Genomic DNA, 82,878 nt, shown 5'->3' with positions numbered 1-82,878 from the left:
TGCGAATTCATGAGTCTGAGTGAGGAAACTTAATCATTTTGAGGGAGCTGTAACTTCTTCACTAATGTTTTTTTCTGTATTCATGACGATGGCTGAAACGGTATAATTACCCGCTCCCAATGCCCTCGCATATGGCAGAACATGATGTCTTTCATGATTGTTAAGCTGGTCGGGCCCCCCATTTTTAGATAAATAATAACCAACGGGTCCACCATCTTTGAACAGTGTTACAAGGGTATCCCCGTAATTGGAACCGCCTGTATAAATACCCGTGTTCGGGTCAAGCGTCGGGTTAATTGGCGCATTCACCTCAGTATTTGTCTGAATCAACAACGGTGCTGCGTGGGACTTCACAACTCCCTCTGCGGTAGTCACTAGACAATAATAAAACTTACCTTGCTGTGTAGCTGAGTCAACATTTGTCAGCATTAATACCGCATCATTGGCTCCGACGACTTCCTCCCCGTTTAACCCCGTTTCGTCGTTAGATACATACCATTGGTATGATGCAGCAGCGGCTGATGTCGTAACGCTAAATGTTGCTGTCTCGCCTAGGTTAACTTTTGCCGCTACTGGTTGTGTGATAATTTCCAAATCTGACACTCCACCTGGAGGTGCTAACTTCAATGTTAATGTTCTAGTACCCGTTACTGGAGCGACGTCTTTTACAACATAAAAGTCGTCGATAAGATGTTTATTATTAACATAAGAGATGTTGCCTGATTGGTTATTCCATCCCCCAGCGATTTTAGGTTGAATGGTTGTTCCGCTCTTCATCGCTTTATAAATATCGTACTGTGCTGAATCAGGTATCGAATTTCCGTCAATTTGCAAAGTCGCACCATTCGGTGTAATGAGCCACTCAAATTTATGCCAGCCTGTGGAACGTTCAACCCCGCTGTCCTTCCAACGTTTCGCTGCTGAACCAGCTGATAATGGTGCAAATGCCCACGTATATTTCGTCGGATTATGAATAACGTCGACCTGTGAACTTTGATAGAATGTCCCGGCGAAGGTGGCGTTTTTACCATCCAAAATCGCAAATTGGGTTCTGGCAGTCGCTGTCTTCTCCTCATCCGGATACGGATCGTAATACCAAGCTGCCATTTTATAGTTGCTTCCGGCAGGTAAAACCACGTCTTGGCTTACATTTTCCGTATTCGTTGCACTTGATGGTGTAATCGCTTTCAAACCAGAACGCGATTGGGCATTGGACAGTGTAAATGATGAACCAAGTTTACTCGTTGATGTCAGCGGACCATTGTTGTTCTCGAAGTCCTCCATGAATAACACATCTGAGTCATGATAATAACTCGTCGTGGCTGTGATCGTCACAGGGATGCCTGGTTCACTCGGAGCTGCAAATGTATAACCATTGGCTAATGTAACGTTTCCATTATCATCAACCGTTAGTAAGTTCGAATTGCTTGAATCATAGCTGAACGCATCGATAACCGGCCCTTTAATCAGATTGCTTAATGGTGCACCTTTGTAAGTAAGGTTCACTCTGCCTGCATGATCCGTCGCTTGTGTCAGGTCCAGTGCAACAGAGTCAAAAGATTCAACCACTCTCTCTGCAGCCGAAACGTCAGGTACAGGCATTAAACCAGTCAGACCTGAGAATGTCAAAGTTGCTGCCGTAACAATCGATAAAGCTTTTTGCATCCATTTGGATCGTCTCATCTGGCAATCTCCTTTTCTATGAATTCATATTTATATAAATCTGAACCTATGAGAACCAAAATAGATTCAGATTTATATAAACGTAAGAATAGAATGTAACCTATTTCACTTCTAATTCATTGAATTGATGGCCGTTATACACAATCTTCGCCTTATCAGTTCTAGATGCAATCAACGCCCGCAAGTCAAATTCAGCCCGCCCGTATATCATGGAATCTTTCACTTTTTCCAGTGTAAGGTTGGTTATTTCCGGCTTTGTCATTAATGTGGCGATGACATCCTCACCCATATATTTACCGATTACCGTCTCACCTACAGAGGCGGCCGCCAATGACTCCCAAAAGTGTAGAGATTCCGTATCATCCTTGGATATATCCAATCGATCTAGTACTTTCTCTTCCATTGCTTGTCCATTTGTTGCGAGCATGACCGTTAATTCATCAGCAGTGCGAACATATTCTGCGCTCCTTGAAGCATATTCATCTTGTAACTCAGCATCGCCCATTTTCGTTTTTTGGACCTGGGTTTCAACCAACTCCAGCCAACGGGCGCCACTTACATACTGCATGTATTGGTATAAATCTAACTCAGGTAAACCGTAGTAAGTATCCCCTATATCCTCCATCTCAGCCCGCTTCTTGTTTTCGTCCACCATGTCGGATTTCAGCTCGTCAAAACTTTTGTATGGGGCAATATCCCGCTCGTCAGCAATAATTTGCTCCTGTTTAACTCTTAGCAATGCAGTCATCGCAGATTTTTTGGCATACTCAGATGGTGTTTCCTGATTTTTTCCGTATTGACGTGTCCAGAAGCCTTCATCTACTTGCGCACCATAGGTTCTGTAGAAATAATCTACTGTTACCGCTCTCTGGTCGTTGATATAAAATAGAAATTCTTCATCTGTCACAGCGTATCCATCCACTGTAAACAACCAATTCTCAGGCAATGCAGCTTTTTTGTTAGTTAAAATTATCATGAATACAGCAAGTACAATTAGTATTACGGCTGTAAACCATATGATCACTGTTGGTTTTCGCCTTGTAAAACCCATATCAACCCACCTTTCTAATAATCAATCTAGCTTTGCAGATTTATATACTTATAGGTACATTTTTGGATAGCTAAAATAATTTATATGAATATCCAACTTGCTTGGATAAATCCGGTTTTATGAATATCCAACTTGCTTGGATAAATCCGGTTTTATGAATAAACACTCGTTGAAAACGCTTTTATTAATAAATATATCTATTTTCAGATGACCGACCAATTTCATATTTTGACCTTTTTCAGACGATTTTGACCGGATACTTCCCCCATAAGACAAAAGAAATGAACGCAATGGTTCATTTCTTCTCGTTAACTATCTATTTGCACTGCTTCTATCTTCTAGAGCATTTCTATCCCTTAACGCCTCCGAGCGCAATCCCCTCAATCACTTGCTTCTGACCGATGATAAAGATAATGACCAGCGGCAAGATTGCTGACACAGCACCAGCCATCATCAAGGAATACGTATCTCCATATTGGTCACCGAACAATCTGATTCCAAGCTGAATGGTAAACAACTCTTTGCTTTTCAAGAAAATCAGCGGATACTGATAGTCGTTCCATGTCCAAATAAATCTGAGGATCGCATAGGTTGCGATGGCTGGACGAATAAGCGGCAACGCGATTTGGAAGAAGCTTCGTGCATGTCCGGCTCCGTCTATTTTGGCTGATTCGATATATTCGTTGCTGACACTCATAAAGAATTGCCTAAGCATGAAAGCTCCAATTACGCTAAATCCGTTCAGCAAGATAAGACCAAGATGAGAATCAAACAAATGTAAGGAACGGAAGAGCAGGAACTGCGGAACTAATGAAGCTTGAGGTGGAACCATATAAAGCGCGAGGACGAGAAGAAACATCGTATCTCTTCCTCTGAACTGGATTTTGGAAAACCCATAAGCCGCAAGTGCGCACACCGATACATTGAGCACAGTGGTTGCCACTGTTACATAAATCGAGTTTGCATAATATTTGACGAAGCTCCCTGTCCACACTTCCGCATAGTTCTCAAGTGCATTCCAGTTTCTCGGAATCCATTCGATTGGGAATGTAAAGACATCCGCCTCAGGCTTGAATGATGTCGATAACATCCATATGAAAGGAAGCAGGAATAGAAGTCCTATAGCAGCCATAATCATTGTGAAAATGATCTTTGAAACCGAAATTTTTTTCATGGATATTGTTCCTCCGTTCTAGATCTCTTCTAGTAGTTAACCCATTTCTTCTGGGCAATCCATTGTCCGGCTGTTATGAATAAACAAATGAGGAACAATATGAGCGCCATCGAAGAGGCATAGCCTGTTTTCAACTGATTGAATGCAGTGTCATACAAATCGTAAACGATTACATTTGTTGAATTCGCAGGTCCGCCTTGCGTTAATACTTGAATGAGATCGAACACCTTGAAGGAACCGATGATTCCTGTTACTAGTAAGAAGAAGGTCGTTGGTGAAACATTTGGCACTGTGATTTGACGAAATTTCACCCATGTTCCTGCGCCATCGATGTCCGCCGCTTCATACAGAACCTTCGGAATGGACTGCAGCGCAGCAATGTAAATAATAATGTTATAGCCAAGCATAATCCAAACTTGAATCATCATGAGGGAAGGCAATGCATAATCGATATCTGCCAACCATTTAGGTGGATTCTCAATGCCAAATGACATTAGCAGCTGATTTACCGGACCTAATGATGGATGGAAAAGAACCTGCCATACCATTGCGACGGCAACGACACTGGAGATATAAGGCAAGAAATAAACAACCTTAAATCCATCTTTGAAATAAACATGTTTGTCAATGAGAATCGACAGCAACAGCGATAAGATCAAGGTTATCGGAACCGTTATGATAAAGACCAAGTTGTTCAATAAGCTTTGTATAAACACATCGTCTTGGAACAAACGAATAAAATTATCAAAGCCAACGAATTTAATAGCACCATATCCCGCTACGAAATTCCACTCCGTAAAGCTCAGCAATAGAGAGCACACAACAGGAATAAGTGTTAGGACCATTAATCCGATCATTAAGGGGGCTACAAACATATAGCCAGCTAGTGTCTCTCTAGCGCTAATTCCTAGTGATTTCTTACCTTTCATTTCTTATTCCTCCTCTGAGAAATTACGTCTTGTTCTATAGTGTCATTGTAATAAGAACGAAAGTCGCAAATAAGAACTAAAAACGTTCATTTTGAAACGAATTTTACTTTTTTCAGCTCATGCATTTGATAAAAAACAAGCGTTCTCTGAGTTTATCAAGAGAACGCTTCATATAATTATTTTATTTGCGCGCTTGCTTAAATGCCTTCACATACTGATCAGCCTTGGCACGAACGAGTGTATAATTGCCTGTTTCAATGGCTTCCTTCGTAAGATCCGAACCAATTCCTACCGCAAATGCACCTGCTTTGATCCAGTCGCCCAAGTTCTCTACATTCACTCCGCCAGTCGGCATTACATTCGCGTGAGGCAATGGGCCTTTGATATCCTTGATCATCCCTGGCCCGAATTGACTTCCCGGGAACAGCTTTACGACCTCCACTCCTAAATCGAGTGCGCTTTGGATATCGTGAATGGTCATAACGCCCGGCATGATTGGAACGCGATAACGATTGCACAGCTTAATCGTATCTGGATTCAACGTAGGGCTCACTACAAATTCAGCGCCGCTTAGCATTGCTTGGCGTGCCGTTTCAGGATCGAGCACCGTACCGACGCCAATTATCGCATGCTGAGCTGAATCAGGATGATTCCATGAATAACGGTTGGCAAGCTCTTCGATCGCCTTAAGTGCATGCGGAACCGTCATCGTAATCTCAATCACCTTAATGCCGCCAGCAATGGCTTCCTCGGTTAGTCGCACCACCTGCTGCCAATTCTCTCCCCGTAATACCGCGACAACCCCTTCTTCATGAATCCGATGAATAATACTCATTTTCTTCAATTTGCTTCCCTGCCTTTTATTGTATGTACTAGATACATTGGACTTAACGTTCAACATGCGCTTTTCTACTAAGCTTCGCTTCTACCTGTGCCATTGTCGGGAGACCCTGCCAATCGCCTTCCGTCTGGATCACAATAGATCCAAGCAGATTTCCGATGCGAACAGATTCCTCAAGGGATTTATTTCTTAGTAAACCGCTAAGGAAGCCGGCACAGAAGGCATCGCCAGCACCAACGGTGTCTACTACGTGTTCAGCAGTGAAATAAGGAATTCTAGCTACCTTTCCGCCCTGTAACAAATAGGTTTCATGATCTCCACCTTTGACGACGCATACGTTGCCAAGCTCATGCAGCTTCGCGAACAAAGCACTTTCGTCGTCAATTCCATAGAGCAGCTTCAATTCATCAAGCCCAGGCAGGAAGTAGTCTGCTTCCGCCGCTAGAGGCAGAATGAATTGTCGAGCTTTCTCCACGCTCCAGAGCTTCAGGCGAAGATTGGGATCAAAACTGACTTTAACGCCATGCTTGCGTGCCAGACGCACTGCCTCAATAACCGCTTGACATGCAGTTTCGCTGATAGCCATCGTAATGCCCGTTACATGCAAAATGCGAGCACCTGCTATGTACGCCTCATCCAGCATATCAGGCGACATCAGACTAGCAGCCGAATTCCGCCGAAAATAATAAACGGAGGATTGTCCGGCTATTACCTCACGCATCATGAGACCCGTTGAAGCAGCAGTTGTGCACTTCACGCGTGAGACATCAATGCCTTCGCCCCGCAATGCTTTGATCATCATCGTCGCCAGCGGATCTTCACCTAGTTGAGAGAACCATCCGACACGAATGCCAAGCCTAGCCAAACCGATGGCTACGTTGGTTTCGGCCCCACCGAAGGTGCATTCCAACGTATGGCTGTATTCGATTCCTTTATTTCCCGTCGGCAGCATGAGTGCCATCGATTCCCCAAAGGTAATTACCTCAGGGCTTGCTTGCATATGGGACATACTATGATCCTTCATCGACTTCCCTCCCCTTAGCTAATGAAAAGACTGTCATGGGTAATCCATAACAGTCCCCATTTTATGGGTTAATTCTATTGAATCGTTCATTCGGTCAATGTTTTCCGGGATTTGGATGATACATAACGAATATCCTTGTTTATACTTTCGGCTATACATATATTTGGGTTCTAATCCAAAGCTCATAAATATGATTGTCTTAACTATACACAGTCGAAATTTGCGGTACAGGACATATATTCGTGCATTCTCAAACGAATTTGACATGTTTACAAAAAAAACGATCCAAATGCTTGGATCGAAATGTGTAAGCTAATTTCTATATTTGCTCCATGAAACGAAAAAAGCTTTTTATAGTTACCCTTGTGGGAACATAAAAAGCTTTACTCTGCAATCGCTCAATGAGTACATGACCTAATACAATTCTGAACGCCACCAATGGAAATGGAAATTAAAGAAGATGACTCCACTTGCAATAAGCGTAAGTGTATCCATTCTACCTAGGACATGTAGAATGGGGTATTCTGCTCTGGCAGAATGGCAACTAAGGGAGAATGCCTGTCCAGTTGACTACTCCACACTTGGACTAATGTTAATGGATTGAATGGATTCGTTATCCATTGTAGAGCAAGCAATGTGCTTAACCATAGAGCGTATGGTACAGGATGGAATACTGCGAGGTGATGAAACGCTAATTAGCGGTTAATTTCCAGTTTCTTTACCCATTCATTATTGTTCCAAATATCGGGGTTATCAATGGTCTGATTCTCTCCACGCACCATAGAATCATAACTATCCTTTCCACTAGAATACCAATCCGTAATTACTAACCTTCCATTCAAGTTCTGTACAAGAAATTCAGTCGGTTCTGCAAAGCTGCCTACGTCCTTTTTCACGCGCGTGTCTAGTTTGAAGTAGAAATAGGGGTTATCTTCACCAACAAGCTCCACTTTTCTAGCACCAACATCGATATCTGTCACCAAATTATCGGTTAGTTTGTTCTTACGGAATAATTCTTGCTGGGAAGTAACTTTCTTTTGCATATATTGTTTCAGGCTTTTATTATCAAAGAAAGCATCCAAGTTGATATCTGTGCCGTTCCAAATCGCCTTGTAATATGCAGACAGAGCACCCTCACACATTTCATAAGCGGTTTTATAATCCCAAACAGACAGACCATTTTTATCTTCTGCTAAAAATTCGAGAGAACTCTTCAAAGCATTCTCTTTCGTGATGGTTGAATTTTCTGTGTTTTTGGCTACCTTCACGTTGACTTCCATAGGAGTATTTTTTTCGTCGGTATTCCCAACAGCATTATTACACGCGCTTAGAGCGAATATAAGCACTAATAACAGGCAAACACGTTTCATTCTTTTCCCTCCCGTAAAAAATAATGATCATGGAGCAGCCATTAGGATTGATGCACACCACTTCTATAAGAATAGTTTGAAGTGATGTGCATCCTTCTTCAAATTTTACTTATAATAGCCAGACAATTTGATAACTCTTTTGCTATCACCTGGATAGACTTCTTCTGCCTTCTGGTTATTATTATATGAACCTTTTCCACTACGACCGGTTACCAATGCTCCTAAAACTAAAGCCGTATTAGTCTCGTAGTATTCCGTGATTATAGTTGAATGCCTCCAATTGTTATATGAACCACTCAGATAGAATTGCAGGATATCTCCAACAGCATATGGGTAACCTGAATTAGGATTATATTTGAATGTTGAGTAAGTAGTTGCGGATCCAGCCGGTCCTTTTGTAGTATTGTTCACCAGAAAATCATGCAAGTTAGGGACACCTGACCAGGATGAAGAGCGATTGCTCAGACTTCTGTAGTACCAACCCTTAGAGGAAATACCTGATCCATTTGTGTCATAGGGAATTGCGCCGCCAGCAAGCAAAGCATGAGATACAAAGTTAGTACAATCCCAATTTCCGGAAATCTGAGAAAAATCGTAATAAGATACATTAGATCCGCCACTTGCAGGTGAATCTTTAGCCTTGTTGTTTTTTGCATAGTTGGCTATAGCTGTCTTATTTAACGAAGCAAGGGTAGCCAATGGTGTTATCACTTGATTGGTTGCCTCCACCCCGTCTGTACTAGTCATTTCTACTGGAAGTTCTCGATTAACCGAGAAATAATCAGTAATTTTTTTCTCAAGTTCCGTTTGTTTTTCAGCAATATTGGAGCTTTCTGAAATAGAGTTCATTGTAAGGTTACTTGAATGCTCCAATGATCCTCTGACAAATTCATCATAATAGTCATCTGGCATATACCAATCGGACATCGTTAATCCCGTATCAGTATAGGTAAATACCACATTCGATACCTCGCCAAACCCAGACTGTACCTCCATTCCGACATAATTAAATGAAGCTTCTGTACTGATTGTTAGGAGAATACCTTCTTTGGTCACTTCTGAAGATAGCAAGTTGAATGTTAAGATCTGTGCCAAGATCAATACGTTCATAATAATTTTTCAAAATATCTTTTGCCATAGAAAAACAAGATTCAACCGCTGACAAATCTAAGACATTCGATGAAGACTTATCGTTCAAATCATTGAGCTTATCAGATGATAGCAAAGTATCTTCAACAGGGCTCAAAGGCGAGTTGCTCTCAGCTAGAACAGTAGAACTACCCAAACTATTGACAAGTGCTGCAATGAGTGCAACAGTTAATAGCTTTTTCAATGATACGTCATTCCTTTCCTTTAATTTGTACCACATTAGTTCGCGGACAATCTGCTCTCACTCGTAGCTATCAGGTAATGATAAACAAAAACAATGAATAACTTGCCTAGCATCGACTCCTCACTTTTAATTTTAGTAAGAAGGCTAATCTAAGAGTATAAAATCGCTTGTTTGTAACTCCTTACCTTAAAAAAGACGCTCATACGCTTATATGTGCAACACAATTATTCAGATTTTATTTCAACAAAACTGTTTGGTACCTATGATTGATCGGACGGGAAAAGTTTGTATTTTGTTGCATATATTAGTAAGAGTTTTTCTGCGACAATCGAATGTCGCTATAATGAGTTCAAAGCGAGGGTACCGGGACGAGAAAGGAGGTGAAACTGCGGAACATCTGGATTTTATCAAAAGGACACTACAATGAATTGAACAGCATCAACCAGCCCATCTGCTTCTGGCAGGTTTATGCCGCCGTCCTTTGAGAGTAAGAAGGAATCCGAAGTGGAATGACTGGGTTGTGGTCGCGTAACAAGTACATTCAGAAATAGAACTCTAACAGCTTTCACTGACATAATGGATAAAAGAATGGCAATTAAACATATAGATAATCCCAGTGCGTCCTTTAATACCGAAACAATATTAAAAAAACTGAAAATTCTACAAAGAAAAATCCCCCGCTTTATTCGTTTCTCAAAATCCCTACTAACTGATTTAGGCCATTTTGAGCAGTAATTCATCATACTCATCCATTAGAGCTTGATGACTCCCTGAAATTTTTTTAGTCACTCCCCCTCACCTCTTTTTTCAAGAGATTCAATGCTCTACGCCTGGCTCGAGTTAAATACTGTCTAACGTTATTCACAGGGATACCCAATTTCCGGGAAATTTCACTATCTTTCAAATCCATATTGTACTTGTAATAGAGCAAAGTTATATCGCGATCCGTCAGCTTAGACAGCTTACTAAACATCTCCTGTCTGTCTTCTCTCCTGAATATCACTTCTTCTACGCTCAGTTGAGAGTCGGGAAGACGGTTAATCATATCTTCGGTTTGTGCTGTACTGACTAATAATTTCTGCCGCTCCTTTGCTCTAATATAATCGACACCCATGTTTCTAATGGAATAAATGATGTAAGAAGTCCTTTTGCAATATTCCATGGTTTGTAAAAGGGGAGTTTTGGGTATCAGTTTTAGGAAAACGTCTTGAATTAAATCATCTACTACATTGTAATCATTGGTTACTTCGTAAGCTTTCTTTCTCATAGGAGGGTAATACCGGTAAAATAAATCGATTAAAAAATACTGATCTTTTTCTTCCTCAATGACTGAAAAAAGAATTAGAAGCATCTCTCAAACCGCCATTCTGAAATAGGTTCATTACTTTCTATATTAGTTCATTTGGAACTATATGTAAATAAAGTTCGTTAATATGCAGAGTTACTTCATTACAAAATTTTTAAGCTTTAGATCCATAGCTACATTAACGATTCATTAAACGAAAAAAGCTTTTTATAATTACCCTTTCGGGTGAACATAAAAAGCTTTACTCTGCAATCAATAATGCAATTCGTTTAAAATTTTTCGGGAAACTGTTTGACAATGCCATTTGTTTTTCATATTCATCTGCTCCTCCTGTGTGAATTAAAAACAGGCTGTCTTAGTATGAGTTGTAACTTCCATTTTAATACAATATTGTTCCGCTATTCTGCGAAGGCTCGAAGCTATTCCGGGTCGGGTCATAATTACATTACTAATGATTATAAGTTAAGCGAGCACTCCGCGCATATGACGGAACCCGGCCTAAGGCCGGGTTTCGTGGTTCGTCTAAAAAATCCTTTTCATTAATTCGATAGAGATTGTCCTTATTTTTGCGTCCATTTTTTAGGCAAGTATTTATTGATCGTATGAATTCCCTCATCGTTGATTGCATAGTACATACATAATTCCCCGTTAGCATCCAGCTCGTAATGAACCTCGTCTATCAGTCCGTTAGCCTGCAAGGACAGCATATGATCCAGAAAGTTTGCTCTTGTAAATTGACGTTCCCCACCATATTCGCTTTTCAATGCGTCCATTGCATCATCAATATTTGCTTGCTGCACAGTGGACATGAAAAGCAGCACCCGGGAGCGAATCGGCAACAATGGCATTTGCTTACGCCTCCTTCTTCTTGAACAGATCCATTGGATTCATCGAAACTAAAAGCGCGCCAAGTGTAATAATAACTGCGCCGGCAATTATTGTTGGAGTCAATGAACTACCGAGGAAGATAGCAGCAAAGACAACCCCCCACAGTACATAGGTAATATTGAGCGACATTCCGACTGCAACGCCAACCATACTATTGGCCATATACCACGTCAGGAAAGAGATTGCCGTAAACAGGGCTGCAGCCGCAATAATGAGCATAGGCGATACGGAGCCAAGTACGGAAGTAAAGAGATCTGTCGCGCTGAAGATAGGTATCAGCACAGCAATATATACGAGTCCGGAAACGCCCTCGCGAATGGTAATGGCGATATTGGAATCAAGCATAGACATCCCGAAGGTAGCAAATACGCCTTCCAATCCCCAGCCAAGCGCGGCCACCAGAGCAAAAATAATGCCTAGTGTGAAATTATCCACGCCACCTTCAGGCTTGACATAAGAAATGAGCGCAGCTCCGATAACACAGATGAACATGCCGACGGCCACCCGTTTATCAATTTTCTGCTTCAGGAACATTCGCGCGAAAATAGCACCAAACATCGGACAAAGCGCCGAAATAGGAATAGCCGCCGCTCCAGCCATATCAATTCCAACCAGATAGGCCCCGTTGGCGATTGGACCGCCAAACACCGCGGCAATTGCGACCATCAACCCTGGTATTGTTACCAGACTGCGGCCAATTTCTTTGATCATCCCATTCTTGAAGTTCCAAATCAGAAGCCAGATCGCGGCCAATGCATCATTGATCGCTGATGCCACTATAGGAGCGGCAAACGCGCCTACGACCCCCAGAAAAGGCTCCTTCATCATGGCCAGGGCAACGACGGTACTGTAAAGGCCGAATGTTAACCCGGAAATCAGTCCGTAAGCGATTCCATTTCTTCGGAAACGACTGTTCATCTTTTGTTTCAGCATGCCGGCCGAAGCCACTGCTTCCTTCATCATCCATACACCTCTGTTAAGTAGATTTGTCTTCGTAGATGTATCTTCATTGTAAAGCAATGCGGCCATTTCACCTGTCACTAACCGTACCTCTTGTTTGGACTTCCTGAATCACTTTTTTCTTCAATCTGGTACTTTTCGTACTTTTAGGACGACATCTTTAAATAAAAAAACTCCCACCCGACATTTAGTCGGACGGGAGTTTCCTTGATTCTATCTATTAAAGCGTCTTCACACTCGAGCTAGAACACTTTTTTTGTATTCCTTCGGTGTCATTTTCATTTGCTTATAGAAAACCCGGTTGAAATAAGACGGATCGGTAAAGCCGCATTCTGTGGAGATGCGATAGGCGGGATACCCGGTAGTCTCAAGCAGCTTGCAGGCATGTGCAATCTTGAGCTTGTTCACATAATCCGTATATGTAACGCCGAGCTCCCTTTTGAATATGCGGCTAAAATATTGAGCATTCATGTACACATGACTCGCCACCATTTGCAGGGTCAGCTTATCTTTGTAATTCTGCTGAATATAATCGACGGCTTCTTGAATAAAGCGCTGACATTCTTGAGCGGATTCTATCTGATACGTTTCGACTACACCATCTTCTTCTGATTGAGCGGCCCTCTCCAGCCCCTTACGAATCAATTGCCGCAATTTGTCCGGCTTGACAGGCTTAAGCAGATATTCGTGTACCTGCAGACTGATTGCCGCCTGTGCATAGGAGAAATCCGAGCTGGCCGACAAAATCGTCACGGAGGCATTGGGGAGAAAGCGGCGAATTTCCTGCAATGAGGATATTCCGTCCATTTCAGGCAGCATGATATCCATAAAAATAATATCCGGCCGATATTGTTTGGCGAGCTTAATCGCTTGCATACCCGTATCGCAAATAAGCAGCTTATCTTCAGCACCCAGAATTTCCTGCGCGATGGATTGAAGAAACTCTAGTTCTATCGGTTCATCTTCAACAAACATAACTACGCTCATTGCATCACCTCGCAATTGGTTGGGTAGGGATGCGGATGTTAACCGTGCTCCCGCTGTAATCCGATTTCACGATCGATAACCCATACTCTTCTCCGAAATAACGCTTCAAACGGCTATCAGTACTCCGGAAGCCAACACCGATTTTGCTGTCCGGCTGATGAATGAGCTTGAGTACCTCCGGTGAGAACCCGTTACCGTTGTCTATTACAGAAATGGTGATATCATTTCTGTACTTTTCGGCAATCAGACGAATGGTTCCCCCGTCACGCTTAGGGGTAATCCCATGTATGACTGCGTTTTCCACAATAGGCTGAATCACCAAATTCGGAATGCGATAAGCCTTTAATTCATTCGGAACAATGATTTCATACTGCAGGCGATTTTTGAAGCGCGCCTTTTGTATATACAAATACTTCTCAATGTTATCCAATTCGGATGCGATGGTATGAAGCTGATCATCCTGCTTCACATTGTATCGCAGCAAGTCGGACAGGCAATAGATCAATTCCTCCGTCGTATGGGAGTGTTCGAAATAGGCGATGCGGGCAATGGAATTCAACGTATTGAACAGAAAATGTGGATTGATGACGAGAGACATGTTTTTTGCTTCTAAGTCAATCACTTTCTTCTCCAGTATTTCCTTTTCCGCAGACAGACGATTGATAATCCCTGTGTTGTCCTGCGCGCTTTCGGCGATGTCGAGCGCAATATTCCTTGCAATATGATGGCACAGCTGCTCGTGAATATCTGCTTTATCCTTGTCAATGGTTGGAAAAGCTGATATCGCCTTCGCGACAACTTCCAAATCCAGCCCCTTCATTTCAGCCAATTCCGCCGTGTTAATCAGATACTTCTGATATTCCCTCTCCTGGGAATACGCTTGCATCCCCGATATGAAGCCAACAACTTCATCTTTGACCATAATAGGCAGCAAAATGTTCTCCAGGCCGTAACAGCAAACAAATCGCCCCTGCTCGCCGGTATTAAAGCGCTTCAAATAATCTGCACAAGGTCGCGTAGGATTCTCCCAACAAAAATGCCTGCAGAAATCAGGGGACGGATTGAACTCTAGCAAAACGTCTCCATTGTGATCGTGCAGCAGCAGCGAGAACTTGGAAAGAGACAGGATGCCGCTGTATCGTGCGTATACTTTGGTTGCGATCGGACTATCGGTTTTCAGCATAATCTCGTTGCACCCTTTCACCGAAAATGAACGGGAAAATAGACGTTACATGCTAAATTTTTCACAATATAATATCTCTATTATAACAATTTACAAACTGTTTGGAAATAGTACATCCCCCTTCCTCAAAGCTCTATTTATAGAAATACACCACTTCGACAAGCTTTCGACAAGCGGATTGTTACAGACAAATATAAAAAGACCAAAACCCGTTTTACCGAGTTTTGGCCCTTTGCAGAACATCGATATAAATTATAGCTTAGCAGCGGGAAGAATAATTTCCACTTCACTGTGAGGACGAGGAATCACATGTACGGATATCAGTTCCCCTACACGCTGTGCGGCTGCGGCACCAGCGTCCGTTGCCGCTTTTACTGCTCCTACATCGCCTCGTACCATTACGGTGACAAGGCCGCCGCCTACCATTTCTTTGCCAATCAGGGTGACGTTGGCTGCTTTGACCATAGCGTCCGCTGCTTCGATAGAACCTACCAAACCTTTTGTTTCAATTAAACCCAATGCTTCCGATTTCATGATACATTCCTCCTAAGAGTTTTGTGAGAATAAAGCGCTAGCTCCGAACAAAACTTACTTCGGAAGCATAGGCTTATATATGATTTATTGAATTATGCCTTAGTAGACGGAAGGATGTTCTCCACTTCACTGTGGGGACGAGGAATTACATGCACTGACACGAGTTCCCCAACATTCTTCGCAGCGGCGGCTCCAGCATCCGTTGCTGCCTTCACAGCACCTACATCGCCCCGTACCATTACGGTAACAAGGCCTCCACCTGCCATTTCTTTGCCAATCAAGGTAACATTGGCTGCTTTGACCATAGCGTCCGCTGCTTCGATAGAACCTACCAAACCTTTTGTTTCAACCAAACCAAGAGCTTCCGATCTCATGTTCATTTCCTCCTAGCGATTTTTTATGATTTTAACCACAGACGCTGATGTCAGATCCATCGCGTTGGCCTCTTCAACGTCAATATGACAGTCGAGAGCAGCGTCACTGCTAACTCGGATTGCGACCTGATTGTATTCTCCGCCCCGGAGACCATCAAATTGAATGCTGACCATCTCTCCGTCGGTTACGCCGAAGAAAAGAGCATCATTAGGCGTCATATGAATGTGGCGCTGTGCAACCATCAAGCCGCAGGAAATATATACGCTTCCCTTGGAACCGACCAATGTGACGCCAGGTGTGCCTTCAAGCTCCCCGGATAAGCGCACTGGAGCTTTCACGCCCAGCTTAAAGCAGTCTCCCCGCATAATTTCTACCTGAGTCTGTTTCCGCACTGGACCGAGAACCCGCACTTTTTCAATCGCACCCTTGGGACCGCAGACCGTAACAGTCTCATTACACGCATACTGTCCAGGTTGGGACAAATCACGCATTCTGGATAGCGTATATCCAGCTCCAAAGAGCGTCTCCACATCAGCCTGAGAAAGATGCACATGGCGATTCGAAATCCCTAAAGGGATGGAGCGCGGCTCCTCCCCAGCCTTGCCAGCACCGGATACCACCTCCATTAATAATGAAAGTACTTGATCATAGCTCCCCACTAGCAGTCACCGCTTTTCTGCAAAATAGACATCAGCTCATCGACCAGATTCAACAGCATTGCATCCTCCTGTTGCTTCGGCTGTTGCGGAGAGGAAGCAGAATAAGGGATTTGTGGTGTGCAGTCCTTAATGCCATAAGCCACACGCTTGATATTAATCAAGTGCTGTGGTCCCACATTATCTGAAGTGGCGCTGCCCCCCCAGGTACCACAACCCAAAGTGAAGGCCGGGGCAAGCCCGGTGCTTGCGCCCACGCCGCCCTGAGTGGAGCCCGTATTCACCAAAATGCGGAATACAGGTTTTTGTGCAAATTCCATGACCATATCGTGATTCTGTGTATGGATGGAGAAGCTATGGCCTATTCCTCCATTACGCAGCAGCCCAACACTTAGATCGCAAGCCTCATGCCAATCCTGTACGGTGTAAAACGCCAATACGGTAGTAAGCTTCTCATAGGACAGCGGGAATTTCTCTCCCACGCCCTGCTGTTCACCTAACAGCACCTTGACCCCTTCAGGAATTTGAATGCCGGCCGCTTCTGCAATCACCTGAGGCGAACGTCCCACCAGTTTTGAATTCATGGCATGGCCTTTTACAAACAGCTTGGACGCGACTTTGGCAGTCTCCTCCTGATTCATAAAGTAACCGCCCTGACGCTCAAACTCCGCGATCACCTGAGGACGGATGCATTCTTCCACGATAACAGCCTGTTCAGATGCGCAGATTGTTCCGTAATCGAAGGTTTTGCTGGCTATGATATTCGCTACTGCTTTTGGAATATCAGCGGTGCGCTCTATATAGGCCGGTACATTACCCGGTCCCACACCCAGCGCCGGTTTACCCGCACTATAGGCAGATTTCACCATCGCCGAGCCGCCTGTGGCGATAATCATGGCGATTTCCTCACACTTCATCAGTTCCTGTGTCGCCGGCATAGAAGGCATGGCAACGCAGCCAATGATTCCTTCGGGAGCCCCTGCCTCAACAGCGGCTGCATGCATGAGTTCGGCGGTCCGCATAATGGATTTCTTTGCCGATGGATGCGGCGAAAAGATGATTCCATTACGAGCCTTTATTGCAATAATCGATTTGAATATCGTAGTGGATGTCGGATTTGTTGATGGAATAATACCCATGAGCAGTCCGACAGGCTCGGCAATCTCTATTAATTGATTTGTTTTATCCTCACGGATAACCCCAATCGTTTTCGTATCCCGAATGGATTCATACAGCTCCGTGGAAGCCAGACGGTTTTTGAAGATCTTATCCTCAATCTTGCCAAATCCTGTTTCCTCCACTGCTAGCGCAGCCAGTTCGGCGGCGTTAACCTCCGCTATCCGCACCATGTTTTGTACAATTCTGTCAATCTGTTCAGCATCGTACCCGGCAAGGATATCGGCGGCTGCTTTTCCTGTACGAGCCAAATCCCGCGTTTCCTGAATCGATTGCAAATCATAATCATAATTTTCCAAGTGAAACATCCTCCTCTCGCTTACTGTTTACTGTTGATAATAATGGCGGAACCGCTTGAGCAGTTTCACCTTGTTTGCCTTGGAAATCGTCGTCATGCTCATCCCATACGCAGGGCCGTACTCTCTGGCCAGTCCGCGCAGCTTCACGGCTGTCATCGTTTCCAGCAGCTCCATTGCTTTGTCAAGCCCTGCTTCCTTTACCTGCACGTCAATCTGGTGTTTGAATGGACTGCCCAGCACTGCCTGCTCTCCATCTACCGGATCTTGATTGTCTGTTTCTGGACTGACGTCTTTAGACGCAAGAGCCTGAGCGTGATCGGCTGTTAGTACAGGGAAGTCTTCATCACCACCGATATTGAATGAGACTTCGGGCGCTGCTTCCAGTGGAACCTTAGGAGCCGTGTCTAGTGGAATATTGGGCGCATCGCCCAGTTGAACATCAGACGCTGTGTAACGTTTCGAGGTCTGCTCTGGTGTTTGCTCAGGCAGCTGCTTTGGAAACTGTTCCGCCGCCTGAGTATGCTGTACTGGCAGCGCCAGCTCGTCCTTCTCCTTGGTGAAATTCGAAACGCTGCGCCGGCCGATGATGCTCGCTATGTCGTTGTGGGGTCTTGGAATAACATGTCGGCTGATAAGCACATCACTGCCCAATTGTTGCGCCGCGGAGGCACCCGCCTCCACGGATGCTTGAACAGCGCCAACATCGCCGGTTACCGCGATGGTCACTAGCCCGCCACCCACATTGCACTTTTCTATCAGTTCTACCTGAGCTGATTTGAGCATGATATCCAGACATTCAATCGCCGGCAGAAGTCCCCGCGTTTCAATTAATCCAAGCGCCTGCATGCTATCACCTCCAGTTACTGTAGCTTCCGATCAGGACCGCCCGCCAGATAAGTCATATAAAACATCCTCGCGCAGTTCGACGATCCCTTGATCGCCTTCACCCCTTTGGGGATGAAGAGTACATCCCCTTCATGAGCGGTGAAGGTTCTCTCGTTCAAAGTGACATCGAGCGTGCCTTCCATCACGATATAAGTTTCTTCGTGGGCCGTCTCCTGCTGAAAGCAACCGTGATCGACAGTCATAAACCCTGCGCTTATGGAACAATCCGGCTTCCCGATTACCTCTTGACGGTATACCTTGGCACCAGATGTTCCCGTATCGTAAGCTTCCATTTTTACCGTTCGGCCCCGTACAAGTTTTAAGCCCGTCGGATCCGTCTCCGCCTGATAAGGTGGATCAAGAGTCATCCCTAACAGCTTTTCAACCATTCCTTTTTCCGATAACATCTTGAAAAATTTGAAAATGGCATTCATGTCGAGATCATCCTGAGTTTCGCTGCCCGCGGCCTCGGAACTCAAAGTGCCACATGGCTCATCGGTAAACTCCAGACCCAGCTCCCTTGCCTTATCATGGGCTGCCGGTGTCACAATCGTGTTTCGGTCAATGCAGCACCGCTTCTGTCCGGAAGACACCCATTCTTCCACATCCGCAGCGCAAATCAGTTTTTTCACAGTTCTCGCCCCCTTTCGAATTATAAGTAAGTGTTCAAAAAGTCAAACTTTCAGCACCGAAGCTTATGCTTCCGATGTGCATTTTTTCAAAACGCTTCAGTTGGATGAAGCTAGGACCTAAGGAGCGGAGCGTACGTTTTGGGTACGTGAGCACCTGAAATGTTTCCGCAGGAAACATGCTTCGGAAGCTTCTACCTAGGCCCGGCTGAATTCAAGATTCGATGTCGAATATGCATTCAGTGTTTCTTCGTGATCAAAGGGGGGCTTTTTGAATAACCTCTATAAGATTTCTGTTCGAATATTTATTCAAACATGCAGTCCGCGTCGATGATGCCTACGACGACGGCATCTACAGGGACATCGTCTGTATGCAGCATTTTGCGGGCCGAAGAGCCGGTGCAGACAATCACTCGATCGCCTATGCCAGCGCCGATCGTATCGACTACGATCAAGCGGCGCCCGTCGTCGCTTCCTCCTATCACCTCGGCCAGCATCAGTTTCATTCCCACAAGGGAATCTGCTTTACGGGTAGACCAGATATTGTGAATCAATTCAGCGGCAATCATAGCAGTCCGTCCTCCCCGCTTTTCCGCTTCTCTGCTTAATCTCGGCGATGGCGTCCTCCACAGAAGCCGTGTCACCAAAAATAGCGAGAAGAATCATGTTCTGCGGGCAGCTGCCGCGAATATCCTCCACTGTCACGCCCACCACTTTTTCAGCTACATCAGCGGCCCATACCATGTCAATCAGCCTTCCCTGTACCAGACCGACCGCGTCGCATTGGGGAACTTCCCGGCTACTGGGCGCTCCTCTGCGACGAAGCAAAATGTCCAGCGTCCCCTTGGATGGAGATTTGATAATCCGAAATTCCACTTACATCGCCTCCCGCGTGCAATTCAGAGCAATGCCCAGTGGCGTGACAAACAGTGGGTTGCTAGGCTTATTGGTAGCAATGCCAGTCCTCTGCTCAATGATCGTCTCCATACCGGTCAAGCAGCAGGTTCCGCCTACCAAGTACAATTCCTTGACTTCATGGCCCACCACATGGCGGTTGATGATAGAGGAAACCTTATCAATAACCGGCCGAAGCAGCGGCAGCAATTCTTGGTGATGGGCAGGTTCGCGCTTAAAGCAGTCCGCTTCAGAAAAACTCATCTGGTATGCCCCGGCAACCACCAAAGAAAAATGGGTGCCTCCCGTTGCTTCGTCTGCGACATAGACAACCTTGCCATCCTTCAGAATCGAAATGCCAGTCGTTCCGCCGCCAATGTCTACAATGGCTCCGTTGGATATTTGCAGCACGGCATTAGCCGCCGTAGGTTCATCCAGTAAAGCCGTAACTTCAAAACCCGCACCTTGGATCACATGCTTGATGGCGCCAGCATCCAGTAAATCGGTACCCGGTGGAATCGCCGAAGCTGCATATTCAAGTTCTGTACCCAATTGCTGCTCCAACTGTGCTTTAAGCTCCCTCACGATCTGAATCGCTCCAAGGTAGTCCACCACCATTCCGTCGCGGACGACATCGGCGTAACGGTAAGCTCCCGCCACCGGCTTCCGAGAATCATCCAACACCGTAAGCACCACACAGGCCGTTCCCAGATCCACACCGGTATAGTAGAACGAAGACCGTCCAGGAATCGGCTTCTGGATGACCGCTTCAAATTGCTTTACGAGTTGATCGCAGTATGCAAAGGGTTTTGTCTCTGGCATGTTCCACCTCCTGTAGTTCTGCAAATAAGCGAGCTCAATTCATTAATCATAAAGTTGATTCCAGCAACAATAGATTCCTCCGGCTTTTCTTGAGGACTGCCTGCTGCGGCTTCCAACATCCCAAACCCAAGATCCCGCAAAGCGCAGCGCAGACGGTGGAGCAACGCAATTTCTCTGCCTTTCTCCAATTGAATGTGAAACTCGGTTACCTCAAAGCAATCTCCTGCATCCTCAAAAAGAACATCGGCTGTAATACCGGTACAACCCTGGAAAGATAAGTCGGCAGTGGATGTGCCGCCTCCTTCCCTTTTATGAAGGGCCGAAAACTGCCTTGACAGCTCTAGCACCTTCTGGGCCAGAAGCACATCCCGCTCCAGCAGCTCCTGCCCGGTTAACAAGAACAGGGCTGAGACGGATTGCATCTGACAGCGCAGCTTTCCACGCCGCCAATCCGGCTTTTTCGCCTGTCGCTCTGGATTCGGGAGTGGCTCTTTCTTTTGTTCTTGATTTTGCTCTAGCGTCCCATAGGACACGGCGATCTGGCGATCCGTCAAAAACTGGCGCGCCTCCGGCGTCAATCGGCTTCCATGCTCCACCATGTATGATGTAAAAGGCTCTAGCCTGTACATATTGCGCAATTCCATTTCGGTAATAAATTTCATGGTATCAACTCCACTCTTATTACCCGAACAAATAACGTTTCAATTCCCCGATAACCAGCAATATACGTTTTTTCATGTCCGTGTAACTTCCGCCGTCGTAAAACCAAGACTATCGCCCAACGTCTCAATGATGGCCCGCAGCGCCGTTTCCACACTGGCTATATCTCCGGTGAGAAGCACCGAACCAGCAAAGCGATCCAGAAAGCCGATTTTCACATCTGCCACCTTTGTCGCGATATCGGCGGCTATAATGGAGGTTTCGCTGGGCGACAGTGTTAATATACCAATAGCCCCCGCTTCATCGATGCCCAGTCTTTCATACATGTCAGGCACGGGTGAAGCAATCATATGGGCCAGCGTCACTTGTTTGCCCGGCACCGACTCCTGAATGATCCGCCCGAGATCCGGCCCAGCAGGCTGCTGCATCAAAGACCTCGCCTCCTCCTAAAAGTATTGCGAGCCTGTAAAACGGTAGCTTTATCGAATAAAACTGGCTTTGAAAGCATGCACTTAATGTTTGATAACCCGTACCGGGAAATCGTATTGGCTGATTTGACGTTCAATACGCTCCAGATCGGCTTCATTAAGACTTAAATCGCGTTCAACGTTGTAAACCATGTCCAATTGCCTGTATTTGTTAATCCCCAGCTTGTGATAAGGGAGCAAATCGATACCTTGGAAATTCCGGTATTCCTTATAGGGAAGCAGAAACTCCACCGTTTTGCGGATGGTGTCCTCATCATCATTGAGCCCCTTCATTAGCGGCATTCGCACCTCAACGTTATGTTTGCGGGTGATCAGTTCCCGCAAATTGTCGAGAATGCGCTCGTTGCGTACACCCGTCAGTTGAAAATGGCGCTCCGAATCCATGTGTTTCAGATCATACAAGATCAGATCGGTATATTCGGCCATGGCCAAAATCGCTTCCGGTCTGGTATGCCCAGAGGTTTCAATGGCCGTATGGATTCCGGAGCGCTTGCATTCCTTGAGCAAATTGACCGCAAACTCAGACTGCGCACATACTTCGCCGCCGCCCAACGTAACGCCGCCCCCAGACGTCGTGTAGAACAGCATATCCTGCTCTACAATTTCCACAATTTCCGATACTGTCATATTCATCCCGACGATTGAGAGCGCCCGTGCGGGACAAACCTTCTCACATTCCCGGCAGCCCATGCACTCGATCTTCCGGTCCACCACATGCTGCGGCTTGGACGGCTCCTGCGAGCCGGAAGTGTCCACACGGTGGATTCCCCGGGGACACGCCGCAACACATGCGCCGCAATCGTTGCACAAATCCCGCTGGTACATCACCTGATATTTCTTTTCCAAACCCTCCGGGTTCGCACACCACTGACAGCGCAGGGGACATCCCTTGAAGAAAACAAGCGTCCGGATACCGGGGCCGTCGTATATGGAATATTTTTGAATGTTGAAAATACGTGCCTGCCTTTCCGGCATACCTGACTCCATAGCTGTGGCTCCTCCCTTTCCGCATATCTAAATGCCAGAATGTCTCTTCCCCGGCGTCAGCGCCAGAGAAGAGGCACGGGGCTATTTTAGAAATGCTCAATCATCGTTCTGCTGATGATCTCATCCTGCACTTCTTTACACAATTCCACGAAGTACGCGCTATAGCCAGCGACCCGAATGATTAAATCACGGTATTGATCAGGATTTTGCTGCGCTTTAATCAGCGTTTCATTATCCACATAACTGAACTGCATTTGACCGTTTCCGAGAATGGAGGCTGTTCTGAGCAGATTAATCAGTCCGTTCTCTCCTTCAGGTGTTTCCAGCAAACCGCGCAATAGCTTGAAGTTATGCACCATACCAATATTCATGGCCTCAACATCTATTTTGCTAATTGATTTGATAATAGCCGTCGGACCCTTCTTGTCATGCCCCTGAGTCGGGCTGATACCGTCGGACAGCGGCAGCCAAGCCTTGCGCCCATTGGCGGTAGCACCTGTCATCTCGCCGAAAGGCGTATTGTTCGAAATCGAAAGCGTACCATGGCTGAAGGTAGAGTACAGCGTTTTAAAGTTGCGGTGATAGTTCTCCGTCCACCCCGTGATATCGGCGGCAATGCGATCGGCATAATCGTCGTCGTTGCCGAATTTTGGCGCATCCAAACAATCCCTGTGGATCTGCTCATAACCTTCGAAATCGGCCAGCAACGCATCACGGATTTGCTCGAGCGAATATTTTTTGTCATCGTAAACCAGCTTCTTGATGGCAGCCATCGAATCGGCGTAAGTTGCCAGACCGGACCAGATCAAGCCAGGTCCCCAGTTATACATGGCGCCGCCAGCGGAAACGTCTCGGCCGCTCTCCATTGTGCCTTCATACATGATCGACATAAGCGGCTTCGGCGCATAATCGCGGTGCACGCGCTGGCTGATTACGGTACCGACTGCGGAAAGCTCGGTGATGTATTCTACCTGCTTCTTCACCGCTGCTTCAAATGCTTCATAGGTCTTGAAGTTGCTCAAATCGCCCATGTCCAATCCCGGATTGCTTCCGTGCCAGAGCATTTTGCCACGATTAAGGACGAACTCAATGGCAATCGGCCACTGGGTGTATCCAGTGGAGGTCCACTGATACAAGCGTCCGGATTTTTGCGGCTCCACACAGCCCATCAGACAGTAATCGCGGGCATCTTCGATACTGCAGCCCTTCATCAGCATCATCTTGATGTGGGAATCATCGAAATGGCAGGCCGGGAAGCCCAATCCCGCACGGACGACATCCACAATCTTCTTCAAATATTTCTGAGGAGAACTATTGTGGATACGGCAAGCGAGCGAAGGCTGATAAACGCCGACATGACGTACTGCATCCATGAGCAGATAAGTCAAGTCGTTGGTGGCGTCGCCGCCCTCTCGTTTTTGCCCGCCTACACACATATTGACGAACGGCTGGTAGCCGGCAAAAAACTTGGAGCCACCCGCGCTGGAAACCCACATCATTTCCGAGCATTTGATTAAGAAACAGCCTGCAATCTCGAAAGCTTCAAACTCTGTCAGACGGCCAGCTTTTCTGTCCGCCTCATAGAAAGGATACATATATTGATCCACACGACCGACAGACATGCCTGTCTGATTTTCTTCCACCACGAGCAGAGATTCTACGGTCCAGACCGATTGCACTGCCTCATGGAATGTAGTCGGCGCATGAGCCGGCACGCGAGCGTTGATCTCGCCGATTTTTTGCAGCTCAGCCTTGCGCTTCGGATTGGTTTCTTTAGCAGCCAACTGGTATGCGTAGTCAGACATCCGTTTGGCATACGCCATTACGCCTTCGGTTGTGTCCAGCACGGATTTATAGTAATAGATTTTGTCGATGTCTTCCGGGTTTTGCATGGACAGCTTCGCAAGATGCTCCTTGGCTTCCCGCTGGATATCCAGCATCCCTTTCTTCATTAGAATGACATCGTAGCCGGGGTTGGAGTCTCCGCCGCCGTTAATCTGATGATAGGAAAGATCGCTGACGAATGCTTCGCCGGAAAACTCCCAAAGACCAGCATCGCGGTATTGCTGCTCACATATTTCATCCACCGATTTGCCTTCCCAGAATGGGAACAGTTCCTCTTGCATGATCCGCTTGTCTTCCTCAGAGATATAGAACGGATCCTGAGGACGGTTGTGAATGGTATCGAGCTCATCCCGGGTCCAGCGCCAAGCAATGTCAGGCGAGAAGGCGCCCGCGCGCGGCGCGCCGCAAGGATGACCAACGATCAACTCGTTGTCCTGGATGAGCAGCGGAGCCTCTTCACACGCTTTGCGGAAAGCCTTGGCACGCAGCATGATCGATGGCAGACCTGGATTTTCCTTGTATACCTGAGTAAAGGCTCTGGCACGGAAGGTTGTAATGCTTGGCGTAGCGGTCAAATAATGTTCTTTCAAAGCCCGCAAACGCTCGGTCATTCCTTCCGGGTATGCGCATTCTTCCTTATGAAGCTTACCGAGGCTGTTTTCGACCTGCGACTGAGCTCCCTTATCTGATAGCCCCTTAGAAATTCCTTGGAACAGCTTCATGATCGCTGCTCGTTCTTGAGGAGCCATGGCTTTCGTAGCTTCGGCGAATTTGCTTGAAAACTCATGAATATCCAACATTTTTCCCTCGCAATCTTGTAAGTTTTATATTATTTAGAAGCTTTTACGGTAAATGTGCTCCAACTCTTCCTCCGTTGGCTGACGAGGACTGGTTGGCGTACAGCGATCAGCCATTGCGTTCCGCGCCATGCGGGACAGCGCCTCATTAAAAGCATCCTGGTCAACGCCAAGCTCACGGATTCCATTTTCGATACCGATAGATCGTTTCAGCTTTCCAATCGCCTGGATCAGACTTACGGTTCCTTCACGGGCGGTTCGGGCCGGCAAGTGCAGCAGTGAAGCAAGCCTAGCATAGCGTTCACAAACCCTATCTATCGTTTTTCCGCCCAAGTTGGCGTTATACTCCATTACCACCTCTAATAGCAGGGAGTTCACCCGCCCGTGAGCAATGTGAAACGTTCCGCCAAAGGCGTGGGACATACTGTGAATGATACCTAGACCAGCGTTAGTAAACGCCATTCCCGCCATACAGGACGCATTCTGCACCCGATCCCGCGCCTCTGCATCTGCCGGATCATGGTAAAGCGTTTCCAGATGAGCAAATACCAATTGGACGGCTTTTTCAGCTAAGGCATCGGTAAAGTCGGTCGCTTTGGTGGAGACATAAGCCTCCAGCGCATGGGTCAGAACATCCATTCCGGTGTCCACCACGATTTTGTTTGGCAATTGCTTGGTAAGGGTGGAATCGAGAATCGCGATGTCCGGTGCGATAAAATTGTCCACGATAACCATTTTGTCTCCGCCCGCCGTAATCACCGAAAAGTCTGTCACTTCCGATCCGGTGCCGCTGGTGGAAGGAATGGCGACAAACGATGGTTTGACAAAAGGCTCGTCTTTCTCTAACGCATATTGCCGGGCGAAGTACAGAACACCCTTCGCTGTATCAATGACAGAGCCGCCGCCCAGCGCCAGCAACACATCAGCGCCACTTTCCCAATACACTTGAAGCGCTTCGGCTACAATACTCACACTTGGATCGGGCTTAACACCGGTATACACTGAAGTGGAGATTCCACCGCTTTGCAGTAGATCAACCACCTGCCCCAGATAACCCAACTTCTCCATCATCTGATCGGATACGATACAGGCTTTCGTGCCATGGATTTCCGCAAGTTTCTTCAGTGACTGTTCCCCTGAAAATACTTTCGATTTCATAACAAAGATGTCGTTTATGACGGTCACCTCCCTTGAATTTCTGTCGATAACCTACCCCTAAGCTGGAAGGGCATAGCGGGCAATGATCTTTTCAATGTCTGGGTGTGGATTAGGAATAACGTTTGAGCTGTACACCTCAGTCCCCATCGCCTGTACTGCGGCGACGCCGGCATCTACTGCAGCCCTTACAGCCCCTACATCTCCGCGAACAAGGACAGATATATAACCGGACGCTACGTTTTCATAACCGATCAAATCTACATTGGCCGCTTTGCACATGGCATCTGCCGCTTCCATGATGAATACAATTCCAAAGGTTTCAATGAAACCCAGTGCATCATGCTTGCTCATGAACCTATTTCCCTCCCCGGCAATTATGCGTTTATAGAATGCGCTTTCACAATTCCTGCAATAGAACTGAGCGGACGCGGCATCACATTATGGGCCGTGACTTTGCCAATCTTCGCTGCTGCTTCAGCGCCAGCCTCTACTGCCGAACGAACCGCCGCCACATCACCTTTTACCATTATCGTTACGAGTGTGGAACCAACATTCTCATAGGATACTAGAACAACATCTGCTGCTTTAAGCATAGCGTCCGCTGCTTGGATGGCAGGAACCATGCCCAATGTTTCCACAAGCCCGAGAGCTTCTTCTCCCCGGTACTCCATTCGAATCTCACCTCACATAGGTCATTTTTATTTGTGAAATCGCTGTAATCGTAGATATTTAACTCTTACTAGCAGGTTAACATGGTTCTCCCCGTGATTATGGAGGATTCGGTAGCTGATTTTAGGATTCTAATGCCCCCTTTACCGCCAATCTGGTACAAAAACGTCTTTCTTGCACGACAAGTACCAGAACGTCCTCAAGCGTGTCCATTTCATTGAATTACTTCTCCTATCTTGCTATAATTGTGGAAAAATCTGTGCGGCGAGTATATACATTGTTAAAGCATGTATATGGAATGCCGAGAAAAGGCCATCATGAAACCTCTAAACGACTTTTTATCCAAACAAATGAATATGGAGAACCTTGTGCAGCAAAAACTCCGTCTTTTTTTTAAAGATGAGAGTATTGTTTTTGACAAATCTCGTTTTGCAGGCGGGTTGACCAATTATAACTACATTATGAATATCCACGGAACGGAGTATGTGATTCGCAAGCCCGGTAATCTGACTGATCAAATGATCGATCGCAAGATAGAGCGTGTGAACAACGGCATCGCTTCGGAGTTTGGCGTAAATTCAGAATGTATATATTTTGATGAGGAAAGCGGCATTAAGATCAGCAAATATATTCCCGATAGCACAACGCTTGCCGCAGCAGGACCCTTGGCTTTGCCAAGCTTGCAGGCCGTTTCCTCTTTACTGAAGAAAATTCACGGTAGTCCCAAGCACTTCCCGAACAAGTTTGATTGGCTCAGTGAACTTGCCAAATATGAAACCATTGTCACGCAGATCAACGGTGAATTGTTTTTTGATTACGCATCCTTAAAAGAGCAATTGCTTCGTTTCATGCAGAAACATCTCAAAAATGTCCTTTCCGTGCCCTGCCATAATGATACGGTTCCGGAGAATTTTCTCGTAGATGGGGACGGCAGTGTCTATTTGATAGATTGGGAATATTCCGGAATGAATGATCCAGCCTTTGATATTGCTGCATATATCATCGAATCGCGTTTGACAGAAGAGTCTATTGAGCAACTGTTTGAAGCCTATTACGGCAATACGTTTACAGAGGATGATCTGATGAAGGTCAAATGCTATATGATGGCCCAAGATTTGTTATGGACGGTATGGGCCCTGCTGCGCCATTATACAGGGGATGATTACCTGGATTACTGCTCGCTGCGCTATAACCGCCTGCGTCGGAATATTCAAATATTAAGCACACAACCGGATTATCCTATTGCCGACATGGTGATGCGCTAGCACTAACGGTCGCTTGCGCTGTAATGAAAAACCTTTGGAGGTTAATCAAATCTCTTTAAAAACGATTGACCGGTCAGATAATATACAAAAAAAACCTGTACTTTCTTATCTAAAGGGATAAAAAAGTACAGGTTTTTTGTAATTTGAACTATGATATTTTTGTTGCATCAGGAAGCATTCCTAAACGCCATCCTCTTCTTCTCTCCCCTTACCTTTTAACACATTTGTGAGCCATCCAAATATCAGAATCCCCTCATGGTAGAAAACGAAAAAAAGACAACTGGTAAGATGGACTTAGATGTTGTTAAGCGGAGAGGATTTTTATTGGGAAAACGGGTCGTACGTTTAACATTTATAACGAGGAATTAATAATGGAGGCTGTAGATAGGAATGGAGACCATCTGAAGGGTTTGGTCTGAGCGAAGCCTACATACCATTCTGAAGGGCATAAGGATTTGCAAGCCGTTGGTTTAGCTGAGGACGGTCAGCAAGACATTACATTGTGTGAGAAGCATAGCCCGCAAGAAGTGCTGATGGATTTGAATATGCGCGACAAAAAAGAAAAGCCCGATGAATGAACCATTCATCGGGCTACATAGTTTGAAACGAATTTGCAAATACCTTGTAGACATATCACCGCGATGCTAGCGGCAAATATTCCTTTACATTATTCATATAGGTTTGAATCTCTTTTGTAATCCTTGGTATTTTGTGCTCCTCACAGAATAGCTTAATCATGAGCTGATCCTCTACTACCGCAATTGTGATCTCTGTAGATAATTTCTTTGTCCTGCTGCTGTACATCTCCTTGATTGCAGTGAGCTCATTCTTCATCTCCGCATGTGAATCAAACAGTCCAAGGTAGTTAAAAATCGGGAGCGTAATCGTTTCAGAGCTGTAGATCTCTTTTAGTGCACGTCGTACCTTCTTATACTTGTTCTTCGGCTCTTCTTGAGACAGTAACGCTGCAAAATGAATGTTTTTCTCATAGGCAAAGCGAATGAGTTCATTTATGTCTTCCATAGCCAGGTGCTGATCTCGTGGCAGACTCAGAGGCAGAATATCAATAAATGCCCCCATAGTATGATAATAGTTATGGGATGTATATTTTCTTCCTGTATGCATAAGTGCAAACGGTACCGAATCAAGATCGAAAGCGAGCTCAACAATTTTTAAAAAGATGTTCATGGAAATATCCCAGGACATCTCTTGTACAGACTCGCGTATTTCTTCAGTCAACGGAATCGAAATGGTTGTATGAATCAATGATGCTTCCTTGTACTTTTTGAAATACTGGCTAAAGCTATCCTGAAAATCAGTCAGCTTGAACCTCTCGATCAGATCCTTTTCCGTTATCCCTTGAGGCCCTCTCGACTGTTCTTGAACATAATGTTCATATTGCAATATGCTTTGCCCTCTTGATTCCCCATTGTTTGCATAGGCTTGTCGGATACTTGATTGTATGATATCGAAGCTCATTGCATCAAAGATGAGATGACTGCAAGGCATATACACCTTATAATGACTGTCCGAGATTTTGGTGATGATCATGTTGTACAGCAGATTATTCCATACATTTGTACGATCCGCATGATCTCCAAACCGCTCATGGATATAGGACTGTATATGTTCTTTCTGTTCTTCGCTCGCATGTTCCAAGTCTACATAAGGGATATCAATGCCTTGAACCACCCCGTACTCTTGGATCATGATTTGATGATCAGTTTGGATTAATGTACTTCGTAACAGCCCCTGTTCGTTAATGACAGACGCAATGCTCTTCTTCAGCAGCTGCACATTAACTTGGTGATTAAAATCGATGATCGCCCCACTATATGTTTGGTTGGTATCAAGAAGGATTTTCTGCATCGCGGATAGTGGGTACACGCTCGTTATCTCGTTCTTATTTACAATCGAACTGCTAAAGTCATTGAGTTGGTCGGCTAAAGCTTGCTTCCAATTTGATTCGTTTAGTGAAATACGCTCTAAGATCTTAGATCCTTCTTCTTCTTGGCTATCCATTCTTTTGTTCGCCCAGTTATTATAGATGTCACGTATATTTTCATAATAGAAAATATCTTTAATCGAAATATGGACATCTACCTTTTGTAACTCTTTGTATATTTTTGCAATTCGTATCGAGTCTCCGCCAACTTCGAACAAATTGTCCCTAACACTCAACTGCTGCAATCCTAGTACATCCTTGCAAATGTCGATCATTCGTTTTTCGATTTCATTATCGGCTTCCTCATAATGAGCGCCCGTCTTGATGTTGCCTTCCATTTCAGGCAATCGCTTGCGATCCACTTTTCCATTTAGATTAAATGGAAGAGACTCCATTCTCATGAAATACGCGGGTATCATATAGGCCGGCAATTTCTTGCTTAACGATTCCCGTAAAGTATGGATAGCGATTTCCTGCTCTGCTACATAATAGGCACAGAGAACTTTCGATCCATCGATTTCCTTATCGATAATTGCAACCTGGGACACTTCTGGCAGCTGTAACAGGGTCTGTTCAATCTCGCCGATTTCGATTCGATATCCTCTGATTTTAACCTGATGGTCGATCCTTCCTACATATTCGATATTTCCATCAGGCAGCCATCTTGCCACATCACCCGTTTTGTATAGAATCTCTTCTGGCCGATATGGATTATGAATAAATCTCTCTTTCGTTAATTGCTCATTATTCAAGTAGCCCCTTGCTAGCCCCACACCTGCGATGCACAGTTCACCATTTACACCTACCGGAACCAGTTTATGATTGGCATCCAGTATCAATACGCGATGATTTGCGATCGGAGCTCCAATGGAGATTTTCGTTTGCTGAACCTCGGACAGTTTGCATGCTGTTGTACATACAGTATCCTCCGTCGGGCCATAGGCGTTAATGACCTCTACTTTTCCGAGCAAATGCGAGATCTGTTCGTACTTCAGTTCACTTCCTGCTGTTATGACCCGCTTCAAACCGATCCCTGCCTCCAAATTACCCGCGACAAATGGAGGTAAAGTAATGGTGGTAATGCCGTGAGTTCTCACAAATTCGTTCAATAAATCCGTATTGAGCAGCACCTCTTGATCCGGAATATAAAGGGTATTGCCAAGCAATAATGCCATGAACAACTCCCATGAGAACGCATCAAACGCTATACTTGCAAATTGCAGTATATTCTCATCGTTACCGATTCCAAGCTCGCGCTCAAACCAGTGCTTCAAGTTAATGACGCCCTTATGCTCGACCATTACTCCCTTAGGCTTTCCGGTCGTTCCTGAGGTATAGATCACATAGGCCAAATCGTGAGGATGGTTGATATTATCGATTTGTTCAATCGAGCGTACGTATAACGCCTTATCTTCCAAATCAATCATTTCATTAATTTCTAGTGTTCTCTTCTGCACAAGTGTATGGGTTGACAGCATAAGCTCAGCTTTACTATCCTGCAACATATAATTGATTCGTTCTTCCGGATAATTTATATCAATAGGCAGATAGGCAGCGCCCGCCTGCAAGATGGCTAGTACGCCGACAACCATGTCGATGGAGCGATCGATCATGATCGGCACGATCGACTCCGCACCTATGCCCTTCTCTCTGAGTTGAATAGCTAACGCATTCGCTCTCTGATGCAACTCAAGATAGCTAATGGAATCTTCACCGCATCGTACCGCCGTTTTCTCTGGGTTCCTCATCACTTGATGTGCAAAGAGACTTTGAATTGTGTCCTCAGGTTGAAGCTCCATAACCGTGTTGTTGAAATCGACCAAGATTTCGTTTATCTCTTCCTCTCCCACAATTTCAAGTTCATCAATGCGGATATGCGGATTGGACATGATTTGGTTCAAAATGTGAAGGAAATGGCCTTTGATCGTATGGACGCTCTCTTCATCGTAGATCCCGTCATTATAGTTGAATTTGACAAGCAGCTCTTCCCCTGGAATGACCTTGATATTGAAGCTATAGTTCGTTTCCTCAAATATCCGGGCTGAATGAATACGAAGATTGACCTGATCTTGAATATCTTTATGAATCATATCTTGATCCATCGGATAATTTTCATAGACCATCAGCCCATTGATGAGGCTATTGCCAACCTCAGTCAGCTTTTGGATTTCCGCTATTGAGCAATAATGATAGGGCTCACTCTCATGGAAATCCGATTTTATTTGCCGCAGCACTTCCGTATATCGTTTCTCCTGCGTCGCATTTACTCGTAATGGAATGGTATTGATAAATAATCCTACCATTTCATCAATTCCATGTATTTGAGTTGTCCTGCCCGATACAATAAATCCGAACACAACATCATCCACATGATTATATCGTTGCAGCAGGATCGCCCATATACTCTGGAAAATGGTATTGACTGTAACGGTATGCTGCTGCGCTAGCAGCTCAATTTGTTTTGTAACGCTTTTATCTAGACGTAGAATAACCTCTTGCGGTTTCCCTTGGACTGTTGAAGCTTTCTTGAATGGAATATCGATTGTCGTGTCGTATCCCTTCAAATACGTTGACCAATAGTTCAGAGCTGCCGTCTTATCCTGCGAACCAATCCACTTGATATACGCTTCATAAGGTTGTATTTTCTTCGCTTCTAAAGGCGTATTACTCAACAGTAGATTATAGATGTCGAACAGTTCACTGCTAATGATCCCAAATGACCATCCGTCCAAAATAATATGGTGATTGCTTAACAGTAAACTGTATTCCTGCTCGCTCATCCTTACTATAAATAATCGAATAAGGATATCGTTGCTTAATTCAAAGCCTCTTCGTCTATCCTCTATGACCAGCTGTTCGATATACGTTTCCTTATCGGATGGTAAGTCTCTAATATCCAGATACGTGAACTCGGGTTCTCTTGATTTGTACACGATCTGCATATTTTCTTTGAAATGATTGCTGTCAACATTCGTTCGCAAGATGTCATGACGAGCAACAAGCTCTACAAAGCTCTTCTTGAATAACTCCGCATTAAGTTCTCCGATTACCCTAAGCTCCATATTGACATGGTAGTACTCGCCCTTATCTGCCATCGAATGGAACAGCAGACCTTCCTGCATTGGAGTAAGCGGGTACATGCGTTTCACATTGCTGATTTGCTCATGGTAAGGAGCTAATTCGGCCCAGGATATGTTCTCATCAGTGACATCCGAAGCGGTAACTTCTACATGCTCCTGGGAGATGCAATGATCGATAATCTGCTTAAGACTATCCATATAGCGCTGCAGTATCTCGTCAATCGTTGCATCGTTAAATTCTTCCCTGACGTAGCTCAAGGTCAGACTAAATTGTTTATGGAGAACCATTGCTGAAATGTTTAGAGGATACAATCTACCGCTTTCTTGGCTTACCGAATCCCCCGGTAAAATATCGGATAACGTAAAGTTGTCGCCAGAAATATTCTCATCGAACTGTCCCAAATAGTTAAAGCTGATGTCTGGGGTGCGTATCGCCTTCAAATCAAAAGGAGATAAATATCTCAGCATTCCATAGCCTATCCCTTTGCGAGGGATCCGTCTGAGTGTATCCTTCGTAAATTTGATTACATCCGAAATATGATCTTGGGCGTGCAGAATCAACGGGTATTGACTGGTGAACCACCCGACTGTCCTTGTTATGTCTACATCATCTACGATTTGTTCTCTTCCGTGCGATTCCAAATTAATAAGTATGCGCTCCGCTTGGTTGTAATTAGCAATTGAGACGGTTAAGGCTGACAGAAGGATATCATTGATTTCCGTGGAATACGCCTTATTTACTTTCGTTAATAACTTCTCGGTATAGGCCTGATCCAGCTCAATCGTCTTTTTCATAATCTTAGCGCCCTGTATACTTGAAGGCTCATAATCCTTGTTGATCTCTTTCACGTCCCATTGGCTAAGACGATTCCAGTATTTCAGCTCATTTTGCAATGTAAATCCGCCAGCATACTGCTTCTGCTTGGAAGCCCATTCTTGGAAGGAGCTGGTCTTCAACGGTAAACTCTTTTCTGGATTCTGATAGAGCGTATCAAAGTCCTCTATAATAATTCTCCATGACACGGCATCTACAACCATATGATGAATGGATATAAGCAAATGGTCGCCCTTGTCTGTTTGGAACAGTCCTATTTTGACAAGCGGGCCTTTCGCTAATTTCATACTGGCCTGGAGTTCAGTACATAAGCCAGTAATATAATTATCCGTAATCGGTTTTCCTCTAAGGTCATAAATATGAAAATCATATAATCTATTCGTTACTTCTCGATTGATTAACGCCTGGTCAACATATATGGCTCGCAATAGATCATGATGCTGCACAATACGATCAAAAGCGCATTCGATTCTATCTACGCTGAAGCCATCTTCACGGAAAAGCATCAGATCCTGATTGAAATGATCTTTGTCAAGATGTTCTTGCGCTAAGAACCATTTCTGAATTGGTGTCAGCTCGATCTCGCCGGATACTTCGCCCTGATCTATGGTTTTTGTTGTCGATTTGATATGCGGGATCAAGTCTTTAATTCTAGGATTGCCCATTAAGTCTTTAATCTCAAATGAATACCCTCTATTGCTCATTTGGGCAATCGCTTGGATCGCTTTAATGGAATCTCCGCCTAAGGCGAAAAAATCGTCATTGAGGCCAACATTCCTCACGCCTAATATCTTTTCCCATACCTGGGCGATTGCTCTCTCCACGTCAATTCGAGGCGCTGCGTATTCGGCTCCAGTAACCACTTTGCCATCTGGTTCCGGCAATGCCTTACGGTCTACTTTTCCATTCGGGGTTAACGGCAGCCGATCCATCTGTACGAAATACGATGGAATCATGTAGCTCGGCAGCGATACAGACACATGATTCCGCAGCTCTGATGCAGACAGCTCCATCTCGCTCACAATATATGCGCATAGGTACGCTTGTCCGTCCTCTCCTATTTGGGCCACTACGATTGCATCTTGGATCACCTCGTGCAGCAGCAATTGCTGGGCGATTTCGCTTGGTTCGATGCGGAAGCCTCGAATTTTGACCTGTTCATCAATCCGGCCCAAATATTCGATATTCCCATCAGGCAGCCAGCGAGCCAAGTCTCCGGTCTTATACATTCGTGCCCCCGCTTCGAACGGGTTCGGAACGAACTTCGCCGCCGTCAATTCTGGATTGTTGACGTAACCGCGAGCAAGACCGTCTCCGGCAACGCATAGTTCACCCGCCACACCAAAAGGCTGTAAATGGTGATGACGATCTACGATATAGGCTTTCGAATTGCTAATTGCTTTTCCAATTGGGATAGAGCTACCGAACTCTTCCTCAATAGCATAGGAGGTTGAGAAGGTTGTATTTTCGGTTGGACCATACCCATTTATCAGCTTCAGGCCCTGATAAGCCTGTCTGACTTGATTGATGTGCTCCCAAGACAGCGCATCTCCACCCACGATTAAATGCTTCAGTCCCTTAAATATCGTCACGTCCTGTTGAACGAGCTGATTAAATAACGGAGAGGTCAACCACATCGTTGTAATTTGATTTCTACTAATTTCCTCCCCTAACCGTTCCGCATGTAAGAGGATATGTTCGTCAACCAACACCAATTCGATTCCATTCAGCAAGGCTCCCCAGATCTCGAATGTGGAGGCATCAAAGACCATCGCCCCAGTTTGTAAGATCCGGTCTCCTTCCGCAAACTCTATGTAGTTCGTGTTTTGGACAAGCCGCACAACACTTTGATGCTCTACCATAACCCCTTTTGGTCTTCCCGTGGAGCCGGATGTATACATGACATAAGCCAAATCTGAAGGGCTGTTAATCAGCAACGGATTATCAGAGCTCTCTGATGACAATTCCACTGCGATTCGATCCGTAAGCACGATGTCGATCTTGCTATCGATATGAAGTAATGCTTCCATAAGAGAGGATTGGGCAAGGAGCATTCCAGTGTTGGAGTCTGCAAGCAGAGTCTTCATTCGGTCTACCGGGTATTTCGGATCAATTGGCAAATAAGCTCCGCCAGCCTTTAGAACTGCTACAATGCCGATCACCGTTTCCACGGAACGTTCACCCATAACACCAACGATGACATTGTTCCCTACGCCCATCTGTCTTACATAATGAGCCAGACGATTGGCTCTCTCATTAAGCTCTTGATAGGTTATCTGTTCGTCTTGGAAGCGTAATGCGATATGCTGCGGAACTCTCTCTACTTGCTCTTCAAGCAGTTGGATAATGGTTTTATCCTTCGGATAGTTGCTGCGCGTATCATTAAACACATGAAGAATGTGATGCTTCTCGCGCTCGTCAATGATGTCAACATCATCAACGAATACATTTGTGTTTTCAATAATCTGATTCACAATCGCATCAAACGCTCGGATGATCTTTGACATATCCGCTTCAGCCAATGTGTTCTCATTATAGATAAAATTGATCATCATCTTGTCATCTTGGTTGACAACTAGCGTTACGTTATAGTTTGATCCTTCAATGAGCTGATGCGGCAGTACAAACACGGAATTGAGTATTTTCAAATCATTGTTTTTCAATATTTCTTCGTTCAGTTGCTTCTCATCAATCGGATAATTCTCAAATACAAGGAGGCTGCGAATCAGATCGCTTTTCACCCCACTCAGATTTTGAATTTCCGCAAGACTTACAAAATCATGTTTGTTGTTCTGCAGTGTAGTGTTGGTGATCTGCCTCACGAGTTCAGGATATTGCAAGTTGTCTGTAAATTTCACACGAAGCGGGACTGTATTGATAAACAGTCCAGGAATCACTTCTACGCCTTCGATCTCCGCATTTCTCCCAGAGACAACATACCCATAAACAATATCATCGGTATTATTGTATTTACTAAGAAGAATCGCCCAAATGCTCTGGATCACGGTATTTACCGTAACTCTACTTTCCTGAGCAATGCGAATGATGGATAACAATCTTTCCTCGTCCAACTCTAATGCCATCTCTTTATTGATGACTTCATTCATTTTATATTCTCTTTCAAAAGGGATCCTCGTGACTTCTTTGCAATCATGCAAGTAATCTTTCCAGTACGCTTTAGCTTCATTGATATCTTTGTTTTTGAGCCAATCGATATAAGTAGAATAAGGTACGACATCGTTCAGACTTGCTGGAATCCCATGCTTGATTTCATTATAAATTTTAAACAATTCAATAAGAATTAAGCTGTTGCACCATCCATCCATAAGAATATGATGCAGATGAAAAATCATACTGTATCTGTTCTCTTGCATTCGAACAAGTACAATGCGAAGCAGTACATCCTTGCTTAAATCAAATCGTCTTGCCCGATATTGCCTGATTAAATCCTCCAGATATGCTTCATTATCTTCGCCCTGCTCGGTGATGTCGATGTACTCAACTGCTCCTCTTCGCTTTCTATAAACGACCTGCATATTTTGTTGAAACGATGAATAATCAAATACTGTCCGTAAAATATCATGTCGATCGATAACCATGTTAAAAGCTCGATCCAGCATCTCCAGATCAATGTGCCCTTCCACCTGGAAACAGGACAACTTGATGTATGTATCCTGCTCATCTGTCAAAGCATGATAAAGCATACCCTCTTGCATAGGCGCAAGAGGGTAGATGTTCTTAACATTGTGAAGCTCATTCTTGTATGCGGACAATTGTTCCATCGTTATATCTTCTAGCGTAATATCGGTAACGGTAATTTCCGATTCCTGCTTGGTTGTACAATGTTGAATAAGGCGATCCAATTGATTTTGATATACGCTTAGCAGCTTCTCAATCGTTCCTGGAATAAAATCATCTTGCTCGTATATGAAAGTGAGCTTCAAATTGTCTGCGATGAGGATAGCTTCGATATCTAGAGCATGTGAGCTTGTTAGGTACTTGGATGAGTATTCACTGGAACCCAGATTCGTAATTTCAAATCCATCTCCGCTAGCACCTGGATCGATTCTGCCTACATAATGAAAGCCAATCTCGGGCTCTGCAAGGTTCAAGTCTTCAGTGGATAAGTACTTGAGGATACCATAGAAGCGTCCCTGATTCGGAATTCGCCGCAGCATGTCTTTCGTATGTTTGATCGTGTCGCCGAGATCATCGTAAGCTCTGAGGACAACTGGAAATTGTGAACGGAAACACCCAACAGTTCTGCTCAAATCCATAGGCTGTGCCCATTCTTCCCTGCCGTGGCCAATCAAGCTGATCAATGTGTTCTCTTCTCTTGTCCAGTCTCGAATCGTCAGGGCCAAGGCAGCTAATAAAATATCAAGAAGATTCGTATGATATGCATTGTTAATATTATTCAGCAACTCTCCGGTAACTTGTACACCAAGCTCTTGAACTTGTTTGTTCAACTCCATGCAAGTTTACCTCTCTCCCTTGGCAATTTTTTGGTGGCCGTCGTGTCATGTAACCTTTTCCAATAGTCAGCCTGCCTTTTCACACGATAAGAGTCTGCATATTCGTTCAGTTTGTCTGACCATTCCTTGAAGGAAGTCGTGTTCTCCGCCAACACGATGCCCAATCCCTGTTCTGCCTGCGTATACCCATTCATGAAGTCTTCTAGCAGAATGCTCCAAGATATCTCATCGATAAGAAGACCATGGATAGCGATGAATAATTTGTCCCCCGAGCTCATTTGGAACAAGCCCAGTCTTACGAGCGGCCCTTTCTCAAGATCCATACCTTTCTGGATCTCATTGCATGTTTCTATAACTTCTTGATCCGTTACATTCTCATATACCTGAAGGTCATACTGTGCTTCGCCGGCTCCTCGATTGATTTGAACGACATTGCCGTGGTCCTGCTGATACACCATTCGCAATGCGTCATGCCGAATGATCAATTGATCAAACACTTCCTTTACCGTGTTAGCCTGAAAGCCCGCTGCCCTGTGCAGCATTCTACTCTCGCAGCAATGATGTTGATCAACAGATAATTGTTCAAAAAATTGCTTTTGCATCGGAGCTAACTTTACTTCCCCAGCTAAGGAATTCTGCATCTGCTTGTGATGCTTCGACTCGATTACTTTCACTAGCTGCTTGATCGTGGGGTTTTTGTATAAGTGATCAACCTCGAAGATGTAGCCCTTAGCTCTGGCTCGTGAGATGAGCTGAATGGCTTTAATCGAATCCCCTCCCATTTGGAAGAAATCATCGTTGATGCCAATCGGACTAGAGCTTAATGTTTTTTCCCATATATGAGCAAATTCCTCTTCGATCTCAGTACTCGGAGCCTCATAACCTGCACGTGCACCGACATGTCTAGCGGGTACTGGCAGCTCATTACGACCAGGCGTTCCATCCAGAGTAAGATTGTTCGTGTCGCCTTGCCAGATATCGTCAAAATCCTTAAGCGTAAGTAGTGAGTTGTTGTTCGGATCGTTATGGGTGATAAACTCCAAGATTCTTTGATAGTCTTGTCCCCATTTCCCGATCGTCTCTTCTTTGAACAGACTTGTTTTATAAGTCATCCCAATATGGAATGTGCCGTTTTCCTCAAGAATTTCAATGACAAAATCAAAATCGGATAATGCACTCTTATATTCATAGGTTGTAATTTCTAAATTATCGATCGTGAGTACTCTTTCATCCGTTTTTTCATAGACAAACCGTACATTAAGGAAGCCTTCCCTGCTGTTTTTCGCTTTCTTCATGAGGCTTGCCAGGTAATTGAACGGGTAATACATATGGGAGTACGCTTCAATACAATTTTGTTTGACTTCCTTGACAAACGCTGCAAACGTCTTGTCATCTGAAAGATTGTTCTTCAGCACAATGGTGTTGGTAAACATACCAATACTCTCATCAAAAGAACCATCTGCCCGGTTTGTCACAGGAGTTCCTATGCAAATATCATCATTTCCAGTTAATTTTCTAAGTAGAAGATTAAACCCTGCAGCTAACAACATAAATAAAGAGCATTGATGACGCGAAGCAACTGTTTTCAAATCACGAAGCAATTCGGATCCGATCTGCATATGAACCGTATTGGCCGTGAAATCAGACTCTGCAGGTGTTGGAAAGTCGGCAGGGAGCTTCAGAACATTCAAATCACCGGATAATTTGCTAAGCCAATACTGTTCGCTCTGCTTCTTCTCGTCCGATGCCAAGTAGCGGGTTTCCCATTCAACAAAATCTCGATACTGCTTATTCACAGGCATAAGTCGTTCATTCGCATACAAGCGCATGAACTCTTGCACGAAGATGCTCATTGAAATACCGTCTGCTATCGTATGATGGAAATTAAAAATCATCGTACCCTCTTGGATGCCCTCTTCGATTAGGATGACCTTCAACAAAGGAGCTTTCGCTAGATCAAAAGGGGTAACTAATGATTGAATGAGCTCATCCAAATCCTCATGCAAGCCCTTTTTGACGATATCGATTGTAAACTCCACCTGTTCAACAATTTCTTGCTTAAACTCCCCATCTTCAACAAATAGGCGTGTGCGCAGGCTCTCGTGACGCATCACGATTTCATTGAGTACGGCCTCAAATTTATGCCGATCCAGCGCTCCCCTAACCTTTAGTACGGTCACCATGTTATAGGGGTCATCTTTGCCAATGGAGCTTAGAGTGTATAATCGTTGCTGAATGATAGACATCGGAATTACAGGTTGCTGCTTTTCCTGCCGAGTGGATTGAGTCACCTGAACAGCATGCTGGTTTATTGAGGAGTCGCCAAAATATCCGGCTTGGTGCATCTCTTCAATCGTCATTTTGATGGCAGTAAATATATATTCAATATCCGCATCCGTGTGTTCAGTGGAGAAGAAGCAATTCCGTCCTTCCCATACATATACACCCTTCTCCAGCAAGCCGAAGAAGAAGATTTCGAAATCCCCTCGAAACACAAATCTGAATAAGGAACCGAAATTCACGACTTTGATTGGGACATGCTGCTGTTCGAAATACGCGTTTACTCGTTGTACAAAGTCATTGGTTTTTTGATTCAGTCTGTCATAGAGCGTATCTTTGTTCTCCGTTATATAGGTTAATGAAGCGTGAGCTGCAGCCATGGCGAGCGGGTGATGTGAGAAGGTTCCGGCAACAAACGTTCTCTTCTGCTCACAAGGCGGAACCGACGTATCGCCAAAGCTCCACATGCCCCCATCAATACAGTCCATAAACTCGGATTTTCCAGATACAACCCCGATCGGCATCCCGCCGCCAAGAACCTTTCCATAGGTTACGATATCTGCTTTGATACCGAAATACGCTTGGGCTCCACCTGGGTCAATTCTAAACCCTGTAATGATCTCGTCAAAAATAAGTGCAATTCCGTTTTCTTCCGTGATTTGCCTAAGTTTCTTCAGGAACTCCTTAGGCTGAACATCCGGTCTTCGGCTTTGAACGGTCTCAACTAGGACACCGGCGATTTCATTCGCGTGATTTCTGATATAATCCAGCGAAGCCTCTTGATTGTAATTCAACATAACTAAATCACTGACAACGCTCTCCATAATACCTGGAGCCAATGGGATCGTCGTCAGGCTTCCGTCCTCACCAATGGAGGACAATCCAAGCAAGCCGTCATAGGTGCCGTGATAGGATCCCGCAAAAGTAACGATCTTCTTCTTGCCTGTGCTTGCCCTGGCGATTCGTACAGCCACCATATTGGCTTCCGTTCCTGAATTATAGAAAGCTACCCGCTCGACGCCTGTTAATTGGCTGATCTGTTCGGCAACGGTTCCGGCCAGTCTGCCCATTGGGCCTAGAGGCATTCCTCTGCGGAGCTCCTCCGTTAATGCTTCATTGATAAAACTCGGGTTATGTCCAAGCAAGTTTACGCCAAAGCCCATCGTCAAATCGATAATGCTATTCCCGTCGATATCGCGAAGCTTCGATCCTTGTCCAGTGTCCGCCACGATCTGATAGATCATTTCCTTCATGACTGGCCTGAATCCCGCTACATTTCGATTATTCGCATATACTTTTCTGTATCTTTGAATATTCTCTTTTGATTTTTGGGTGAATCTTGTATATTTCTTCTCAATGTTTCGAATATAGGTAAGCTGCAATTCATTGAAATTTTCATTATCGATCAATTCCAGCTTTTTGTAGGGTACATAATGGCTTTTGGTGTCCACAGCCAAGGTTGAGGCCTTTGGGCTGCTCACAATGACCTCGCTCTGCTTCAAGTTTGGCGTATTCTTGCTAACTGCCAATGGCTTCTGACTGGGATTCGTAAAACCCTTCAGAATATCCAGCTGTTCGGACATGATTTTCATCTGCGTATTGAAAATATTCTGCAAAGCATCCATACCATCCAGTGCACCTAACGAATGATTCTGCGCCTGACCAGCAGCCGCCAAGCTGTTCATTGGCTCTGCATCTGGAATCGTATTCATCGTCTCTGAGATCGATTTCATCGGTTCATTATACTCAGTCTCATAACCAACTTCGTCGATCTCCTCTTCTTCCACCCAATCCGTATGTTTGTTAATATGCTCGGTGATTTTCTCAACGGTATCCAGATTAATAAAGAACTCATTTAATGTAATTGAGATGTTGAACTTATTCGTAATTTGTTTATTGAGTTGGATAAGTACTAAAGAATCAAATCCGAGCGTCAGCAGATTGAGGTCGTCCTCGATTTCTTCGATCTTGAGCCCCGTTAAAATCTGTATCATTTCTTTTAATTCGGATTTGATCTTCTCTTTCGGGTTAGATCGCAAGCGATTCCCACGAGCTTGCGGCTGTTGTGGCTGTTGTGGCTGTTGTGTATGCTGTGAGTGTTGTGAGTGTTGTGAAATAGGCGGCAGTTCTTTGATTTCCTTGGAGGAGCTTGCTGCTTGGATTGGATACACGGCTGCACGGTCTATTCTACGTACCTCTCTCCACAGTTCCTTCTTCTGGAATGGATAGTTTGGAAGCTTTACTCTACACGTAGCATAGGATTGATAGAATGTGTTCCAATCCAGATCCATTCCCTTCATAAATAAAGCAGAGACGGAATTAAAAAATTGCGTGTAGTTCTCCGATTCTCGTCTCATAGAAGGAACGAACATGATCTCATCATCTTGTAGACATTGGTTGGCTAGCCCGCTTAGGGTTGCATCGCCTCCGATTTCAATAAAAATATTGACGCCAAGTCGTCTGGCCTCTTGCATGGCACCTTGGAAGTTAACCGGCTTGGATAGATGCTCGACCCAATACTTGCTTCTGCCCAACACTTCTTCTTGTTCCACTTGTCCCGTAATGCTGGATATCATTGCTGTCTGCAGGTTTGAGAATGTGATGTCTCCGATGCTTTGCTCATACATGCCTTCATACTCCTTCATTAACATGGAGTGATAAGGATGAGGAATGTTAAGCTTATTAAAAAAGACTCTGTGTTTGGTTTGCAAGGTTTCAATTACGATATCGACCTCATCGCTTCGGCCCGAAATCGTAACATTGTCAGGAGCGTTAATGGCAGCAATGGTAACATGTTTGCATCCGCTCTCTTCCAATGCAGCTTTCACATATTCCACATTCGTCAGAATGACGACCATCTTGCCTTCGACATCAATGGATTCCATCATTCTGCCACGCTGTGCAATCATCAGGATCACATCGTCCAAGCTGATAAGCCCTGCATAGCAGGCTGCCGTATACTCGCCTATGCTGTGACCGATGATAACGTCAGGTTTTATCCCTAACGCACCCCACAGCTTGGTTAAGGCATACTCAATGGAGAATATGGCTGCCTGTGAATAGATCGGTCTAGTGAGCAGCGTAGTGTCTTCCCCGTAGATCCCATCTAATATCGACAGGCCGAGTATCGCTTTAAACTTCTCATTACACAGATCCATCGTTTCTCTAAATGTTCTTGATGTGGTGTAAAATTCTTTAGCAATTCCGTCATAGATGGAGCCTTGGCCCGTAAATAAAAAGGCGATTTTGTTGTCTTTGGCCGTACTCTTCTGGATGAGGAGCTCATGGTGGCTAGAGTTGTTTAGAACCAAATCCATTTTATCCAGTAAGTCTTCTTTGTTCTTCCCTACTGCTGCAAATCTGTAGTTCAAAAATGAGCGGCTTATATTGGACGTATAAGCAATATCTTTGATGGAGCCTGTTTCCTTCACCAATTGCTCCTTCATCGCGCTTATATATCCTTTTAAAGCTTTTTCATTCTTGGCTGACAAGGTCAATAGATGAGCTGGCAGTTCATCCAATTGCTCATCCTTGTCATGAGGCTGAGAGGGCTCCTCAAGGATGACATGCGCCAGCGTTCCGCTGAAACCAAAAGAACTAATCCCTGCTCTTCTGACTCCTTCAGTCTTCTGCCAGTCCATGAACTCGTCCGCGATCTTTACCTTCCCCCACGAAATGTTCTTATTTGGGTTTTGAGTATAAATGTTAGGCAAGATCTTCTTATTCTCAAGAGACATAATGACTTTAATCAATGCGGCCATGCCTGAAGCTGCTTCTAAATGCCCAATATTCGGTTTGGCGGATCCAATAAAGAGAGGCTCCTTTTTATGCTTAAAGACCTCTGATAACGATTGGATTTCGATGAGGTCGCCTAATGGTGTGCCAGCACCATGTGTTTCGATATAATCGATATCGTCAACAGTCAAATTTGCATGTTGTAGAGCCTGTCTGATTACGCCTTGTTGTGACAATCCGTTTGGAGCAGTAAATCCGTTTGACTTGCCATCCTGTCCGATCACTACATGCTTGATAAGGGCCGCAACTGCATTTCCGGCTTGCTTGGCGTCTTTTAATCTTTTGAGAACGATGACACCGCAGCCCTCGCCTCTTCCAAAACCGTCTGCATCATTATCAAACGCCTTGCATTTTCCGTCCTTAGACAAACCGCTGAATTTGGAAAGCCCTATAAATGGCTCTGGTGTAAGCAATAGATTCGAGCCCCCGACAATGGCCATGTCGCACTGGTTATTCCGCAAGCTGTCGACGGCAATATTCAAGGCTGAAATAGATGACGAACATGCCGTATCGCAGATGATCGCAGGCCCTTTGAAATCATAGAAATAGGATAATCTACCGGCAGCGGAGCTAAGTGAGACACCTGCAGTAGAATAAGCCGTTATATCGGAAGCTTGACCCGAATACAATTCGGCATTGGCATATTCATAAGCGCTGATTCCAATAAATACACCTGTTCTGCTCCCCTTCAGCTCCTCTATATTCAAGGCTGAATTCTCCATAGCCTCCCAGCTTACCTCCAGCAAGAGTCTGTGCTGAGGGTCTATTGATGCAGCTTCAATGGCTGATAGACCGAAATGAATATTATCAAAATCTCTGATATTATCACGCAAAAAGGATGCGCTCTTCGTAACCATCTTGCCTTCTTCTTCAGGATCATCACTGTAATAGTTGCGATAATCAAATCGATCCGGTTTAATCTCGGTCACAGAATCCATTCGGTTGGCCATTACTTGCCAGAATCCTTCAGCGTTCCATGCTTCTCCTGGGAAGCGGCATGAATAGCCAATTACCGCAATTTCTTCATTGCTCTTCTGATCTTGAATGATCGTGGACAGCTCTTCTATTTTGGCGGCCGCTTTTTTGAGAGCCGATTTATACTTATCAATTTCCTGCTCCACACACTCACTCCCTTTTCCTCTCGAAATTACGCTCCAATTTTTTGCTGTTCCGGATTGTATTGAATAAAAGCCTTAAAGGATTTTAAGAAAAATAAAGGGATAAACAATACGGTCATTGCCATGAAGCCTGTAAATACAATGTATCTTATTGGGAAAAATTCGCCTAATATACCTCCAATAAACATCGCCAGCGGTGCAAGTCCCATCGTAAGAGTTCCCTTAAGCGAGGATACCTTGCCTCTCATTTCCTGAGAAACAGTTAATTGCACCGTTGATTCGATCAGTACATTTACAATTGCGTTGAAAATGCCGCCGATAAATAACAAAATAGCCATGATAATAAAGTTATTCATCATGACTGCGATGGAGAAAACAATCCCTGCCAGTAATCCTGATACGGTTAGTACCATACTTTTGTGGTCAGGCTTGATCCGAAATACGGAAGTAAATATCATTCCCGCAAGCATACCTAATGTAAAGATGGCCATGGCGAGCCCGTATTTAACTTCACCTAGGTTCTCTGCATTTTTAAACATCGGTGCAAGCAATACAATGCTTATCGTTGCAAAAAAATTCAAAAAACCAGCTAAAACAATTAAGTCTCTTAGCCCTTTCATTTTCCAGATGTACCTAAAACCATCCTTCATATCTTGCCAGAAGTTGAATTGTTGATCCTGACTCGTTGACTTCGGTACCTTCATGAAAAATGCGAGAATAAATGAAATGATATAAGAAATACCATTACATAAAAATAAAACGGGTGCGCCTATGAGAGAATACAGCAGACCGCCAGATGAAGGCCCTATGATTTGAGAAATGGCACGCAACATACTTAAATTAGCGCTAGCTTGTACAATCTGAGAAGAGGGAACAATATCAGGGATCGTTGAGGTTACTGCGGGATTAAAAAATGCAGCGCACGTACCGAGAATAATCCCCGCAACAAAAGCCATCCAAATTTCGAGATATCCCAATATGGCTGCAATGCCGACGAACAGAATACATATCCCTCGTATGAAGTCCATTAAAAGGATCATTTTTCTTCTGTCTGTTCGATCTACAATGACACCTGCAAAGGGTGATATGAGAACTTTGGGCAGCAACGATGTCGCCAGTAATGCCCCCATCAAACCTGGTGAACCGGTTTCGTACAGTACCCAGAAGGTTAAGGCAATTTCATAGATGGAATCGCCTAGCGCAGAAACCAGCTGTCCTTGCCAGAGTAGAAAGAAATTCATCGACCACAACCGCTTTTTAGGTTCGCTTGTATTCTCCATGTTTCCTCCTGTCGAGAGCTAAAACAAAAGAATCGCGCTCAGTATGGAGTGATAATCCCCTCGACCACCGAACACGATTCCCTTGTCCAACACTTGTTTGATTATGCTTTCACGAAACTGCCTTCATACACCGGGTAAGAGTAGAATCCTTGTCCACTCTTCCTTCCATGTGTTCCGGCTTCAACCATTTTACGAAGAAGCGGACAGCAACGAAATTTTGAATCCTGGTAGCTCTCGTATAAAATGTCCAGTGATTGTACAACGGTATCCAGACCGATTAAATCAGCGGTTTCAAGCGGGCCCATTTTGTGTCCAAAGCATTTTTTGAATACGTCGTCTACATCTTTCGGATTTGCAACCTGATCCTGAACCACGAATGCAGCCTCATTCATAAACAAATGGGAAATACGGTTAGACACAAAGCCTGGTAAGTCGTTAACGATGATCGCTTCTTTATTCAAGGTCGAGAGAAGATGAACAGTAGCTTCAATGGTCTCCTCCGAAGTATGGTATCCTTTGATCACTTCAACCACTGGTTTCATGATGACTGGATTCATATAATGAGAGCCAATGACCTTTGACGGCCTATTTGTAAGGGCAGCAACCTTGGTAATCGAAATACAGGAAGTATTAACAGAAAAAATACAATGATCGGGGCAGATTCGATCAAGCTTTAGATATACGTCTCTCTTGATCTCCCACTTCTCCGGCACGTTCTCAATGATATAGTCTGCATCTTGTAATCGATCATAATCCATAGTAAAGGAGATTCGATTCAGAATGGTTTCTGGCTTCTCCGCCGCGAAATCTTTGTTGTATAAGCCTTGAAAACGAATGTTGTTGGCAATTTTCTCTTTAGCTCTCGTAAGAATGTCTTCGGAAATATCAACAAGTACTACGTCATACCCGGCTAATGCAAAATTATGCGCAACGCCAGTTCCCATAACGCCTGCACCAATGACTCCAATCACCTTCATGTTTACACCCATCCCCTTCGCATCGTTTAAGGCATAGAACGAGCTGGAATCGTTATACCTTAACGCGAATTATTAAATTCAAAGCTCACAAACATACATAGTTTCGAGTCCTGCACAGAAGCTATCAATACTATCCCGACTCGACAGCCAAGAAGTGCTCTTGAGCAGGACTCAATCCATCCAATAAACCAAGTGCCGTAGAGAAAAGTCAGAAAAGAGAGCGAGAACGGTTAACTGCTTCAAGCCTCATTTCCTATGTTCTTATAATCATTGACTTACTGCAGCACTTTTGCTTGCGACGAACGTAGAAATGGCTTCAATAGACCGGAAGTTGTTCAAATTCAAATCTGTGTTATCAATGCCGATGCCGAACTCCTTCTCAATAAACATCACCAGCTGCATAGCAAAGAGAGAGTTGACATCTCCAGTCGCGAAAATATCATCTTGATCCTGCAGTTCTTTCTTCTTAATAAACTGGCTCAAAAATGCTCTTGTTCTGTTTTTGATTTCTTCCATCGTGATACACCTCATTGAATAGTATTTTTACTTGCTTGGCATTTTCAATCGCATGAACTTTTTATACGTTAAAAATTCAGCATCCAGATTGATGAGTCTTGATATTTTCGTAAGGGAATCCTCCAAGCTAACTTCAACAAAACTTTCAATCCCCCACTGACCCAATGTGAGGATGGAGGCATTCCAGTTCATTGGGCTTGTCATATTTTTGATGAGTTCATGCTTTAAATCAGAAGCGCTTTGGATGGCAGTCTGCGAAAATACGGATAATATCGGGATATCGCCATCACAAATCGAAATCTCCTCGACAAGATGCACGAACCTGTCAATGCCTTCTGCTGCATACGGTGAATGAAACGCATAGGGAGCATTGATGGTTGAAGCCTTGATTGCTCCCTCTTGCTCAGCGAGTCTCAGTACCCGATCAACGCTGTCCCTAATTCCTGAGACAACCAGACACGTATCGTTGTTCTCGCTAGCCATATATACGTCATGTTCCGATGTTCCTCGGGCGATGAGATCGTGAACCTCATTGTACGTCTTCCCAACGATTACCCCCATACTGCATGGAATAGCAAAGCCTTTGGGGTATTCATAAATCGTTTGAAGCATTCGCAGTCCGTCGGCAAAAGAAATGGACTTGCCACAAGCCATAGCCGTAATTAAGCCCATACTATAACCAGCCATAATGGCAGGCTTTATGCCTGAATCGACATATTGCTGATACACAAGATAATCACATGTATAAATCGTAATCCAATCGTAGAACATCCTGTCGCATTCGATATGCTGAGAGTGGAACAGATAGCCGAGCAAATCGATTCCAATCTCCTTATTTACCGTGTAGCAGTACTCCTTCAAGGCATGAATCTGGCCTTCTTCCAACATGCCCAAGAGCTCCCGATAGTCCGCTCCAACACCCTGAAAAAGAAATGCCCGCTTGTTATCCGTTAACTTGTTCATGACCACCCTCATTTTTCAGGCAATAATTCGCCCTCCATAATATTCACGATTGTACTGGTATGATCGTTAATAAAAAAATGATCCCCCATAAAATGATAGAACTTGATCCTTTGTTCGCATAAGTCATCCCATTCAATCTCTTGCTTGCCATCAATCCTATCTTCAAGCCCAATAAATACGGAGATGTCACATTTAATTTTCTCTGCTCTTTGCTGAAACTCGTAGTTTTCCATGATTCTGATGTCATTTTTTAATACAGGAAGATAAAACCTCATTAATTCTTTGCTCTGCGAGAGCTCTTCATGGGTGCCTCCCAAGGCAATGATTTTTGCAATAAACTCATCGTCAGGCATCGTGGAACTGACATACATGTTATTTTTCACAATAGGTGATTGCCTGCCTGAGAAAAAAATATGCGCTGGCTTCCGTTGTCCTTCTGCAGTAACTTTATAGTATAGTTCGTAGGCCAGAAGCGTTCCCATGCTATGTCCATATAGCGCATACTCGTCTTTCTGAATTTGATCTTTTATTAAAGAGTAAACATCGTCGACTGCTTCTGTCATATCCTCATAGAAGTCTTGACCGAATCTCTCCCCCCTTCCCTTTATTTCGATGGCTTCAATATCTATAGCGCGATTTGCGAGTTTACTCCAGTTCGAGTACGCACGCTTGGAGCCGCCTGCGAATGGTAAACAGAACAATTTCATGGGTACGTTCTCCTCCGAAGTACAAAGTAACAGGTAAATTATCGTCGTTAATTAAGCAGGGAGCTGATCTCGGACAAAATATCCTCGACGGATTCTTCATTATTGGCTGCGTTGCTGCCATTCTGTTCTGTCTCTTCAAAGCTCATAGCTTCGGTTACTAAATAGCCATTCAATTTCCGTAAGGATGGATAATTGAAGAAGACAGAAATGTCGACTTGCAGATCCAACAGTGCCTTTATTTCATTTCTTAAAGAGAAGATCATTAAGGAATCTACTCCTTGTTCGGTAAAGGAACTATCAACCGATAACTGATTGATATCCTGAAATCCGATAATGTCAGCTGCAGCTTTATGCAGCAAGGATAATAGATACTCGGATCTCTCCGTTTCACTTAATTCATGCAGCTTGGCGATGACATCTTCTTTTGCCGCCGATTGTTCACCTTGTGTTCCTCGCGAATGATTGTTCGTGATGAAGTTGCTTAAAAACGCTGTCACCTCATCCACACCAGTCCGCTGACTAAATAGCTCCCAATTTGCATCGACAACGACAATGGAAGCAAGCTCCTTATGAAATACCTTGTCAATCATTTTCTTGCCTAGCTCTTTGGACATTCCATAGAGCCCTTTATTCTCAATATTCTTTAATATATTGCTGTTGCTTGTCGCCATCCCAGCTTCTTCCCAAGGTCCCCAGCAAATCGACATCGCCGGCATTCCCAGGCTTCTTCTGTATGCTGCAAATCTATTCATAAAGTAATTGGCCGCCGCATAATTGGCCTGCCCCATATTCCCTACTACCGATGAAATAGATGACATCATCACAAAGAAATCCAAGCTCTCATCCTGCAATGCATGATGCAGATGGAAGGATCCCCATACCTTTGTCTTGAATGCGTTTTCGAAGCTGTTCCAGGTTTGATCTTTGATCATCTTATCATCAATGATACCGGCCGCATGAACGACACCTTTAATCGTCAGGTTGTTCTGTTTCAACTTCTGTACCATTGCGATTACGTCAGCCTCGTCACTCACATCAGCCTGTTCAAGGGTGATGTGCACTCCCTTTTCCTTCCACGAGTTCATCGTTTCAAGCAATTTGCCAGAGGCTTGGCTTCTGCTTACTAATATGATGTTCTTGGCGCCTCTGTTGATCAGATACTCTGTGTAAACTTGACCAATGGAACCAGTGCCACCTGTGATCAAATATGCGGCGTCATCATCAATTCGAATCGCAAGCTCCTTTTTATTCGCACGGCTCTTGGAGTTTCTAATCAGCCGAGGAATATACCTCTTATGCTGTTCTCCGAGCACAACCTGCTTCTCTTCTCCATGTAGGATTTCGTTGATAATGTCGTCTATTTCGTTTTTTAGCATATGGGTATCTGTATCAATAATGCCGTCCCATAACAGCGTATGCTCAAGACGAATAACTTCGGTAAATCCCCATAACGGAGCTTGATAGAGTGATGTAGCTGCACCTTTCACTGCGTCATCTATCTGATGCACATTATTCGTTATTACCTTGATTTTCATTTTGTTGGAGTAATTTAATTCAGTTATCGATTGAACGAGATGCAATAACCCGCTGCATTCCTTTTCAACGGTATCTTTCAATTGGTCAGCAGTCAGATTATTTAGCTTAGCCTCATCTGCTGTACTTATATAAATAAGCTTGCACGTATCCTTTCTATATCGACTCGCGATATTTTCCAGCAGCCTCTTTACGTCGTGCTTATTGGTGTACGAAACAAAGAAGATATCATCATCATGCTCTACATATTTATCACTTTGTATGACTCGAATCGAAGGTATTCCATAACCATTTAACCTTTCATGGAATCGATCGATGATATCCGGGTCATTACCGATGAGTACCATTTTTTCGTTACCGCCAGCTTTTGTATTCTTGCTGGCTCTAGCTTGTTCCATCCATTCCACTTGATAGAGCAGACGCTCGCCGTTATTATTTATTTCTTTGAGTAAGGTATCCCGCTCCGTTACCTTCGCCATTAACCTCTCAATTTCAAAGACGATTTCTCCCTTTTCATTGTAGACATCGATATCGCCCACTACGCCGGATTGTTGAGAATCATCCACCTTAATATGGCACCAATAGCTTTCGGCATCTCTATAGTGATATTTCAATTTGCCTAACGAGATGGGAATAGCGGTCTTTAATGCATACGCCTCACTTTGTGAGTCCATTCTCATGCTCAATTCAGATACAAAGAATATAGATTGGAAGATAGAGTCTATCGTACCTGCATACACGATGTAGTCTTTGCCATTTGGAATGTCCTTTTTGGGATCGATATAGCAGAGTCCTTCAGCTTCACCCTTCCATACTTTCGAGATTCGGGTAAAGCCGTCCCCTAATTGAAAACCAAACTTTTTCATTACATCATAGGCATTGTATCCGGATGTTACTTCAGGGTACTTGTTTGTGAGCTCATCAATCGACACACGCTTCTCTGATTCACGCTCTTGTTCTTGGGACATGAGAATATTTCCCTTGCAATGTGTCATCCAATTCTCATGCTGTGATTGCTTATCTGTACTTACAAGTTCAAATTTCATTTGCTCAATATTAGTATCCTCGATAACGAATTGCACAACCCGCTTCTCGTCTTGTATTGCTGTTAATGGGGCATGAAATTCCACATTGGATATCGTACTGCTTACAGGATTACGGAAATCCTTAGCAATCGAGATGAGCATAGACATATGAGCAGCAGCAGGAGCTATCGCGGTATCAAAGATAATATGTTCCTGCATGAAATACGGATTCTCTACTGTATACGTAGATTGGTACAGAGTACTATTCTTTAGATATGGAGTGCTGATTCTCTGTCCAATAAGCGGATGGTAGTCAGTACCTGCAAGCGCAGGCATGCTGTCCTCATGAGAGCACACTGGCTGCATCCAGTAAGAAGCTTCCCGATCAAACACATACGCAGGCAATGCTACTCGATTGTATGAACGATTGAAGCATGTCTCAAGCCCTTCCCACAGGATCGATACGCCATGGCAATACAGTTCCCCTAAGCAATGCATGATTTGCTCCCATGCATTTTTCTTCATATCAAGAGAGTTCAACAACAGATGCTCTTTATTCAGGATGAGCTTGCCAAGCGAGCATAATGTGTTGTTTGCTCCAATTTCGAGGAAAATGGTGTTTTGCGCATCCTGTAATTGGGATAATGCATGGTAGAAATCGACTTTATCCTTGATGTGATTCGTCCAGTAGTCGGCGTCTAATACTTCATCTTGTTCCACGGCTCTCCCGAGGGTGGCCGATATATAGGTCAGCCTACTGCTTCTAAATTCCACCTCATTCTGCGCAACATCTCGAAATTGCTCCAATATCGGAATCATTAAGTGAGAATGGAATGCATGGGATACATGCAGTCGATTCACTTTCACTTTTCTGTTCTCTGCTTCCGTCGAGATTGCCTCAACAGCATCCCGCTCTCCGGATATTACGATACTCTCTTCTGCATTATGCAGGGCAATAGACACCTTACCCTCATAGCCTCTCAGCAGATCTTCGACCACAGTCTTACTTGTGTAAATAGCCGACATTGCTCCCTCTCCCGGAGCTGAATCCATCAGTTGACCGCGAAGCGCAACCAGCTTCACTGCGTCCTCAAGTGTCAAGATTCCGGCGGCAACTGCTGCAGTATATTCCCCTATGCTGTGGCCCAGCACGATTCCAGGAGTAACCCCTACACGCTCCCAGAACTTGAGTAATGCATATTCGATTGAAAAGATTAAAGGCTGTGCATAGAGGGTTCTCGCAATATCTTTCCCGGTATATTTATCGCTATAGATCATTTCTACTAACGACTTATTGATATACGGCTCAAACAATCGATCACATTGGTCAAAAGCCAATTGGAACGAAGGGTTATGTTCGTACAACTCCTTCCCCATGCCGACGTACTGCGATCCTTGTCCCGTAAACAAGAACACCAGCTTGGTGTCCTGATGCATATCGATGTGTTCACGATGTCTCGTGGAGATCCCCGCTTTGTTGTTCGTATCTATGTAGGCTTGCAGCCTGTTCACTAACTCTTCTCGGTTCTGACCTGTAACCGTAAGCCTGTAAGCAAAATCAGCCTTGGCCTTATTATTGGTATACGCAAAATCGTTGATCGCAATCTGAGGGTTTCTCTTCAAATATGCAAGATTGCTTTTCACATTTTCGACTAATGCCTTTTCACTTTTGGCAGCTATTTTTACGATAGTGATAGGATCAGTATCTTTTGTCTGTGGCGCTTCTCTCTTAGGCGGCTCTTCCAAGATGATGTGGGCATTGGAGCCTCCGAAGCCAAAACCGTTTACGCCCACCCTTCTTACTCGACCTTCGCTTTTCCAAGCTGTATTTTCAGCAATAACGGAAACCGGTGATTTCTCCCAAGGAATAAAAGGGTTAGGTTCATTAAAGTTCAAATTTGCAGGGATAACCTCATTTTTGAACGCTAATAGCACCTTGATAATACTAGCCACTCCTGCTGCCGCTTCCAAATGCCCAATATTCGATTTCACCGAACCAATCTGAAGCGGATTGTCCATAGCTCTATCTTTGCCATAGGTATTGACAACGGCCTTCACCTCAATCGGATCACCAAGCTTAGTACCGGTTCCGTGCATTTCCATATAATCAACATCGGAATAATTCAATCTTGCTTCTTTTAATGCTTTCGTGATTACTTTTTCTTGAGCTAACCCATTCGGTGCCGTTAATCCATTGCTCTTGCCATCTTGATTGATCGCGGTTCCTCTTACGATACCAAGAATATTATCGTTATCCTTTTTGGCATCACGCAGGCGTTTTAAGAGCAACACCCCGCCGCCTTCACCTCGACCATATCCATTTGCTGCAGCATCGAAACTTTTACTTTGTCCGTCGGTAGATATGGCTTCCAGCTTGGAGAAGCACACATGAACGGCAGGTGAAATCATCAAATTCACCGCACCCACGACTGCGGTATCTACCTCACCAGATTTAATCGCTTTGCTGGCTAAATGAAGTGCAGTCAGAGAGGAAGAACATGCGGTGTCCACACAGAAGGAAGGCCCTTCAAACCCAAACGTGTAGGAGATTCTGCCGCAAGCGGTACTGAACGTTGTTCCAGTAAGCGAGTAGGCATCTATTTTAGTTAAATCTCCCGATTTATAGTGGCCGAACGAATACTCTTCTCCGGCGATTCCGATATATACCCCCGTGTTGCTTCCGTAATGCTGAGCAATATTGATGCCCCCATTTTCAAATGCCTCCCACGTCAGTTCCAGCAGCAGTCGCTGCTGTGGATCCAGAGACTTGGCTTCTTTGGGTGACATATTAAAAAATTTCGGGTCAAATCGATCAATGGGTATGTTCAGAAATCCACCCTTCCTGGAATACATCTTTCCAGGCTCTTCTTTGTTATCGCTAAAATAGTGATCAACATCCCATCGATCTGCAGGCATATCACAAATGCCATTAATTCCGTTCATTAACACGTCCCAATATTCCTCAGGACTATTGGCTCCCCCTGGGAAGCGGCAGCTGATTCCGACAATTGCAACATCATCATCGGAATTAGGCCCATCCGAGGCACCGTCCAGATCCTCATTACTCACTGCAAAAGCATCTGATTGGTTTAATGCGTTGTATAAGAAGTCTGCATACAGATTGATGTTCGAGTTCTCAAAAATCGATGTAACTTCGATTTCCATTCCAAATTGCATGGACACTTTTTTCGTAAATAGTGGAATGTCAACCGAGACTAATCCCAAGTTGATAAATGGTTCGTTGTAATCCTCCACTTTTTCATCCAAAATGTCTTCCACTAATTCTGCCAAATACGCCGTAATCTCAGGTTTGGTAAAGGATTTTTCTGCACTCATCTTGTCTCATCTCCTCCTTAAAGGATTCCTTTCTTGGCTTCTTGGTTGGTTTCTTAACGATCGAGAATCTCTTGCTGCATATAAAAAAACAGCCTACAGTTCTCAGAGAACGTAAGGCTGTTTTTTCACTACTCCACACTCTTCAACGATTCAATCATATTGATTCGTGATACTTTTCTCCGTAGCAGTAAGCTTGAAAGAATAGTAAGCACGAATGCAAGAATAACCGCTATCAGCATGACGAATAGGTTTAATTGATTCGGAATTTGCTGATGGGCACTGGACAACGCCTTCACGACAAGGGTATACATGTAGCCACTAATCGGTAACGCGATAATAACCGCAAAGGTGGTAAGGATAATATTCTCGAAGAAGATAAGCCGGTTTATTTTGGGCTTCGGATAGCCTAATACCTTTAATGTGGCCAGCTCACGATTTCGCTCATAAATGTTAATGGAGGATATCGTATAGATTGCGCCAAAAGAAAGTATGATGGCACTGATAATAAACATAATGAAAATAAAGCTATTTTGCTTCAAAATATATTGCGCGGATTTCTTCAAGTCTGCCTTATCCGCAATCGTATCTACCTGTTTATCTTGTTCGAAGAAATGACGAACGCTAGGAAGGTCTGAAGCGCTGCTTGATTCTACTACTAGCGACGTTGGTTTGTATTCGATGCCAAAGCTTTGCAAATACGATGGCGTAATATAGAACGAAGGGTTCGAAAACTGGGTGGATATTTGTACTACCTTCATTTCAACTGTTTTGTTGGCAAACTCTGGCGAAGTGAACTTGATTTGAATGCTATCCCCTTCTGCAATCTGATAGTTGTTGGCATACGATTGGGGTACCAGCACACCGTTATCGTTCAAAGCGATCGAATTGCCTTTTTCGTCGAAGAAGTGGATAAGACTGTTTTCTTTCTCTGTAACAATTAACGTAGCATTTTGTTTAGTGTCTCCTTTTATGAATTCCACGGAAAAGTTGGATAAATCATAACTGCTCTTAATGCCCGCGGGGAGTTTCATCGTCTTCGGGGCACTTTCTTTCGTGTAATCGACTCTTAAATCATAGGTGTTCACCTTTTCAATTTGGTCGGCAACCTTTTGCAAAGATGTCATTGTACCAAAAGCTGTAATTAACAATACCGTACTCACCACCACGCCAACTGAGCTGGCGATTGCTTTTGGTTTATTTAAAAATATATTTCTCAAGATGAGCTTGTAGTTATAAGAAATATTACTCCAGATACCTGGAATTCTTTCGACGAGCAGCTTCTTCATCTTCTTAGGTGGTTTGGGGCGCATTGCCTGAGCTGCACATTCTCGAAGGATGGCTCTGCCGCTTAAGTAACAGGACAGGATTCCGAACGCGCTAGAGACAAGAATGGGAGGAATCACGGAAGTTAAGGACATAGAGAAGGCAATGTCAGGCAGCGAGTAGGCCTTAGCATTAGATGCCTTAACTAATGGAATAAATATACTTGAAGCAGCAATGCAGCCTAGAATGGAGCCTATAATCCCTACAAGTACCGGGTAGCCCATGTAATGGAGCATGATGTTTCGGTTTTTTATACCCAGCGCCTTCATGATACCTACTTGATTTCGCTGCGAATCAATAATTCGCGTCATGGTGAGGAATAGAATAATCGCTTCGATAATAAAGAGAACGAGCGGGATGACCTTGCTCATTAAGTTATTGTTATGAATGGTTTGCTTCAGTTGGGAATAGCCGAATGTGCGCTCTTTACTGACTTGGTTCACATAGGTCAGTTCTGTGGATTGCGCTTTAATGGTTTGGCCCAATTGGTCAATATCGTAACCTTCCTTCGCATCAACCAAGATTTCATTGTAGGTTAAACTGCCTGCAATTCGTGGAATAGCAGCTTCTGCTATATAGGCCACTCCAGAGGATTTATGATCTTGAATTTCGTTCTTTTTCACATACTCCACGTTTTCGCCCAAGCCGCTAATGGTGAATGTCATCGGATTGTCATTCACGCTGAGATGAATTTGAGAACCGACTTGGTACTTATGCTCTTTAGCATAATGGGAATCGAGCAAGACCTCATCCGCTCCTGACGGAATTCGGCCCTCAATGACTGTAGGTGTGTTAATTTCATTATTAGCGGGAATCGAGTGAATTTTGATTGCAGCCTTCAAATTTTCAAAAACTTGTGTTGCATCCAAGGTGTACCGTGCTTCGATTTTGTTAATCCCCTGGTTTTCGCTTAAATTTGTGACATCCTGCTTAGATATGTGATCGTAGTAAACATTCAAATCGCTTAAATTATGTGCCGTATAGTAAGCCTTCGTATAATCGCTAAGATTACCGCTTAACGTGAACAAGCCTGCATAGAAAAAAGCGCCCACTGCGATAACCAACACAAACGCGAGAAATTGTCCGATCGATTGTTTGATATCTCTGAGTAATTTTAGAAATAACTTCATCATTACCACTCGATCCCTTCAACATTCTGTTTGTCCTGATTGATCGTCACGCTCTCGATCATCCCGCTCTTTACCTTTATTATTTTGTCCGCCATAGGAGCAATTGCAGAGTTATGCGTGACCAAGACCACGCACTTCTTCGTTTCTTTGTTCAAATCTTGAAGAAGCTTTAACACGGCTTTGCCTGTCACATAATCTAATGCCCCAGTCGGCTCATCACACAGTAAGAGCAACGGATTCTTCGCAACGGCTCGCGCGATCGCTACGCGTTGTTGTTCTCCTCCAGATAGTTGGGAAGGAAAGTTTTTGATGCGGTCTTTTAATCCAACCTTGGATAACACATCTTTTGCATCCAGATGGTTTTTACATACTTCCGTGGCAAATTCAACATTTTCTAGCGCATTCAAATTCGGAATTAAGTTATAAAATTGAAATACAAAGCCAACCTTCTCGGCACGGTAATCAGTTAATTTTTTCTCGCTCAACTTCGTGATTTCTTGATTGCCAACAAGCACTTGTCCAGTAGAAGCCGTATCCATGCCGCCAAGGATATTCAGAATCGTACTTTTTCCGGCGCCGCTGGCACCTAGAACAACAACGAACTCCCCTTCTGCTATGGAAAAATCAACACCAGCCAAAGCCTTGATCGGTACTTCCCCTACTTTATATTCTTTTGTTACGTTTCTGAATTCGATCAGATTTTTCACTCTTCTTACATCTCCTCATAGCATATTTTTGAATTTGGGTTTGACTCGCTTCCCAATTTCCTAGGGAGATGGAAAAAGTCAAACTACATTTCGTTCCTATTCCAGATGTCAGCGATATTCGGTAAGTTAATCAAGTGAGGCACCCTTAGGTCTCTTTTGCAAATGTATGTAAATGAATGTCTTGGATGTTGGATTGGATGGGAAAGTATTCTAATTCAAGGGTGTCATTCCATAAATATTATTCGTTTAATGAGGAATTAGACGTTACGCTGTGAAAATGGAGTTCATCCAAATATATTTCATATTGACTCTCTAGATTAGCCTTAAAGGTATTGATGAATCGGAGTCCGTCTGCACCATCAAAGAAACGATGATCGAACGTTAACGTAATCGGAAGCATTTTTCTAACGACAATCTCGTCATTCTCGGTGACAACTGCTTTTTTATCCGCACGATATAAGGCAACAATAGCAACTTGGGGATAAAAAATAATTGGCGTTGCGAAGCCTCCCCCTATTGCTCCCACATTACTAATTGTAATTGTTCCCTCTCGTGAATCTGTAAATAACAATTTTCTTGACCTTGCTCTCTCGATGAGATCATTAATCTCGTCAGCCAATGCATCAACTGGTTTTTCATTCACCTGTTTAATATTAGGAATAACGACTCCGTCGTTCGTGTCCACCGCAATCCCAATGTTATGAGCTGGAAAGAGCTTCAATGAACCGTTATGCTCATGAGCGTTAAACAACGGATATTGGCCTAGCGTTAGAGATAATGCTTTCAAAAAGATTGGTGTCAATGTGAAGCGTACGCCATGATTCATCTGTAATCTTTGCTTATGCATGAGCAGATTTGTAATATCCGCCTCTGCATAAACCGTTACATGAGGAATGGTTTGCACTGATTTGGTAACAATATTCGCTATTTCCTTGCGCATGGAGGTCATTGTTACAATCGAATCATCGTGCGAATTGTCCACGACTACGTTCGGATAGGCACCTAGGTTGATGCCAAAATCATTCCATGCAGCCTTCTTTCCCTTCGTCGCGTCCATTGTTAACCACTCGAAATTTACTGCGTCTGACGCTGCCCCCTTCCCGTGATCAATGACAATGATTACATCGTTAACTGTGACGACATCTCCAGGATGATAAGGCAGTTTGTCAATTACCCCTGCAACCGGTGAAGGAAGCACAGTTGTCACCTTATCCGTCTGGACTTCTACAAGCGGCTGATCCTCAACGACGTGTTCTCCTTCTTTGACGAGATAGGCTACAATATATCCTTCAAAAAGTCCTTCACCAAGTTCCGGAAAATAAAATTCATACTTCATAACGGCTCACCTCTCCAGTGAAACTAGCATTTGTTCGATTTCATGAACAATTCTGTCGGTAGACGGCAGATAATAATCTTCGATTGAAAATTGAGGGATGGGAACGTCGAATCCCGTGATTCGCTTTACTGGAGATTTCAAATTACTGAACATTCGCTCCTGGATCACAGCGACAAGTTCTGCTCCTACACCACCTGTCAATGGAGCCTCGTGTACGATCACGGCCCGCTGCGTTTTTCTTACGGATTCCTGAATCGTCTCGATATCAAACGGATACAAGGTACGAAGATCCACAATTTCCAGACGAATGCCGTGGGACTTCTCAAGCAGCTCCGCCGCTTGAACCACATTCCAAACCATGGAGCCCCAAGAGATAACTGTGATATCTGTTCCTTCTTTCATAACGTTCGCCTTACCAAGTGGAACCGAATATCGATGCTGTGGTACAGGATGACGCACGCTGCGATAAATTTTCATAGGCTCTAGAAAAATGACGGGATCATTGCCTTCTGCCGCAGCAATAAGAAGACCTTTGGCATCATAGGGGTTGCTAGGTATGACGACTTTTAACCCTGGTGATTGGAAAAAAAGAGACTCAATGCTCTCCGAATGCAGCTCAGGAGCACGTACCCCAGCCCCAAAGGGAGCTCTTATGATTAACGGAACTTCATATTTGCCTTGTGTCCGCATACGCAGTCTTGAGAGATGTGACAAGATTTGTTCTAAGGCAGGATAGATAAATCCCAAAAATTCGATTTCGACAATGGGTTTAAGACCATTCAACGCCAAACCAATTCCACAACCTACTATACCGGCTTCAGACAAAGGAGTGTCTACTACGCGCTGATCACCATACTTATGAAACAAGTTTTCGGTCACACGGAAGACACCGCCATTTTTACCGATATCTTGTCCTAGGAGAAGTACCTTGTCATCTTCGGCCAATAACAAATCCAAGGTCTCATTTATTGCCTGAACGAGATTCAAGTCCCTCTGCATATCCAGTCCCTCCGTGAAATCTATTGATGATGCTCTTGCATAAAGCGATTGAAACTGCTCTCCTGCTCTTGAATATTCCACGGTTTATTGGAAAGCACGTGATTAAACATGATTGCTGGATCCGATTTTGGAATTGTGAGTGCATATTGAATGCCATCATTCACTAATCGTTCCGCTTCTGTAGCAACTTTTTCTTGTACATCTTGATCCAGTACACCCTGTCTGCGCAAATATACTTCTAAACGCAGTATTGGATCTCGTGATTTCCATGACTCACTTTCCTCAGTGCTTCGATAGCGGCTTGGGTCATCAGCAGTCGTGTGAGGACCATATCGATACGTTACCGCTTCTATTAGAGTAGGCCCCTTACCGCTTCTTGCAGCTTCCAAGGCGTTTTTGGTCGCAACATACACAGCAAATACATCATTACCGTCAACCCGAACATTCTCCATTTGATAAGCGATTGCTTTTTGCGCTATGGTTTCACTGGCAGTTTGACGGGAGAACGGAACACTAATTGCATAGCCATTGTTTTGGCAGAAAAACACTACTGGCGCTTTGAAGACAGAGGCCATATTCAATCCTTCATGAAAATCCCCTTCTGAGGTTGCTCCATCGCCAAAGTAAACAAGAGAGCAAGCACGTTCATTCTTATATTTACTAGCCCAGGCAGCCCCCGCTGCCTGGGGAATCTGTGTCGCAATCGGGACATAAGGAGGAAGGATATTTCGGTTATCGGGTGGGACACACCCCTCAATTCTACCCATCCAATACCAAATGATTTTTACCATCTCATATCCGAAGGTCAGCATCGCTGCATGATCTCGATAGGTAGGAAACATCCAATCCTGCTCCATCAGAGCCATAGCGCTTCCAACTTGACTTGCCTCCTGCCCTTCGAACGCAGCATAAGTACCGATTTGGCCCTTTCGCTGCATGTTCACCAGCTTCCGATCAAATACCCGATTTAATACAAGAAGCTTGTACATCTCTATGGCCAATTTCTCGTTGATTACCATATTACCAATTCGTAATGTGCCATCGAGTTCTAAGATTTGAAATAGACGCTGTTGCTCCATCCAATCCTCCATAATTATAAAATTTTAAAAACAGCTTTGATAGGTTGCTTCATCACAGGCAAGCAGTCGAAGGTTCATCGTGGCGCAATTTATTCAGCGAGAAGAGCTTCTGGACATGCATTCGATAGAATCTTTGCCCAATGTTTCTCATCCAAACCGTGTTGGCAAATAAACGCATATGCTAATCTTTCTATACCGAAACCAACACATCCAGTTGAAACCCAATCTTCTTCACCACGTTTAATGTTAAATTGCTCACCAAAGAAGTGATCGTGAAAATTAAAAGAGGCTGCTGCAATGGTTCGATCGCTTGCAACCTTTAATCGGAGCTCGTATTTGAGTTCTTGCATTCTTTGATTAAATATTTTCGCCGCCGTATCATGGCTGCAGAAGAATGGATCACTAGCGATCTCGCAGTGTCCTTCCAATCCTAATCTTTGAAACAGAGAAAACGATGCTTCCATAAATTTTTGTCGGCTATCCAACACGAAATCTCTGGATCCCATAAACACAATTTCACGTATCGAAAAGTCCCATAGTCTTTCTAAGGTGCGATGATACCTAGATTCATAACGGAACGATTTTCCGATAGCTGTAACGACACGATTTTGGGTTTCAGCATGCTGCGTATTTTGGAATTGATGAAAGGTGTGGTAACACATGGTTGGAGGCAAGCAGTAGTCGACATTTTGACAGTAGGGAAGTAAATAGGAATCGAGTTTGTCGTGAGATTTGTACTCATCGAGGAAATCTTGATAATTATCAATATCATTATGAAGCCTCGTAACAAACATTAAGAAATGTGGGAACGAATTGAAATATCCGCATTTCTCTAAGGCTTTTGCCGAAATTAATGTTGGATAGCGGTATTCGGTTGCTCCAAATTGAGATATCGTCATCTCTTTAATCAATCGATCTAAGGAGTCCATTAAGAGGATCAGCTTATCTCCAAAGCATACCTGGCCTTCACCCATCTCATAAACCATTTGGTTTTCAAGCAATTTATCAAATACATCATCCTGAAAGTTCGTCCCGCTTTTATTGGATTCCCAAACAACTCGTGGTGGTATCACCATTTGAAGCAAAATTTCGTTTTCGATCACAGAGATAAGTTTATTTTTAATTTCAACTGGGTCGGTTCCTGGCAAGAGGCTGACCTCAATGCCATCAATCGTACTCTCACCTTTAATCAGTTGAAATTGCTGGATGTTGGCAGAGACGAAAAATATCCGTCTTTCTAACTCCTCGGCGTGGTTAATGGAGATTGGTTTATCAAGTAGAATGCAATGACTATTATTCATCGTAATACCCATTCCTTTCTTCTATTCTGATTGATTTTTCAAATCAGTTTTTTAATAGATGAAATGCATCCTGTGCAATTAAGACCTGCTGAATCTGGGTGCTTCCTTCTACAACCTCCATAATCTTGGCATCCCTCATATATCGCTCAACAGGGTAGTTACGGCTGCAACCGTTCGCTCCGTGTATTTGAACCGCATCCTTCGCCGCCTTAAAGGCATGGACAGAAGAAAAATATTTGGCCAACGAAGTAGCAAAGGTAGCGGTTACCTCATTCTTGTCCCATAACTGGCCTGCTCTGAAGCAAAGATGCCTTGCAGCGATCGTATTGGTCACCATATCAGCAATCATTTGTTGAATCAATTGATGCTCTTTCAAATAGTGTTCAAATTGTTTTCTGTCCATTACATAGTCTAAGCTCGCATTCAAACAAGCTTGAGCTAAGCCAACGGCTCCCCAAGCTGTGCTATACCGTCCATGAGTTAAGCCGTTATTAGCAACAAGTGATAGCCCGAAGCCGACATTACCAACCAAGTTATCGGTCGGCACTCTGCATTCTTCAAAACGCAATTCAGCTAACATGGATCCTTTGAATCCTAACATGCCAGTTATCGGAAGGATGGTTAGGCCCGGTGTATTTCGTTCAACTAATAAGGCTACGGCTTGTCCCTCACATTGTGCAAATACCAAAAAGACATCCGCTCTTTGTGCGAAGGTGATCCAGTTTTTTTGTCCTGTTATAACGTACTCTTCTCCCACTCGTTGAGCTTTCGTTTGAAGGTTTTTGATATCACTTCCGATTTGGGACTCTGTAATCGCAAATGCAGCCATGAGCTCGCCTGAACTCATCCGTGGCAGCCAGTACTGCTTCTGCTCTTGGGAGCCCCACCGTAGAATAGAGGAAGTGACCATCCCTTGAACACCAATGATATTCCGTAAATTTGCACAACCGCGACCAATCTCTTCATTCCATAACCCGTAAGTAATGTAGTCCATGTTAGCCCCATCGTATGCAGCAGGGATCGGTGCTCCCCAGTACCCTTTCTCCATTATCTTCTGAAGCACGGAATTGGGCACACATTCCTCTTGATCAATATGCGCTGCTACGGGTACGACTTCAGAATCAACAAAAGCTTTAAATTCCTCTTGCTTCTCTTTTTGTTGCTTCGTAAGTTCAAGATTTTCGATAAACAAAATATTACCCCTCTTCTTTTTAGTGATGGAGTCTATCGCCTTTCGTTAACCCAAATTTTCATTAACCTCTCCCATGTCATGTCTATCCGGCATCAAGATTTCAATTCCTACATCAATCAAGCGCTCACCACCCGAAAAACTAATCGTAATTTGTGCTCTTCTTTTTCTCTTGTCAATTTTTTTGATCATCCCTTCTAAGCCATATAACGGCCCAGATTGAACACATACCTTGGAGTCTTCTACAATAACGTTCGAATACTCGATAATATTTTCATGATTGATGAGCTGCAGGATCTGTCTGATTTCGCCCTCATCTATTTCGTTGAAAAAATCGTCGCAATTATTGTCTGGATGTCCCACTTCTAAAAATGGTTCCATTGACTTCTGTGCCCTTCGATTAACTTTGTCTAGCATAAACGTTGAATTGCGAAGCAATCGATAGTACTTCGGTATTTTTTTTAGCTCATAATACATGGTCGGAGTCATCTTCGTATGAATCAATAGATAGCCAGGAAATAATGTTTTGACGACACTGTAAAATTCCCCATCTCTTTTTTCAGGAACTAGCCGTTTCGGAACACATGAATACAAATCTGCTTGGCCGAATTGTGACTTCAAGCATTTCTGAACAATGTCTTCACTGCCCGTTTCCACAAAAAGCGCATACCATCCCATACTATTTCTCCTTTTGACGGCATAATTCAGATTCTGTCCGGATTTGAAATTCAATGATTAACCCGTGAACTATTTTCTATGTAAACCTGTTTACTGCGCTTATGTATCGTTATCGTAGAACAAAAAAAGGATCAGGAATTCATAAGTCGCTCCTCATCCATGTCTGCAATATTTTATTAATCCATCAATTTTACTCTAAAGGCATAGCTTCGCCACTAATCTATCTTCTTTAAAAAAATAGACTATTGCCTACGAGAACTATGTACACTAAGAAAAATTAACGTGCCTAAACAACGATTAATCTTTACAGAGTGATTGTAGTAAATCTTGTGTACGCTTAATACGTGTCTTTTTCCCTTTTCATCGTCTCATTTTTGCCAAACCCTGTCGTTTCATCAAACGCTTCGACGACAAATTCGACACATAAAGCGACCTTTCTTTGTTATCTATGGTTATATTTAGACATTATACCCTCTTAATGATCTTGTGTAAATATATAGGAGATGACTGAAGTGCGCAATTGAAAACGTTTACTTCAAGCAACTCGAGTTTTGGATTTTCACACTTATTTGCCAAGAAAAGGGTGTCTCGTTTTCATAGTAAAGGGGCTTAAGGAAATCGTCAAGTTCCTAATTTTATCTCTTAATCAGGAACGCTCACGGTATTAACCTTGTTAAGGCAGATAAAATAATGACTTAAGATCTAATGATAATTCTTCATAGCCAACCGATCATCATGCCTCACATGTGAAATGAGTAAGGGGAACCATGACTGATGAAGGACACCGGGTTCAAGAAATTAAGGAAAATGACCCAATCCAAAATGGATACATTATTTTAATTACGTAAATCATTATGGTGTATTTACTAATTACTGGATGAGTGATATCATTTTCCATGGCAATAAATAACTGAATTTATAACAGAGAAATAGATTGAGGAGGAGACAATGTTGAATGTATCCGCTGCGCTTCGTTCACATACATCCTTGTCTAGAACATTATTTATTGTATATTCCATTTTGACGATTATTTTTTACTACAGTTATGGAATGCTTGACTATTTCCGACTTAATCATTCGCTAGAGCTCGATACTGCCATCCAGTATGAAAAATGGTCATCTACTTTCGTGGCACTAAGTTTGGACAACCGTTGATCATAGTCACTGTATTGATTATTACAGATGTGATCGCAATGTGGTTCCGAAACAAAGAAATGACGTAATCGATAAACAACCCCAAGACTCGTATGCCGTGACGGCATGAATCTTAGGGTTACTCGTTAAGAGTCTAAGCTATGTTCTTCGTGCGAAGTACCCGCATTGCACTAATACTAAAATACACTTCGTACTAATCCCCCATCGATTCTCAACGCAGAACCATTAATGGCTGAAGAAAGAGGACTACTTAGGAACGTTACAAAATGTGCGATTTCTTCTGGTCGAATAAGCCGCTGAATGATAGAGGTTGGCCGATTTTCCTTCATAAACCGCAATTCAGCTTCTTCCATGGTCAATTTCTCATTGGGATAAAGGCTGTTTAACATCGTTTCCACGCCTTCCGTCAGAGTGGAACCTGGCATAATCGTGTTGACAGTTACATTTGTTCCTTTCGTCAGCTCAGATAAAATACGTGAAAGCGAGAGCTGCATCGTCTTCGTCGCGCTATAATGAGCCATTTCTAGAGATGGCATAATGGCTGCTTCACTAGCAACAAATATAACTCTTCCTTCCTTCTTTTGAATCATTTGATTTAAGTACCATCGAGTAAGCCGAACACCACTCATAATGTTGACCTCAAACATCTTAAACCAGTCTCCATCAGGGATATCAAAATACTCTTTTGGCTCAAAAATCCCAAGGTTGTTAATAAGAATATCAACCTCTGGGTATTCCTCTATAGCTTTTTGGCATCCTTCGTCTGAGCCTAAATCAGAAACTAATGACTGTAAGACAGCATCAGGGGCCTGTTCTTGTATTTCTTTGATTGTTTGTTTAACCTTATCCTCACGGCGTCCATTAATAATGACAGTAACGCCTTCAATTGCTAATGACGTAGCAATTGCCTTACCAATACCTGCTGTAGATCCTGTAACTAGCGCAGTCTTCCCTCTCAAATTCAGAAACATATGGAATCCCTCCAACGTTGAATGTTGTTAAAGAAAGAGTGGAAACGGATATGAACTCCAACAACTCCACTCCCCTGTATTTTCTTATTTTTGCTTGATTGCTGGGAAATGAGGCAGAATCTCTTTGCCTAGCTCATGAATGACTTCTTCAGCCGGTCTTCTACTGTCGAATAATGCAAAGAAAAGATGATTTACGCCAATTTCTTTATAGATGTTCAGTAGTTCCACTAATCGATTCCGCCCTACACGGAACCCCAGACGAATTGGGGTAGGCATTTCATTAGGATTCTCTGACAAATCCAAATGCATGGGCTGCGTAAATGGTTTGAAGACTCCAGGATGGTACTGTTCCACAAGTTCTCTCCACTGTCGGATAGCCTCCGCTTGAAGATGCGGGCTTCGTGGATAATACATCCATCCGTCGCCATTTTTCGCAAACCTGTCCATCGATTGCTGCGCGAACCCTGTAATCATCGTTGGAATTCGCTTTGTCGGTTTCGGAACTAAATTACTCCCCTGAATGACCCCTAATGAAGATCGAATAGAGGGATATTCTTCGTATAACACTTTATTTAGATAATGAAATGCTTCAACGAATCGATCTCCCCGATTATCATGATTCACGTTTAAACCGTGAAAATCAGCTCTCCGATCTCCAGATGAAACGCCCATAATCAAGCGCTCTGGAAATAATCGGTCGATCGTTGCGATTTCCTTAGCTACTCGTAAGGGATGACGTAAAGAAAGGACAATCGCCGATGTTCCTAAGGCGATTTCTTTCGTCTGGCTTGCCAAATAGGTTAAATAAATGAGCATATCATAGATTTGACCTACTGCTGGATCACCAAACGAAGGATCTTCTAATAATACATCTCGAAGCCATAGACTGGTAAAACCATAATGCTCGGCTAATTGCGATAACTCCACTTGCTTTTCCATTGTCGGTGTCCCGAACTGATAATTTTCTAATGGAATGTGGAAGCCTAATGTCAACTCCCCTTCTTTATACATCCGATTATAGCTATGGTGATTGGAAAATAGATTCATGAAGTGCTCCTTTCTACTTGCAAAATGGATATGGGATGCATCGTTTTTAACATGTTCGACTTTTGGAAAGAAAGTCTTTATCTGCTCCCGTTACACCACTTTGTCCCCAGTTTCCTGGAATCATTTCACGAATGACGATAAGTACTTTATCGATAGGTGCATGAGTCAATGTAGATGTGACTTGTGTAAGTTGGTTTACCCACTTATCTTTTGTATCTTGATCAAATGTATTCCAAATATCAATCGTGATAATAGCCATTCCATCTATGTTACTATCCAGCGTATGATAAGACTCTTTTGTGTCCCAATTGACCACCCTGCTCTGCTCAGCAAAGGCAGCATCGCTTGCTACTGCCCCGGCTTTTCCCCAGTTTTCTTTCTCAAGTTCAGTGATTAATACTTGAATTTTATCAGGGACAATCTGTAATAATGTTGTTGTAAGTTCGGTTACGGTATAAATAAATTCCTTTTTTTCTTCTGTTGACATGGTTGGCCAAGTTTTAAGCTCAATGAATGGCATAGAATCCTATCCTCCTCTATTAATAAATATGTCCTACGGAGTCAGTGATAACACGGCCTCAAGGTTTGAAGATGTCCACAACATGTATTATAAGCAGTATGTTTTACGATGGTAAGTACGCACTTTTAAGTTATATAGGCACCTAAAAGTAACATTTGCGATTGGTCGCTCTATTTTGAATCGAATGTAAACGAAGAAGAAAAAAAGAAATCCTGCATAGATGGTCGTCAGATGCAACGCAAAAACACCTCCAAGGTTGCTTCATATCTTGCGATACAAGAACATTCCCTTGAAGGTGTTTTGGTTTCGTCTCCGCTTCCTTATTTCATGCTATTCACTAATGAGAAAGGCAGCGAAATAGCTCCAATTCCAGTAAGTGCGTATAGTTGCTTTACATTTCTTAATTTAATGCAGCAATTTCCAAGGATATTTGCCTGATCATTTACTTATCTGTAAATGTGATTAACGAATTGTATATAAAGCTTTGGACCAAGGGATCAATTGGTCTAACATTTGATTAACAGAATCGGCTTGGACTGCTTTTGGTTTGAAATCAGTACCATTTTCAAAATCTGTGAATAGCGACAATGCTGGATGTACACGCACATCTGCAATCAATAGCTCACCCATAATACCGCGCAGATGCTCGGCTGCTCGTGCACCACCTACAGAGCCATAAGATACAATACCCGCAGCTTTGTTATTCCATTCTACACGTAGATAATCCAGTGCATTTTTGAGAGCACCTGTAATGGAATGATTGTACTCTTGTACGATGAATACAAATCCATCTTGTTTCGCAATCACTTCAGACCACGCTTGTGCACCAGAAGCATCTTGCCCTGGTTCACCTAGTAAAGGTAATTTGTAATCTGCAATATCAATAACTGTATAGTTCGCATCTCCCCGTTGATCTGCAATGTCTTTGACCCATTTTGCCACCTGCGGGCTTACACGACCTTCACGTGTTGATCCTATAATGATTCCGATATTTAATTCTGCCATTGCTTTTTCCTCCTTATTTTTTGAAGTAAAGAACTTGGTTAAAAACTTCATCCTTACTCTCACCTTTCAAAAATCCAAAAATATTTGAATTCGAATATCTTGATTTCGAGATGTATAGTAACATGATGATTCTCTTTTCGTCAACTTTTCTGCGCTGGGAAATAATTCAGAACATTAATATGTAAGATCACTTGGATGAATGAAATCACTCATAATTTAAAAGGGAATGGAAACAATATGATGTAAAGGAGGTTGCGTATGGAAAGTAATTGCGATTTATTTTCTCCTCAGCAGACTGATGTATATAATCAATTTCAACAGCTGTCCACGAAGATTAAGAGCATGTTGGCGTGCATGGATCAGGAAGATATCGATATTCTAAAAAATCTGAAGTTGCTCTCTAAAATATGTTCTGATACGGGAAAGCTGGTTTCCGCCTATCATTTGAGTCGACTTCTTCATCCCTATACAACGCAATGCAATGAAATTTTCAAAGCCATTAAGCTGCTGAGCGATCAACGGAAAGGTGCCCTTATTATCATTGAAAGAGAAGATAATATAAACGATTTGATCACCGTTGGCACTCCTCTATCCGCAGAGATCTCAAGTACGCTGTTAGTTTCCATTTTCCATACAGGGAGTCCGCTGCACGACGGTGCTGTCTTAATTCAGAAGGATACTATTGTCTCAGCGGCAAATGTACTACCGCTAACCCGGAAATTATACAAGACCAAGCTCGGTACTAGGCATCGCGCAGCGATTGGATTATCCGAAAATACAGATGCTCTAACCTTCATCGTATCTGAGGAAACAGGTGCGAAATCATTTACCTTTAACGGCTCGCTGTATGGATTCGAAATCCCTGACGAGTGAACTTAATCACCATTAGGAGTGCAATGTTAAATATGAAAAAACACAGTATCCATGATGATTTCTCGCAGCTCCGGATCGAAATGAACGAAAAGCTAACGGAAATCGAAAAAAAGGTGAATCAAAATATCGCCACTCTCAGTCATAATGATATTGGCATCATCGACATTGTCCAAAAGTTGTCTAGAGAACTGCTTGAATTGGAAACGACTGCCTCGACATACTTACTTAATCGTATGTTGTCCAAGTATACGAAATGCAGTACTGAATTATCTCTGGCCATACATAAACTTAGCCGAAAACGCCAAGAAGCTCTCATTGTAATAGAGGCTGACGACCCTGTAGCCCCGTTTATAAACGGGGGGATACCCATTAATGCGGTAATTACAAGTCAACTATTAGAATCTATATTTCAACCTGATAGTTTGCTTCAAGAAGGAGCTGTTCTCATTCAATCTGATTTGATTGTTTCCGCTTCCAACACCTTGCCATTAACTGAGCAAATTTTTTGGGATCGAGCAGCAGATATCCGGGAGTTATCAGCAATCGGCTTGTCAGAAAAGTGTGATGCATTGATTATATTAATCACGAACGGCGGTACAACCTATTTCTCATTGGAAGGCAATCTTTTTCCTTTCTCAGCTTCCTGAACAGCAACGGACAGAGTCATACTAATTACTGCCTGCTACGATCCATTTTGCGACGTCTACGGTACGTTTGGCTTGATGTTTTACTGCAGCCTGAACATCCTCTACCATTTTACCGTTTTGTACAGTTACGCTTGTCCCATAAGGATTTCCCCCGGCTGTAAAAAGGGATGGATCCGTATACCCTGGAGAAACTATAATGGCACCCCAGTGATACATAGCGGTATAGATTCCCAGAATGGTTTGCTCCTGCCCGCCATGGGGATTTTGGGCTGAAGCCATCGCGCTAACCACCTTATTAACTAACTTGCCATGGAACCATAACTTCCCGGTAGTATCTAAAAACTGTTTCAATTGTCCGGGCATTGTGCCATAACGTGTCGGCACGCTAAAAATAAGGGCATCCGCCCATTCAAGATCTTGAAGAGTTACGACGGGTACATCCTTCACATGATCAACATGTTCTTTCCACGCAGGATTCTCCAGTATTGTTTCTTCAGGGGCCAATTCCGGAACTTGTAATAGTCTTACTTCCGCCCCCTGCTCATTGCCGCCTTCCGCAGCCCATTGAGCCAAGCGATAATTCGTTCCTGTCATGCTGTAAAAAATAACTGCAAGTTTAACTGCACCCATCCTACTTGCTCCTATTCTTCATTTTGAATCATCATTTACTTCAAAACAAACTTACTATGAGTTTCGCCTCCTGATTCATGTTTCATACGTCCTCTTCCATCTGTGGCGGGATAGGTTCAGGTGAATCTCTGGAAAAGTATTTTATCCTGGGAGGTTCATTATTAAGTCGCTGTACAAATGCATGGAAACCATGAACGCTCCCAAGTAAAAACTACCCTTACCTATTCGTACGCACAATATGATCGGCTGTTCGAAATGCTAATGCAACCGTAGAATTTGTCGGGTTCGCTGCAGCAAGAACGGGTATCACGCTATTATCAGCGACGTAGAGACCGGTAACTCCATGAATTTCTCCATAACGGTTAGTCGCCGATGTAGCCGGGTCAGTTCCCATTCGGCAAGTACAAGATTCATGAACATCGCTACCTGGCGGAAATAAGGTAGGCTCCCCATCTAAGGTTACTCCCATTGCATTTGCGGATCGAGCAATGCCATCACGCATTTGCTGAATCACTGCATAATCTTTGTTGCTATAAGAAAAATCAACTTGGTTCAAAGGCACGCCGTATTCATCTTGACGGTTTGGATCTAAATAAACTCTATTCTCTGGCCTCGACTCCACTAAACCAAAGGCAGCATATACGATACTCAGTTGATCCGGGAGCACTTTATCCTCGAATTGCTGGTATGAGAAAAATTGATTAGGACCTAAGATTTGGATTTGATACGGGGATTCTCTTGTTTCACGTTTCAAGATTGCCAGGTTGCCAAGATTATCAGAAAACTCCCGACGGCTTATTTTCCCCGTACCCAATACAAATGAATGATTGGTTAAATAACGTCCGATTGCTGCTCCTTGTATCCCTGAATTGAGCAAAATGCGAGGCGTTTCCAACGTGCTTGCAGAAATGACAATATTTTTTGCTCGAATGGTATGCGTTTTTTTATCTGGAGATATTACATTGACGCCGGCTGCATTGCCATTTTCGTGGAGTACGCGGGTAGTATAGGCATCCAATGCTAGATCAAATGGTTTGCTATTCAGGGCGTAAGCAAGAAAATGAATGGAGCTGAACCATGCATTAGAATGAATTTCCCCCATACGTGGGCCTGACATATCAATGGCAAGAGGCATATCAGTTGCCTCTAGTACTCCACCTGCATGCAGCCGGTTCAAGAGAATCCTTTGCATAGTAGAGCCATCGGCATAAGATGTAGTGCAATGCAATACACGTTCTGCAGTCCTAAAATATGCGTCTAATTCTGCTGGATGAATAGGCCAAGATTGAAGTTGAAACTCTGCGGGCCTAGGACAAGCAGCATTCCAAAACAATGTTCTCCCGCCGAGAGCAAACGTTAACCTAGCTCCTGAAAATTCCGGAAGCCGCTCCCCGATAGGAGTAGAATTATCGGGCCATAATTGATCACGCATACGGTCGACATTCATGGTGGGGATATTTAATGCATGCGAATGAAATAGTTTATTCCCTTTTTCAAGAATCCCAATTCGCTTTGCCCCTTGGTTTTTCCATAACTCGCATAATCTATATAGCATCGCTCCCCCACCTGCGCCACTCCCCACAATAAGCACGTCATATTCTGTATTGGCCATTTCATCGAGCGATTTGGTAGGTATCCAATTATTAGGGTACACCCACATATGGATCATTCCTCTCCATCTTAGAGTCCACACCATTTTATTACCCGCTTCTTGTCTCATATTCCAAATTCAATAAGCATTCTGCTCCCTTTATTTTAATATCTTGATTTCGAGATAATTTATGTTATACTAACTTTTATAAAGCAGCTTATCATTAATTATTATTAGAAAAGGAGAGCAGCGTTCCAATACGAAGGTCTTCTAAATTGAAAATGAGGTTATGGGAAACAATAAAAATAAATGCAAAAGGAGCAATTATCATGGAGAAACATACAACAGGTATTCACCACATCACGGCATTTGCTAGAAACGCGCAAGAAAACATCGATTTTTATGCAGGGATACTAGGTATTCGTCTTGTAAAAAAGACAGTGAATTTCGATGCTCCTGAGGTGTATCATTTTTATTTCGGGAATGAAAACGGAAGTCCCGGAACGATTATGACATTTTTCCCTTGGGAAACGGGACGGAAAGGCCGTGTCGGAGGCGGACAAGTGGGAGTGACTTCGTTCGTCGTGCCTACGGGCTCCATGCACTTCTGGGAGGCGCGGTTGCAACATTTCGGTGTGCAAACAACCCGAACAAACAGATTTGGCGAACAATACTTGCAATTCTCGGATCATGACGGGCTGCAGCTCGAAATCGTGGCACGAGAGGATGGTCCGAATAGCAAATGGTCTTTTGGAGGAATCCCGGTGGATAAGGCCATTAAAGGGTTCGGAGGTGCTATATTATATAGTACTCAACCGAAGGCAACCTCTGAATTGCTTGAGAACGTGATGGGACTCGAAAAGATAGGAGAAGAAGGAGACTGGATGCGCTTCAAAGGGAGCGCCGATCTTGGCAATGTAATCGACATTAATATCGCACCAATGGAACGCGGGTCGGGCGGATACGGTACCGTGCACCATATCGCATGGCGCGCCACAGACTTTGCGGATCATGAGGAATGGAGAGAGCATGTTGCGCAATCCGGATATCACCCAACTCCGGTCATCGATCGTCAATATTTCAATGCGATCTATTTCCGCGAGCAGGGAGAAATCTTATTCGAGATTGCTACTGATCCTCCAGGATTCACCCGTGACGAGACATTTGAGGGACTGGGTACGAATTTGAAGCTGCCTGCACAATATGAACCGCACCGTGCACAAATCGAGAAGCTCCTGCCACCTATCCAGGTACGTGAATTGGAGGGGAAATAAATCATGCAGCATATTTTCCAAAAAGGCACGGATCCTTCGAAGCCTACACTCGTCCTGCTCCACGGTACCGGCGGAACTGAGCATGATTTGCTTCCGGTAGCGCAAATCGTATCGCCGGAGTCATCAGTACTGAGCGTTAGAGGGAATGTACTTGAGCACGGCATGCCCCGCTTTTTCCGCAGATTAAGCGAAGGCGTTTTTGATGAAGAGGATCTGATCGTTAGAACCAATGAGCTGAATGAATTTCTGAATGAAGCAGCGTCCAAATATGAGCTTGATCGCAACAACTTCATTGCAGTCGGTTACTCCAATGGGGCCAATATAGCTGGAAGCCTCTTATTTCACCACCAAGGTTCCCTAAGAGGAGCAATACTGCATCACCCTATGGTTCCGCGTCGCGGGCTGAAACTGCCCGACCTGTCCGGTACGCCTGTATTTATCGGTGCAGGAACGAACGATCCGATTTGCGCACCGCAAGAGACGGAAGAACTGCAGACGCTGTTAACCCAAGCAGGTGCACATGTAACCGTACATTGGGAGCAGCAAGGCCATCAATTAACGCATTCTGAGGTTCATGCAGCCTCATCTTGGTTGCAAAGCCATATTAATCAGGGGTGAGCCCATGTTAACCATTTATCCGGAGGAGCAAACCGAGCGGGATAATTATAAACTGCTCATCGGCAGCATCCTCCCGAGACCGATTGCGTTCATCACAACATTGTCTGCTGAAGGCGTACTAAATGCTGCACCTTATAGCTATTTCAATATCGTCTCTGCCGATCCGCCCATGGTTTCTGTATCCGTCCAAAGAAAAAATGGCGTTCGCAAAGATACGTCAAGAAATATGATGGAAACAGGTTCGTTTGTTGTTCATATATCGGATGAGGATTACATCGAGGCAATCAATCTAACCGCGGCCAATCTTCCGCCTGATGAGAGCGAAGTGGACTTCGCTCAACTCACTTCCATCCCAAGCACCATAATTAAGGTTCCAGGGATTGCCGAAGCCAAAATCCGCATGGAATGTACGTTAGAGCAATCTCTTGCTCTTGGCGGAACGCCTTCGTCTCCAGCATGTGATCTCATTATCGGGAGAGTCGTGTGCTTTCACATTGCGGAAGAATTGGTTGAGGGCGGGCGTATCGATGCACAACGATTAAAGCCTGTGAGCCGACTAGCCGGTAACAACTACTCGAAGCTAGGTGAAATCTTTAGCATTGATCGACCCAATTAATTGATAGTTTTGAGTTCGCAATCCTACAAATCAATGAATCACAATATCTTTAATCATAGTAAAGGCTGCCAATCATTTTGGCAGCCTTTCTTCACGTATTGATATTTTTTCATTTCCTACAAAAAAAATCGGAATTTAGTGTTTACAAGAATCCGATGTTGAGTTATATTTAACATAACTTCCAGATATTACTTGCAAAACTATCAGAGGAGTTGAATCCGTTTGAAGAAATTGCTTATGTCATTATCAGTACTGGTCGCCCTGGCTACAGCAGCACCTGCATATGCTTCCACTGCACCTGTCGATGCTGTCAAGCCTGAGGTTCAACAAACACAGAAGTTCGTTAAGTACTTTGCACTTCGTCCCAATGAACTGAGCTCACTGGAAGGGATCTATTTGAAGAAAGGCCAACAGCTTACGGTCTATGCACAAGGGAGCTATTCGTACTTTTCGGTATATGACTCGAGCAATCATCTCGGGACATTTTTCAACAGCAATGTAGGAAGAATTTTCACTGCGACTGAAGACGGGTATCTGTATTTGCAGTTTGCGGCACCTTCCACCTATACAATCAACCACATCACGGCTACTTATTTCATTAATTGACCTTAGGTTGATATAATACCGACCACATTTCTTGCAAAAACAAGAAATGGATCTGCTAGAAATGAAGACAGCGGCAGTTATGGACATAATTAGTCCACGGCTGTCGCTGTTTTTGTGGTTAAGAAGTGAACATTAGTATTTCATGAACGTAACCATAAATTTCGTATACTCGTATCTCACACTTTCCACCTTAATCAAGGCTTGATGCGCTTCGATAATAGATTTGGCTAAGGCCAAGCCAATCCCTACCGAATCATGCTTTTTGGAGCCTTTAGCTTTGTAGAATCGTTCAAAAATATGCGGCAATTCCTCAGCAGCAATCCCTTCTCCGAAGTCTTGAATCACGAGCTCTGTATAAATCGGTGTATCTTCAATTGCAATCTTAATCTTCTCACCCGGTTCGGAGTGTTCTATCGCATTCTTCAGCAGATTCAATAATGCTTCCTGCATCCATACTTTATCGTGAACAACGACTACTTCCTCCGGGGTATGCCAATCAATCGATATATGCTGATTGATAATCATGCTCTGTAAGCGATCTAGAGCATCCTCAATGGTCTCTACTAAATTGGCCGGTTCTTTCTCAAATGAAATAGCTCTTGCATCGATTTTTGCTACCTTCAACAAATTGTGAATCAAGACATTCATTCTTGAGATTTGCACATCATTATTTCCCAACAGTTGAACTTGCTGCTGGCGCGGCAAGCCTTCATTCATCATCATCTCGTTGTAGATGGATATGGTGGAAAGCGGCGTTTTTAATTGATGAGATATATCCTGCAGCATTTGTACTAGAAATGCTCTCTCTTCACGTAAATCCTGCATGCTTTTGCGAATAATATCTTTCATCGAACGAAAGGAAACTGCCAGTTTGGCGAGATCCCCTTCTTTGTTTTCATTGATGACAACCGAGTAATCCCCCTCGATGATTTTTTTGGCTGCCGAGGTAAGCTGTCTAATTTTATGGAAGATCATCTTGTGCTGCATGTAGCTTGCCAGAAGGAGCATACAACCGAAACACACCAATCCCCAATACATAAATTGATTATGGCGATCAATATGGTTATTTAGCAGCGGAAAAAGCTGCGATTCCAGACCCTCATATAATCCATACTGCCTTAAGATCTCTCTTCCTTTTTCCTGATAAGGAATGGAATCAGTCGAATGGCCCGTTAAGACCTTCATAATTACTGCTTCATTTTCAGGGTTTTGCTCAATCAATCTTGCAGTTATTCCCCCCCAAGATGCCACTGAATCGCTTTTCATTTGATTGTAGAACAATTGTTGTGCAATCACTTGATAACCTGTAAATAGCATGAACAGAACGGCTAGTATCACTATGTAGCGTTTCAACTCGGTAATTTTCATCATCTTACTCTCTATTCACATCCTTGCTCCAACGATAGCCCAATCCTCTTTGCGTCACAATGAACTGCGGATTTTTGGGATCACCCTCAACTTTGTCTCGTAAACGTCGAATGTATACGGATAGCGTATTTTCATCAAAGAAAACCTCATCTCCTTCTGTTATGTTTGACAGGAGTTCATCTCTCTTCAATGCTTTGTGCGCGTTCATCATGAACGTTAGCAGGAGCTTATATTCTAAATTCGTTACTGGTAGGCTGTCATGATTTTTGTACACCTTGACGAGGTTCATATCGATTTTGATATTTTCTGACGTTAAGATCGTTGAAGAAGCCCCAAGACGCGCTTGCTTGCGCAATTGCACTTTCACTCTGGACATCAGTTCCTTCACGCGAAAGGGCTTCGTAATGTAATCATCCCCTCCAATATCCAGTCCCATGACCACATTCGCTTCTTCATCAAGGGCGGTTAAGAAAATTACCGATGTATCACTGTGTTTTTTGAAATGCATACATAAATCATATCCATTTCCATCTGGTAGGCCGATATCTAGAATAATTAAATCAAAAGGTTGACGATCAAACTCTTGCTTCGCTTCTTTGACACTAGAGGCTTTGACTACCTCATACCCCTCATTTTTTAATGAAAATTCGATGGCTAGTCCAAGAGCTTCGTCATCTTCAACAAGCAGTATTGTACTCAACGTATGGCCCTCCTTCTCCTCTTTCTATTTCTGCCATAGGCCAACAAATCAGAATAGCCTGACTATACACATAGCCAGGCCCTTCGTATTATTCTTCCCTGATCACATCAATAATATTATCCTTTTGGATTTTTCGCAGCGGAATCAGAACCGATACATAACTGATGAACAAAGCGGCAGCAAATGTAAGGAGACAAGCCGCATAAGGGATCGTCCATTCAAGCTTCTTGATACCGGAGACAGCCACATATAATATATAAGAAAGTATACAACCGAAGAAGATCCCTTGTAAACTTCCGGACACGCCATATATGAGCGCTTCATAGATAATCATTTTTTTCAGATCTTTTTGCGACATGCCTATGGATTTTAATGCAGCCAGTTCTTTGCGCCTGATGATAATGCTGATTGTAATCGTATTGATGATATTCACACTGCCGATCAGAGAAATAACCGCAATAAAACCATATACGAGCACTTTAATCACAAGCTCTGATTCTTTCCTTGTTTTATTCTCGTCCAGCTGATTAACGATTGTAATCGAGTGATTGGTTCCAACGCTCTGCTGGATGTCCGCAACAGTCGCGCTAGATTGATCCACATCCTTCAAGTTGATTCGAAAACTAGCGTCCTGTTGGCTAACTTCAGATACATTACTAAGCAACTTCAACTGCTCCATAACTTGTTGTCTTGCTGATGTCTTACCATGTATATCATCTTGCAGATAGATGGTTAGATCCGATTTCGTGGACTCATTGTTCACGTATTTGGTTGCAAATGCAATATCCATAATCGACGAAAACGTAATAAACAATACACTGCTAATAATGATGGATAAGATGGTAATGGTATATCGATTTTTATTTCTCTTCACATTTTTTAGGGCCAGGCTCAATGGAAAAGACACTGGCTTTTTCAGCACCGTATTTTTTTGTTTCTTGATCGATTCTTTCCTTATGGATAACCTGCTGCTGATTGCCAGCAAGGGAGATATTCTGCCTGCAAAAAAAGCAGGATAATAGCTGGACGCCAGCACCGCTGTCAGGGGAATGAGCGAACTGATCAATATGATCGACCAATCGATATGAAAGAACGAGACGCTTGCACCCGTTTCTAATAACAGGTAGAAAATGAACTGTAGAGCTGCAAGTGCCAGGATGCTGCATACAATCCCAATCGGAATGGCGATAACAGCCAGCACAGCTGCTTCCCTCATGACGATGTGTCGAATCTGCTTGCGCGTCGCGCCGATGCTTCGGAGCAATCCGAACTGTTTCATCCGCTCAACGACACTAATTTGAAAAGCGTTATAGATGACGACAGCTGTCGCGACCACAACGATACTGATGACGATGACGAGCACAGCCAAAATTGAGCGATCCGACTGTGGCTTCAACACTCTGATCAATTCTTCATTGATAACCACATACTCATTGTCAGTGAATGATTTGATCTCGTCCAAAACTTCATTAAAGTTCGCGTTATGGTTGATTGTGATTAATATTTGGCCTTCTCCGATGGCAAAATCATGCTTATAGGTTAATAAGCGGCCAACTTTACTTTTCTGTGTAAACTCGCGATTGTCGAGCAACCCAACAAGTTTATAGGTTTCTCCATCCAATTGAAATGAATCACCGAGCTTAAGATTTTTATTAATATAAGGAAGCGTCCATGAATCTACAGCCGCCTCATGCTCATTTGCAGGTAATTGGCCATCCAGAAGGCTATAGGGTAAAAACTCCATTGCACGTTGATCGGCGAAATTCATTTGTACCGAAACGTCTCCAACTGGGATGGTTTTGCCCTGAGACATCAATCCATACGATTCGATTTGGGGATTATATCTGATCTTATTCAGTATCGCTTCATCGTAATTGGATATGCCGACATGAAACGAAAACCCATTTAGCTTTTTGATGTTTTCAATTTGGGAGAGCTGTGATCCCTTCATAAACAGACCGATCGTGGAAATTAACGCTACTGAGAGTACGATTCCGACCAAGGTCAAGATGGTTCGCTTGATATTCCCTTTTAAATACCGGCTGCTAAGTTGTTTGTAACTGCTGATCAACTTCATCCTCCCCCAGTCTATGCCTTATTCGCAGCTAGCTGTTGATCTGAAATAATACTGCCGTCTTCGATCGTAATGACCCGGTCGGAAGCCGAAGCAATCGATAAATCATGCGTAATCAACACAATGGTTTGATTGTATTTCTTCGCTGTCAAACGTAATAAATCCATGACTTCCTTTGTATTTTTCGTATCTAGGTTGCCTGTGGGCTCATCGGCCAGAATCAAATGTGGACGATTGATAAGCGCCCTGCCGATGGAGACCCGTTGCTGCTGGCCGCCAGATAGTTCGGATGGCAGATGAGTCTTCCGTTCCTGAAGCCCTAAGGTTTCAATAATTTCATCGAGATACGTCGTATCTACCTGTTCATTATCTAATATCATAGGCAACGCGATATTTTCCTGGACATTCAATACCGGAATCAAGTTAAAGAATTGAAAAATAAACCCGACCTTCCTTCTTCTGAATATCGAAAGCTCATCGTCCGAATAACCGTAAATACTATTTTCCCCGATGAATACTTGTCCTGAGGTCGGCCGATCCAATCCTCCTAATATATGCAGCAGTGTGCTTTTCCCCGAGCCGGACACACCTACGATGGAGACAAATTCTCCTTGCTGAATCGAAAGGTTAATCCCTTTTAACGCGTCTACCCTGCTATTGCCTTCGCCATAGCTCTTCACTACATTTTCCATGCGTACAACTTCCATA

At 43.7% G+C, this 82,878-nt stretch carries 65 protein-coding genes; 9 read left to right on the top strand and 56 right to left on the bottom strand.

Annotation, left to right across the window (positions count from 1 at the left end):
• Positions 1-33 precede the first annotated feature (33 nt).
• From PBN151_RS23295 to PBN151_RS23150, 30 genes are all read right to left on the bottom strand, one after another.
• Positions 34-1,683, bottom strand: coding sequence for a hypothetical protein (locus PBN151_RS23295; RefSeq protein ID WP_072730895.1), 1,650 nt, complete (start codon positions 1,681-1,683; stop codon positions 34-36).
• Positions 1,684-1,783: 100 nt separating this feature from the next.
• Positions 1,784-2,734 (bottom strand): hypothetical protein, encoded by a 951-nt coding sequence (locus PBN151_RS23290; RefSeq protein WP_072730894.1) that lies wholly within the window; start codon positions 2,732-2,734, stop codon positions 1,784-1,786.
• 349 nt (positions 2,735-3,083) lie between these two features.
• Positions 3,084-3,908: a carbohydrate ABC transporter permease gene (locus tag PBN151_RS23285; protein ID WP_021255544.1), complete on the bottom strand. Its 825-nt coding sequence runs from the start codon at positions 3,906-3,908 to the stop codon at positions 3,084-3,086.
• A 29-nt stretch (positions 3,909-3,937) separates the two neighbouring features.
• Positions 3,938-4,837: a carbohydrate ABC transporter permease gene (locus PBN151_RS23280; RefSeq protein ID WP_072730893.1), complete on the bottom strand. Its 900-nt coding sequence runs from the start codon at positions 4,835-4,837 to the stop codon at positions 3,938-3,940.
• Positions 4,838-5,018: 181 nt separating this feature from the next.
• On the bottom strand, positions 5,019-5,672 hold the full coding sequence (locus PBN151_RS23275; protein ID WP_370510449.1) for a bifunctional 2-keto-4-hydroxyglutarate aldolase/2-keto-3-deoxy-6-phosphogluconate aldolase: 654 nt from the start codon (positions 5,670-5,672) through the stop codon (positions 5,019-5,021).
• A gap of 52 nt (positions 5,673-5,724) precedes the next feature.
• Positions 5,725-6,702 (bottom strand): sugar kinase, encoded by a 978-nt coding sequence (locus PBN151_RS23270; protein WP_072730892.1) that lies wholly within the window; start codon positions 6,700-6,702, stop codon positions 5,725-5,727.
• Between the two features lie 695 nt (positions 6,703-7,397).
• Positions 7,398-8,072 (bottom strand): hypothetical protein, encoded by a 675-nt coding sequence (locus PBN151_RS23265; RefSeq protein ID WP_072730891.1) that lies wholly within the window; start codon positions 8,070-8,072, stop codon positions 7,398-7,400.
• A 105-nt stretch (positions 8,073-8,177) separates the two neighbouring features.
• Positions 8,178-8,999, bottom strand: coding sequence for an amidase domain-containing protein (locus PBN151_RS23260; protein ID WP_227774993.1), 822 nt, complete (start codon positions 8,997-8,999; stop codon positions 8,178-8,180).
• 79 nt (positions 9,000-9,078) lie between these two features.
• Complete coding sequence (locus PBN151_RS31480; RefSeq protein ID WP_175560781.1) at positions 9,079-9,405, bottom strand: hypothetical protein; 327 nt, start codon at positions 9,403-9,405, stop codon at positions 9,079-9,081.
• Between the two features lie 781 nt (positions 9,406-10,186).
• Positions 10,187-10,756, bottom strand: a complete 570-nt coding sequence (locus tag PBN151_RS23250; protein WP_072730888.1) for an RNA polymerase sigma factor — start codon at positions 10,754-10,756, stop codon at positions 10,187-10,189.
• 515 nt (positions 10,757-11,271) lie between these two features.
• Positions 11,272-11,559 carry a hypothetical protein gene (locus tag PBN151_RS23245; RefSeq protein ID WP_028532960.1) on the bottom strand — a complete coding sequence of 96 codons (288 nt, stop codon included), beginning with the start codon at positions 11,557-11,559 and terminating at the stop codon, positions 11,272-11,274.
• 4 nt (positions 11,560-11,563) lie between these two features.
• The gene (locus PBN151_RS23240) at positions 11,564-12,640 is read right to left on the bottom strand and encodes a DMT family transporter (RefSeq protein ID WP_021255538.1); all 1,077 of its coding nucleotides are present in this window, start codon (positions 12,638-12,640) and stop codon (positions 11,564-11,566) included.
• A 150-nt stretch (positions 12,641-12,790) separates the two neighbouring features.
• Positions 12,791-13,546, bottom strand: a complete 756-nt coding sequence (locus PBN151_RS23235; protein WP_072730887.1) for a response regulator transcription factor — start codon at positions 13,544-13,546, stop codon at positions 12,791-12,793.
• Positions 13,547-13,550: 4 nt separating this feature from the next.
• Positions 13,551-14,729, bottom strand: a complete 1,179-nt coding sequence (locus PBN151_RS23230; protein ID WP_021255536.1) for a histidine kinase — start codon at positions 14,727-14,729, stop codon at positions 13,551-13,553.
• Between the two features lie 252 nt (positions 14,730-14,981).
• Positions 14,982-15,263 (bottom strand): BMC domain-containing protein, encoded by a 282-nt coding sequence (locus tag PBN151_RS23225; protein WP_021255535.1) that lies wholly within the window; start codon positions 15,261-15,263, stop codon positions 14,982-14,984.
• A gap of 92 nt (positions 15,264-15,355) precedes the next feature.
• Positions 15,356-15,637, bottom strand: coding sequence for a BMC domain-containing protein (locus PBN151_RS23220; RefSeq protein WP_019419483.1), 282 nt, complete (start codon positions 15,635-15,637; stop codon positions 15,356-15,358).
• Between the two features lie 12 nt (positions 15,638-15,649).
• Complete coding sequence (locus PBN151_RS23215) at positions 15,650-16,297, bottom strand: phosphate propanoyltransferase (RefSeq protein ID WP_072730886.1); 648 nt, start codon at positions 16,295-16,297, stop codon at positions 15,650-15,652.
• Positions 16,297-17,769, bottom strand: coding sequence for an acetaldehyde dehydrogenase (acetylating) (locus PBN151_RS23210; protein ID WP_072730885.1), 1,473 nt, complete (start codon positions 17,767-17,769; stop codon positions 16,297-16,299). The genes PBN151_RS23215 and PBN151_RS23210 overlap by 1 nt, the downstream gene beginning before the upstream one ends.
• 27 nt (positions 17,770-17,796) lie before the next feature.
• Positions 17,797-18,615 carry a BMC domain-containing protein gene (locus tag PBN151_RS32450; protein ID WP_072730884.1) on the bottom strand — a complete coding sequence of 273 codons (819 nt, stop codon included), beginning with the start codon at positions 18,613-18,615 and terminating at the stop codon, positions 17,797-17,799.
• A 14-nt stretch (positions 18,616-18,629) separates the two neighbouring features.
• Positions 18,630-19,286: a cupin domain-containing protein gene (locus tag PBN151_RS23200; protein ID WP_072730883.1), complete on the bottom strand. Its 657-nt coding sequence runs from the start codon at positions 19,284-19,286 to the stop codon at positions 18,630-18,632.
• Positions 19,287-19,588: 302 nt separating this feature from the next.
• The gene (locus PBN151_RS23195) at positions 19,589-19,852 is read right to left on the bottom strand and encodes a EutN/CcmL family microcompartment protein (RefSeq protein WP_072730882.1); all 264 of its coding nucleotides are present in this window, start codon (positions 19,850-19,852) and stop codon (positions 19,589-19,591) included.
• Positions 19,839-20,159, bottom strand: coding sequence for a BMC domain protein (locus PBN151_RS32060; protein ID WP_065294151.1), 321 nt, complete (start codon positions 20,157-20,159; stop codon positions 19,839-19,841). The genes PBN151_RS23195 and PBN151_RS32060 overlap by 14 nt, the downstream gene beginning before the upstream one ends.
• Positions 20,160-20,999, bottom strand: coding sequence for an ethanolamine utilization protein EutJ (gene eutJ, locus PBN151_RS23185; protein ID WP_072730881.1), 840 nt, complete (start codon positions 20,997-20,999; stop codon positions 20,160-20,162).
• The gene (locus PBN151_RS23180; RefSeq protein ID WP_072730880.1) at positions 20,957-21,661 is read right to left on the bottom strand and encodes a cobalamin adenosyltransferase; all 705 of its coding nucleotides are present in this window, start codon (positions 21,659-21,661) and stop codon (positions 20,957-20,959) included. The genes eutJ and PBN151_RS23180 overlap by 43 nt, the downstream gene beginning before the upstream one ends.
• Positions 21,662-21,733: 72 nt before the next feature.
• A complete protein-coding gene (gene eutS, locus PBN151_RS23175) occupies positions 21,734-22,087 on the bottom strand; it encodes an ethanolamine utilization microcompartment protein EutS (RefSeq protein WP_021255526.1) in 354 nt (117 codons plus the stop codon).
• Positions 22,088-22,171: 84 nt separating this feature from the next.
• Positions 22,172-23,122: a choline TMA-lyase-activating enzyme gene (cutD, locus tag PBN151_RS23170; protein ID WP_227775000.1), complete on the bottom strand. Its 951-nt coding sequence runs from the start codon at positions 23,120-23,122 to the stop codon at positions 22,172-22,174.
• Between the two features lie 98 nt (positions 23,123-23,220).
• Positions 23,221-25,779, bottom strand: a complete 2,559-nt coding sequence (cutC, locus tag PBN151_RS23165) for a choline trimethylamine-lyase (RefSeq protein WP_227774989.1) — start codon at positions 25,777-25,779, stop codon at positions 23,221-23,223.
• 33 nt (positions 25,780-25,812) lie between these two features.
• The gene (locus tag PBN151_RS23160; protein ID WP_072730878.1) at positions 25,813-26,934 is read right to left on the bottom strand and encodes a 1-propanol dehydrogenase PduQ; all 1,122 of its coding nucleotides are present in this window, start codon (positions 26,932-26,934) and stop codon (positions 25,813-25,815) included.
• 57 nt (positions 26,935-26,991) lie between these two features.
• Positions 26,992-27,285, bottom strand: coding sequence for a BMC domain-containing protein (locus PBN151_RS23155; protein WP_021259275.1), 294 nt, complete (start codon positions 27,283-27,285; stop codon positions 26,992-26,994).
• A 23-nt stretch (positions 27,286-27,308) separates the two neighbouring features.
• Positions 27,309-27,605 (bottom strand): BMC domain-containing protein, encoded by a 297-nt coding sequence (locus PBN151_RS23150; protein WP_021255521.1) that lies wholly within the window; start codon positions 27,603-27,605, stop codon positions 27,309-27,311.
• A 315-nt stretch (positions 27,606-27,920) separates the two neighbouring features.
• On the opposite strand from PBN151_RS23150, the gene PBN151_RS23145 reads away from it, so the two are divergent.
• Together PBN151_RS23145 and PBN151_RS32355 are read left to right on the top strand one after the other, a co-directional pair.
• Positions 27,921-28,868, top strand: a complete 948-nt coding sequence (locus PBN151_RS23145; RefSeq protein WP_072730904.1) for a choline kinase family protein — start codon at positions 27,921-27,923, stop codon at positions 28,866-28,868.
• Between the two features lie 455 nt (positions 28,869-29,323).
• Positions 29,324-29,446 carry a response regulator gene (locus tag PBN151_RS32355; protein WP_265332125.1) on the top strand — a complete coding sequence of 41 codons (123 nt, stop codon included), beginning with the start codon at positions 29,324-29,326 and terminating at the stop codon, positions 29,444-29,446.
• A gap of 55 nt (positions 29,447-29,501) precedes the next feature.
• On the opposite strand, the gene PBN151_RS23140 is transcribed toward PBN151_RS32355, so the two are convergent.
• From PBN151_RS23140 to loaP, 16 genes are all read right to left on the bottom strand, one after another.
• Positions 29,502-39,203, bottom strand: a complete 9,702-nt coding sequence (locus PBN151_RS23140) for a non-ribosomal peptide synthetase (protein ID WP_072730877.1) — start codon at positions 39,201-39,203, stop codon at positions 29,502-29,504.
• Complete coding sequence (locus PBN151_RS23135; protein WP_072730876.1) at positions 39,194-46,399, bottom strand: type I polyketide synthase; 7,206 nt, start codon at positions 46,397-46,399, stop codon at positions 39,194-39,196. The genes PBN151_RS23140 and PBN151_RS23135 overlap by 10 nt, the downstream gene beginning before the upstream one ends.
• A gap of 26 nt (positions 46,400-46,425) precedes the next feature.
• Positions 46,426-47,676, bottom strand: coding sequence for an MFS transporter (locus tag PBN151_RS23130; RefSeq protein ID WP_072730875.1), 1,251 nt, complete (start codon positions 47,674-47,676; stop codon positions 46,426-46,428).
• A gap of 101 nt (positions 47,677-47,777) precedes the next feature.
• Complete coding sequence (locus PBN151_RS23125) at positions 47,778-48,653, bottom strand: 3-hydroxyacyl-CoA dehydrogenase family protein (protein WP_083545298.1); 876 nt, start codon at positions 48,651-48,653, stop codon at positions 47,778-47,780.
• A gap of 267 nt (positions 48,654-48,920) precedes the next feature.
• Complete coding sequence (locus PBN151_RS23120) at positions 48,921-49,169, bottom strand: acyl carrier protein (protein ID WP_028532981.1); 249 nt, start codon at positions 49,167-49,169, stop codon at positions 48,921-48,923.
• A gap of 27 nt (positions 49,170-49,196) precedes the next feature.
• Positions 49,197-50,132, bottom strand: a complete 936-nt coding sequence (locus PBN151_RS23115; protein ID WP_175560780.1) for an ACP S-malonyltransferase — start codon at positions 50,130-50,132, stop codon at positions 49,197-49,199.
• A gap of 8 nt (positions 50,133-50,140) precedes the next feature.
• Positions 50,141-50,839, bottom strand: coding sequence for a thioesterase II family protein (locus PBN151_RS23110; protein WP_072730873.1), 699 nt, complete (start codon positions 50,837-50,839; stop codon positions 50,141-50,143).
• Positions 50,840-50,886: 47 nt separating this feature from the next.
• A complete protein-coding gene (locus tag PBN151_RS23105; RefSeq protein ID WP_072730872.1) occupies positions 50,887-56,733 on the bottom strand; it encodes a type I polyketide synthase in 5,847 nt (1,948 codons plus the stop codon).
• 128 nt (positions 56,734-56,861) lie between these two features.
• Positions 56,862-59,186, bottom strand: coding sequence for an ABC transporter permease (locus tag PBN151_RS23100; protein WP_072730902.1), 2,325 nt, complete (start codon positions 59,184-59,186; stop codon positions 56,862-56,864).
• A 2-nt stretch (positions 59,187-59,188) separates the two neighbouring features.
• Positions 59,189-59,893 carry an ABC transporter ATP-binding protein gene (locus PBN151_RS23095; RefSeq protein ID WP_072730871.1) on the bottom strand — a complete coding sequence of 235 codons (705 nt, stop codon included), beginning with the start codon at positions 59,891-59,893 and terminating at the stop codon, positions 59,189-59,191.
• 238 nt (positions 59,894-60,131) lie between these two features.
• Positions 60,132-61,229 carry a dihydrolipoamide acetyltransferase family protein gene (locus PBN151_RS23090; protein ID WP_072730870.1) on the bottom strand — a complete coding sequence of 366 codons (1,098 nt, stop codon included), beginning with the start codon at positions 61,227-61,229 and terminating at the stop codon, positions 60,132-60,134.
• A gap of 6 nt (positions 61,230-61,235) precedes the next feature.
• On the bottom strand, positions 61,236-62,228 hold the full coding sequence (locus PBN151_RS23085; RefSeq protein ID WP_072730869.1) for an alpha-ketoacid dehydrogenase subunit beta: 993 nt from the start codon (positions 62,226-62,228) through the stop codon (positions 61,236-61,238).
• A gap of 20 nt (positions 62,229-62,248) precedes the next feature.
• Positions 62,249-63,307 (bottom strand): pyruvate dehydrogenase (acetyl-transferring) E1 component subunit alpha, encoded by a 1,059-nt coding sequence (gene pdhA / locus PBN151_RS23080; RefSeq protein WP_139295409.1) that lies wholly within the window; start codon positions 63,305-63,307, stop codon positions 62,249-62,251.
• Between the two features lie 89 nt (positions 63,308-63,396).
• Positions 63,397-64,620, bottom strand: coding sequence for a class-II aminoacyl-tRNA synthetase family protein (locus tag PBN151_RS23075; protein WP_139295408.1), 1,224 nt, complete (start codon positions 64,618-64,620; stop codon positions 63,397-63,399).
• Between the two features lie 31 nt (positions 64,621-64,651).
• Positions 64,652-65,800, bottom strand: coding sequence for an acyl-CoA dehydrogenase family protein (locus PBN151_RS23070; protein WP_227774987.1), 1,149 nt, complete (start codon positions 65,798-65,800; stop codon positions 64,652-64,654).
• 45 nt (positions 65,801-65,845) lie between these two features.
• Positions 65,846-66,475, bottom strand: coding sequence for an antiterminator LoaP (gene loaP, locus PBN151_RS23065; RefSeq protein WP_072730866.1), 630 nt, complete (start codon positions 66,473-66,475; stop codon positions 65,846-65,848).
• A 948-nt stretch (positions 66,476-67,423) separates the two neighbouring features.
• Between loaP and PBN151_RS23060 the strand changes: the two genes are divergently transcribed.
• Positions 67,424-67,630 carry a hypothetical protein gene (locus PBN151_RS23060; protein ID WP_072730865.1) on the top strand — a complete coding sequence of 69 codons (207 nt, stop codon included), beginning with the start codon at positions 67,424-67,426 and terminating at the stop codon, positions 67,628-67,630.
• 176 nt (positions 67,631-67,806) lie between these two features.
• Here PBN151_RS23060 and PBN151_RS23055 read toward each other — a convergent pair whose 3' ends face one another.
• From PBN151_RS23055 to PBN151_RS23040, 4 genes are all read right to left on the bottom strand, one after another.
• The gene (locus tag PBN151_RS23055; RefSeq protein ID WP_072730864.1) at positions 67,807-68,601 is read right to left on the bottom strand and encodes an SDR family NAD(P)-dependent oxidoreductase; all 795 of its coding nucleotides are present in this window, start codon (positions 68,599-68,601) and stop codon (positions 67,807-67,809) included.
• An 84-nt stretch (positions 68,602-68,685) separates the two neighbouring features.
• Positions 68,686-69,648 (bottom strand): LLM class oxidoreductase, encoded by a 963-nt coding sequence (locus tag PBN151_RS23050; protein WP_072730863.1) that lies wholly within the window; start codon positions 69,646-69,648, stop codon positions 68,686-68,688.
• 46 nt (positions 69,649-69,694) lie between these two features.
• Entirely contained in the window at positions 69,695-70,168 is a 474-nt protein-coding gene (locus PBN151_RS23045; protein WP_072730862.1) for a tautomerase family protein, read from the bottom strand.
• Between the two features lie 462 nt (positions 70,169-70,630).
• Positions 70,631-71,173 (bottom strand): NADPH-dependent FMN reductase, encoded by a 543-nt coding sequence (locus tag PBN151_RS23040; RefSeq protein ID WP_139295411.1) that lies wholly within the window; start codon positions 71,171-71,173, stop codon positions 70,631-70,633.
• Positions 71,174-71,431: 258 nt separating this feature from the next.
• On the opposite strand from PBN151_RS23040, the gene PBN151_RS23035 reads away from it, so the two are divergent.
• Together PBN151_RS23035 and PBN151_RS23030 are read left to right on the top strand one after the other, a co-directional pair.
• Positions 71,432-72,046, top strand: a complete 615-nt coding sequence (locus PBN151_RS23035; protein ID WP_021260955.1) for a diadenylate cyclase — start codon at positions 71,432-71,434, stop codon at positions 72,044-72,046.
• Positions 72,047-72,078: 32 nt separating this feature from the next.
• Entirely contained in the window at positions 72,079-72,693 is a 615-nt protein-coding gene (locus PBN151_RS23030) for a diadenylate cyclase (RefSeq protein WP_072730860.1), read from the top strand.
• A gap of 21 nt (positions 72,694-72,714) precedes the next feature.
• Here PBN151_RS23030 and wrbA read toward each other — a convergent pair whose 3' ends face one another.
• On the bottom strand, positions 72,715-73,323 hold the full coding sequence (gene wrbA / locus PBN151_RS23025; protein WP_072730859.1) for an NAD(P)H:quinone oxidoreductase: 609 nt from the start codon (positions 73,321-73,323) through the stop codon (positions 72,715-72,717).
• Between the two features lie 217 nt (positions 73,324-73,540).
• Positions 73,541-75,043: a GMC oxidoreductase gene (locus PBN151_RS23020; protein WP_227774984.1), complete on the bottom strand. Its 1,503-nt coding sequence runs from the start codon at positions 75,041-75,043 to the stop codon at positions 73,541-73,543.
• 200 nt (positions 75,044-75,243) lie between these two features.
• Between PBN151_RS23020 and PBN151_RS23015 the strand changes: the two genes are divergently transcribed.
• The 4 genes from PBN151_RS23015 (at position 75,244) to PBN151_RS23000 (ending at position 78,028) form a co-directional block, all read left to right on the top strand.
• Positions 75,244-76,188, top strand: a complete 945-nt coding sequence (locus PBN151_RS23015; protein WP_072730857.1) for a ring-cleaving dioxygenase — start codon at positions 75,244-75,246, stop codon at positions 76,186-76,188.
• A 3-nt stretch (positions 76,189-76,191) separates the two neighbouring features.
• Entirely contained in the window at positions 76,192-76,806 is a 615-nt protein-coding gene (locus PBN151_RS23010; protein WP_072730856.1) for an alpha/beta hydrolase, read from the top strand.
• Positions 76,807-76,810: 4 nt separating this feature from the next.
• Positions 76,811-77,422 carry a flavin reductase family protein gene (locus PBN151_RS23005; RefSeq protein WP_072730855.1) on the top strand — a complete coding sequence of 204 codons (612 nt, stop codon included), beginning with the start codon at positions 76,811-76,813 and terminating at the stop codon, positions 77,420-77,422.
• A gap of 222 nt (positions 77,423-77,644) precedes the next feature.
• Positions 77,645-78,028, top strand: coding sequence for a hypothetical protein (locus PBN151_RS23000; protein ID WP_021253760.1), 384 nt, complete (start codon positions 77,645-77,647; stop codon positions 78,026-78,028).
• 132 nt (positions 78,029-78,160) lie between these two features.
• Here the strand turns inward: PBN151_RS23000 and PBN151_RS22995 are convergent, their stop codons facing one another.
• The 4 genes from PBN151_RS22995 to PBN151_RS22980 all read right to left on the bottom strand — a co-directional run bounded on the left by PBN151_RS22995 (position 78,161) and on the right by PBN151_RS22980 (position 82,877).
• Positions 78,161-79,399 carry a sensor histidine kinase gene (locus PBN151_RS22995; RefSeq protein WP_083545295.1) on the bottom strand — a complete coding sequence of 413 codons (1,239 nt, stop codon included), beginning with the start codon at positions 79,397-79,399 and terminating at the stop codon, positions 78,161-78,163.
• 1 nt (position 79,400) lies between these two features.
• On the bottom strand, positions 79,401-80,096 hold the full coding sequence (locus PBN151_RS22990; RefSeq protein ID WP_072730854.1) for a response regulator transcription factor: 696 nt from the start codon (positions 80,094-80,096) through the stop codon (positions 79,401-79,403).
• Between the two features lie 88 nt (positions 80,097-80,184).
• Positions 80,185-82,167 (bottom strand): ABC transporter permease, encoded by a 1,983-nt coding sequence (locus tag PBN151_RS22985; RefSeq protein WP_072730853.1) that lies wholly within the window; start codon positions 82,165-82,167, stop codon positions 80,185-80,187.
• 17 nt (positions 82,168-82,184) lie between these two features.
• The gene (locus PBN151_RS22980) at positions 82,185-82,877 is read right to left on the bottom strand and encodes an ABC transporter ATP-binding protein (RefSeq protein ID WP_072730852.1); all 693 of its coding nucleotides are present in this window, start codon (positions 82,875-82,877) and stop codon (positions 82,185-82,187) included.
• Position 82,878 lies beyond the last annotated feature (1 nt).

The organism is Paenibacillus sp. NAIST15-1, assembly GCF_001894745.1.
In the GTDB taxonomy this organism is placed as follows: Bacteria; Bacillota; Bacilli; order Paenibacillales; family Paenibacillaceae; genus Paenibacillus_B; species Paenibacillus_B suaedae.
The sequence above is the reverse complement of the archived record's forward strand: the minus strand, read 5'-3'. Positions and strand labels throughout refer to the sequence as shown.

Excerpts from the sequence above, each read along its gene's own strand:
- PBN151_RS23055 (WP_072730864.1), bottom strand. The coding sequence starts at position 68,601 with ATGTTTCTGAATTTGAGAGGGAAGACTGCGCTAGTTACAGGATCTACA.
- PBN151_RS23010 (WP_072730856.1), top strand. The coding sequence starts at position 76,192 with ATGCAGCATATTTTCCAAAAAGGCACGGATCCTTCGAAGCCTACACTC.
- PBN151_RS23020 (WP_227774984.1), bottom strand. The coding sequence starts at position 75,043 with ATGAGACAAGAAGCGGGTAATAAAATGGTGTGGACTCTAAGATGGAGA.
- PBN151_RS23195 (WP_072730882.1), bottom strand. The coding sequence starts at position 19,852 with ATGATTGCCGCTGAATTGATTCACAATATCTGGTCTACCCGTAAAGCA.
- PBN151_RS23235 (WP_072730887.1), bottom strand. The coding sequence starts at position 13,546 with ATGAGCGTAGTTATGTTTGTTGAAGATGAACCGATAGAACTAGAGTTT.
- PBN151_RS23280 (WP_072730893.1), bottom strand. The coding sequence starts at position 4,837 with ATGAAAGGTAAGAAATCACTAGGAATTAGCGCTAGAGAGACACTAGCT.
- PBN151_RS23045 (WP_072730862.1), bottom strand. The coding sequence starts at position 70,168 with ATGCCATTCATTGAGCTTAAAACTTGGCCAACCATGTCAACAGAAGAA.
- PBN151_RS23150 (WP_021255521.1), bottom strand. The coding sequence starts at position 27,605 with ATGGAGTACCGGGGAGAAGAAGCTCTCGGGCTTGTGGAAACATTGGGC.
- PBN151_RS23295 (WP_072730895.1), bottom strand. The coding sequence starts at position 1,683 with ATGAGACGATCCAAATGGATGCAAAAAGCTTTATCGATTGTTACGGCA.
- pdhA (WP_139295409.1), bottom strand. The coding sequence starts at position 63,307 with ATGGAGCAACAGCGTCTATTTCAAATCTTAGAACTCGATGGCACATTA.
- PBN151_RS23145 (WP_072730904.1), top strand. The coding sequence starts at position 27,921 with ATGAAACCTCTAAACGACTTTTTATCCAAACAAATGAATATGGAGAAC.
- PBN151_RS23220 (WP_019419483.1), bottom strand. The coding sequence starts at position 15,637 with ATGAGATCGGAAGCTCTTGGTTTGGTTGAAACAAAAGGTTTGGTAGGT.
- PBN151_RS23270 (WP_072730892.1), bottom strand. The coding sequence starts at position 6,702 with ATGAAGGATCATAGTATGTCCCATATGCAAGCAAGCCCTGAGGTAATT.
- PBN151_RS23030 (WP_072730860.1), top strand. The coding sequence starts at position 72,079 with ATGAAAAAACACAGTATCCATGATGATTTCTCGCAGCTCCGGATCGAA.
- PBN151_RS23130 (WP_072730875.1), bottom strand. The coding sequence starts at position 47,676 with ATGGAGAATACAAGCGAACCTAAAAAGCGGTTGTGGTCGATGAATTTC.
- PBN151_RS23085 (WP_072730869.1), bottom strand. The coding sequence starts at position 62,228 with ATGCAGAGGGACTTGAATCTCGTTCAGGCAATAAATGAGACCTTGGAT.
- PBN151_RS23125 (WP_083545298.1), bottom strand. The coding sequence starts at position 48,653 with ATGAAGGTGATTGGAGTCATTGGTGCAGGCGTTATGGGAACTGGCGTT.
- wrbA (WP_072730859.1), bottom strand. The coding sequence starts at position 73,323 with ATGGGTGCAGTTAAACTTGCAGTTATTTTTTACAGCATGACAGGAACG.
- PBN151_RS23040 (WP_139295411.1), bottom strand. The coding sequence starts at position 71,173 with ATGGCAGAATTAAATATCGGAATCATTATAGGATCAACACGTGAAGGT.
- PBN151_RS23105 (WP_072730872.1), bottom strand. The coding sequence starts at position 56,733 with ATGAGTGCAGAAAAATCCTTTACCAAACCTGAGATTACGGCGTATTTG.
- PBN151_RS23075 (WP_139295408.1), bottom strand. The coding sequence starts at position 64,620 with ATGGGTATTACGATGAATAATAGTCATTGCATTCTACTTGATAAACCA.
- loaP (WP_072730866.1), bottom strand. The coding sequence starts at position 66,475 with ATGGGATGGTATGCGCTTTTTGTGGAAACGGGCAGTGAAGACATTGTT.
- PBN151_RS32450 (WP_072730884.1), bottom strand. The coding sequence starts at position 18,615 with ATGCAGGCGCTTGGATTAATTGAAACGCGGGGACTTCTGCCGGCGATT.
- PBN151_RS23060 (WP_072730865.1), top strand. The coding sequence starts at position 67,424 with ATGTTGAATGTATCCGCTGCGCTTCGTTCACATACATCCTTGTCTAGA.
- PBN151_RS23260 (WP_227774993.1), bottom strand. The coding sequence starts at position 8,999 with ATGTCCGATTGGTATATGCCAGATGACTATTATGATGAATTTGTCAGA.
- PBN151_RS23115 (WP_175560780.1), bottom strand. The coding sequence starts at position 50,132 with ATGAACAAGTTAACGGATAACAAGCGGGCATTTCTTTTTCAGGGTGTT.
- eutJ (WP_072730881.1), bottom strand. The coding sequence starts at position 20,999 with ATGCCAGAGACAAAACCCTTTGCATACTGCGATCAACTCGTAAAGCAA.
- PBN151_RS23180 (WP_072730880.1), bottom strand. The coding sequence starts at position 21,661 with ATGAAATTTATTACCGAAATGGAATTGCGCAATATGTACAGGCTAGAG.
- cutC (WP_227774989.1), bottom strand. The coding sequence starts at position 25,779 with ATGTTGGATATTCATGAGTTTTCAAGCAAATTCGCCGAAGCTACGAAA.
- PBN151_RS23100 (WP_072730902.1), bottom strand. The coding sequence starts at position 59,186 with ATGAAGTTATTTCTAAAATTACTCAGAGATATCAAACAATCGATCGGA.
- PBN151_RS23035 (WP_021260955.1), top strand. The coding sequence starts at position 71,432 with ATGGAAAGTAATTGCGATTTATTTTCTCCTCAGCAGACTGATGTATAT.
- PBN151_RS23140 (WP_072730877.1), bottom strand. The coding sequence starts at position 39,203 with ATGGAGTTGAACAAACAAGTTCAAGAGCTTGGTGTACAAGTTACCGGA.
- PBN151_RS23155 (WP_021259275.1), bottom strand. The coding sequence starts at position 27,285 with ATGAGCAAGCATGATGCACTGGGTTTCATTGAAACCTTTGGAATTGTA.
- PBN151_RS23230 (WP_021255536.1), bottom strand. The coding sequence starts at position 14,729 with ATGCTGAAAACCGATAGTCCGATCGCAACCAAAGTATACGCACGATAC.
- PBN151_RS23160 (WP_072730878.1), bottom strand. The coding sequence starts at position 26,934 with ATGAAATCGAAAGTATTTTCAGGGGAACAGTCACTGAAGAAACTTGCG.
- PBN151_RS23015 (WP_072730857.1), top strand. The coding sequence starts at position 75,244 with ATGGAGAAACATACAACAGGTATTCACCACATCACGGCATTTGCTAGA.
- PBN151_RS23050 (WP_072730863.1), bottom strand. The coding sequence starts at position 69,648 with ATGAATCTATTTTCCAATCACCATAGCTATAATCGGATGTATAAAGAA.
- PBN151_RS23225 (WP_021255535.1), bottom strand. The coding sequence starts at position 15,263 with ATGAAATCGGAAGCATTGGGTTTAATTGAAACAAAAGGTTTGGTAGGT.
- PBN151_RS23275 (WP_370510449.1), bottom strand. The coding sequence starts at position 5,672 with ATGAGTATTATTCATCGGATTCATGAAGAAGGGGTTGTCGCGGTATTA.
- cutD (WP_227775000.1), bottom strand. The coding sequence starts at position 23,122 with ATGCCGGAAAGGCAGGCACGTATTTTCAACATTCAAAAATATTCCATA.
- PBN151_RS23110 (WP_072730873.1), bottom strand. The coding sequence starts at position 50,839 with ATGAAATTGTTCTGTTTACCATTCGCAGGCGGCTCCAAGCGTGCGTAC.
- PBN151_RS23005 (WP_072730855.1), top strand. The coding sequence starts at position 76,811 with ATGTTAACCATTTATCCGGAGGAGCAAACCGAGCGGGATAATTATAAA.
- PBN151_RS22980 (WP_072730852.1), bottom strand. The coding sequence starts at position 82,877 with ATGGAAGTTGTACGCATGGAAAATGTAGTGAAGAGCTATGGCGAAGGC.
- PBN151_RS23290 (WP_072730894.1), bottom strand. The coding sequence starts at position 2,734 with ATGGGTTTTACAAGGCGAAAACCAACAGTGATCATATGGTTTACAGCC.
- PBN151_RS23285 (WP_021255544.1), bottom strand. The coding sequence starts at position 3,908 with ATGAAAAAAATTTCGGTTTCAAAGATCATTTTCACAATGATTATGGCT.
- PBN151_RS23090 (WP_072730870.1), bottom strand. The coding sequence starts at position 61,229 with ATGAAGTATGAATTTTATTTTCCGGAACTTGGTGAAGGACTTTTTGAA.
- PBN151_RS22995 (WP_083545295.1), bottom strand. The coding sequence starts at position 79,399 with ATGATGAAAATTACCGAGTTGAAACGCTACATAGTGATACTAGCCGTT.
- PBN151_RS23245 (WP_028532960.1), bottom strand. The coding sequence starts at position 11,559 with ATGCCATTGTTGCCGATTCGCTCCCGGGTGCTGCTTTTCATGTCCACT.
- PBN151_RS23250 (WP_072730888.1), bottom strand. The coding sequence starts at position 10,756 with ATGCTTCTAATTCTTTTTTCAGTCATTGAGGAAGAAAAAGATCAGTAT.
- PBN151_RS23120 (WP_028532981.1), bottom strand. The coding sequence starts at position 49,169 with ATGGAAGAAATCAAAAACAGAACAAGAGCATTTTTGAGCCAGTTTATT.
- eutS (WP_021255526.1), bottom strand. The coding sequence starts at position 22,087 with ATGCAGCAGCCTGCTGGGCCGGATCTCGGGCGGATCATTCAGGAGTCG.
- PBN151_RS23265 (WP_072730891.1), bottom strand. The coding sequence starts at position 8,072 with ATGAAACGTGTTTGCCTGTTATTAGTGCTTATATTCGCTCTAAGCGCG.